The sequence below is a fragment of the Shewanella sp. M16 genome, from assembly GCF_018224605.1.
Lineage (GTDB): Bacteria > Pseudomonadota > Gammaproteobacteria > Enterobacterales > Shewanellaceae > Shewanella > Shewanella oncorhynchi.
Genome location: NZ_JAGTUL010000015.1, coordinates 1 through 115,343, shown reverse-complemented (window position 1 = coordinate 115,343; position 115,343 = coordinate 1). Strand labels below are relative to the sequence as shown.

Genomic DNA, 115,343 nt, shown 5'->3' with positions numbered 1-115,343 from the left:
CACTAAAGCGCCAAAATTCACTAAGGCTAAGGCCATTTCCAAATCAAATGAGACGGCAGACAGCGCAAGCGCCCCCACCAACAAGACATTAAATGCAGGGGTTCGCCATCTAGGATGGATATAAGCAAACCCTTTACGTGGCAACATATTATCCCGCCCCATCACATATAAAATCCGTGCAACCCCAGCATGGGCAGCCATACCGGATGCCAATACGGCAACAGTGGTCGCCACTAATACGATGGACTGGAATAGATTACCACCCACATAGAGTGCAATTTCAGGCAATACCGCATCAAGCTGTTGAAAGCGGGAAATATCGGGGAAATAGAGCTGCAAAAAATAAGACACGCCAACAAAAATCACGCCACCGAGCAAAGCCGTCAACACAATCGCGCGAGGAATAACACGTTGAGCATCTTTAGTTTCTTCAGTCAGTGAACTTAACCCGTCAAAGCCGAGGAAGGAGAAACACAGAATCGTCGCCCCTGTGAATAATGGCGCCATCGCCATATTATCGGCATAAAATGGTCGCACACTCGCGACGACACCTTCGCCTTCACCGAGGGAAATGCTATAGGCCATTAGACCAATGAACACCACAATAATGGCGATCTGTGCAAACACTATCACCCCATTAAAGTTAGCGACGAGATCAATCCCCTTGAGATTAAGCAAGGTCATTATGGTCACAAGAGCAAAAATAAAGATCCAAGGTTCGACGCTGGGAAACATGGCGGTTAAATAGATTTTTGCGAGCAACATATTGATCATTGGCATAAACATATAGTCCAGCAGCGATGACCAACCCACCATAAAACCAACATTCGGGCTAAAGGTTTTTTGAGCATAAGTGTAGGCTGAACCCGCATAGGGATATTTACGTACCAAATGACCGTAACTAAACGCGGTAAATAAAATCCCCGCCAATGCGAATAGATAAGACGTAGCCACATGGCCAGAGGTGATCTCGGAAACAATACCAAAGGTGTCAAAAACGGCCATAGGCGTGAGATAGGCAAGCCCCATCACCACCACTTGCCATAAGTTGAGGGTCTGCTTCAAACCCGGATTTTGTTGGCTCATCAGCACACCCCCATTGTACAGGGTTGAACACCTAAGCACGCATCTGCAATTAGTTTTTGCTTGCGGCTAACCGTCTGCACTCTAGGTTTAATGGCTAACGCAACAACTTGATTTACAACAACTACCGACAATCCGGTACACAACAGCCCCATTGGTCTTTCCTCAGTAAAATAGGTTCAACTGAACCTCATATCATTTCCGGATGTTTACCGGCCTCAATTGTTTTAAAACACATACGCCATAAATAAAAAATAACCGAGATACTGAGTATCTCGGTTATTTTTTCGGCGCGCATTCTCCCCCAAAACCAACAAGAAGACAACCCAATAAAAATATTAAGTGATCCGCAATATGTGATGGCTTAGTGAAAAACGACAGAATTCAAGTACAAGACTTGATATCAGCTCACGATCCTCAATCTGCTTTAATCAGAACCAATATCTCCCTTTGTCGATACATTAGAAGAATCACCAGCAGCACTGCGCAGCAAGGTTTGTAATTGTTGTAGCTCGAGTCTGATGGCTTTCAACTCCTCGTGCATTTGTCTTTGTTCCTGCTCCAAGACTTGTTTGTCCTGCTCACGCTCTAATGCATGCTCTTCGTCACTGAAGGTTTGCATGGTATTGACGATAATCGCAATAAACAAATTTAGCATAGTGAAAGTAGCCACCAGAATAAATGGCACGAAAAATACCCAAGCATAAGGGTAAACTTCCATCACTGGCCGCGAAATTCCCATAGACCAGCTTTCAAGCGTCATTATTTGAAATAAGGTATAAAACGAATCAGCAATGGTGCCAAACCATTCCGGAAACGTACCACCAAAGATTTTGGTGGCGATCACCGCAAACACATAATAAATCAACAGTAATACCGTGGCGATCGATGCCAATCCAGGAAGTGATCCCAACAGAGCTGACACGACCCGTTTCATTGATGGCACAATTGTTAACACTCTCAGCACCCGCAACACCCGTAGCGAACGCAGTACAGCCAGAGGCCCAGATGCAGGGATCAGTGCAATCACTATCACGGTAAAATCAAACACACTCCAAGGGTCTTTAAAAAATTTTCCCCTATAGGCATAAATCCGCAGCAATAACTCCACGACAAATACACTCAGCAGCACCTTATCAAGACTCATCAACAAAGTACCGTATTGCGCCATCAGGCTGGCTGAGGTCTCCATACCTAACTGCACCGCGTTGATTAAAATCAATGCCAAAATAAAATGACCAAACCAGTTTTGCTCAACCAAGCTAATCACTCGTGCCTGCAAACCCGTTGGTACGTTAAGTAAAGATGTACTCATGTCGACTCCTATAATCACAATTGCGGCGATTGTAGCGAGTGCGCTTTCAGATGCCCAGTTTTTACGGTGGGTTAAATAACAACAGGGTTAAATGCAGTGGATTGAGCAAGATTTGGATAATATGAACAGCAACTTTTATGAGGGGGTGGGTAAAACGTCATTACGTCCTCAGTAAACGATTAACACTCGCCAATAAATATAAATCTAAGGTATCACTAAAAACTAATGGGTACCAATCAGCAACAATCTCGCTCGACGCTTAATCCCCAACATCGCTAGGCCGAAAAATACCGCAAATAAGCCCCAGAGTTGCAGCCATTTTGGCATCACACTCGCCCAACTTGCGCCCATTTGATTGAGTTCTAACATGCCCATAATCGCGGGCACGGCGGGAATAAACTGTGAGCCGAGTACTAAAGGTTCTGGGATCAGTGCTATCGGCCACACAAAACCTGACACGAATAGAATAGGCATAGAGATCAGCAGTAGCACTTGGGTGGGTAAATCGCGGCGAGTGAATAAGGTGCTCATGGCAACACCTGCGGCGGCGGTAGCCAGTAAAAACGGCAATAACCACAGCGCAACTAAGCCAAGGCTCGCTTGAATACTCACGTTATACCAGTGATAACAATAGCCCACATAAAAGCTGGTAAAGAAGATATAAATCAACATGAAAGCAAGGATACGGCCACAGACTAATTGCACCGGAGACACCTGCTGCCAATACCCTTTATGCCGCCATTGCCCTGCCCCCAAAATGCCAGTACCTATGAGTAAGGTTTGGTGCAAAATCAGCAAGAACAGTCCAGGTACTACATAGGGCGTATAACCTAGGCTCTGGTTAAAGGCTGGCACACTGTTAAGATGAAGCGAGTTTAAACTCTCTTGGGCCTGCTTAGGATTTTGTCCTTGAGCAAGCATGCCAATCAATTGCACTTGTTTTCCCGCATCCATTCCAGCGCTAACTAAGCCTTCAACAACCGCGGAATAAATCAAAAAGTAACTAGCATCACCGCCATAGCTTAGCGTCACACCTTTACCGAGCAATAAATCGCGGCGGAATCCTTCTGGGATCACGAGTAAGCCGTGGGCCTTACGCGTCTCAATAAAACGCTTCGCCTCAGTAATCGAACCGACTTGGCCTATGACTTGAATTTTTGCGCTGGCATCGGCATGACGGATCAATTGACGGCTTAGGGAAGAATGATCTAAGTCCACCACGATCAGTTGTTGCTCGGTCGGCACTTGATTCAAATAGGGCAAAGGATACAAAACCGAATAAAACAGTACACCGCCAAATAAGGTAACAGCGATCGCTTTATCGCTAATAATGGCCTTAAACTCAGTGAGGATCAGTCGCCACAGACTGAGCTGACGTGGTGTGTTTGCATGTTCGCTATTGGATAAATTCATCCTATTGCCCCTTCGCAGATATAGCTGCATCCGAGTCATAAACCGTCACTGCAGCATTGGTGTTAACTGTGGTAGGCAGTAATTTACGCGACAGGAAATATATCAAAGGTATCAGACAGATAAAGCCCCAATAGCTGGTGATTTGGCTCACTACACTTGGCCAAGTGGCGCCATAACTCACGATACTAACATGGGACTCAATATAATGGCTCGATGGCATGATAAGTCGCCACCACTGGGCTAATTGCGGCATTTCGTGAGTCGGAAAAGTAATGCCCATAAAGGCAAACGCTGGCGCAAATAAAGCAGTACAAAAGCTGATGACCCGCGCACTGTCACGCATCACTACAAATATTAATAACACTAAGCTCCAGACTGCCAATAACATGACTAATTGCGCGAGCAATAATAGGGCTAAACTCCCCGCCATCGGCAGAGCAAGATACAAATACAGCCAAGCTAAAATAAAGCCGCCCTGCAGCATCAATATCGGCGTAAACAGCACCATTTTCGCCCACACTTTAGGCCAAAAATGTTCAGTTAAGATATTCGACATGCCATCGGCCTGAGTGGTAGGCGCTAAATGCAGCTCTCGATTTAAACTGTTTGCCATCACTAACATAGATAACAACTGCCACAGCGCAATCAGCACTGGCGGTACTAAGAAACCTATGTAGTTGTTATTTCGGTTAAACAGGGCTGTTGTTTGGCTTTTGACTGGGCTTAAATTCACTGCGACTTGGGATTTCGGAGTACCATTAGCGAGCTGCTTTAAACCCGCCACTTGCTGTAATCCGTCACCTAAACTCAGCTGAATTTGGCTTGAGAGTAACTTACCCACCAGCAAAAATTGACTGTTGTAGCGCACATCAATTGTAGGCTTATGGCCTGTAAGTAAATCCTTTTTCATATCATAGGGAAAAACCACAATAGCGTAGACTTTCGCCTGTTGCATCGCGCTTATCGCCGAGGATAAGTCGGTAAAACTTTGCGGATCGGTAACTGGGTTTGCCTTAAGCTGACGGGTCAACATGCGGCTCAATTGACTATGATCTTGGTCGACAATCGCCACGGGCAGTTGCCTTGGCAGACCAGCACTGAACAACCACCATAAGCATAAAATCCCCAGTAGTGGAATATAACTTATCAGCGCTAACTGCCAAGGGTCATGCCATAGGGCACGCAGCTCACGGCGAACTAACGCTGTGAGCAACGCCATAAAGCTTATGCTTGATGGCTGTGATTCGCCCTTAATCTTGTCCGCCGCGTTGGCGTGAGGCGTACGTTCAGTCACGACTTTTACTCACTGCGCAGCAGCACAGACATGCCGACACGCAGATCGGTAATCGGCTGGTTTGGACGCAATTCCACCTCAAAGGTACGCATATCAAAATCATGGCCACTTTCGGTCGAACGCCAAGTGGCAAACTCACCCATCACGCTGATATGGGACACAGTAAAATCCACATCCTGCCCGAGTGCCGGAATCGTTAATTGAATTGTTTGACCTTTTTTGAAACGTTTAAGTTGGTCTTCTCGCACTTGGAACACGGCCCAAGCATCCTGCATATCAATCAAACTAACAATCGGAAAACCACTGGGTGCCAATTCACCCGCCTGTAACAGCACGTCGCTGATCTCACCTGATTTAGGTGCGCGCATTTGGCTATCTTCCATAATGGCGCTAACTTCTTTCACTGCACCTTCAGCCTTACGGGCATTACCTGCCGCAGCCACTTTGGTTTCCGCCCGCGCACCTTCCTCGGCCATTTGGTACATGGCTAAGGCCGCTTGTTCTGTGTATTTTGCCGCTTGCCATTGGGTAAAGGCTTCATCGCGTTTTTGTCTTGCCGCCACACCTTCGTTAAATAAGTTTTCGACGCGAGTATAAGTGGTTTTAGCGAGCGTTGCCGCCGCCTGCGCCTTGAGCCATTGCTCCTTGGCTGCCATCACTTCTTGGCTGCGAGCACCGTTGTTGGCTTCAAGCTGCATCGCCTTAGCGGCATCACGGCCACCTTCGGCCTGCATTAACTTTGCATCTAGCTCAGGACTGCGGATCGCAAATAATAAATCCCCTTGGGCCACACTATCACCGCGGCGCACGAGCACTTGTTCGACTCTGCCTGGCACCTTGGACGAAACATTGTACTCACGGGCTTCAATCTGGCCCTGCAACAAACTCGGCTGCGGGCTATAAGCGAGCTTAAGTCCATAGGCTAAGATAAGGCCTAATGCGACCAACGCCACAAGGGCAAGTATTCTGTTAGCGCGCATTGTTTGTCTCCTGCACTTGGGTAGGGGCTGTGGTACGACCGATAAATTCATCTAGTTGACCACTAATGGCCATTAATCTGGCATAGGCTTGCACGTAACGATAACGGGCAGCCAATTGCTGAGTTTTCACTGCGCTCAGTTTCAGTTCCGCATCGACTCTGTCGATAGAGGTTGAAAGCCCTTGATTAAAGGCGATGTCACGTAGGCGCAGGTTTTCAATAGCAAGTTCGAGCGAAGTATCGAGCGCCGTCACTTCTTCCTCGGCCTGTAATAATTGGCGATAGCTTTGATCCACCAGCAGGCTCAAGTCTTGTTTAGTTTGTGCCTTGGTATAACGAGCTTGTAAGAGTGCACTTTTCGCCGCTTCGACCTTACCGCTACGACCATCGCGACTGATCAGTGGCACATTGACCCCAACCCCAACCATCCAGTCAGGTGTGATGCTCGTCAAGAGTGTGTCTTCTTCATACAAGGTGTAGTTACCGAAGAGGAAAACCGTTGGATGGTATTTACCTTTTTCCAACGCTATTAAACCGTTTGCTTGCGTTTCTTTCGCTTCGAGCAATTTGAGCGCCGGATGTTGGCTCAGGGTAATTTGGCTGAGTTGAGCGAATGAAGGAGCCTGAGGCAATACAAATAAGGGAGAATTTGTGCTCACCTGACTTTGCTGTAGCATACGAGCCAGCGCGATCACTGCCATTTCGTGTTGCCGACGAGCACTGCCTAAATTGACTTTAGCATTGTCTAGGGCGACCTGCGCATTGAGGCGCTCGACCTTAGCAATTTGCCCTTCGCGCTCTAGTGCTAAAGCATGATCAACATGCTTAGCTAACGAGCCCACCAGATCGGTCTGAGTATTCACCAATGCCAACGTCACATCGACAGCGTAATATCTATCCACCAGCAGGGTAAATAAATCACGAGTTGCCAATTGTAATTCTTGTTGCTTCTCGGCCACCATAGCCGCGTGTATACCTTGAGCCGCAGTGATCTGTCCGCCCGTATAAATCGGCCACATTGCCTGTAAGCTGGCGCTAAAAATATCTTGCTCACTTAAGGGCAGCGGCGGAATACCCGCAATAATGCCGCCAAGCGATGGCGGGATAGAAACCACAGAATTTAATTCTTTCAGATCAAACTCAATCGGTTTATCCAAATGAATATAGTTACCGCGAATGTCTAATGAGGGCAAATTTAAGCTATCGCCCGCCTCTTGTTCACCCTTAGCGCGGTTAACTTCCTGGGATTGCGCTTGCAATTTGTCGCTCACCTTCAGCACTTGCTGCCAAGCATCAGTAAAGCTAATCGGCTGAGCATAGCCAGCCGAAGGCAATGATAATAGGCAAAGCCAGACTACACGTGATAGTTTCATTAACACCTCTAGAGTAGTTACTCTAATTTCCTTTGCGAATGATAACATTCATGGTGGGCAGCGACTAGAACCCATAAGCGTAAGGTTCTAAGTTTTATGCTGTTCCGCCCACGGTAAGCTTATCGAGTTTTAGGGTCGGTTGACCCACACCCACAGGCACACTTTGACCATCTTTACCACAAACGCCCACACCTTGATCTAAAGCCATATCGTTACCGACCATAGAAATCTGGCTCATAGCCTCAGGGCCATTACCGATTAAAGTAGCCCCCTTAATGGCTTGAGTAACTTCACCATTTTCAATCAAATAGGCTTCGGATGCTGAGAACACAAACTTACCCGAAGTGATATCGACTTGGCCACCGCCAAAGTTAGGGGCGTAAATGCCCTTCTTCACTGACTTAATAATCTCACTGGGATCTGACTCACCGGCCGTCATATAAGTATTGGTCATACGTGGCATAGGTAAATGCGCGTAGGATTCACGGCGGCCGTTACCCGTTGGCGCAACACCCATTAAGCGAGCATTGAGTTTGTCTTGGATGTAACCCTTTAAAATACCGTCTTCAATCAATACGGTTCTTTGGGTTTGTACACCTTCATCGTCGATACTCAGTGAACCACGACGATTGGGCAAGGTGCCATCGTCGACCACAGTCACTAACTTAGACGCAACTTGCTGACCAACCTTGCCGCTAAAGGCACTGCTGCCCTTACGGTTAAAGTCGCCTTCTAAACCATGTCCAACCGCTTCGTGGAGCAATACACCGGGCCAGCCATTACCTAACACCACAGGCATTTCACCCGCTGGTGCATCGATGGCGTTAAGGTTAACTTGCGCTTGACGCACGGCTTCGCGGGCAAAGGCGAAACACATAGGTAAACCTGTGTCATCGCTTGCCATTAAAACACCGTAGTCATGACGACCACCACCACCGGCGCCACCACGTTCACGTTTACCGTTTTCTTCCAAAATCACGCTGCAATTAAAACGCACCAGAGGACGGATATCGGCCGCCAGAGTGCCATCACTCGCAGCAACGAGGATTTCTTCGTGCACACCAGCAAGGCTAACCACCACTTGAATAATCCGGCTATCTAGACTGCGAATAAACGCATCGGCTTCTTTCAGTAGGTTGATTTTTTTGACTTCTTCCATCGCCGCAATCGGATCTAAGCTGTCGTATAACGCCAATGCTTTTTGACGTTTAAAGGCTTGTACCTGAGTCTGCTCACCCGCACTAGCAATGCCACGGGCAGCCTGTACTGCAGCGCTTAAGGCGGCAGGAGTGATATCGTCGGCATAGGCAAAACCCGTTTTCTCACCGCTGATGGCCCGCACGCCCACACCGCGTTCAATATGGAAACTACCGTCTTTGATGATGCCGTCTTCCAGCACCCAAGATTCGTGGCGACTACCTTGAAAATAGAGATCGGAATAATCGATTTTGTGCTGATGTATGGTGTTTAGATAGGTTTGCAGGCCATCTAACGCTAACCCATTCTTCAATAAACTTTGCTCTACTTGTGCTAAAAATGGCATCTATGCTCTCTTTGACCCCAAGGGATCTTGATATTCTGAGTGTAAATTCGGTGTACTAATTCTATGTGTTAATGCTGCATATCGACTCAAGCGCAAATTCAGCATTTCAACTCGTCTGCTGGCTACTGGCACATTATTTCAAGCTTGGTTCAAGGAACCGATTATGCTGCATGACGGGCATTTTACTGCGAATACTCTGCAGTTCGGTTAAGTCGACCTCAGCCTGTACCCAACCCGTACCGGTTTTAAGTTCAGCCAAAATATTCCCCCAAGGACCGACTATCATGCTCTGCCCCCAAGTTTCACGGCTGCCTTCGTTATGCTGTCCCCACTGAGCTGCAGCAAGAATAACGCATTGGGTTTCAATCGCTCTTGCCTGTAGCAATACTTGCCAATGGGCTTCCCCCGTCACCTTGGTGAAGGCAGAAGGGACAGTAATAATCTCGGCACCCGCAAGGCGCATCGCCCTAAACAAGTCGGGAAAGCGTAAATCATAACAGATGGTTAAGCCAATTTTGCCAAAAGGTGTATCGATAACACTAATGTGATCACCGGGGCAGAAGGTTTCGCTCTCGCGATATTGTTTTGTACCATCGGCAACATCCACATCAAAAAGGTGCAGTTTATCGTAATACCCTAAAGTATCACCTTTATCATCAAACAGATAACTGCGACTATAGACACGACCATCCTCAGCCAACGCCGGAATAGTCCCCGCGACCATAAACACCCGATACTTGGCGGCCAGTGCACTTAACGCCGATTTGAGCGGACTCTGATGGACATCGCCCGCATAGGCAAGTTGCTGACTTTCGTGGCCACCAAACAATAAACTACATTCGGGTAACACAACTAACTGGGGCGCATCGGCATCCCGTTTGAGTTCGTTAAGCTGCGATTCGATAAACTGCAGATTGGCGCTGACGTCGCGACTGCTCTGACATTGCAACAGGCTGATGTGCATTCTGATCTCCCTGAATTTGCTTAATCGGTTCTACTGCTTCGCGATGCTCTGATATGGCTGGCACTTCTGGCGTAGGTACTGCTTGAGGTTGAACCCGCTTTAAATCGGGTGCTTTAATTTTATCAGCAGGCTTTGGTTCATCTCGCTTTGGTTCTTTTGATTTAGCCTCTTGAAGCTGTGATTCTTGAGACTCTGATCCTTGAGAGCTCGGTGCCTGCACTGCTTTAGCCTCGACTGATTGAGCTTCCGTTGATTTGGCTTCAATCGTTTTAACGTCTATCGGCTTAGTTAAATCAGTGTTGTGACTTTTAGGTTCAGTCGGCACCGCTGGGCGCTCAACGCCAACCACAGGTAAAATAGATTCTGGAATTTCAATCTCTTTACTCTTTCGCTCTAACTCTTCGACCACAGGCTCTGTCATAGTCCCAGTCACCCGAAAACGAATTTCTGAAATCACTTCAATCACAGGCTCAAGCACTTTTGTCAGGGCAAAGGCTCCCAGACCCAGTGTCCAAGCGCTGGTACTGAGCAATACGACAGTCGGCACACTTGAGGCCAATTGCGGCACAAAGCGGATATCGTAATTCAAACTTTCAGTGGTGAGATCCGTATAGCCACGCACCTTCATATTACCCGCGATGGCATCCATTTCAGTGTCAGTGGTTTTCACCACGCCATTATCAATCTGCAGATTGCCATTGAAAGAGTTGAAATACATGCCCTGACCGAAGACATCGGTGAAATCCAGCGACAGTTTACGCACCAAAGAATCTAAACTGAACAGGGAGAAAATCCGCGCGCCCTTGTCACTCACCTGAGATAAGTGGCCTTTGCCTAAGTTGAATTTCACCTTGCCATTTAAGGTTTCGAGGGAGAAGGCATAGGGAGCACCTTGCCAAGATAAGTCCGCATTAACCTTCAAGGGGGCTTCATTAACGCCAGGCTCTATACCCAATTGAGCAGATAGATAACTAAACTGAGTGGCATTTAACTCAACACTGAGGTCCGTTTTATTCTGTCCAGCCTGCTGCTGCCAAATGCCACTGCCCTGCAAATTGACATTGGGCGTAGTCAAAGACAATGTTTGAATCTTATATCCTGCCGCTTGTGGGCTCGCCTGCAAAACGAGCTTTCCAAAGGATTTATCGAAGAAACGAAAATCTTCCACATTCACTGCAACGGGCGGCAAGTTAGTGAGCACTTGATCACTAGCAAAATCGGCATCCGTGTTCGGCTTTACCTCAGGTGAAAAATAAAATTTATTCGCCACAACTTTGAGACCTTGAGTTTTCCAATTTGGATAGAAATCGATCCAACCGTCAAATTCGTTGGCAACGGTATTAAAACGCCATCCCGTCTCGTTAGGCTTAGCATTAAGCCTAAGCTCCGTCAGTTGTTGCCCTAAAAGATCGAGCCGACCGATATGAGAATCGATACTCGCCACCGCGGGAAATAAACTTTTATGGGGAATATCATCAACTAAAATACCCGTTTTCGGTATTTTCTCTTGACCAACAAAGGCATTAATCACAGGTAACCATTCGGCTAATTTGGCCTTACCGAGATCGACTTGAATATGACCTTGTTCCGTATTTCTGGCTTCATCCTCACCAAACAAACGCCCCAATAACAAGTCAAAATAACTAAAATTTGCGCCTTTATCGGCATCGAAACCACCGATAAACTCGGCATGACTGGCAAGTTTGACATCGAGCGTCGCATTATCTTGATCGCCAACAAACTCAGCGACTAAAGGTCGTGGTTCATTTTCGGGTTTAGCAAAGTATCCTGGAAGTAACAGTTGCGTCCCCAGCATATCCGAAGTCACTTTGGCTTGGATTTGATAACCTTGCTCAGTAAATAGCATAGTCATAGCACCGTCCCAACTGATTTTTCCCTGATAAAAATCACTCAAGGGATTGTGCAATTCATCGGGGAGACGGCTGAGATCCCAACGACTTTTCAGCGAAAGATTAAGGCCAAAATCTTTACCTTTAGGCTGAGTGTCGAAAGTTAAACTGAGCGGTTGTTCGAACAACCGCGCTTTGATGCCTTTTCCTGTCACAACTTCATTCGCAAAGTCGACTACACCAGTCACGCCATGAAGTTGAAGCCCTGGCTGAGCAATATATACAGGCGTATTATCAAAACGGATTTGACCACGAATATCTTCAGCTTCACCTTCATACAGTGGAATGCTGATGTCTAAAGTGCCTGTGACAGCACCTTGCACTTGCACGACATCTAAGGTTTTACCTACTGAGTTCGCCAAAGGTGAGGCTTGTAACACCTTAGTCGCCGCACTGCCTTGAGTAGCAAGTTCGGCTTCAATCCTTAGCAGCGTCTGTTCACCAATAGCGGGAATAAATACATGGGCACCTGTGGCATCCACATTCATCAGCTTGCCTTGGTTTAACCAAAGATCCATGCGGGTATTTTCAAACAAAGCGTTAAGGGATAGATCTGTTACCGCAGGCCAGTCGGGTTGAAACTGAAATTTGGCATCTGTTAAGGTAAATGCTGCCTGAAATACGCCGCTATTATCGTCGAAGGGAAAACCACTTAACGAACCACGCCAAACAACTTGCGCATCTTGGGTCTGACCCGCTTTAAGCCCAGTATCCAAATACTCGGCCAGTGATTCACCCATCGCCTTATTAGGGAAATACTTGTCGGCATTAGCCACATTGTTGATACGAACATTGGCCGCCAGCGCCATGTGCGCAGCACCGCTAAAGTCCAAATTCAATGCCGCATCAACGCCGATATCTTCGTTTTCAAGCTGCAACTGAGGCACATTTAAACTCAGATGTTCAGTATCGAATTGACCATCAATTGGCGCCCCATTGAACACTAATGGCGCCGAAAATTCATCACCAAAATCAAGAGTGTACACTTGTTCAGGTAGAGAGAAATACAGCGTCTTATCTTGCCAGCGCAGGTTCACATCTACAGGATGAGTATTGGGAATACCGTCAACCTTCTGCCAATGCAACTGCTTCACTTCGGTACTGGCGAGCAAAGGCTGGTCGGCTTTTTGATACAGGCGGATTGTTCCAATATTCGCCTCGGGAGCTAACGCATGCCATTGACGTAATACGGCTCTATCGACTCCAGGAAATAGCGGCAGCAGCGGCAATAGACTCTGAGTATTAACTTGATTCACATAGGCAAATAATTCATCGTTTTGACGCTTCGCGGCCAGCGTTAATGCCGGCCAATGCTCACCATTGGTGACAAAATCCAGTCCTGAACTTTGCACTTCCCAACCCGTCGCCTTTGGCTGCCAAACAATGTCGCCCGCTTGAATTTCAAATCTCTGCGGCTCTTGCTTTAATGTCCATTGCAGCCAGCTCGGCTCAAAATGCACCATGGCAGAACTGATGCTGCGGTCGGCAAACGTAAGCCAAGCCTTAAGATTGACAACCCCTTCTAAGGGTAACTTTTGAGTGGAATCATAGGGATTAGGCTGACGTGAAGCCCATTCACCTAAATCCAAAGAGTTAGCCGCCAAATAAATCTGCCCAGTCAAACTGTCGGGATTTGCACCATCGCCCTTGATATCTAACTGTAATCCGAGAGACTCATGCTCAGAGGCATCACTATCAAGATACAACTCTCCCGCACCGCGGTGACGCTCCCCCTGATTGCGCCAGTTCAAATGACGAATATGGATCGGGCGAAACTCTTGGCGCATGCTCAGCAATTGCACTGTGGCATTGGTTAAGGAGAATCTATCGAGTTGTTTGAGTAACAGGGCATAAAGCCAATCGAGTTGCGGGGCTTTATTAATTGTGGCGGGATCGTTTTCAGTAAGCTTATCCATGTCTAAAGCGACATGGACACCCTCAAAATTGACATCTTCGATTCGTGGGGTGAGCGTGAGCAGCGATTGCCAAAAATCTAACTTCACTTGTACGTTCTTGATCATCAAGGTCACAGGCAGTTGTTCCTGTGGCGGGATCACTAAGTCATCGATGTTAAGTGCAGGGCCAAATGCCTGCCAATGGGCGGATAACTCCCCCACTTGCACATCGACTTTATATTCGCTTTTTACGTAATTAACCAGTTGCTGGCGAACTTCATCAACCTGCGGTAATAGGCCACGGATCAAACTAACGGCAAGCGCAAACAAGACCAAAATAAGCGCCAGAAATTGCCAACAAAAACGGCTAAATTTTTTTGCAGTAAAAAGCGTAGCCACTACATCATCACCACATCGTATTTGTGCTGTGAGTACATAGGCTCATTTTGCAAACGGATGCGCTTACCTATGTAAACCTCAAGTTCAGCAATAAGATGATTATCATCGGTATGCAGACTTTGATACACGGCAGGCGAACAATACAACAGGAACTCATCAGCATCGTAGGCACGGTTTAAACGGATTATTTCGCGAAAGACCTCATAGGAAACCGTCTCGACTGTCTTCATGCTCCCCGTGCCATGGCAGGCCGGACATTCGCCGCAGACGACATGCTCTAAACTTTCGCGGGTACGCTTACGGGTCATTTCGACTAGACCTAACCCCGAAAAACCACTCACATTGGTTTTCACCCTATCCTTAGATAAAGCGCTGGTTAAGCTGCTAAGAACACGAGCCTTATGATCCGCCGTCATCATGTCGATAAAATCGATAATAATGATACCGCCGAGATTACGCAGACGTAACTGCCTCGCTATCGCTTGGGTCGCTTCGAGGTTGGTATTAAAAATGGTTTCTTCAAGATTCCTGTGCCCCACAAAGGCACCGGTATTGATATCCACAGTCGTCATGGCTTCGGTTTGATCTATGATCAAATAGCCACCAGACTTGAGCTCGACTTTACGGCCGAGTGCACGTTGAATTTCGTTCTCCACATCGTAGAGATCAAAAATAGGCGCAGGTCCTGAATAGTGCTCAATCTTATCGGCAATCTCTGGCATAAACTCCAGTGCAAAAGACTGCAACTCGGCAAAAGTGCGGCGAGAATCCACTTGAATACGGTCCAGCTCAGTACCGACAAAATCACGCACAATGCGCACAGGTAAGGCTAAATCTTGATACAGGAGCGACACACCACTGCGTTTACGTCGCTCACTCACCTTTGACCAAACTCGGCGTAAAAATGCCGCATCTTGGGATAACTCATCTTCCCCTACGCCTTCGGCGGCGGTGCGGATAATAAAACCACCGTCATCATCAACATAGGGCAAAGTAATTTGTTTGAGGCGACTGCGTTCTTCTTCTAGTTCAATACGCTGGGAAACACCAACATGGCTAGAACCTGGCATAAAGACTAAATAACGGGAAGGCAGCGTGATATCGGTCGTTAGGCGTGCGCCCTTGGTGCCCAGCGGATCTTTAACCACTTGCACCATAATGTCTTGCCCTTGACGGACTAACTCGGCGATATCACGAACAACGAAATGACCTTTCTCAACATCGGCAACACACTCAGTATGCGGCACTATGTCGGACGCATGTAAAAAAGCCGCTTTATCTAAGCCAATATCGACAAAGGCGGCTTGCATACCGGGTAACACACGGCTGATTTTACCTTTGTAAATATTACCCACTAAACCCCGTTTCATCCGGCGTTCAATATGGACTTCTTGCAGCACACCATGCTCAACTAAAGCAACGCGCGCCTCAGATGGAGTTACGTTGATCAGTAATTCTGAACCCATCTTGCGCTGTATTTTATTTGGATTTAAGCGACTGGTATTCACGACTCACCCCATTCGGGAAACTAGATTAATTAATCGAAGTTACAAACTCTCTAAGCATGAAAACCGAATAAAGGAACAAGGTCAACGTCATTGGAGTACTCGATTCAGAGCCCTAAACGCCAATAAGGTTCATTCTAACCTCAAGCCAAAATCGCAATATAAGCAACCAGCAGCAGTTAAATAAAGCCAACTTCGGCTAACAACTCACGCGTTTCAACCAGAGGTAAACCTACAACGCCAGAATAACTGCCTTCAATTGCAGCCACAAAGCAACCGCCAAGCCCTTGTATGCCATAACTGCCCGCCTTATCCATGGGCTCTTTTGAAGCCACATAAGCCTCAATGTCAGCTGTCGATAAAGCGCAAAAACGCACTTGTGTTTCAACTAAGCGCACTGAGGTTTTTAAGGTTGAGTGAGACTCGCCTGCTTTGTAGGTCAGTGCCACAGCCGTCATCACAGTATGCGTTCGGCCAGACAGTTCACTGAGCGTTTGCTTAGCATCGGCCACATCCAGCGGTTTGCCTAATATTTGATTTTCAAGCACCACGATAGTATCAGAACCTAATACAGCAGGCTGTGACATATCTGCGCATAATGCCAGTCCAGCTTGGGCTTTTTCAGCGGCTAAACGTCGTACATAATCCCTTGGCGCTTCGCCCTGTTGCACAGTTTCATCAATATCCGGTGCCACTTGCGTGAAACTAAACTCAGGACGACCGAATCCAATCTGTGCCAATAATTCTTTGCGACGTGGCGAAGTTGAAGCTAAAACTAAATCCACAGTTAACGAACCTTATAATGACGTCGAACCCGACGTAAAATCCAAAATATCCAAGGCCAGATCACTAATCCTGAAATTGCAGGTAAAAATAGATCCGTTTTGAAAACAGCCTCTTGCATCACAAATTCAACCCAGTAAATCACTAAGTGATAAATACAAATCAGTAGCATGATCACTAACGACTGCTGCCATTGAGGGAAGTTTCGCAAACGCTGGCAATGCAAGATAGCAATATAAATAACCAAAGACATAGCTAAAGAGCGCACACCTAAGGTGGCTCCCAATAAAATATCTAATACTAGGCCTAAAACCCATGCGGTTAAGATGTTGTATCTGTGGGGTAATGCGATAGACCAATAGAGAACAATCATTAATAGCCAGTCTGGACGCCAAGCATCAACAGCACTTGGTAAAGGCATGATCTGGCTGATCACGCCGATAAATAATGTCACCCAAACAATAAAGCGCCCATTGGCGGCCTGAAAACTCATTAATGCACCTCAGCCACAGGAGGAGTGGTTTCCGTTGACGGTTTGGTCGCAGGCGCGGGCACAGGTTTAGAAGCCTCTGCTGGCGTGACACTTCCGCCAGCAGGAACAGCGCTATCTGCTTTTGATACATTCTCGCTCGATGAATGATCCGCAGCAGGCACGGTAGGCTGACTCGGTAAAGTCACACCAGAATCGGGGGATGGCCAAATCAACAATAAATAACGAATACGATCTAACGCCGCTAAAGGCTGGGCGGTGACTCGAGCGTAACTTTGGCCATCTTCAGTCAACACTTCCATTACCCGCGCAACCGGATAACCTTCCGGGAAACGATTCCCTAAACCTGATGTGACCAGCAAATCGCCAACACGAATGTCAGTACTCTTGGCCACATGGCGCAGCTCTATTTCATCTAACTCACCCGTACCATTGGCAACAAGGCGCACATCATTACGGGTGATACGCACAGGTAATCCGTGTGATACATCGGAGAGCAATAACACCCTACTGGTCATTTCACTGACTTGTACCACTTGGCCAACAACCCCTTGGGCGTCGACCACAGGCTGCCCAACAAATACACCACTGCGTGAACCATGGTTTAACACCGCATAGTGATGGAAAGGATCGCTAGCAACTTCCAATACTTCAGCCACCATTTTGCGCGAATCAAGGTAGGCTGGTGAGCCCAACAGTGCGCGTAAACGTTCATTTTCTTGGCGTAAGTGTTCGAAACGCTGTAAGCGTTCACTCATCAGCAATTGCTGCCTGAGCAGCTCTTTATTCTGCAACGCTAACATATTGCGGGTGGCAAAACTTTCAGACGACCAGTCAAGCGCAACACCGGGCACGCTCGCTAAATACTGTAATGGACTAAAAAAAGAGGATAACGATTGCCGTACAGGATCGAGGCGATGATTAGCCACGAGCAAAGCCACCGACAAAATAATTGCCAGTGTCAGACGGAATTGGTTTGAAATACCACGAACAAAAATTGGCTTCATAGGAAAGCTAAGGCGGTGATTAACCGCCCCATACCGAAGTTAAATTAGGTTTCTTCGGAGAACAGATCGCCGCCGTGCATATCAATCATTTCGAGGGCTTTACCACCGCCACGTGCTACGCAGGTCAATGGATCGTCCGCCACCATTACAGGAATTCCGGTTTCTTGCATTAATAAACGGTCTAAATCACGCAATAAAGCGCCGCCGCCAGTTAACACCATACCGCGCTCAGAAATATCTGAAGCTAATTCTGGTGGAGATTGTTCTAACGCCACCATCACAGCACTTACGATGCCAGATAATGGCTCTTGTAAGGCTTCTAAAATTTCATTGCTGTTCAGTGTAAAGCTACGAGGTACACCTTCTGCCAAATTACGGCCGCGGACTTCGATCTCGAGCACTTCATCGCCAGGATAAGCAGTGCCGATAGTGTGCTTGATACGCTCAGCCGTAGCTTCACCAATCAAACTCCCGTAATTACGGCGGACATAGTTGATGATCGCATCATCAAACTTATCACCGCCGATACGTACTGAAGACGAATACACTACACCATTAAGTGAAATAATCGCGACTTCAGTGGTACCACCACCGATATCCACCACCATAGAGCCGGTCGCTTCAGATACGGGTAAACCCGCACCAATCGCAGCTGCCATTGGTTCTTCAATTAAATACACTTCGCGAGCACCAGCGCCCATGGCTGATTCACGAATAGCACGGCGTTCTACTTGAGTAGCACCAACGGGCACACACACAAGCACGCGTGGACTTGGACGAAAAAAACTATTGTTGTGCACTTGTTTAATAAAGTGCTGCAACATTTTCTCCGTCACATAAAAATCTGCAATGACACCGTCCTTCATTGGGCGGATAGCTTGGATATTGCCAGGCGTTCTGCCTAGCATTTGTTTAGCTTCTGTGCCGACCGCGGCAACAGATTTCTGACCGGAGCCACTACGCTCACCACGTATAGCAACAACAGAAGGCTCATTGAGGACTATGCCTTCGCCACGAACATAAATTAATGTGTTAGCTGTACCCAAATCGATCGATAGATCATTAGAAAAAATGCCGCGTAGCTTCTTAAACATGTAACTAGCCTGTATTCTGTGGAGTCAGAAGAAAAGAAAAATCAGCTAACTTTATCAATGCCACCCTGATTCCACAAGACCGAGGAGGTTAACAATCGCTAATGAAGTGATTTTTTTTCAAATCGCCACGTAAAAAACAGTATTTAAGCGGAAAATACTGTTTATTGACGATAATATCAGCAACAAAAAACGAGTGAACACACAATTCAGCAACAAATATCAAACTAAGGCATTGCATTTAGAATCTGTTATAAGCGTTTTCGTCGACTTCCAATAAGTGAAATGGCAGCCCATTTCAAGGGAAAGCCTGAGTTCAATTTAATGAGAGAAAGAACTCAGATTAGTTTACCTCACGCCAATAGATTATTTTGTCATGCCCTCGGTAGCGACCAAAATACGCGCTCGCCCGCGGTTCAGTAAGATCTGCTGGTGATACACCATTCCAATTCCAGTACCATTCTAGCCATGGCTGCACATCCAAGGGCGCAGTCACTTGACCTCGGTATGGCGCGCCACTTGAGGTGACCGCTTGCCAGAGCAACTCAAATTGGCCAGCTTGGAATGTAGCAGTCCCGCCAGAACGAACAACACTTTGTCCCGCCACTAAGTCGGGATCAAAATTGTAACCCAGAGCGGAATGATCAACCTGCGAACCCAAAGCATACACTGCCGTTGTGCAGTTATCGGCAGTATTTAAGGCCCAACTGCTGCCATTCCAATATTCGGCTCGAGTCGGCATACGCAGTATTTCTGTCTCAGGGCCATAGGTGTTATCTATCACCACACGACCATGACGAAGGGTTTGAGTGCTGATTTTCTTAGCATTACAGTTAGTGCAAGTGCCTGTAGATGCCGCATCCATATCTGGTGAGGCCACATAGCTGTAAAGCCCATTCGGCCGAGGATCGTTATCCATCAATTGCACGCCAATATCGAGCAGCTCGAAGGGACCATCCTGATACAGATTCGTCGCCACATTTGGGGTCACCCGACTAAAGTTAGCTTGGTAAGAAGCATCAACCGTCGCCACACCTTGATTCCAACTATCAGCCTTTATAGGTAAGGCACTTAAGCGACTCTGTAAATCAACACCATTATTGTTGTTTTCTCCCACCAGTTTTGCCGTGGCAAGGGAAAATGGCGGGAAATAGTTTTTCGTTATATCCCCCGCGATATTTAAAGCACTGAGCTCCATCGACATAGGGAACAGCTGATCCATATAGCTAAAGCCGCCACAGGCAGGTATGACCGATACGTTACTGACTAAAAATCTATCGGGCACAAAACGGCCAATATTAGCTGAATATCCAATTGGAATATTTAAGCTGCTTGCCGTCCCTAAATAATTTGGGCTAGCCTGCGCTGCAATTTGGAATACTCCAACTTCGCTGATGGTCTGATTGCTGATGGTATTGAGATTATTGGCCTGCGCCGAGTGGCTGTAGGATGCCACGCCTAACGCCCCATCAAGTCCGCCGTTGGCAATGCTTGGCGCAACGACTTTACTGGCAAGCTTCATCTGCGCATCACTAAAGTTAGGCGTGGGTAAGTTGCCCGAACAAAAGTCCGGATCGCCATCTTTTTCCCATGCCATCGCTTGTACTGTCATACCAAAGGTTTGACCCGCTTTACGATAAACATTACACGTCATATTCGCGCTTGAGCAGCTAGCATTGGCATCTACAGGCTTAACACACAATCCCGCTGGTACGCTGACAAATTGGTCTGAACCTGCCATGACTAAGCCCTGTTCATCACCAGTACCTGTATATTTTGCATCTAATTGTAATTTACCTGCATCAGGGTAATTGACTGAAATGCTTGCTTGTCCGTTGGTATCAAACAGCAGGTTCACCGCCGTAGGCAAGGCACTCGAGGTGCCAATTGCCGTATTGTTGATGGTGACGGCTTTAGGCGAGATAGGCGCGCTTGGCGTTTGGTAACTGCTCCAGAAATTCAGCGTTTTGGTCTGGCTTTGGAAGCTTGGGACACACTGCTTCGTCACATCGGATTTTTTCACCGCTTTGACTAACACTTGCTCGGGGCGATTCGCACGCTTATCGGGTACATCGAATACAAAACCACTGTCGGCAAAGGTGAGTGAACAATTGTTCTCACTCAAGCCACCATTACCAATACGGCAAAGGGTTTTGCTTAAGGGTTTGGTGGTGGGATTAGAGCCCTTCACCCCTAAAGTCACTACACCGGGAGTATTTCGCCTCAGTTGCAGTTGTGCTGTGCCACCGCTAAAACTCACTTGATTACCGCCAACCCATACGCCATCTGCCGCAGAATCAGGTAATAAGGTTGCGCTAAGAGGTGCAGTAAAGGGTTGACTACAACTCGCATTTGCACAGGCTCTAATCGTTACCGTCTCAGCATTACAGGTCAGACCTTGACCCGTATGATCAAACTCAAAATGATCGATCTGAGCACCAATAGGATTCGATTCTAACGCACAAATTTGCACGTTATCGATTTCGTGGTTGTTATTTGAGCCCCCCGTTGAGCCCGTTAAAGACAATAAAAAATCACTTGGAATGGCAGCCTGACCAATTTGTGCAGCGGCGTTAAATGCGGGAACTAAAGTCACAAAACCAGAACCTGTATTACGCTCAATTTTCACAATAGATTGATTCGCGGCTTGCGAATCAATTGTGATTTTATACCTGTGCGCAGGCGACACATTATTGCCGTCTACCGCAGGCGATAAGCAACTACCGTTCGTATTAGTAGTGCCATTACTACAAGCGCCGCGTAAATAATTATACCCTGACGTGCCGACACCCGAACCGCGAACCGCAACGGACTGGCGTCGCTGGCCGACATTAGAACTACCTCCTTCACCGGAGAAGTTACCGAACTCATCAATACCAAACCCAAGCCAACCACCCGCGAACCCATTAATACCAGGTTTATAACCGTAACCCAATGGACCGCCAAATGCGCCAGGCTGCGGCGTTATAGAAGCATCCGATAACACTACCGCAATGCCGTCGGCACCATTGCCACCATAGGCATAGTGATCAAACTGGATCTCCACTAAGTTAGCTTTTCCAGGAAAGAGTCTTTGATAGGTAGATGCCGTAGATTGGTCAGATTTAGCTTCGGTTAAGCGTAATCGACCACCTTGGATAGAAGGGGTAAATCCTCCACTACTTTTAGAAACAACCCAGTCATTACTCAAAGTGCTTTGGGAAAAATTATCATTGAAACATTGCAATACTGGAACAGGGCTACAATCTGGCACTACATTTATATTGGAAGCATTACTATCAAACCTAACACTACTGCCACCATTTAAACTGATGTTTTTAGCTGTGATAGCGCCATCTAAATAAGAACCCCCCTCAAGAACTACATCTTTTTCTGAAACCACATAAGACTTTAATGATGCTCCACCATTAAGAGTAAAATTAGAGTAACTATAAATAAGGAAATTTTCAGCTTGACCTACGGTATTTAAATCATAATGCCTGTAATCATTCTTAATAAAAAATGAAACTGTTCCAGTAGATGGGAAAACTAATGTTACTCCATTATTTATAGCTAAAGTTTCAATCCAATACTGTCCAGCCGAAAGCACGATCTGTCCTGAGGTTGCATTAAGTGACTTAATTTTATATACGCCACCAGAACTAGTAAATCGAATCGTTTTATCCGAGCCTCCTTCTAACAAAATGTTATTGTACTCTCCAGCTTCAATGTCTATTTGTTTATTGTTGTATGTTGGTGGCCCTACATTAACGGTGCTCGATGATTCACATTGAGCAAAATCTAAACGACCAGATGGTAAATCAGCAATATAATTCCCTGTACGGCACATCCGAGTCGAACCATTAGAGCGAACACATAACTTATCTGCACCATTACCAAGTTGGTTATAACTATATGTTGGTAAAGAGCCGCTATTCGGAGCGTTATACAGGTACGAAGTATTAAATGTAATAGTGCCATTAGCACTGTAATTATTAACACCTTGAGGAAAAGTATCACTCCAATCCGCTTTTACTGTATGAGTTAACATAGAAAAAACGATAAATAAAATGGGGGCTAGCCACTTAATTAAGATTTTATTATAACTCATCATCAAATGCTTAGTCTCCACGGGCTTCTACCTCAACTTGTCGGCTAACACGGGTCTCGCCACTTTCGCATACCGCTTTACTGTTGATTCGATATTGGGTGGTGGTACCTACCGCATAGGCTTTGCACGTCAAGGTCACAGTGCAGGCATGGAAACCGGTTACATTAGGAGGATTCCAAGCGCTCGTTGCAGGGCAAATGCCAACTGAACCATTTAATGGGAATAATGTTGCCAATGCGGCATCGGCGCCACTATTCGCAGCAGCAAAGGCACGAGTCCCCCACACCTCTTGGGTTAATCCAGTATCGCCATCCTGCACAATATTGATCAGGGCTGACGCCAGTAGAAACATCACTGTGATCACAAACACGCCAATAATCAATGCGCTGCCGCGTTGACGCGCAGGTAAAGCATGAGAGGACGATCTTGATAGTGATGATCTGGATGCTGAGTTACGCCCTACCGAGCGACAATGTGAATTAAGGAACATTGATCACCTGCACTTGATGTCGATATTGGAACGTCTCACCATTAACATTAAACCGCGGTTGTAAATGCACCATGGCATTATTCACTAGGCTAGATGGCGTCAAAATCAGCGGTAAATCAGCACCATTATTTAAAACATTTGCCACACTTTGCGCCATTAGCACGCCCGTGCCCATAGTGGCAGGCATAGCGGCAGGATTTGGCTGAACGGCATTAAAGTTATAACCAGCATAACGCACGATTTGCAAATCATTACCGCTTGGCTCTTTTTCAAAACAATAACTCACAGGATTTGAACCAAAATAGATTCGCTGCCGTGGTGATGCTTCAGCAAAACGTGTTGGCGCAGTAAACGTCAGCGTCACTTGATGCTCCAAAGGGGAAGGCGCAGTAGCAATCGTTTTAACCTGTGCCCGCTTTTGTCTCGCGCTGCTATACACATCGGCATCAACCAAGGGATAGATCCAAGCAAATTGATTCACGCGAATCGCACTCACCGTATTATCTAGAATAACTATCCCAGTGCTCGCGGCGGCAGCTGGCACTATTGGCATGGTTAGATAAGTCGTGCTGGCTTCGATAGGCACAAACTCAATACATTGATAGGTCAGCGAATCGGTATTAACTCGCACACTATTAGGCAAAGCACTACGCAACTCACGGGTCATTCGCTCAACGGCAAAACGGCTCTGACTGAGCACTTGATCGACTGAACTCGACTCAACAAAAATCCGCGTACCAAAAATAATAAAACTACTCACCCCGACCACGAGAATCCCCAGAATCAAGATAACAGTGACCATCTCGACCAAGGTAAAACCTAGTGTGGATTTTTTATTAACCGCAGATAAAGGTGAGGCCATCAGTAATTACTCCTCACCATATTGTAAGTAATCACTTCGTTGTCGGGCGTAGTCACATTAATCGTCACTAGCTTAGTATTGGACACTGCGCCATAGGCAACTGTGACGCTTAAGTGATAGTTAGGATAAGCATTTGCATAGGTTTGGGTCGAATTGAGCATAGTCGCGGTTTCATTTAAGCCGTTGTAATCATCCACATCGTTAAAGTTGTTACGACTCTCACTGAACTCAGGGCCTAATGACGTTGAACAATTACTACCGAGCAGACTACCACAGGCTGGCGTGCCACCATTGGCATTGGTGTTTTGATCGTAACGTTTACCCCAGATTTCATTCATCACCGAATGTGCAAGCTCAGCACTGCGTACTCTATGTAAGGTACTGGCCGCACGATCAGCTTGGGGGAATAACATGCTGGTTAGCATCACTATTGCAATGGCAATCACCAGCATGCCAATCACTAATTCGATAAGGGTAAAACCCTGCTGTGGTTTGGCTTTTTTGGATGCTTTTACTGATGCTTTGCCCAATAGCAACCGAGGATTAATTCGCATAAATATAGCCCTCAGAGGAGACGTTAATCATCACAGTGTCATTAGCAATCACATTAATGCATGGCCCATTACAAGCCAACGAAGTGCTACCATCGATATCGAAATCAAGGCTAAAGTCGCTGCTGTTAGGGCTTACTAGTACTAATTGAGCACCACCTTGAAAAGCTTGGGTATAAAGCGGGTTTGGCGATAATGCAGTACCAGAACAAACCGCCCCATTTCGGGTAGAGAATTGACTCACTTGATAGCCAGTGCCAGAGACGGTTACACGAAAACACCTGTCGGTATTATTGAGCGCTTTTTGCTGTACTTGACGCAGCTCGCTAATGAACTCGTTACGTAAACTATAGGCACTGTAGGAAGACTGGGTAAACAGGCGAGGCAGTACCACCACAGCAAGAATTGAAATCAAGATGATGGTCGTTACTAATTCTACTAAGGTAAATCCAGCTTGTTTTGACATAGAGAATTTAAGCATCACTCGCGTTAATTGCTGATTTCATGTACTAGGTTCAGTTTCTGCCAACGATATTATTAACGCAAATAAATGTCGGAAAACCCTTGGCTGGCTCATTTATTTAACATCATGCAAGAACCGTATTTTATCTAAAAAAAAGGCCTGCTAGGCAGGCCTTTTCATAAATGCATATTAACAATCAGAAGCATCAGGAATTGCAGAGTAAACAGGAGCAACTGTCGCACTTGTTGCTTGTGTATAAGTAAAACGACATTCTGCTGGAGCACCTTTTTGCCACATGGTCACAACACCCTGACCTTCAAATATAATCCAATCTGCACCGGTGTCAGTAGCAACTGTTGGATCTGTAGCACTGGTTCCTTCATCAAAGCTCACTTCTATAGCATTCTCCAACTCAATTTCTGTTGCTTGAAGATAGCCAAATTGCGTAACTGCGTTAGTACCTGTGCCAATATCAACAGAAGGAGGAGGAGTTGCTGTTGCAGCTTTTTTCTCTTCTCCAGCCAAGGCCGCTTTAGAATAAACCAAGCTATTTGCACCTTGGATTGAGGCTTTTAGGCCATTCAAAGCAGAAACACGCGCATCACCTTGCAGGTTAATAAACTTAGGTGCCGCTGTGACAGCAAGAATACCTAAGATAATGATCACTACGACTAATTCAATTAAGGTAAAACCTTGTTGTCTTTTCATATAAAACTACCTTTCTTTCTAAGTGAGTACTCGTGTGAGTACTAATTAAGTTAAGTCACTTTTAGACTCGATTACTTTTAAACTAAGCTACTTAAAACATGAACAAAATAAAACTATTAATTACGGCCTATGGTACAAATGGTGTTTGAGTGAAGCTTAACACTCTGCCTGTGCCTGGGTTATACACAATTCCCTTAGCACCTACCGTTGTTAAATCAGGGGCAGGAGTGGGTACACCATTCGTTTGATTTAGCACCAGTGAAGCCACTTGGTGATAAACACATAAATCTAAACCTGCGACGACTGCACCAGTAATTGAGTTAGCACTGCCGCCTGCGGCGTTAATAACACGAGCGGTATAACGTTGATTACGTGCATCTTGGTTAAATAATACGTTACGTGGAGCACTCTGCAACACAGTGTTAAACACTTCTTGGCAACTGGCATTTGTCATAGCTGTCGCACTGGTTACTGAAGTTCCCGTTGGATAGCCAAAACGTGTATCGACATTTACTGTGTTACCGTCGAGGATAACACTGCTATTTTGACGCCCATCGACTTCCCACTGAGAACGCACAAAGCTGACTGCAGTCGATAAACCACCCGCAACACCGTCAACACTGGCATCTTCAGCATCATCGGTGACATTTAAGAATCGTGGGATCGCAGTTGCGGCGAGTAAACCCAAAATCACAATCACAATCACAAGTTCGATTAATGAGAACCCTGTTTGCTTAGTTTTCATATATATGTCCCCAGACCTCAGAAATTTTATTCTAACAGTTAAATCAATTTTAAAAAGCCATTGAGTTAACAATATTTTACGGAGCAGTCAAAAAAATGACCCTGCCAGAGTTCAGTTGATAGCCTAAACTATCGCCATTTTTAGACCGATAGTGGCAGCTATTATCCTTAGCCAAATAATCCGCCTCTAGACCTAAATTATCAGTTTCAGCGCCCATTAACTGTTGCCACAAATCTTGGCAGCCTTGATCATTTAGGTGCTTAGGTTGTGGCCATCCTAAATCATTGATATCGACAACACTCGACTCAGTTTCTAGGGAGGGATTATCAAATACCTCCCAGTTCAACTGCAATTGCGCCGGCTTACCCAAAGACAACCACTGGGAACGCACCATCACCAGCACATTAAAAAAACGAGCGTGTTCCACTTCCAATCCACGAGCCGCTATTTGCGGTAGCGTAAAAAAGTACTTAGCTCCGATCACCGCCATGATAACCAATACAATTCCAATGGCGATCATACGTCCATAGATACGTAATAGATCGCTTTCAGCCTTTTGCTGAGTCTGCATTTAACCTCAGTCCCACGTATAAGATAGGAAATAAATATTATCCATATCGCTTACTTACCGCCTTTGACCACATTGAGCATATCCCACATTGGCAGGTATATTCCCAAGGCCAACACTAAGACAATCACGGCCACAAAACCGATCAAAATTGGCTCCAATTTCGCGGTGAGGTTCTTTAAATCATAGTCTACTTCGCCCTCATAGAAATCTGCCGCATCATTGAGTAATTGATCGATTTGCCCCGTTTCTTCGCCCACAGCCACCATTTGCAGCACTAGTGGCGTAAATAACTTGCTCTGATTCGATACCCTCAGCATAGAGTCGCCAGACTCTATGCCACGGCGCATACCGACTATCTTGTCGTGCATGTAGGCATTATCTACCGCGTCGGCCACTAAACTTAAGGCCTGCGTCATCGGTACGCCCGCACTGAGCATCATAGAGAAACTGCGACAATAACGGGCTAACGTCGAACGCTCAATAATCGACCCTACGGCGGGAATGTGTAACTTCCACTTATCCCACTGCTTCTCGCCTTTTTCCGTATGGTGCCAGTAACGAATGCCAATGATAGTACCAATCAGCGCCACCAACATCAGCGCCCAATAATTCACGAATAGATTTGATGTACCAATCAACACTTTTGTCGCCCACGGCAAGTCGGCGCCAAAACGAGAAAACATCTCAGCAAACTTAGGGATCACCATGATATTGAGGATCACCATAGCGAGCGCAATCGCAATCAATACAAACATGGGATAACGCATGGCCGATTTAATTCGTCGCCGCGTCTCTTGCTCACGCTCGATATAACCTGAAAGTTGAATGAAGGCATCTTCTAACTTACCCGTGTTCTCCCCCACGTGCACCATAGAAACAAACAAAGAATCAAACACATCAGGATGTTGATTCATAGATGATGACAAGGGTCGCCCTGCGGTGAGCTGCTCAGAAATATCATTAAGCGCATCTTTCATTCGCTGGGAATGCGCCGTTTCAGATAAGCCTGCAATCGCCCGCAAAATAGGAATGCCAGAACGGGTCAAGGAGTACATTTGTCGGGTAAAAATCTGTAATTCTTCTAACGCGACTTTCCCACCAAATAACTTAGTCAGTGAGAACGACTTAACCACTTTGGCGACTTTGACTTCAAGGGGGATAATGCCACGCGCCAATAGCATGTCAGCGGCGGCACTTTCCGACGCGGCATCCAATTGTCCCGTAACGGATTGACCTTGACCACTGCGTCCACGGTATTGATAAATTGGCATAATTACGCCTCAACGCCTTGTTGGCTGATAATATCCTTCGACAAAGGTATCTGAGATTCACTCACGTCTTCCACCAACTTAGCAACCTCTTCAATCGTCGTCATGCCTTCGCTCAGATATTGCAACGCTGACTCAGCGAGCGGGGTGAAGTTAGGGCTCTGCAACGCGGCTCTGGCAAAATCCTGCGGATTACCAGTACGCATAGCATCGATCATCTTTTCATCTAGCTCGAGAATTTCAAAAATACCGATCCGCCCACGATAACCACTGCCATTACAACTCTGGCAACCAGTACCGATTCTAAAGTTTGCATGGGTAAAATCTTTGCGGCTCACACTACTTAACCAGGCTTTTTCCTGCGGTGTTGGTTGATACTCTACCCCACAGTTATGGCAGACACGGCGCACTAAACGCTGGGCAATAATCACCCTTAAGGCACTAGCAACTAAATAACTCGCAGCGCCCATATCGAGTAAACGCAGCGCACTGGTGACCGCATCGTTGGTATGCAAGGTCGATAGCACAAAGTGACCCGTTAATGCGCCCCTAAGGCCAATCTCCACGGTTTCTTGGTCACGCATTTCCCCCACCATAATGATATCGGGGTCTTGACGTAAGGTGGTGCGTAATACATTTGAAAAGTTTAAGCCAATCTTATGGTTAACTTGTACTTGGTTGATCCGCGGCAATTGATATTCGACCGGATCTTCGACCGTGATGATCTTACGGTCGGCGGTATTGAGCTCACTCAAAATACCGTACAAGGTGGTCGTTTTGCCGCTACCCGTTGGACCTGTGACCAGTAGCATGCCGTGGGGACGTTTAATCTGTTTACGAATACGCGCCAAAATAGCAGGCGGCATACCGGTTTCGTTTAAGGTCAATAAACCCGCCGATTGATCGAGTAAACGCATCACCACAGATTCGCCGTGGTAAATCGGCATAGTCGACATACGCACATCGATATGATGACCTTTGATTTCCATATGGAAACGACCATCCTGCGGCAAACGTTTCTCGGAAATATCGAGACCCGCCATCAACTTAAGTCGTAATACTAAAGCCGCGGCAATATTAACTTCATTCAGAATCGTTTCATGTAGCTGACCATCGATACGCTGGCGAATACGTAAGGCTTTATCACCGGGTTCGATATGGATATCCGAGGCGCGCATTTGCACCGCATCTTCAAAAATCGACTGCAGCAACTTAACCACTGTGGTTTCATTGTCACTGTCGCCCGACGTGAGGCTGGCTAAATCGAACATCTCATCGGCGGCGTATTCTTCTTCGAGTTTACCGGCAATCTGAGCAATTTGGTCTGTACGGCGATATAAGTTATCAAACGCTTGCAGCAGTTGCTGCTCGGGCGCTACCGCTAACTTCAAACGCTTAGGTGCGATAAGCATTTCGAGGTGATCGAGCGCCTGCAAATCCGCGGGGTCGCTCATTGCAACCAATACGCTATCGCCCCGGTCTTCAACCGCTAAAGCGCGGAAACGTCGTGCTTGCACCTCAGGAATAAGATGCACCACTTCCGCAGGGATAGGCATTTTACTGATATCCAGCAAAGGCACATTCAATTGTTGCGACAAGAACTGCAGTAACTGATGTTCGGTAATCGATTGCAGATCAATGAGGGTTCGGCCCAGTTTTTTGCCCGTATTGCGCTGCTCTGCCAACGCCTGTTGCAACTGCGCTTCAGTAATAATGGTTTCCTGAACTAACAGATCGCCCAAACGCATTTTTAATCTGGGTTTCATTGGCTATCTCCTAGCTGAGTCAAACGTTGTTCGATAAAGGCACTCGCCTGCGCCGATAAGCCTCTATGGCCTAAAGCCGTCCGATAGGCTTGGCGTGCTTGGGGAAATTGCTGCTGCGAATCGAGCGCATAGGCCAGCCCCATCCACCATTTAGCCTGTTGAGGTTCTTGTTGTAATAATTGTCTATAGGCTTGTTCTGACAACGAAAACTGTCCTAACTTTTGCGCCAAATCCGATTGTGCCATCCACTTTTGTCTCGCCAGTGGATGCGTGTCAGGTATGTTGGCTAACGTCACTAATGCGAGATCAGCCTGACCAGAGGCTTGCTGAACCCGAGCAAGCAATAAGGCAAAGTCTAACTGCTGTGGGAATAACAGCATGCCTTGCAGTAACACTTCACTGGCTTTGGCTAATTGACCTTGCCCATAATGCAGCGCAGCTAACTGCTTGCGCGCTTCATGCATACTGGGATCAAAGCCTAATGTTTGCTCATAATAACTAATGGCATCTTTGAGTTTGCCATCCCTTTCAGCCTCACTCGCTAATGTGAACCGCTTCTGCGCCAGCTGCTTTGGGGTCAACTTCACCTCAGTAATCGCCATTTGCCCTTGCTGTTGGGGCGTGAGTCGATTAGTGCCAGCATCAGCTTTAACTTCTTGTACTTTAAGCTCATTGCTCGCGTTAAGTTCATTATCGGCGGCAACACTGGCACGTTCTGACATCATTAATGCAGAGGGTGCGGCAGCAGTGACCTCGGCGCTTCGCACACTCGATGTCACACGATTTGACTGTGAATGGCTTGGCTCGCTTACCGTATCGACTAGGTCATCTGCGAGTGCTGAGCTCTCATCTTGTTGCCGTTGTGACTCTTGCTCAACCTCGTTTTCTGATTCAAATTCTTGCGGCTGATTAAGTACAACGTCGTCGACACTGGGTTCAAGCTCTTCATTCTTAGTCGTAAACTCCTGCATAGTCGCAACGTTAAGCGGTTCTTCGACGACTTCGACGCTTGCTGAAGGCTGCCTCGAAGTAATCTTGTCTACCTGCACAAACTCGATTTGAGTCTGAGTAGATTCATTTTGCCCATTTGTTTGAGCCGAAATAGTCGCTTCAGCAGGCTTTGCAATGAAAAGTTGCCAGCCATAAACCAGAGCGCCACCGAATAGCAATGACACACCACAGAGCAGCAGCCCGTTAAACGGAGCCCGCCTGCGAGCTAAATATTGCACCTGTGGCTGAGCCACGTTGCTGAGCTCATGCCCCTGCTGACGCTTATCGAGATCCTGCAGCATCTTGTTGATCACGCTCATACAACACCCCTGAAAAAGTGTTGTAATCCCAAACCGAAAGCCACTGTCATCAAAGTGAAAAAAGGCAACCATTTCCACGATAATAATCGGCGAACACTTGCATCTTCGGTGTCTTGAATTGCGGCTTTAACGTGGGAGGTTTGCACACGAGTAGCGCCTTCGCCGAAACTCAATAACAAGGCTTTATGGGCAAGAATATTGATCAATCTGGGGATCCCTCGGGACGCATAGGCTATCTGACGTGTTTCCCGTGATGTAAAGAGTGGTTCGCCCGCACGCCCAGCGATAGCTAATCGGTGGCGAATATAAGCGTCGGTTTCATCCCATGTCAGTGGGCGAAGATTGTAGCTAAAAGTAATACGCTGTCTTAATTGCCTAAATTCTTGGCGTTTAAGCCTGTCATCGAGCTCGGGTTGCCCAAATAACACTACCTGTAATAATTTGCGTGTCTCGGTTTCCAGATTAGTGAATAACCGCAGCGCCTCAAGACTGTCGTCCGGCAATGCCTGCGCTTCATCGAGTACCAATACGATGGCGTGCCCGTGGGCGCTCAAGGCTAAAAGCTGCTGTTGAATAAGTCCAGTGAGTTGCTGCTGGTCGATATTGCTGGTGTATTTAAGGCCAAGCTCACTCGCTACCGCCCAGCGTAATTCTGTAGGAGTGAGATAAGGATTAGGCAAATATGCGCAATGAAACTGACTCGGTAACTCGTTGATAAGCTTGCGGCAAATCAACGTTTTGCCAGTCCCCACTTCCCCTGTCACCTTGATAAAGCCTTCGCCCGTTTGTAGCGCAGTTTGCAACACTTGCAAGGCTTCCACGTGTGGCGACAGGCCGAAAAAAAATCCGGTATTGGGTGTCAGTGAAAATGGAGGTTGGCTTAGGCCAAAATGCTTCTGATACATAGAAGCTTACTTTGTCTCCGGATACCAACGATCTAATAAGGTCTTAGAACGTTGCAGCTCCGTTTTCCAAGTATCGACACCGACTATCGTAGGTTTTAACAGAATAATAAGCTCGGTTTTCTTCTTCTGCTTACTACGGTTTTTAAATAATTCACCTAGGAAAGGAATATCACCCAACAAAGGTACTTGTGATACCACTTCAATGTTTTCACTCTTCATCAAACCACCAATCACCACCACATCACCGGAAGCAGCGCGGATGACAGTATCAGACTCACGAATTTCACTCTGAGCTAAGGGTAATTCAAGCAATTCATTACTCACTTTGATGTTTTTTCTCTGCTCTTTTACATCAATAACAGATGGATGCACATGCAGTAACACATTGCCGTCACTATCAATTTGCGGCGTAACGTCTAAGGCTATGCCCGAGAAAAACGGCGTAAGCTCGACTTGCGGAGTCGTCACAGGTGTTGTACCCGCAACTGTGGTCGAAGAAACGTCGGTGACAAAGTACTCATCGGAACCCACCTTAATTACGGCTTTTTGGTTATTCGATGCAGTGACCCTTGGGCTAGACAGTACATCCACATCACCTTGGGTATCTAATAGGTTGATCATGGTCGTAAAGTCAGAACCTTTAATGCTCAACGAAGTAACGCCACCCATAGCCGAGGTGATTTTATCACTTAAACCTGGGCCCGCTGATGTACCAAAATTCACATTCGTATTGCCAACATGTCCCAGCACATTATCCCATTGGATACCTTGCTGATAACCATCGGATAAGGTGACTTCGAGGATCTTCGCTTCTAAAATCACTTGGCGCTGCAAATGACTTTCTGCGGAATTTAAGAAAGTACGCACTTGGCGTAATTCACTAGGAAAAGCACGAATAGTGACTAAACCCGCCTGCGGCGTAACAACAACCTGACGGCCGCCACCCGTTTCGCCGATTATCGAGGATAATGTCTCTTTCAACTCTCCCCAAAAATCTGTCTTAGTACGCGAACGAATAAAAGTACCGTTGCTACTATCGCTACCGCCATTACTGCTCGAGTTATTGCCATTACTGCTGTTCGAGTTATTGTTATTATTCGAGCCGCTATTGTTTGAATTGTTATTGTTCGAATTACTATTGGAATTATTGCTATCCGAAATCCGTCCTGAACTCACTGACGTCACAGATAAGCCATCGCGTTCCATGTAGAGATAATTCAGCGGAAACGTCTCGGTACGCATCCCAGCAGGAAACACTCTTAGGATGCGCCCTTCGCGACTCACTTCGTAGCCGTAGATATCCTCAACCACTTGAATTGCTTCAGTTAATGTCACACCTTTAAGGGATAATGAAATTGTACCTTGCACGTCAGGATGTACGGCGACACTCAGTGGTGTACCTTGGACTAAGCTTGGAAAAAATACTTTAGCATCAACATCGTGGGCTGATACATCGAAACGACGCTCAGTTTCCAATGTGGGGGTCAAACCTGATAGCAATGCGCCTGAATTCAATTCCCGCTGAACCGCGTCCGGCATAGTCGCAGGCGGTGGCGTAGTTGATGCCGTTGCCGTCGCCATTGAGGCCGCTAATTCCGCCTTACTCGCCTCCGGCTGTGGCCTATTTGTGGTCTGACACGCCACAAGGCAAAGTGAGAGCAGAGGTGTAAAGTATTTAATCGCTTTCATCTGAGGTGTATTCCCTATCTCTCTGTTATTGCTTGAAACAATGTCAATTTCCGTCCATCGGACAGCGATACATAAGTGGGGGTAATTTTAACGATACTCAGCCCCTGAACGCTGTCGCCAACAGACAATATCTTGTTATTTATCACAGCATAAGCCGTGTTTCCTGAGCTTACTATGCTGTTAAGTACAAGCGCCTGATCCTGCGTTTGACTCGCATGACCCTGCACAGCAAAGCCTTTACCGGGCAAAGTCGGGTCGCGCAGCGATTCAGCAGACACCATAGGGCTACTAACCAATAACAACACACTGATAATATAAGACTTATTTAGAAACACTGATAAAGTCCTTATTAATACTCAAGGTATAAAGTTCAATCTCAACGGTCGCTTTTGGATATTCTGCGACTTTATAGTCGAGACGCTTCCAATAAAGTTTATCTGGCATGGCCTCAACGGCTTCAACAAAGCGCAACACAGAAAAATAATCGCCCTCTAAACTCAAGCGAATACCATGGCTATATAGATTGAGTTTTTTCTCTTCACCCACGGGTAACAATGGGATGGGCGCTATCGACATAAACTTAATTAATTTAATCCCTTGCACTTGTCCTAGTAAATTACCCAGCAACTGCGGCATATAGTCTGCCGGCACCATATCCACCATCTGCTCATCGAGCTGGGCATCTAGGGCTTGATTTTGTTGCTGCAACAACACTAAACGCTGTTGGTAATCTTGATTGGGATCTAACGCTAAACGTTGCTGATACAAGTCAACCTGCTGAGCCGAAATCGCGTTTTCCTGCTCTAAGGCTTTTAGCTGTTGTGAAACAGCCACATGGGTTTTCCACAGGGACTCTAAAGGTAAATAACTCAGCATTCCGACCACGGCCAGAATGGCGACTGAGATCAACACTCGCTCACGGCGACTTAGCGCATCAAACTGTTGTCCTAATTGGGCTAACTTTTGCTTCATTGCGCGGCTTCCTCCTTGTTATCGCTTTTCAAGGTAAAGGCCAAAGGTTTATCTTCACCGCGATCCATGCTCATCGACGAGAAAGCTTGCCCCTTTAAAGTCTGCGTAGTTTTGAGTTTGCCAATCCACTGCGGAATGCTTTGAGGATGGTCGGCAAAACCTTCGAACATAAAATCTTGCTCATTAATGACGATATGACTAAGCCAAACACTCGCATCCGACACGACGGCTAAATCTTTAAGAACTGGCGCAAAACCACTGCTGGTTAAGGAAGTCCTAAGACTCAATTCTCCCATGAGTAATTGCTTAAGCTCTAACTGTTGTTCCGCTAAATCGACTCGCGCAACAAGATCGGCATCGGGTTTACGCGCAGCAATTTGTGCTTCTAATGCCTGTTTTTGGGTATCGAATTGCTGCTTTTGTTGGGCAGCCAACTGCTGGGCCTGTTGTAACTCACTGACTTGCCAGTAGCTATAACCACCTAAAACCGCAAATAAGATCGCAAAAACCAAGGCGTAAGCACTTAAACGCGCAAAGGTTAATCTTTGCTTCGGGGGCAATAATGAAGGAGTGTAAAGATTGACTCGGTATTTAATCACTCAGTACCTCGATAAAATTCAGCAAAGGCTAATCCCGCCATTCGCGCGCCAACACAGCTTTTATCAATGACATTCACAGCTTGATTGAAGTTTGCCGAGACTAACTTAGCTAAAGTATCCACGGCACCATCGGCGAGGAGTTCGATAGAAGATACCGGAGCCTGTCTCAATTGACTTTCAAAATAATCCATAGAGCGCTGAATTTCTAAGCTTAAATTGTCTGCCATGCCATAACTTAACTCATCCGCTTGAGTCTTATCCAATTGAGTAAATCCGCGCACGCGACGCTGCATATACAGCTGACCTTGCTTAACCACAGTCAGTAGCAATTCTTGACCGGGATTATGGCTTACTACCAGACGCGCTTGGTTGTCATCATTAAATAGGTTAGTTACGGCTAACTCTTCGATACTAATACCGAAAAGTTGTAAATCTTGTTCATGAATGGCCTGCACCATGCTCACTAACTTAGCTTTATCCACCACCACAACATTGATTTTATTACTCGGAATGGGTGACTCAAAGTAATCCAAATGGATTTGCGGTACAGGTAGCGTGACCATGTCTTTAATTGACCACAGCAAAGCTTGGGATAACTCGACAGTATCGACATTCGGTTTATCAGTCAGCAGTAATTGATAAAGGCCGGAAGCCAAAATCAGCTGTAACTGTGCATTGGGAAAGGATTTAGCCACAGCAGAAAACGCCAATGACCAGTGATCATCTTTCAGCTCAAAGGGTAGCCACTGCTCAGCATTTTCTTTTTGGGCAGGTGCGTAAACCCATAATTTATCGGCGCAGACATAGACACCAAGGCTAGTCGGTTCTGTTCTCTTCTGCCAAAAGGCTAATCGACCTATAAGACTTTTTTCCATAAAGATGCCTATAACCAACTGAATTTAAAAGCTTGAGTAGTCTCTTTCGCACAAACTTCCTGTCACTCCACTCTCCAGTGCTCCTTGACCTATGACCTGCTCGATACAGAATAAAAACCGCAAACGTCATATTTTTGGCACTGGCTAGTTTAGCCGCAAATGCTCGTATTTTATAGATAAATACGTGAATAATAGGATCTATTTGTCTATAGGACGACATTAATCACCCAAACACTGAACTTCCCTTACTTAGCCTCTATGGGTTCACTGAAATACATTCCCTGCGCTGCGCCAACACCGAGGATTTGCAGTGTCTGCCACTCTTCAAAGACTTCTACCCCTTCGGCGCAGACTTGTACTTCCGTTCGATATAAACCGCCAATCAAACTGCGAATAAATAATTGGTTTTCTGGTCGTAAATGAATATGACGCACGATGGATCTATGTAACTTAATTAAATCAAAATGGCATTCGCGAATATAATAAGTACCGACAACCTGCTGACCCACATGGTCGACACATAATCTCGCGCCCATTTTACGGATCATATCTAATTTAGGCTGCAACTTTTCTTGATGTTGAATAACGATATCTTCAGACACTTCGAAAATCAGTCGCGTGGTTAGATGGCGATATTCTAATAGCGTCGTTTTTAGCCATTGAGTGAAGGCTCGGCTCATTAGCGAATCCAAACTCAGATTAATACTGTATATCTGCGGCGCTGATTTCTTAACTGTTTGAGCATTCGATACGCCGTCTGCTAATTCATTCGACAATAATAACAATACCCGCTCAATAATTTGCCGTTCAACCTGTGGCATTAAGCCACATTTATTAGCCATTGGAATAAACAGTGTGGCACGGATTAACGCTCCCTGATTGTCCCGAGCCCGCGTAAATATCTCTTTATGGTGCTCATTACCATCTGAATCAATTATCGGCTGGCTAAAGGGGAAAAATCGCCTTTGCACTAATGCGTTTTCTAAAAAGCTTCGCCAACGCACTGAGCCTTTGGCAAATTCTTCATCAATCGCGCCTTTGTCATACATAAACCAATTACTATTCCCCTGTAATTGTGCCGCCCTCAAAGCCATATCGGCTTCTTCAATTAACTGAGCCGCATTATCGCCTGCGGTAAAATAAGCGCATCCGAGGTGGAAAAAGTTATCGCTATTCTCAACATCAGGCAAAGGCTGGCTTAGACATATCTTGAGTAATTTGCTGGCAAATTGATCCGCTTCAATTAAGGAGATTTGCGGCACGACTATGGCAAATTGATTATGGGAGCGACGGGCAAAAATACTATTAGCTTGAGTTTGCAGTAATTGACTTATCGCATTAACAGTCGAGTTTAATAGCTCTTTCGTCACTGCTTCACCTTGGGATTGCTGCAATAAATCCAGATCATCCATTTCTAATAAATAGATCACCCCGTGGGCAAGCATAGCCTGATTATGACTAAGGGCGTCGAGACGATTATTCAAAAAGAGTCGGTTACCAATGCGCGTTTCCGCATCAAGAAAGGTATTAGAACGGATGAATTTGTCGAAACGCCCCCGCTCCTTTTGTGCGTCCTGTAACTCTTCTAACAACTTAGTCAAAGCACGGTTAATCAGCCTTGGTTTACCATTTCCAGGGGTAGCGAGTGCTTGCTCATACTTACCTTGCAGAATCAATCGACTGCGTAAGGCTAATTCTTCAATGCCATCGAGCTGCTGTGAAAACCATAAATAACCAAAACGCACTAAGGCAGCCACGGCTAAGATACCGACCAACAAAATCAGAATTTCATACCAACTGAAAGTGTAATGTTCAAAGGGCTGAGTCAAGGTTAACTGCATACGCAAGCCAGATGTCGGCTCTAGCACATGGTCATACACCATCGCATTTTGCGTAGAAAGGTTGCCTTCATAGGCAAATAACACTTCATCTTTCAAGGTCAACCGAAAATTAACGGCATTGTAAGCAAGCAGCATAGGCGGTAGCCAAGCCTCTAACTCCCAATCAGGTTGGTGTTGGAACTGATCGACTAACATAGTTTCGAGTTCAGCTACTTTTTGCTGCTGAAATTTATAGGTCAGCTGCACGAAACTCATCATAGCGCTCAGCAAAAATACGAAGGCGATAGCGGCTAATGACATTAACCAAAAGCTGGTTAATTTTGTAGTTAACATTCGGGTGAATTTCATCTATCCGCTATCCTGCAGGATTATTATAATTATTTGTGCGATTTTAACAGAAGTTCAACAAAAGTTGTCCGTTGATTATTCAGTAGCATAACCTAAAAGGCAACTAAGACGCTGTGACTTTAATGTCCACTTAAAAACAAAAAAGAGGCTAATTAGCCTCTTTTTAATGTTTTTACCACTTTTAGCCTAGTCGGCGTATTTAGGTAAAGTGGTGATCGCAGCCACACCAGAGTCGATAGCCGCTTGTGCAACCGCACGGGCAACATTTGGCAATAAACGTGGGTCCATAGGTTTTGGCAGCACATATTCAGGGCCAAAACTCAGTGAAGTCACATTAGGATAAGCCTTCAACACACTCGCAGGCACAGGCTCTTTCGCCAGTGCAGCAATTGCATGAACTGCCGCAATTTTCATCTCATCATTAATGCAAGACGCACGCACATCCAATGCACCACGGAAAATAAATGGGAAACACAAGACGTTATTCACTTGGTTTGGATAGTCGCTACGACCCGTACCCATGATCAAATCACTACGTGTTGCATGAGCAAGTGCTGGTTTGATTTCAGGATCTGGGTTAGAACACGCAAAAATCACTGGCTTATCGGCCATCAGCGCGACTTCTTCTGCACCAATGACGTCAGGACCTGATAGACCTAAAAATACGTCTGCGCCCTTAATTACATCAAGAAGCGTGCGTTTCTCGGTATCATTCGCAAAGAGTGCTTTATATTCATTAAGATCTGTACGGCCAGAATGAATAACACCTTTAGTGTCTAGCATGTAAATATTGGCGCGATTCGCACCGCATTTTACCAGCATAGTCATACAAGCGATGGCAGCAGCACCCGCACCCATACACACAAAAGTCGCGTCGCTTATCAACTTGCCTTGAATTTCCAGCGCATTGATCATACCCGCCGCAGTCACGATTGCGGTGCCGTGTTGATCGTCATGGAATACCGGCACTTTACAACGAGCAATCAATTCACGTTCGATAACAAAGCATTCGGGCGCTTTAATATCTTCAAGATTGATACCACCAAAAGTGTCAGCAATCGCAGCAACAGTATTGATAAATTCCTCAGGCGTATTATGCGTAATCTCAATATCTGTCGAATCGATATTCGCAAAATGCTTGAACAATAATGCTTTACCTTCCATTACAGGTTTAGAAGCCAAAGGGCCCAAATTCCCTAAACCTAAGATAGCCGTACCATTGGTAATCACGGCAACCGTATTACCTTTATTGGTATAACGATACGCATTGTCAGGATCTGCAGCGATTTCGCGTACTGGCTCAGCCACACCTGGGCTATAAGCTAGGGCGAGATCGTGACTCGTTTCGGCGGGTTTGGTAAGGCAAACTGCGGTTTTGCCTGGTATGGGAAATTCATGATAATCGAGTGCTTGTTGACGAATATCTGACATTTTAAAATCCTGAAATGCGACATTTATAATTTATGAGAGTAAGACCTACCAACACACATCTAGTCTCACCAAAGGGTGATGTTAATAGTCTGGCTGGTCGGGGTAAGATACGCCAATAAGGGGAATTTATAAATAAGAGATTCATAAATTTCACTTTAGCCGCCAAATAGACACTCTAAGCTTAGTTTTATAAACTTATCTCCTATAATAAAGCTGCATTTCTTAATATGTTTTGTAGGAAACAAACATATATTTTGTAGTTACTGCGGTAGTTGTAGCGACTTAATCTCAAAAATGTTGGTTAAATTACAATATATGGCGACTAGCATATTTATCTTATAGTTAATTACTATAAATAAGTCGAATTATACACTTGAACTCTCAATACTGAATAAGTTGACGATTTATTGAGTGAAGTCGTACCAGCTAGATATGTAGAATAAGCGGAATAAAGAAAATTGACGAATAACAAAAAGCAAAAAGGCGCCATAGGCGCCTTTTCTAGAAACATTGCAATCGCAATTATTTCTTTGCAAGCACTGCGAAGCGCTTGTTGAATTTGTCGATACGACCGCCGGTATCAACAACTTTTTGTGTACCAGTGTAGAATGGGTGACAAGCACCACATACGTCTAAATGCAGATCTTTACCAGCAGTAGAGTTTACTTTGATAACGTTACCACAAGTACAGTTTGCAGTGATGATAGCGTATGTTGGGTGGATACCTGGTTTCATTGGGGTTACCTCAAAAGTGTAAGGCCATGTCGCTCTTCCAACCCGTAGTCGGACACCACATGCATGTTAATAACAATATGTTTAGGGCGCAGAATGGTACAGCATACCTACAAGGGATACAAGTAGATTATCTGAGCGTTTGCCGGTTAATCTGTGTCTATTTTGACTTTAGTTAAGCGGCTTATTTTCCCGCTTCTTTAGCCTCAAATACCGCCCGCGCCTCTTTAGCATCAGAATGCTGATCCAAAATCATTTTCGAAGGACAAGATAGCACCGCATTGCTCTTGAGTGCATTGATTCTATTCTTCGAGAAAGCCACAGGATTTGCCTCGTAAATCGCCAACATAGCGCCATATACACTCACATCCCAATCCTTGGCATATCGATTGGCGATACGCCACAACGTCTCGCCAGCAAGATACGTTAACTGGCAATGTTCGGGCGTCTGTGAGGCCGTTTCAGCAATATTCTGTTTTTGCTCATTATTTGCCGTTTTCACTATTTCTGGAACCACAGTTTCAGTTGCAGCGTTTTCAACAGCCCCTTTTTCAACAGCAATCGTCTCAGAGGTTTTAGCGAAGGCGTTTATCTCAGTAGCCGACGTATTTTGTTTAGTCGCGGCTTCAGGAAATTTAAAGCCAGTCACCACTTCTACCGTTGGTACTTTGGATTGAGTATTTGCAGCAGTAACAACAGTCGCTGCGGGCGTTATCTCTACATGTGGCTTTGATTCTGTCACCACTGTTACAGGCTTAATGCCCACTTTATCCGCACTTTTGGGGGCGCCCGCTGTGGTGGTATTTTTAGTGTCCGAAACCGCTTTTGTCGTTAACGCGGCAGAGGCCGGTTTAGCCGCACCGAATAAATTGATACTTTTGACGTCATACCATCGGTCAAGGCGATACTCTCTCACTAAGAGTTTAGCGCTGCTATCCTTCACATCTTCAACGCCAGTGAGTAAAACTAAAAAGCGATTAATCTCCTCAACCATTAACCTTTCTTCGCCGCTAGCTTGCTGCACGACAAACTCTAAGCGCGACATATCTTGATTGTCTGCGATCACATTCACCCTGAGTTTAGGGTAAGCGCCTAATTCAAACATCCGGCTATTAATGCTCACATGGGAGACTTGTGCCATGCTAGGTGCGCTGCACACCAAAGCAAGTAGACCTAATGATTTCACTATATTAGCCATTTATTTACTCTCAACTATCCTTGGTAAACCATCATTAGGGCTAGCCCTAGCCAGCCGCGCTGAGTACACTAAACCACATTCTTGTCTAAGACTTGCCTGCATATGTCATTGTTTGTCGAAGTTGCGTTACCTGTGCCTATGCGGCAAACCTTTAGCTACCGCGTACCCGAATCCTATCCTAGTACACCGCAAATAGGTGTGCGCGTTAAAGTTCCCTTCGGTCGTCAACAATTGTTCGGGTTAGTCACAGGTATCACTGAGTCTTGCAGCTTAGCCCCAAAGCAAATTAAGTCTGTGCTCGAGTTTATCGACGATAAACCTTTACTGCCTGAATCACTTTATAAATTAACTCTTTGGGCTGCGAGATACTATTTTTGCAGCCAAGGGCAGATGCTAACCCAAGCCTTACCTGTGGCCCTGCGTAAAGGGCTAGATGCCGCGCCACAAAAGATCCAATTCTGGCAATTAACTGAAATAGGCCAAAATATTGCGCCCGAAGCGGTTAAACGCGCACCCGCACAGAAAAAACTACTCGAGTTACTCAAAACCGCCAGCTTAACCCAAGAAGAGGTTATCAGCTTAGACATCAGTAAAGCGGCGCTTAAAGCCCTAGAAGATAAAGGCTGGGTGGCACGCCATGAAAAAATTGCCGAGCTTAACCTCGACTGGCGCACCACACTCGAAATGGACGAAACGCCACATAAACTCAATAAAGAACAAGCCGTCGCCGTTGCCACTTTAAATCTGCAACAAGGATATCACTGTACTTTATTAGAAGGCATTACCGGTTCGGGTAAAACGGAAGTCTATCTTGCTGTACTCGAAGAAATCCTCAAGCAAGGCAAACAAGCGTTAATTTTAGTGCCTGAAATCGGCTTAACACCCCAGACAATCAATCGCTTTAAGCGCCGTTTCAAAGTCAATGTTGCCATTTTGCATTCAGGGTTAACCGACAATCAGAGACTCGAAGCATGGCGCCAAGCCCGCTGTGGTCAGGCCGCCATCATTATTGGCACGCGTTCAGCCTTGTTCACACCTATGGCGTATCCCGGCATCATCATACTCGATGAAGAACACGACAGTAGCTTCAAGCAACAGGAAGGTGTTGGTTATCATGCCCGCGACTTGGCAGTCATGCGTGGCCATTTAGAAGCGATTCCGGTGATTTTGGGCACAGCGACGCCCTCACTCGAAAGTCTACAAAATGCCTTAAGCGGCCGTTACCATCATTTACAACTGGGTGAACGCGCAGGTGCGGCTAAAAAAGTGCGCCAAGGCATTATCGATATTAAAAATATGCCGCTGAAAGCCGGTATGTCAGTGCCGTTACTGAACGAAATCCGCCTGCATTTAGACGCAGGCAACCAAGTCTTGTTGTTTCTCAATCGCCGCGGCTTCGCACCAGCCCTGCTTTGCCACGAGTGTGGGCACTTACACGAATGCGACCGCTGCGACGCGTTTTTCACTGTACATCAATCCCTTGGCGAAATTTGCTGTCACCATTGTGGCAATCAATACGCTATCCCCAAGCAGTGTCACAAATGTGGCAGCACTATGTTGATGGGCCAAGGCATAGGCACAGAACAGCTCGCAGAAGCGCTGCAACAGGAGTTTCCGAAACATCCAGTAGTGCGCATCGACCGTGATACGACCCGCCTAAAAGGCTCATTAGAAACCCACTTAAATGCGATTCATAAGGGGGAATATAAAATCCTCGTCGGCACGCAAATGCTGGCTAAAGGCCATCACTTCCCTGATGTGACGCTTGTTGGGTTACTCGATGTCGATGGCGCCTTATTTAGTGCCGACTTCCGCGCACCTGAGCGTTTTGGGCAACTCTATACCCAAGTTGCAGGTCGTGCAGGGCGCGCCAGTAAACCCGGCACAGTATTATTGCAAACTCACCAGAGCGACAATCCCATTTTGCGGGATTTGCTGCACCGCGGTTATGGCGAGTTTGCTCGCAGCCAGCTCAAAGAACGTCAACAGGCACTGCTGCCGCCAGCATGGCACATGGTGTTGGTGCGCGCCGAAGCGCATTTAGCCAGTGATGCCGATAACTTTCTCAACGCCTTCGCCGCGCTCTTGCCCCAAGATAAAGAATTTGAGGTGATTGGCCCTATGCCCGCGCCCTTAGATAAAAAAGCTGGCAAGTTCCGTCGCCAACTCTTATTCCAAGCTAAAAACCGCAACCGTCTGCAGCAAGAGTTTGAACGTATTCATCCGCTTGTAGAACAACTTATCGAAGCTAAACGCTGCCGATGGAGCTTAGACAGAGATCCGCAGGATCTCCTCTGAGTCGAGTATTTGATAAGTATTTAAGCGCCATTTGATAAAAAATCATCGGGAAGATAGCAATTGTTAACCACAAACGGCTAAAATATGCGGTTACTCCCTATATTCACTCTTAAAGTTAGTGCCGATTAGAACCCATGAAATCACATATCCAATCATTACTTGAACAAACTCTAGAATCCTTTAAACAACAAGGTATTGTGCCTGCTGACTTTGAAGCACGCATTCAGGTAGATCGAACCAAGGATAAGAGTCATGGCGACTTGGCAACCAACTTAGCCATGATGCTGACCAAGGTCGCAGGCAAGAATCCACGCGAATTAGCCCAACTGATCATAGATACCTTACCGGCTTCGGCTTTTGTGGCTAAGGTTGAAATCGCAGGACCAGGCTTTATCAACTTTTTCATCAACGACAGCGCCTTAGCAGATCAACTGCAAAATGCCGTCAACGATGAGCATTTAGGCATTAAATTACCGACCCCACAAACCGTTGTTGTCGATTACTCTTCACCCAACCTCGCCAAAGAAATGCATGTAGGCCATCTGCGTTCAACCATCATTGGTGACAGTGTTGTGCGTGCATTGGAGTTTTTAGGCCACAAGGTTATCCGTCAAAACCATGTGGGCGACTGGGGCACACAATTTGGTATGTTGCTGGCCTATATGGAAGAGCTGCGCGCCAAAAATGGTGAAGAAGCTCAACTTGAACTGTCTGATTTAGAAAACTTTTATCGTGCCGCGAAACTGCGTTTCGACGAATCAGCAGAATTCGCAACCCGCGCTCGTCAGTTAGTGGTCGAACTGCAATCTGGTGACGAGTATTGCAACAAACTGTGGCGCGAATTTAACGATATTTCGTTAAGCCACTGCCATGAAGTCTACGCCCGTTTAGGTGTGAGCCTGACCCGCGCCGATGTACACGGTGAAAGTGCTTATAACGCCGATCTCGAGCAAGTGGTTAAAGATTTAGATGCCCAAGGTTTATTAACCGAAAGTAACGGCGCTAAAGTCGTATTCCAAGAAGCCTTCCGCAACAAAGAAGGTGAGCCATTGCCTGTTATCATCCAAAAGGCCGATGGCGGCTATTTGTATGCCACCTCAGATCTTGCGGCAATGCGCTACCGCTCGAACGTGTTAAAGGCCGATCGCGTCCTGTATTTTGTTGACCTACGTCAGGCACTACATTTCCAACAAGTCTTTAGCCTAGCGAAACTGGCTAAGTTTGTCCGTGAAGATATGTCATTAGAACACTTAGGTTTTGGCACTATGAACGGCGAAGATGGCCGTCCATTCAAAACCCGTAGCGGCGGTGTCGTTAAGTTAGTTGACCTGTTAGAAGAAGCCAATGTGCGCGCGCTAGAACTCGTTCGTAGCAAAAATCCTGATATGGATGAGGCCACGCTGACTGAAATCGCCCGTGTCGTTGGGATCAGCGCCGTTAAATATGCTGACTTGTCGAAAAACCGTACCAGTGATTACATTTTCAGCTTTGAACAAATGCTCAGCTTCGAAGGCAATACCGCACCTTACCTGCTGTACGCTTACACCCGTGTTGCGGGCATATTCAAGCGAGTAACCGATCTGGATCTCAGCCAAGCGAAAATCGTGCTTGAGCATGAAAAAGAGAAAGATCTCGGTAATAAGTTGGCGCAGTTCGGTGAGATCCTCAATCGTGTTGTCGATAAAGGTCAGCCGCACGTACTGTGTGCTTATTTATATGAATTAGCGGGTGCTTTCTCTAGCTTCTACGAAGCTTGTCCAGTGCTTGCCGCCGATAATGACGCGCAAAAGAACAGCCGTTTATTACTCGCGCAACTGACGGCTCGTACGTTACAAAAAGGCCTAAATCTACTCGGTATTGAAACCTTAGAGCGGATGTAAGCCATGAGTAATCGCGATTATGCCAATAGAAGGCCGCAGTCGGGCGCTAAACCGCGCCCAATCCGCGCGACTCGCCCAACTCGAGCAAAGCCTTCACAATCTAAATCGGCGCCGCGTAAGAAGCTGCCGCTGACCTTGATAGGCTTTGTCATACTCGCTGTGGGTTGTTTCGTCTATTTCCTGTCAAGCATTAAAGATAATGCTAAGCAAGAAGTGAAGCCGATACCCGCTCCGGCCAAGAAAACGGAAGTGCAAGTTAAGCCTCAAGAGACAGCGGTGCTTACTCCTAAGGTCAAAGAACCTGAACGCCAAGCGGTCGTTATCCCAGTAGAGACAACTGAAACTGCTGAGCTTATTGTTCCGCCAAAGAAGGATCCTAATGCTCTGCCACCACAACCAAAGGAAGAATGGACCTATCTCAACGAGCTTGAAAATAAGCATGTTGAGGTCGATATTCCCGATATTGTTGCGAGCAGAACACCGATGCAATATCAGTTGCAATGTGCTTCTTTCCGCCAAGAATCACAGGCGAACGAGATGAAAGCCGTCATCGCTTTCCAAGGTTTAGAGGCGCAAGTGAGACAAGTCGAAGGTACGACTGGCGTATGGTACAAGGTTGCTTTAGGCCCCTTCGAGCGTAAACGTGATGCAGAGCGTAAACGTCATACACTGCAAAAAGCGGGGATTAATGGTTGCCAGATTCTGGCGATTCCTAAATAAGGCTTTAGCCTACTCCTGATAGACTATTAAGAATAAATAGCGGCCAGCGTTTTATCGCTCGTCGCTATTTTTTTATCCGTATAACATGACTCACTCATTGATTCTGCCTGCCCATAAAAACTCAGTTTTAAACAACAACTCATTTCAAATTTGCTGATCTACTAAATTTATAACCCATTATTTACAAACAACAAAATCCTTTATTAAGAAAGATTAATATGCAGTTTAATTGACCTAGATCAAACTTAGGCGTATCTCTTAATTAACAGCAAGACCGCTGTATCTGTGTCAAATCCAACCTCAGGGTGAAGTATTATGAATGCATTAATCGAGATAGAAGCCACCGAATTCAGCCAACTGTTCAAGAGTGGCGACATGCTGGGAATTAGGATGTTTATGGAACATGTGCGCATGCCGCTGGATGTTCAAGACAAGATTTATGACGAAATTTCTGCGCTTCAGCAATTAGAACAAAACCCAATTGCCAAGCTCATTGAAACCCACGCCCATTCCCAAATTCATGAACGCCTAGCTTATTAGCCTTCCATTCAATGAAAAATTTATCTATGCCCAACTGCAGCTTCTGGCGGTTCATTCAACAGAAGCTGTCTAACCCACCCACTCTCCATCACACAGAATCAAATTTCAGCCAAAAAATAAGGCCAAATACTTGGGTATTTGACCTTAATGATCTAGCTAGTTTCAGATTTTAACCACAGCCTTAGCTCGGTTTTTCTTCCGTTAAGCCTATGCTATTCATCCAATAATCGAAATCCACCATATTACCCGGTAACACCACTCGACTATTCTTCTGGCTTAAGCCATCGAGCTGTTTAAAGTATTGCTCACCGAGTTGCATCCGCAGGGCATTGTGACCACCCGGCGCGGCAATCACAGAGGCTAAACGCTCAATCGATTCCGCCGTCGCACGGGAAATCGTTAATATCTCTTCGGCCTTACCTTCGGCTTCATTGATACGGCGCTGCATTTCCCCTTCAGAACGGTTAACCGTCTCGGCTTTAACCCCTTCAGAACGATTGATTTTACTCTGTTTGTCGCCTTCACTCTTAGCCAATAATGCACGGCGCTCACGCTCGGCATTTACTTGCATTTCCATGGCATTTTTAACGGTTTCAGGTGGTGTGATATTTTTTATTTCATAACGATGCACACGTATTCCCCACAGGGCACCCGCTTGATCTAAGACTTGCACTACCTTGGCTGAAATCACATCACGCTCTTCAAACGTACGATCAAGATCAAGTGTCCCTATGACAGAGCGCGTCGTCGTTTGCGCCAACTGAATTGCTGCATAACGATAATCAGTAATACCATAGCTGGCCTTCACTGGGTCAGTCACAGAGATATAAATCACCCCATCCACTTCAACGTTTACTTCGTCGCTCGAGAAACATTCCTGCGGTGGTACGTCAATGGTTTCTTCTTTCAAATCATGAATAAAAGCCACTTTATCCACAAAGGGGATCAAAGTATGGAACCCCGCATCTAACGTACTGTGATACTTACCTAAACGCTCAACAATAAAAGCCGATTTAGTGGGCACTAGGCGGATCGATTGAAATAGTTTAATCACAAAAATGGCAAATATCAGGCCCCAAATCGCCATCACAATCAAATCTGTATCTACTGGAATATTCATTATCGCGCTCCTTTGCCAAGATTATTCTGGCCACTCATAGTCTGAGTGACTTGCTCCATACCTTCGAAGAAACCTTCAAGTTTTGCCATTTCAGCGGGAACAACAGAGACTTGTGCATCATTGAGGATCTTACCAACTTGAGCAATAAACTGTTCTTTTAATAGCATATTCATCGCATCTGTACCGCCATTGACGGCTAATGCTTGCGAGATCATTGCCATACCTTCGGATTTTGCTTTGGCTATGATAGCGATCTCCTGACCTGTACCTTTAGCTTCATTAATCCGTTTCTGTTTTTGACCTTCTGACAGGTTAATGGCCTCTTGGCGCTCACCTTCAGACATATTGATCATCGCGGCTTTTTCGGCATTCGCTAAGGTGATTTCGGCACGTTTACGGCGTTCAGCTTCCATCTGCTTCTCAAGGGTGTGGATAACATGGCGTGAAGGCGTGATATTACGAATTTCATAGCGCAATACCTTGATTCCCCATGGCTCGGAAGCCTTATCTATTTCCCGCACGATTGATTCATTTAAGCTATCACGCTCAGAGAAAGTCTCACTCAAACTCAGCTTGCCGATTTCAGATCGCATAGTGGTCTGGGCTAAATTCACCGCTGCTTTACGATAGTTTTCAATACCATAACTCGCCAGTTTGCCATCCATCACTTTTAGGTAGACCAAGCCGTCCACTTCAAGTTGAGTGTTATCTTTGGAGATACAACTCTGTGGCGGCACATCTAATACTTGCTCACGGGTATCGTGACGGTAGGAGACGCGATCGAAAAAAGGGATCAAAATATGAAATCCAGGGCTTAATACTGCGCGGAATTTGCCAAGACGCTCAATGACATGCACTTCACGCATCGGCACAATTAACATCAACTTATAAAGAATAAAAAAGATAAATAAAATGACTAAGGTAAATACAAACATAGATTCCATCCTTTAGTTTTTGGAAGCTTCTATTGAAATAGGCTCAACGACTAGAGCGATATTTTCACGACAAATAATTCTGACTTCGGTACCCGCCTCAATAATGCTGCCATCGCCAAGCGCTGGCCATTCACTACCTTGAAACTCCACCCGCCCAGGTGTTTGCCCAGGACCTATGGTCTGCTTTACGCGAACAATTTGATTGTATAGTTCGATTGCTTCATCCGTGTTATCCACATGGGAATCACCACCAACGAGCCTCTGAGTGACTTGCCTGAAAGCCAATAACAATACAATGGCAGAGATAAACCACAGGGTCATGCTCTGCACGACACCTTCGACCAGTCCTATGCCTAACGCACTTGCCACGACTAAACAAGCCGCACCCAGCAACACTATGATGCCACCTGGAACCACTATTTCGGCGAGCATTAACACTAAACCAATCACTGCCCACACTAAAATCGGATTTGAAAACTCCATATTTCCCCCTGAAATGAGAGTGTCCTTTACTGCACTATAACAGCAGAGTTTCGGATAATCGACATAATATGTCAAAATTTACCCTGTCAAAACGCACACTCAATCACCTATGACTTAATCCTCATTCTCCCATATCCGCCCACGAAAGCCGTCAGGTTGTTTTAAAATTAAGCATAATCAATTCAAAAAGATAGCAAGCCCCCAATCCACAAGCGGCGCAATGACAATAAAAAACATTAAAAATCAATTATCTAAAAATAAAACCCCTCACTAATGATTATGTGATTTTGACAACAACATTCGATAAAAACTTTGAATAAATGTAAATTTTTGCATATATTGCCCCCACTTTTGTGCCAGTCCTTTGACGTACACTCGCGCTAGGTTTGAACTTACCCATCAAACCATGCCATAGGTCAGAGAGCGGATTGAGTAAGACACGAATTAACTTCGACCTATACAACAGGAAATAACAATGAAAAAAACATGCCTATGCCTAGCACTAATGCTTTCTCCTCAAGCATTTGCGGGTGACTTAGTACAGTGGTGGGATTTCAGTGCAACAGCCCTCTATGGCGAAGACTACGATTTAGCGCCATCAGATAAACAAGCCACTATTACCTTAGAAACGGCTGGCGGCTGGAAATACGGTGATTGGTTTGCCTTCCAAGATTTTATCTATTTCAAAGGTAACGATACAGGCATGGAAAGCACTACCTATGGTGAAATTTCGCCACGTTTTAGTGCCAGTAAAATTCTTGGCGAAAAAATAGCCTTTGGCCCAATAACAGACTTGTCTCTAGCGTTAACCTATGAAGAAGGTGAAGGCCCAGTCCATAGCCTACTTTACGGCCTAGGGGTCGACGTAGCAGTACCATACTTTACTTATCTTAACTTTAATACCTATCGCCGCGATGGTATGAGCACTGGTAACAATAGTGACGGCTGGCAGTTCACTCCTGTATTTCGTATCGATATCCCTGTTGGATCTGCCAACATAGTACTCGATGGCTTTATCGACTGGGTATTTGCCACCGACGATAACGGCTACGAGGAAAACTTCCATTTCAACCCACAGCTAAAATACGATCTCGGTAAGAGCCTGTTCGGTGATCATCAAGCCAATAAATTATTGGTGGGTATCGAATACGATCTGTGGACCAATAAATACGGTGTGAAAGGCGTCGATCAAGACACTTACTCTGTGATTGCTCAATACCATTTCTAATCGGTATCGGCATAGTTTTAAAGCAACAAAAAAGGTGCCATTGGCACCTTTCTATTCTGAGCACTCACTTTGCAGGGGAGTGTTGCTTAGCTTACTAAAAATTAAGCTAACAATTTTTTCGCTGCTGCAACCACGATAGAAACCGCACTCACTTCAGTTTTCTTCATTGTGGCTTCATTAGGAATTTCTTGTTGGGTGCGGTTTACAATCACACCAGCAACGCAGGCTGCACGCCAACCTTGAGTAGCACACATAGTGAACAAAGTGGAAGACTCCATCTCATAGTTCAGTACGCCCATATCTTGCCATTCTTTCATTGAACCCGCGAAACGACGCGTTACACGGCCTGTGACAGTGTCATAACGCTCTTGGCCTGGGTAGAAAGTATCAGAAGAAGCTGTTACGCCAATGTGTGGCTCAACGCCAGCATCGCGACACGCCGCAACCATAGCAGTGGTACATTCAAAGTTTGCAACCGCTGGATATTCCATAGGTGCAAAATGTAAGCTTGCGCCATCTAAACGCACTGAAGCTTGAGTCACAATCACATCGCCCACATTTACATGAGGTTGGATTGCGCCTGTAGTCCCTACACGCAGGAAGGTATTCACACCTAATTGTGCAAGTTCTTCTACTGCAATAGAAGTAGATGGACCACCGATACCGGTTGAACATACTACTACTGGCTTGCCATCGGCATACGCTAAATAGCTTGTATACTCGCGGTGGCTAGCAAGAAACGTCGCATTATCCATTAGTTCGGCAATACGTTTTACACGCTCTGGATCACCAGGAACGATTGCTAAGGTTGCACCATCGAGCATCGCTTTGGTCAAACCTAAATGAAATACATCAGCCATTGTGAAAACCCCTTTCATTTTTGATAATTAAATTCTTATAAAATCGACTTTAACCTAGTATCGAAGCGGTGAAGGTTAACTTGATCACAGAATTATCGGCAAGAAGTAATTGTTTAGTCGTAATGAAATTACCAACTACACCAGCATCTGCTCACAAGATAGCAAATTTGCCCATATTTCGAATGTCAGTCTGATTTATACCAAACAAAGTGTGAACTAGATCCTGAACTCATGCCAGAGTCTGTGGCAACAAATACCTAAGGTACTGATTTAAAATAGATTAAAATAAATCATCCATTAGTATTAATCTAAGTGACCGCTAAAGGTGATCTAAGTCACGTTTAACGACTTAGTATAAGGTTAGGGTTAAGGCGTAACCTGAAGTGTAGTAAATGACGACAAGGAGAATGCCGATGTTTCCAGAGTACAGAGAATTAATTTCCACCCTGAAAACCCAAGATGCTCATTTTCAACGTAAGTTTAATGAGCATAATCAGTTAGACGAGGAAATCAAACAACTGGAAAAACGTGTCGCCAGTGATTTCAATCCCACTGTGAAAGAACTCAAAAGCAGAAAGTTACACTTAAAAGAGGAAATTTATCAGATCCTCAAATCCCACGAGTAATCCCACTATTACTCTAAAGACAAATAAGGGCGCCTAAGCGCCCTTATTAATGTCATCACAATCGCTTACAGATAGTAATCCTTCAGCGGTGGGAAACCGTTAAAGCATACTGCTGAATACGTCGTCGTATAAGCCCCTGCGGTTAACCAATACATACGATCGCCAATGGCTAAGTCATTTGGTAAGCCATAGCTATAGTGCTCATACATGATATCTGCACTGTCACAGGTTGGGCCGGCAATCACGCATTTATCCAGCTCGCCTTGACGCTCAGTATAAATCGGGAACTTAATCGCCTCGTCCATCGTTTCAATCAAGCCAGAGAATTTACCCACATCGGTAAACACCCAACGCTCTAACGCTGTGTAAGATTTTTTGCTGATCAGTACCACTTCAGACACTAAAATCCCCGCGTTAGAGATCAACGAACGACCTGGTTCCAAAATAATTTGTGGTAAATCATCACCAAAATCTTCCTTCAAGAAGTGGGTGATTTGCTCGGCATACACACCCAATTGATTGGTTTTATCAATATAGTTAGCAGGGAAACCGCCACCCATGTTGATCATCTTCAAGGTGATATTGTGCTCATCACGCAAACGGTCAAAAATACTTTTCACTTTACCAATAGCGGAATCCCAAGCACCTATGTCACGTTGCTGAGAACCCACATGGAAAGAAATACCAAAAGGCTCTAAGCCTAATTCCTGTGCCAATACTAATAGCTCATAGGCCATTTCGTTTTGGCAGCCGAATTTACGGGATAACGGCCAATCAGCGGTATCTGTACCTTCGGTCAGAATGCGCACATAAATACGTGAACCCGGTGCTTCTTCAGCGATCATTCGCAAATCAGCTTCTGAGTCAGATGCATACATACGCACGCCACGCTCATAAAATGCACGCACATCTTGGCGCTTTTTAATGGTATTACCATAGCTGACTCGATCGGTTGTCACACCGACATTCATGACCATATCTAGCTCATAAATCGAGGCAATATCAAAGTTTGACCCTTTATCTTTTAGTAAAGATAAGATCTCGGCCGCGGGGTTTGCCTTAACTGCATAATAAACGTTGGCGTAAGGAAAACTATTAACCATGTCATCGTATTGTTTCGCTATGATACTGGTATCGATCACGACGAACGGGGTTGCTTTGTCTTTGGCAAACGCTTCAATACGCTTGAATGTGTCCATATCATAATAGTCAGCAACATCAATAGATTGAAATTGGCTCATTGGGCCAGAGTCTCCTTTGGGTCAGATAGATAACAGTAAGTGTGATGTATTAAAAACGTGCGCAGTAAACGATATTTTTTCGCTTTACGCAACGAATTTTTATGCTGAATTAATAACTTTTTATTCCACAACTCTTTAAGGAACTGAACCATCAAAAAAAGGCGCTATAAAACAAATAATTATGCACACAAACCCTAAGGTAAATTTGTGTTCATTATCAGAATAAAAAGTGAATTTTTTACGACGTTATCGGAAGGGAGATGGATAGACTGGCTGGGGCCAAAATATCCATCTAAAAACAGTTATCTTGAAGTAACAATCACACAGCGAAAAGAAGACTAATGGATGCCTTAAAATACGTCCGTTAAATCGAGTCGTTACTGCGGCTGATTGAGTTTTGCGAGAGCTTGGTTCAAGGCTTCACTGGAATCAAAATAGGCAATGTCCAAAATGTTACGCTGCTTGAGCAATATCATAGTGGCCATATCTTTGTTATCAGGTAATAAACGACTGATCTCACCATCCCTATCTAACCCAATCGCAAAAGGTAAATCTTGCATCTGTGGCACAGCCACAAATTTAGCGATCAAAGAAGGCATACCACTGATATCGGCAACATAAACTAAACCCGTTGGCATTTGAGTCGCGCTCAAGGGCGTAAGTGCATCCTTTATCACATCACCGCCTTTCATGCTGCGACTAAAGAGCAGCACTTGAGTCTCATCAGTCACATTAATGGTTTTATCATTTTGGTCGAGAAGTGAAATGGGATTAATCGCATCTCCGGCAACATAACTCGCAGCATACGCCCAGATTGGGGTTAACAGACAAGACAAACATAACAACAGCGTTTTCATAAACACTCGACTCCATTATTGGATAGGCGAACAGCATACCTGACTCCCCCTATCGACTCATTAAACCAACCACGATTACATGATACGCTTCACACATGAAGGGCGAAAAGTATTTGGTGAAATTTCTACGCTAGAATCGCACAGTTAACTTTATTACAAGGATATCATAATGATAACACCTGGACTCGATCAAGAATTGCAGCAACTACAAGGCGTTTATCAACTCATCACAGAATTTTTAGTCACCTACAGCTTTCAACTCGTAGGTGCTTTACTGATCTTTTTGTTAGGTTTATGGGTAGCCAGTAAAGTGTCACGCTTAGTCGCTAAGCAATTCGACAAACACAATATCGATATCACCCTAAGCAATTTTGTCAGCAATCTTATCCGCATTCTGATCATCGTCATGGTCGGGATTATCGCCCTCGGCAAAATCGGCATCAGTATTACCCCTATGGTTGCGGCAATTGGTGCCGCCTCCCTCGGCGCAGGTTTAGCCTTACAAGGTATGCTAGCGAACTATGCCGCAGGCGTGACTATTATAGTCACCCGCCCTTTTGTAGTAGGCAATACTATTGAAATTAAAGGGGAAAGCGGCGTTGTTAAACGTATCCACTTAGGCATGACCATACTGACCAATGAGGAAGGTGAGCAAATCAGCATTCCTAATAAGCATATCGTCGGCGAAATCCTGCACAACTCCTTCAGCAATAAGCTAGTCGAAACCCAGTTCAATCTCAGTTACAACACAGATCCCGAACGAGCCATTAGTGTGATTACTGAGTTATTGAGCAATAATCCCTATGTTTATCAAGAGACCACTCCTAATATTGGCATCAATGGTTTTAATGCTAATGGAATTGAAATGGGGGTTCGTTACTGGGTGCCCACACAAAGCTATTTTCAACATAAATATAAGGTGAACCTCGCTCTTTATAACGCCCTTAAGCAGGCAGGAATCGAGATTGCCTGCCCCATTAGAGAGATCCATCTGCAAGATAAATAACGCTAATGCCCATGGGATTGATCGACTTAGTCGATCAGCCTAGCGCACATGGGAAACTTGCATTCTTGTACAAATTTACGTTTACTATACTCCCAAATATCGATAGTGATGGACTACTATGTTGTTGATACTCATAATTATTGCTTTTATTGTACTGTTTATTTTTTTCGCTAAATATCAAAAAAAACAAGTGCAAGCTAAAGCACTTGCCGCAGGAGATCCTACTGCGCTACTCAATCATGGCTTAACACTGATTAACCAAGGCGAAGTCAACTCTGGCCTAGATTATATTCAGCAAGCAGTCGATAAAGGCTTAGCCATTGCCGCCATTGCTATGGCCGAACTTTATTCGGGTCGATTCACACAAGTCCCCGCCGATCCCAAAGCATCTAACGATTGGTATAAAAAAGCCGCGGAAATAGAGCCTCAATATTTACCCATGCTCACCCTACCTAATTTGCTCTCTTCTGAGTCGCAAACACCCGATGAGTTAATCGCACAGGTAGAGCAACTCAAACCTAATGCCGAAGCGGGACAAGCCGCGTTTCAATATGAGCTTGCTTACTTGTATCTAAGCCAGCCCTTTCTCGATCCCGATGCTAGCCAAGCAATTTACTGGTTCGAAAAAGCCGCCTCACAAGAAGACCAAAGAGCCTATTACCATTTAGCCACACTCTACTGGCATGATGAACGCGTTACTTCGGACTATTCCAAAGCACGGGAATACTTTGAGAAATCCGCCGCCGCTGGTGATGAATTAGCAAAAGATGATCTAGGGCATATGCTTGCTGCAGGCCAAGGTGGACCTAAAGATTTAGCGCGTGCAGAGGCATTACTTAGCGAGCGCGCCGCAGACGATGATTTCCGCCAGTATTATCTTGGTAAACGTTTCCTCTACGGTGAAGATTTTGCTGTCGACTATGACAAGGCGCGCCATTGGTTAAGCCAATCTGTCGCTAGAGGTAATGACTTCGCTAAGATTGAGTTTGCTCATCTTTTACTGAAAGCGCCACAAAATGAAAGTGATTACCAACAGGCTAAAATTGACTTTGAAGAATTCGCACTTAAGTGGAATGAAGACGCACTGCTAGGCTTAGGCAAGATTTATGAGCAAGGTTTAGGCGTGAGTCGCCAACCAATTAAAGCGTTAATGTATTACCTGCTCGCGGCCATGAGCAATAGAGCCGATCATCTAAAAGAATTAGCCAGATTCAGTCAGCAACTAGGTACCTTAGAGATAAGAGAGGCTGAGCGTCTACGTGACAGTTTCTTGCATCAGCATCCAATCCCCGCTGAGCAACAACAATATTTTTATATCTATAAGGCTGAATCATTTTTAAGTGATGAAAAACCCACTCAAGAGGCTCTACAAGCGGCAGAAGCTTGGTACGTCAAATCGGCAGAGCTAGGTCATGAAATTGCTATGCGGGAACTGGTCAATATTTACGGCGCAGAACAATTAAATAAACCTATACAAATGTTTATTTGGTCTAGTTTATTGCTACGTCATTTTGGTAAATACGGGATGAATAGCGCTCAACGACTCCATCAAAACACCGCAAAATCATGTTTAACCGAATCCGAACTTGCCTACGCCGAAACTCAAATTGAGGCTATTGAAACCCAATTAACGCCCTATCTTGAGTCGGATAGGTAAGTTTCCTAGCAGCGAATGAGCCCCAGAAAAGGTTTGGTCAGATTTAACAGACCAAACCGTTTGGTTACAAAATTGAGTGAATTTATAATTACTTAAAAAGCACAGTGGATGTATAAGCACTACAATCAATTATTGACCAAACCTGCGCAGCTAAACGACTCAAAAATAAAAAATAGTCAGGTTAACTGCCCAGCCCTAAATTAAAACTGACCATTTTAATAGGCAAGATGTATGAGGCTGATACTGATCATTGTCATTTCATGCTTATTTCTGCCCCAAGCAAGGGCAGAAACCTCTGCCGTTGTCTGGCAAGCACACTGCCGCGATAGGCATCCTGTTATTTATGTCGAAAATGGTGATTGCAAAGGCCCAGGTGCAGCTGTCATCAATGAAGTCATCGCCCGCCTAGGTCACAAGATAAATTGGAGTAATGTGCCTTGGGCACGCACAATTAAAGTGGCAGAAATGGGACAAGTCGACCTAATCCCTGTCCATTCGATGACACCAGAGCGCAACGATTTTCTAGACCCTATGCTACTGGGATACGACAAGCGCTACGTCTATTACTTTGCCCTTGCGAATAGACAAATTGAAGTCAAACATTTCGATGAACTAAAACCTCATATCATTGGCGCACTTAGAGGCGCTTTTTACTGTCCGCAGTTTAATGACAATCAAAACCAACTAAAAGTGTCTTTTGTTAATGATAACGGTCAGTTAATCAATATGTTGAAGGCTGAGCGTATCGATTTAGCCATCACCTCCGAACAGCATGAAATGCAATTTTTTGCTAAAGATCCCCAGCTTAAGCAGATGGAATACGTCGACATCAGCAAAAATGGCCGCTATTTCAGTATTCCGCTCATGTCGCCGCAGCATCAATATGCCAAGCAAGTTCACCAGATAGTCGACGACATGCGTACCTCAGGTGAAATTACTCAACTATTTAAATCCTACGGCGTCGAGCCTCCACTTAATCTCACTGAATCGCCCTTAGCAACTCACTAATCTGAATGCTGATAACCCAAAACTAACTTGGAATTAATTCGATCGAGCGGCTAAATGCCGTAACAAGGTCGCCAGTGTTGGCGCAACTGCCTGATGGGAGGGATAACACAAACCAATACGACGGAACATTCTCGGACCATCAAATTTCACTTGCTTGAGCCTAGGCTCATCTTCAATCAAACCATCGGGTAAAAAACTCACGCCAAATCCGGCTAACACTAGCGACATCACAAGAGACTTAGATTCGGCCTTAGCGACCAAATTAAGCGACATATTGCTGCACGCCAATAAACCTATCGTTTGCTGATGGGCTTCACAGGGTGGGCACTCAATAAAGTCAAAGCCATTGAGCTGCTCGGGGCGTAGGCTATCTACTTGGGCGAGGGTATGATCCTTGGGGACGCAGAGCACATAATCCTCCTCCCACAGCGGAAAAAATACTTCATCTTCATGGCGTAAGCTGTCGATGCTTAAACGGCAATCTGCAGGGCTTTGATAGTCCACCAGTTCAAGATCTAACTTATCAATGGCTTGATTCACCTGTTGTAAAAATCCTGCCAAACGCCGCTGGCTTAAGTCTGGCATCACAGCCAAACGTAGCTTTTGCCGGCTTGCCTTCGCCATAAACAAGCCTGGTAACTTACTCGCCTCCTCGACTAATTTAACCGCCAAAGGGTATAGATAGTGCGCGCTGTCCAAAGGTTTAACGCCTTTTTTGCTGCGCTCAAATAACTGACCACCAAGCTCTTCTTCGAGTTGCTTTAACCCAGCAGACAGTGAAGGCTGGCTCACAAAGCAACGGTTAGCCGCCGAGGTAATATTGTTCTCTTCAAAAATTGCGATAAAGAAACGCAGCAAACGCAAATCGACCATTTAATCTTCTCCGACAACCGACGAGTTCAGCACAAATTTCAACAATAGTGCCATAGGCTGAGCCTATCATATCCAGCTGGAATAAGTATTTTTCGACTGAAAATCCCCAGCCTATACTGGTTAACAGGTTCAAGACGCCGAACAACAGTTTGTTTACGGCTTACATTGGCTCCAATTAATAGGAAATACTAATGAATCAAGTTACTAAATCACTGGTTGTCATCACGGGCGCTTCATCGGGTATTGGCGCCGCTATGGCCAAAAGCTTTAGCGCTGCAGGCCACCCGCTGCTATTACTGGCACGCCGAGTTGAAGCAATGCAAGCGCTTGAATTACCAAACAGCCTTTCTATCAGCGTCGATGTCACCGACGGCGCAGCTATTAAAACAGCCATAACCCAAGCAGAAGCACAATTTGGCCCGGTCGGCTGTCTTATCAATAACGCGGGAGTCATGCTACTGGGCCAAATCGATGTGCAAGATCCCAACGAATGGAGCCGCATGCTCAATATCAATGTGATGGGCGTGCTTAATGGTATTCATGCGGTATTAGCCGACATGAAAGCTCGCAAAACTGGCACTATCATTAATGTCAGCTCAGTGGCGGGGCGTAAAACCTTTCCAAACCACGCCGCTTACTGCGCTACTAAATTTGCCGTGCACGCCTTAACAGAAAACATTCGTGAAGAAGTCGCCATGGATGACGTACGCCTTATCACTATCGCCCCTGGCGCAGTAGAAACCGAGTTGTTGAGCCATACCACCAGCGATGACATTAAAGCGGGTTACCATGACTGGAAAGAAGAAATGGGCGGCGTTATCGCCCCTGAAAATGTCGCCGCTGCTGCGTTGTTTGCATGGCAACAACCGCAAAATGTGTGCGTACGCGAAATCGTTCTAGCACCAACGCGCCAGCAACCTTAATCCGTTCTGAGTCTACTTTTATCTAAGTTATCTTGCTTCGAAAGACAACCAAACCTATCCCCAAAATCAATAATGCCAGAGTCAACTCTGGCATTATTTACTTCCCAATAAAGCCTGCCAAACAGCTGCTAAGTTTCAACATCACTACTTTAGTGAGTGCATATTTTACAAAGTGTTAGCTTAATCACAGTCCATTTTTTGTGCTTTAGGCGCAAAACTCGAAACTCAAAGTTATCAGCGCTAATTTAGCACGTTGACTAGTTCATTGTTTTTAAAAAATAAAAAAAATAATCACACCCTTCTACAACATTATCAATTAGATTTTTATCAATGAACTTTTTATCAATTAGATTTTTTTAATGAAAGTGATATACCTCAAATTTACACACCGTAGGATTTGATAAATTAATTTACAAAGTGGAATCAATAAAAACACTTAACCAACAAATAAATGTAAATGATCACGAAAAGTAAGGAATGAGATGATGAAAACGTCAACTAAGATAGCAATTGCCATGGCAGTGATCGGCAGCTTGAGTATTAATGCGTATGCCGCAGAGGGAGGTAATCCAAAGAAAGGTAAACATTTGTACAAAAAAGAATGCAAAGCCTGCCATAGCCAAGGCGGTGAAGGTGGTGAACTCACGCCAATGGCCAAAACGATGAGCCAGTGGGATCGCTTCTTTGATAAAGATAAGCACAAATTCAAACCAGAGGTATTCAATGGCCTCTCGGAGCAAGACCTCAAGGATATACAGCAATTTTTGTATGACCACGCCGCCGACTCGGACCAACCCCAAACCTGCGGTTGATCTCTGCCAACGTTATGGCCTAAGACAATGGTAGAGAGCTCCCCTGCAACTGCTCACTAACACATTGAATTAAAAATTAAAAACCCAATTCGAGAAAAATGGGGAACACACCTCAGGGACTCCTATTGGGTAAATTTGGCGAAATGCACTTAGCGCAATCATGCCAACAGAACAACTCTGGGAGAAACCTTATGCGTACTCTTATCTCAATCCTCGTTGCCAATGCCTTGTTTATGTCAGGCCAATCTTTTGCTACACCTAATGATGTACAACAGGAAAATAAAAAAATTACCGAGTTAAAACAGAAGCTTGCCGATATTACCGAGCAATTGGATGATCTCAATAATCGCGTCGACAAAACCGAGCGGCACACATCGTTAGACCGCCTTGAAATTACAGGTGATTTCCGCACTAAAGCTCATTCACTACATTACCGCGATGTTGTCTGGAATCCTGCCATCAAAGTCAATTTCAACGACTTTGGTGCCAAAGCCATGTCCGGCGCTTTCGGTATGCCCAACGATCTCAACTCCCCACTAGGGAAAATGATGCAAGCTAATCCAGACCTTGCTGCAGCCTTCCAAAATGGCATGTTACAGGGCGTGATGCCCTATGTGCTCGCGCCCAAAAGTGTACAGGACATAGATAACGATATTTTTTACACCACTCGCCTGCGGTTAAATCTGAAAGCTAAGGTATGGGATAACGTCAGCTTTGCTGGCCGCCTCAGTATGTATAAAAACTGGGGTGATTCTACCGGAGTTCAAGTATTTGATTCTTGGCGGTCTTTCACTATGGATGGTACCAGTAGCGGCAATACCAGTGGTGACTGGCTGCGGGTTGAACGCGCCTATTTCGATTGGAAAAACATTAATGGATCAGAGTTTTATCTCTCCATAGGTCGTCGCCCTTCCACCTATGGTCCACCCAGTCACTACCGCGAGAATGAAATGCGTGGCGGCACACCTTCAGGACATTTAGTTAACTTCAACTTCGATGGCGCCACCTTAGGCTACAACCTAGGCGAAATCACAGGTATCGAAGGCCAAGTCGTCCGTTTCTGTTACGGCCAAGGATTTGAATCACAATGGGGAAATGGCGAAATGTTTGGTGATATTGTCACCAAGGATACTCACCTTGGTGGCTTTAATATCGATGCGATCAACGATGGCACTAACTTCCTCCAGTTCACCCTGTTTGGCGCCAAAGACGTGAACGACGGCTTTAAAGGCACCATGGCCTTCCCTACCCAACTGGCAGGGATTTTTGCCCCCACCATGTATCAAGATATGCAAAAGTTCGACAACTTTAACTTTGTTACCCGAGTACAACCCAGCGGGGTTATCGGCGACATGTATCTAGGAGGAATTGGTTTTGCGCGCGAAGAAGCAAACGATATCAAATGGTTTACATCATTCGGCTGGACTCGCGCCGAGCCTAACGGTAACGCGGGCATGTTTGGCGGCATGTTATCCGATGCCATATTTGAAGCCGAGCTAAACAGCACTGGTACTGAGATTATTATGGTGCCAAAAACCAGTGACGATACCGAAGCCAAAGACGGTTATGGTATTTATGTCGGCGTACAAATTCCTGCTCCCTACGGCAAATTGGGTCTGGAATATAACTACGGCTCCGAATATTGGACGCCTTTTACCCAGGCACAGGATGACCCTATTGGTAGTAAATTAGCTACCCGAGGACATGTAGCAGAAGCCTATTACATCTTTGATATTAACCCCAAAATGTTTATCAAACTTGCTGGCCTCTATTACGACTACGAGTACACAGGCAGCGGTACACCTGTGGGTGCTCCACAAAAAATCGACGATGTGCTAGCTGGCTCTGCTTATTCCATGTTGCCAGTGGTTGATACCGCGTTTGATGTCAACGCCTCACTCACCATCAACTTCTAATCCGTCATTGATAACAGCTATCAGCCCTCGGTTACATCGAGGGCGGGAGTACAAAATGAATAAGCTCATCCTCATTGCCTTAGCGGGCATGACATTAAATGCCTACGCCGCTAATCCCCATAAAGAGGCACTTAAAGGCCCGTTTACCACAGGCTCACAGGTGACCACACAATGTTTAGTCTGCCATGAAAATCAAGCGACTGACGTGATGAAAACCTCCCATTGGACTTGGGAGTTAGAACAAAAACTTCCCGATAGGACAGTCGTAAGAGGTAAGAAAAACAGCATTAATAACTTCTGCGTTGCCATTTCCAGCAATGAACCCCGCTGTACCAGTTGTCACGCGGGTTATGGTTGGAAAGACAGTAACTTTGACTTTAAAGATAAAACCAAAGTCGACTGCCTAGTTTGTCACGACACTACAGGAACTTATGTTAAAGATCCCGCTGGCGCAGGTGAACCTATGGCAAAACTCGATCTGACTAAAATAGCTCAAAACGTTGGCGAACCTGTACGGGATAACTGCGGTAGTTGCCACTTCTATGGTGGCGGTGGTGACGCGGTAAAACATGGGGACTTAGACTCATCCATGTCTTATCCAGACAAAGCGACGGATGTGCATATGGATAGCGACGGTAATGACTTTCAATGTCAGAACTGCCACACCACTGAGAAACACATGATCTCAGGTAATGCTATGGGGGTTTCACCCGGTGGTGTAGACCATATTGGCTGTGAAAACTGCCATGAATCAGCACCGCACGCGAACAAAAAACTCAATACTCATACAGCGGCAGTTGCCTGTCAAACCTGTCATATTCCGTATTTTGCTAAAAACGAACCGACAAAAATGCGCTGGGACTGGTCAACGGCTGGAGATGATAAAAAAGAAGCACTCGACCAATACGGTAAGCATACCTACCAAAAGAAAAAAGGAGATTTTGTTTGGGAAAAAATGGTCAAACCCCAATACGCTTGGTACAACGGCACAGCCAATGCTTATATGGCAGGAGATAAAATGGATCCGAGTACAGTCACTAAATTGACCTATCCCATTGGGGATATAAATGATGCCAAAGCAAAAATCTATCCTTTCAAGGTGCACACGGGTAAACAGATTTACGATAAAAAACTCAATATTTTTATCACACCGAAAACCTATGGCAATGGGGGATTCTGGAGCGAGTTTGATTGGAACTTAGCGGCAAAACTAGGAATGGAAGCGAACACGACTATGCTTGAGAAAGGCATCAAATACAGTGGTGAATATGACTTTGCAGCCACTGAAATGTGGTGGCGGATAAACCATATGGTGTCACCAAAGGAGCAAGCATTAAATTGTAACGACTGCCATAACAAAGGCACAAGACTCGATTGGCAAGCCCTAGGTTATCAAGGTGACCCGATGAAAAATAAACAAGGGCCAAAACACAAACAGCCTTGATTGAATCGTTCACTGATTTGAGCATCACAGATATCTTACTTTTAGTAAGACATCGAAGTGAACACAGCTGATGAACCAAATCGAGTTCCCAGTAATACTCTTTGAGATCTTAGTGTTCACTAAGATCTCTCTTTTTATTATCTTGTTACTCTCACTCAAAAAGACAATTAGACTCAGCCATTCTTCGACCTTGCCCCAGTTTGTCTCATTGAGTGACTCAATACGGTAGTTTGACTCTGTTTACCCCCCAAATCATCTGATTTTTATGGCATTTATTTTGCGTAGTCATAGCGTGTTCAATTACGGCAATCAGTATGACCTCGGGCAAAATTTCCCAAACAGTATCCAATCCTTCATTCAACCGTTTACTCGGTGAAACCAGTGGCGCTTTTGCCGACTTAGGCACTTTTTTACCTTTAGTGCTAGGGCTAATTGCCCTCAATCAATTTTCGCCCCAAGGGATATTTTTGGGGTTTGGTCTATTCGCTATTCTCAGCGCGCTGTTTTACCGTCGCCCGATTCCGGTACAACCGATGAAAGTCATCGCTGCACTGGTGATTGCTCAGGGCTTAACCCCAGGCATGTTGCAGGCAAGCGCCATGTTAATGGGCATTATCCTGTTAATTCTCGCCTTTAGCGGCGCTATCACTTGGTTAGCCAAACAGTTATCCCAAGCTGTGAGTGTTGGCATTCAACTCGCCATAGGTCTGCAACTGATGTGGATGGGCACTAAGATGATGAGTGAATTTTGGCTGGTTGGCGTGGGGGCATTTGTACTGTTATTTATCAGTAAATTTTTGCCGCTGCGCTACCTTGCCATGCCCTTAGTCATAGCAGCGGGGATGATTTGGCAAGCAAGTACACAAACTAATTTAGCCACTAACTTTGATATTCAAGCAATGACAGCGCCATTTCAATTAGCGTGGCCGACATCAGTTGAATGGACCTCTGCCGCCCTTTTGTTGGTTTTGCCACAACTGGCATTAACTTTAACCAATGCGGTCATTGCCACGTCTGTAATGGCACAGGAGAAATTCCCTGAAGATGCCGCCAAACTCACGCCCAAAAACTTCGCCATTAGCTCTGGTCTTGCCAACTTATTGCTCGCGCCCTTTGGTGCCTCGGCAATGTGCCACGGTGCGGGCGGACTTGCGGTGCAATACCATTTTGGTGCTCGCACTTATCTGGCGCCGTTAATTTTTGGCAGTACGTGCTTAATGATAGCCCTGTGCTGGGGTACTAATATCGCTTGGCTATTAAGCCTTATTCCTATGGCAATCCTCGGCAGTTTACTGACCACTGCGGGGCTGCAACTGGCGTGGTCGAAACGCTTAATCGATGGTAAGCCCTTCTGTATCTTTGTGATTTTATCAACCGCGGTGACTTGCCTCGCCATCAACGCCGCTGCGGGACTTGCCGTGGGGATAATTCTGGAGCAAGGTCGTCGCACTTGGGCCATGTTGGCCATGCGTTAATCGCTTCCGACTCGCAGTAATAAGGGTTCCCAAAAACAAAAAGCGCGTTAAACAACGCGCTTTTTGTTAACCATTAAAACCTCTTCCAACAAAGCTACAGCAGGCTAAAATGTTCTTGCAGGATTGGTCGGTGTGTCCTTTTGCGCCAGCGCCCATTTAGCAATGGCATCTTTACGCATAAAGCCTACATTGGTGTGATCTTTAGCGTACTGAATAAACTTATCTAAAGCGGTCACAAGTCCAGGAGCGCCACCAATACGGTCGTGCACACTGATCGACATCATCCGTCGCTGCGTCGAACCTTCTTGATAGAGCATATCGAACTCATCCTTTAGTTCCTGCAAAAAGGCCGCGGCCGTCATGGCAGTGTTGCCACCAAAACGTCCGATATCATTGTTCCGTAAAGTGTAAGGCACAACCGCAAAGGGCTTATTTCCTACAGGGATAATTGAAGGCTCGTCCCGCGATAGGTCATCGATATGATAAATAAAACCTAAGTCCTGCAAAATATTGAGGGTTTGAGTGCTGTGGCGCATCCAAAAGGCATTAAAACCTAAGGGGCGCTGACCTGTGATCCTTTGCAGCGTCTCAATACTCGCCACATAGGAGGCGCGTTCCTCTGCTGGCGACATGCTGTATTGTGGCGTCCACGTTTGTCCGTGGCCCGAAATCTCATGCCCCTCATCTGCAACTTGTTTGGCAAGTTGAGGATGTAGTTCAGCGGCGCGCCCAACCATGTGAGAAGTCACCTTGATATTGTGCTTACGCCACAAGCGCAGCAGCCTTGGAATGCCTTCGTTCATACCGTAATCGTACCAAGTCGGGGTGATGGTATCTGGATAGCCCTTTTCCATCGGCGGAAACGGCCCTTCGGCATTTTTATCTTGAGCACCTGCTTCAAACTGCATTGAGATTGAAATCACTAACTGCTCACCACTTGGCCAAAATATTTTGTTCATACCATTGCCACCTGAACTTTTGGAGTCATTTTCTAAGGTATCTAATGATGGTAAACCAATAGCAAGCGCCGTTTGGCTTAGGCCGAACCCAGCAGCGATGGCGCCACCTGCCATTAAAAATCGTCGACGTTGATTCATGATTGAGTCCCTGCAGCTAATTGAGAAAATAGCGTTTGATAATCTTCGAGGTGCCAGTTATCTGTGATGAAACCATCCCGTACTCGATACATGTCAACAGCACGAAAATCGATTTTCTGCCCTTGGCCTTTTTGCTCACCAAAGACACCAGTGAAGCGGCCATTAAAACGCAGACGTACCACTGCACGATCGCCAACGACTAGCAAATGCTCAACTGAAACAGAGAGATCGGAGACCGCTGCCCTAAATGCCTTTGAGGCTTCGAGTGGACCCGTGATTCCCTGTGCGCGGCCAGCGGGCAGAGTACGGTCGATAAAACCAGTCGCCAATGCGCCGTGGGCAAAACTTGCATCGCCCGTGTGCCAAAAACTGGCATATAACAAAGCGGCGCGGGCGATAGCTTGTGCCTGCGGTGATTCATCAGAAATCGTTTCCATTGCCGCCACTTTTGGCACTAACGCCGCTCGCACTTTACACTATCCTGTGTTGTTGCCCCTTGAGCGGCTAACGCATCCATGCTCAGACTTGCTAAGCTAAAACCCACAATAGCGATACCTATAAAGCCTGAAAACCATAGACTTAAACTGAGCCAAGCGGGTAAGCGTTGAACATACAAAGTGTTAACCCGATCCATTATGCCACCTCATCGTCAGCGGATCGGATGACGGCTCTCAATGCTTCGTTGTGTGTAGGATAATCGGTATAACCCGCCGCACTACCGCCAAACAAGGGCCCTTTGTCGAATGCAGATAAAGGCAATTGATGCATTAAACGGTAAGGCAAATCAGGATTCGCAATAAAAGGTCGACCGAAGGCAACTAAGTCCGCATAACCGTTATCAATCACTTCATTGGCACGCGCCACATCATAGCGACCCGCAACAATAATGCTGCCCTTAAAGACTTTACGCAGCTCGACTCTAAAGGACTCTGGCACCTGCGGCGCATCATCCCAATCAGCCTCTGAAAGATGTAAATATGCCACGCCCAATGCCGATAAATGCTTAGCCGCTAACAGAATAGTGTCTACAATTTCAGGACACGCCATATCTTTAAACGTCACGTAAGGGGCGAGGCGAACCCCGACTTTATCGGCACCAATTTTCGCACTCACGGCTTGGACAATTTCGAGTAAAAAACGAATGCGATTTTCCTGAGTACCGCCGTAGGCATCAGTTCTGTGGTTTGAATTGGTGCGTAAAAACTGGTCAATCAGATAACCATTGCCGCCGTGAATTTCGATGCCATCAAAACCCGCCGCAACCGCATTCACACCCGCCTGTGCAAAATCGGCCACAACACGGTCGATATCCGCTTGCACCATAGCCCTAGGTTCTGGGCAATCCACCATTTGCCCTTCAGGATGCGCTTCATCCACAATCCATACTTTAGTGCCAACGGGCGCAATAGCTGATGGCGCAATCGGGGCATTACCCTGCTGAAAAATCGGGTGCGATACACGGCCAACATGCCAAATTTGATTAAAGATTTTACCACCAGCCTGATGCACTGCCGCTGTGACTTTTTTCCAGCCCTCAATTTGCTCAGCGGTATACACGCCCGGCGTAAATGAATAACCTTGGCTGTCATCGGAGATTTGTGTCGCTTCTGTGATGATTAACCCCGCCGAGGCGCGCTGGGCATAATATTGCGCCATCAGATCATTAGGAATATTACCTGGCTGCGTAGTACGCGCCCGAGTCATAGGGGCCATCACGATGCGATTGTTTAATGCCAGTGACGCTAATTTGTAAGACATGAATAGACTCATACACACTCCGAACCAGAAATTAAGATGAAACATCAGTGGTGCAATTGTGCATTAGTTAATCTATATTGATAATCAGGCTATTATTAAAATCATTTTCAAAAATAATTTGATATGTATCATTTAAACGATCTGCAATTAGCGCTGCGTATCGCAGCCTTAGAAAGTCTCTCGGCAGCCAGTAAAGAAATAGGCATGACGCCGGCAGCGGCAAGTGCCGCGCTGCAAAGATTAGAGAAAAAGCTAGGATGTCAGCTATTTGCTCGCTCGACGCGGCGCTTACAGCTCACAGAAGAAGGGCGGATCTTTCTCGATTCGGCGAAACCCGCACTGGCGATTCTCGAAACCGCCAGCGCCAATTTAGCCGAACACAGGGGTGAACTTAAGGGCGAAGTACGCCTCGCGTTACCTTCGGATATTGGTCGCAGCCAGATCCGTGCTTGGCTCGATGAATTGATGGACAGCGCCCCAGAACTGACAGTGCAGCTGTATTTTGGCGATCATATGACAGACTTAATCGACCAAAATATCCATTTGGCTTTGCGCTATGGTCAACTTGACGACTCAAACCTTAAAAGGCGTCAGCTCGCCATGACCCCAAGGGTACTGGTCGCCTCACCCGCTTATCTGGCACAACACGGCACACCAAGCACGCTAAATGAACTTAGCCAACACGCAGTACTGATCTTAAATCGCGGCGGTGAGCCATGGCAGAAATGGAAGTTAAGTCATAACGGCGCGCCTGTTGAAATCGAAGTCAGGGGCCAACGTTTCTGTAACGATGGCGCAGTGATCCGCGACTGGGCACTCTCAGGTCGTGGAATTGCCTATAAGAGTTGGCTCGATGTGGCGCAAGATGTGACCGAAGGCAGACTCCACTTAGTGCTAGCCGATAAAATAGCCCCGCCGATCCCACTGCAATTGGTATACCTACAAACCGATTATCCCAGCCATAAGGTCCGTCGCACTATAGAGTTTTTAGTAGAAAAGCTCAGCCAGTTCTCCCAAAGCTATCCACTGCCCTAATGGTAATTTATTCCTTGGGAAGTACGACTGTCACCACACAGCCCTGTTGCCAAGGCAGTAAAGCTTGCGTGGATTGCTGACAGTTTTCGATTTGAATGCTGCCGTGATGGCGGGTGACCACATCCTTACAGATGGCTAAGCCAAGCCCTAATCCCGCATCTTTGGTTGAGGCAAAAGATGCCATCAACTCACTCGCCTGCCCCTGTAGCCCTTCGCCATTATCAATAACTAACACTTTGATTTCATTTGGATGATAATAGATATCGATCCATAATTGACGCACACGATTATCGCCGCAGGTTTCTAACGCATCTAAGCTATTTTTTACTAAATTGACCCACATTTGACTTAAACCAACGCTATCGCCCATCAGTTCAAAGGGCTCACCCTGCACTCGCACATTCACTTGCACATTCGCTCGGTCTAGCTCGCGCCGCAACAGAGCTAAAGCTTCTTTCACCACTGGCACTATATCTAAAGGTTCGGTCTTGGCCTGACGCCGCTTGAGTAAACCGCGAATACGATGCACAACCGTTCCGGCGCGAATCGACTGCGCATTAATTTTACCTAGTACATCATAGAGTTCCGGATTATCTTGCCCAAGCCTTTCCAGTTGCAGCATGGCACCTTCGCTGTATTGAGTAATGGCGGCTATGGGTTGATTGAGTTCATGGGCAAGTCCGGCACCTATTTCCCCAAGAATCGCCGCACTTTGCAGTCGCTCAAGCTGCAGTGCCTTGTCCTTTAATTGGCGCTCAGTGCTAACTAAAAACTCACTTTTCTGGCGAAACTTATATTCAAGCCACAGGTGATAAATGGTGGAAATAATAAAAATAAACAACAGTGCGCCACCCCATTCTTTATTTTTTGCCATCCATTTGTATACGGTTTGATAAAGTGGTGGAGATGCTCCCTGTAGTTGTAATTCTTTAAATAACTCAATCACTTTTAACTGGCTCACGGGCGCAGTCCAGCCCAAAGTATCGGCGGTAATAGCTGCAATATGATCGGCGGGTAAATCGAATAAGGCGCGGGTAATCGCCATCGTCAGCTTAGGAGAAACCGTATCCGCCGCAGCGAATGACCAGTTTGGGTATAACTGAGTGCTCACCTCGCAATCATATCCTGCAGGCGTTGCAGGATGGATAACCCGATAATCGCCCTGATTAACAAGACCCGTTGCGATCATTTCCTCTAAGGTACAAAAAGGCGCTATTGCGGCGTCGGCACTGCCATCTCTGACTTGATAGATAAGCGGTTCTAACGGGAAACCGAGGAAGCGCACTTGCCCAAAAAACTGTTCGGGTAAAAAACCCATTTTATGCAGTAACCCCATGGCCGCTTGATACCCCCCCAAAGCCTGCGGATCACTGGCAACCACATTGCGCCCGCGCAAATCCTGCAAGGTGCGGATAGGGCTGTCGGCGCGGACAATAATGGTCGCGCCTATGGTAAAAGTGCTGCCTTGATGCTTACGGCTCTTCATTGTCGCAAGCCAAGACAACGGGAAATTGTTACTTAGATGCAGATATTGCCCAGGGTTCGTGACGATAAACTGCAAATCATGCTCAAGTAACTGACTACGCATGCCATTAAAATCCACAGGCACGACTTCAAAATGACTATTAGGCACTTGCTCACTGAGGTAATCCATCATAGGTTGCCAACGCTGCTTGGCCTGTAACACGCCATGATTTGCCAGCACTCCGACTCTAAAATGATTCACTTCTGTCGCTTCGTTGGCATAGGACGGATTAAGCCCAATGATACTCAGCAAGAATCCCATCAATATCGCTTTACACCAAGAGTCAATCGTCATCGCCTCTATTACCCACTCTTATATGCCATTGTCATGGAACGACTTTAGCTCGCAGATAAAAATCAAGCTGTGAAATGCCGCCAAACTCTGGTTTATGCCCAGAGGGAATCGGCTAATTTAGTGATGTATCTCCCAAGACCTAGGCTTAAAATTGAGCCCACTCTGCACCCAGCTTAAGCTGATAGCATGCTTACCGCCCCACAAGGAACACAATGTCGATAAAATTGCCACTCTATCTAGTCGATGACGATGAAGCGATTCTGGATTCACTGGGCTTTATGCTCGGACAATTTGGCTATCAAGTGCAAACCTTCAACAGCGGCCGCGACTTCCTTGAGCACTGTGCATTATCACAGGCGGGCTGCGTGATTTTAGATAGCCGAATGCCGGAAATCACCGGCCAAGAAGTGCAGCAAAAATTACTGGAAACCCACAGCCCGCTAGGCGTGATATTTCTCACTGGCCACGGCGATTTACCTATGGCGTTAAGCGCCTTTCGTAAGGGAGCCTGCGATTTTTTTCAAAAACCCGTATCGGGTAAGGCATTAGTACAAGCGATTGAAAAGGCACAGCGTGAAAGCCAAGCTGCCTTCGAGCAGCAAAGTCTGCAGCATAAGTTTGACCAACTGACCGAGCGCGAACAGCAAGTGTTAGCCCATGTGATCCAAGGCATGACTAACAAGCAAATATCGGAGGCGATGTTTTTATCCCTGCGCACGATTGAAGTACACCGCGCAAAAATCATGAAAAAGCTCGAAGTGAACAATATGGCAGAGCTAGTGCAGCACTTAGGCAATCTGAATTCTGTCTTATAAGTCAATCACCCGTGGTCACTAAACAATCGTTAAGCCTTCTCGCCACGCATAAGGATTTAACCGTTAAACCCTTTTTACCCCGCCCATTCAAGATACCGTAACTACACAGTTTTCATCCAGCCTGCGACAAGCTGTCGCAGTTTGCGCATTTGGCTTTGTTAAATATCGTATCAGCCCGCACAATCACACCATAGGTTCCTTCCTTTGTGCCCCGCAGGCGCTCAAGAAATCCACTGCTTTTTGAACCTCCACCCGAGGGTAACTATACCCTCGGGGATTTTTTTGCTTCCATCTGCGAATGCCTTCCTCCAAGATAACAACTAAAGTGGAAATGTAACGATCCAATTCTAGTTCCGTCTGCAAAGCAGTTATATACTTTCCAACCGTCTCAAATAATAAGAATCATGGAAGAGCGAATGTTCAAACCTTTACAGCTTTAGCACCTTAGTCTTGACCTGTATGAGTGGCTGCGTTGGGCCGCTTAATTCAAAATGTGATACAAATTCCCCCTACAGCAAACAAGAATGCAATGCAGCCGATGCCGCAGTTTATGTTGCAGCCGCCATATTGGAAGGCCCAGATAAAGGTCAAATGTGTAACGATATGTCAGGCAAAGCAAAACAAGACTGCCTCGCTCAACAGCAGGCACTGAAAGAATCATTAGAGAAACACGCTCGAAAATAGCATTTAGGAAGATGAATGAAAGCCTCCGTTTTTATTGCCGCGACCCTCGACGGTTATATCGCAACGCCCGATGGGGATATCGACTTTTTAAATCAGCACCCCAGTACTAATCCCGATGAAGACTTTGGTTATCATGCCTTTATCGACACTATCGATGCGATTGTAATGGGACGAAAAAGCTTTGAAAAAGTCCTCTCCTTCGATTGCGATTGGCCCTATGTAAATATCCCAGTGTTTGTATTAAGTCGCAGCGGTGTAACAGTACCGGCGGCGTTAAGTGAGCACGTGCAAGTGCTTAATGGCGATGCGGTAAATATCAGCAAACAACTCAGAGAGCGTGGCTTCAAACATCTCTATATCGATGGCGGCCAAACAATCCAAGGCTTTTTAGCGGCGGGGCTAATTCAGGAACTCACGCTCACTCGTATCCCCACTTTACTGGGTAAAGGTATTCCCCTCTTTGGCGACTTAGCTCAAGCGATTCAATTAATGCCAATTCACACGCAGCAGTACGACAATGGCTACGTACAAACCCGCTATCGTGTTATAGACAAAATGGCTTTATAAGCCGTTTACATTCGGCTGATTGCATTGAAGGGTGAAGTGATGGCTTGCCATCTTGCTGCATAACCATGTAACAGCAATGTTAAACAACTAAATATTATCAATGGCTTACTGATTGCAAATCAAAGTTCCGTTAGAATATTGTCCTCTAACAAATAGGTGAGCAATATGAGTCGTTTGCAGTCATCGAAAGGTTTTACATTAATTGAGTTGGTTGTGGTCATTATCATCCTTGGGATCTTGGCCGTCGTCGCAGCACCACGGTTTTTAAACCTAGGCCAAGATGCTCACGATGCCAGAGCCAAAACCGCATTTGCGGCCTTTGCCTCTGGTGTTAAGCTTTATCACAGTTGCTGGCTTGCGGGCGGTAACTCTGGTTATACCCAAGATCTCGCCTGTTATGGTGACGGAAAACTCGACTCGACCACCACAGGATTTCCACTAGGAATAGAGACTGCAACCGCTGATGCCGGTGCTAAATTGCAGGGCGATTATTGTGGTCAGTTATGGCAAGGTCTTTTGGCTAATAATGAATTTGTCATTGCCGATCAATACTCTTGGCGCACAGTTCCCAATGTCGACATTGTTTACTGGTATGGTGCCGTCGACATAAAAGATCCCAATGCTTACTGCATTTTCAATTATGTCTCGGACGATCGCAGCTTCGGCAGTGAAAACTGGGATCTTAAATACTATCCCTTCGATGGCCGCACTATTGTAGGTCGATCCACCCTTTCCCAGTAAGCGCTTATTTTTATTGCTAAAGGAGCGCGAAAGATCGCAAACTCCTTTGGCATTTGCCGCGATTACTTGAATTATTGTCATCCATCCCCATATATATCCCATCATCCACCGCAACTTTTGCTGCGGGCCAGAAGAGGATTCATTGTGACCACTATCGTATCAGTACGCCGTAATAATCAAGTTGTCATCGCCGGCGATGGCCAAGTCTCCCTAGGCAATACCGTCATGAAAGGTAACGCCAAAAAAGTGCGTCGCTTATATCACAACAAGGTACTGGCAGGTTTTGCAGGCGGCACCGCCGATGCTTTCACCCTATTCGAGCGTTTCGAAGCAAAACTCGAAATGCACCAAGGCCATTTATTGCGCTCGGCCGTTGAGCTCGCCAAAGATTGGCGTACCGACCGTATGCTGCGTAAACTCGAAGCCCTGTTAGTCGTGGCCGATGCGGAAACCTCGCTGATCATCACAGGTAATGGTGATGTCGTTCAGCCAGAACACGACTTAGTCGCCATTGGTTCAGGCGGCAACTATGCCCAAGCGGCGGCCCTTGCACTATTGCAAAATACTGAGCTGTCAGCCTTAGAAATCGCCGAAAAATCCCTGACTATTGCTGCGGATATCTGCGTATTCACCAATCAATTCAAAACGATTGAAGAACTCAATTACTAAACAGCCCGTGAGGAATATTATGTCTGAAATGACCCCCCGTGAGATTGTCCACGAGCTGGATGCACACATTATTGGCCAACAAAAGGCCAAACGCTCTGTTGCTGTCGCCCTGCGCAACCGCTGGCGCCGGATGCAACTTGACGCGGATTTCCGTCAAGAAGTCACCCCAAAAAATATTCTGATGATTGGCCCAACGGGCGTTGGTAAAACTGAAATTGCCCGCCGTTTAGCCAAGCTGGCGAACGCGCCTTTTATCAAGGTCGAAGCGACTAAATACACTGAAGTGGGTTATGTCGGTAAGGAAGTCGAGCAAATCATCCGCGACTTGACCGATATCGCCATCAAGCTGACCCGCGAGCAGCAAATGGGCAAATGTCGCCAACGCGCCGAAGAAAATGCCGAAGAGCGTATTCTCGATGCCCTGTTGCCTAAGCCGAAAAACGACTGGGAAAGCACTGAAACCGATTCCAACTCAAATACCCGTCAAGTCTTCCGCAAAAAACTACGCGAAGGCCAATTAGACGATAAAGAAATCGATATCGATGTGGCCCAACCGCAAATTGGTGTTGAAATCATGTCGCCTCCAGGCATGGAAGAAATGACCAACCAGCTGCAAAGTCTGTTTAAAAACATGGGCCAAGCACCAGCAAAACGTCGCAAGATGAAGATCAAAGAAGCCTTTAAGCTATTGATCGAAGAAGAAGCGGCAAAACTGGTCAATCAAGAAGATTTAAAAGAACAAGCCATTGAAATGGTTGAGCAACACGGCATAGTGTTCCTCGACGAAATCGACAAAATCTGTAAGCGCGGCGAAACCTCAGGCCCAGACGTTTCCCGTGAAGGCGTACAACGTGACTTACTGCCGCTGATCGAAGGCTGCACAGTCACCACAAAACACGGCATGGTAAAAACCGACCACATACTGTTTATCGCCTCTGGCGCATTCCAGATGTCTAAACCGTCGGATTTAATTCCTGAATTACAGGGTCGTTTACCGATCCGTGTCGAGCTAGATGCGCTATCAGCCAATGATTTTAAACGCATTCTAACCGAGCCACACGCCTCGCTCACCGAGCAATATATCGCGCTGATGGGCACAGAAGGCGTGAAAGTTGAATTCAGCGAATCGGGTATCGACAGCATTGCGAAAGCCGCATGGCAAGTGAACGAGCGCACCGAAAACATCGGCGCCCGTCGTTTACACACAGTGATGGAAAGGCTGATGGAAGATATCTCCTACGAGGCATCGGAAAAATCGGGCTCCGCCTTTGTTATCGACGCCGACTATGTCAGCGCCCACTTAGACAACTTAGTCCAAGACGAAGATCTCAGCCGCTTTATCCTCTAGTACTAAACCGTTCACCGCCAAGCTCAAACGACTTGGCGGTAAACGACTCAAATGCAAAAGTGTGACTTAAACGAAAAAGCCTGACCAAGGCTCTCGCTTACCCTTTGTATCCTTGGCCGCGAGTGGTTACATTAGTCAGGTGTTATTTTAATGAGTCGTTATCCTATCCTTAGCATTTTCTTGGTAGCCAACCTATGACCACAGCAACGCCCAATGTCACCGATCTTAAACTGAAACGTAAATCGCGCATTCTAGAAATCAGTTTCGATAATGGTGAGCAATATCAGCTCAGCTGCGAGATGCTCAGAGTCTACTCGCCCTCGGCCGAAGTGCATGGTCACGGTAATCCAAAGCTGGTCACCCACAAGAAAAACGTCAACATCAGTGCCATAGAACCCGTCGGCAACTACGCAGTAAAAATTGTCTTCGATGACGGCCACGACACAGGCCTATTCTCGTGGAAAGTACTCTACGATCTCGCCACCCACCAAGTGGATCTATGGGAAAAATACCTCGCCCGCCTACGCGCCGAAAAAGCCTCACGCGAACCGCTGATCGCGATGAATATAAAGTACAACTAGTACGTTAGGTGCATAGACGCTTAATTGTGCGATGTAAACTCTAGAAACAGAGAATTTAACAATGGGTAGCTTGTGAAGCTGTGAGTTCTCTTACTGACTTGAGTATCAAAGGAAAGACCATGTCGGAAAAAATCCCCTGCCAAGAATGTAACACCTTAATCCTTCCGAGTACCGCCGAAAAAAATGAGGGTTTATGCATGCCCTGCAAAAATGGCATACGTGCAAACCTCGAGCGTGCGAAGGAATACTACCAACAAGAGCGTGAACTCGATAAAACCTGTCCCTTTCGAGCCTTTTGGCGAGATCTTGTTGTAAAGGTACATAACAAAGATCAAGGTTTTTATACGCTTAGACCAGAGGAACAAAACTACTATGCGGTGAACTGCTTATCTGGCGAGGTCTATAATGGTGGATTTATTCAGTATTTCGACAACTCTTCAGGTGAGCATTACGCCTTCGCTGAACGTGGACTTATCCAAATGGGAGCAAGCCACTCGTTAAACTTACTGCACCAAGCAAAACAGGCCGTGTTTGGCGAAAAGCCAGTACCAATCGACAGAGATCGTCGTTTAGCCGCCACCGATAACCAAGACCTGTACAGCGTACTCGATAAGCTCGATGACGAGTTTTATAAAGATCTAGATGCTCTCGATGCCAAGCTTAAAAGCTACGCCCTTGATTACGGACTAGTGAATAAGACTTAACTGGCGATTGCCGGTAATCACTTAAAGATAAAGGCTATCCTTGACAGAAATAAGCATAATTGAGCCTATCTTGCTGACCCCATACCGCAGTCCAGCCATTCACATCGCTCATATAAGCGAAATAAATAGACTGCGTTTTAAGACAAACATCTTGAAATGGCGCTTTATTTTCATTAATAAAATGCGCCGACCTAACCAGCACATCGGTACAAACGTCTTCATCCTCCACTAACCAAATAAAATCATCACGCCATTCATCCAATGCTATCGCCGCCTCTGGGGAATAGAGTTTCAACTTATCTTGCGCGAGTACCATTTGCTCGGGAGTCACAGAACATGAAACCGCCAACTTATCAAATACACCTGAGCCGCCAGCCCAAAAAGACAAATCAAATTCCAACCTATCCTCTAGCGGCGTAAAACCCAATAAATTTTCGATAATCATCAAACTTTTAGCTAAATCGGCATCAGGTCTTTGATAACGCTTTTCAATCCCATCATATTCCCGCATACAAACTAAGCTCCTGCTGCGTTAAGTAACGCATTAAAATTGAGTAACATACTATAAAATAATAACTTTTTGATCAATGCACCCAACGATTAAGACTATTACGCCAGTGACTCGCCAACTTTGATTTAAAAATGAGTTATCCCTAAGCGCTTGATGGCGCCATTTGCAGCATAAGGAAGCGCGAACACTGCGATCACATGGTCAAGGATAATGGAATGAAAATTATCAGGCCTACCATTTTAAATCAGCAACTTCATCAAGTAAGGCCAGTGATTTAAACCGTCCCTCCTAAAAGCGGCCTGTACAGTTATCTTCTTGATTTGCTTGTCTTGCTATTAGCTCATTCAAACATCGCACTCTTTTGAAAACTTAGGCATGATATATCGCATAATCGCCTGCGGTAAATTGCGATTGAATGCTTTAATCGGTTGACCTCATGCGCCTCAACTAGCTCTCCTTAAACGGATTTTTGCGTTAACTTATCGCCTTTAAACAACTTATGTCACTGCTCAAGTACTTCGCGGTCAGTCCAACGATTGGCACTGTCGATATCGGCTGGCAACACCACATGCAGATAATTCGACATCACCGCAAAGGCTGCAACATCGATAGCAAAAACGGCTTCAAGTTCAAACAGTAGTGACTCAACCCAACTACGGCGATGGTCATAATTTTTCCCAGAATAGGCATTATCGCCACATAAAAAAGCACGCCGCACAACGCGGCTATAGCAATGGTAATAGGGAATGTCTTCAAGGCTTATCTGAATTCTGAGAGGACGCGGCATATAAACCTCCTTGTTTAATGCTTAATCAAAGCATAGTCGGAGGTTAACTACCACGCCATTTAAGCTGGGAGTCTTGAAAACAGCTTCTTTGTAGGCAACCTGAAAGTGCATTATATTGTTGCTCTAAAATGGATGGCCAGATTTATTATTAGCCCTGCATATGTGATAAAACAGTTAAACCTTCGCTGGAAACAAATCTTAGAAATGGAGTATTGTCAGTGACAACGAGAACGGAATTACTCAATAAATTAAGCGCCTTATCGACCGCCGATCCAGAGCACTGTCCGGTAGTGACATTAAATGAGTACTTTTTAGAAAACGAAGATGAAGAGTCTATCGCACCCAATAATTGGGGTTATGGTCGACCATCCATCAAAGAAATCTATCGTTGCTTGAAAGAAATCGAACATAGGTCAGATGTGCAAGGTGTTTATGTTGGGATGCACGATGAATGGTCCGAAGCACTTGAGGATGATGAGCTATGGCCTGCAGCTGAGAACATTCATATTCTTACCTGTGCGCCTCTGGCGGAAGTGGAAGAATGGATTGAAGGAATCGCGGCAGATGGAATGGGGACAGGCTGGCCCTATGGCGAACATCAACTATCCCCTAAGCCGTATGCTGGCTATCATGTCTATACAGTATATTGGGATTAGTGGTTAGCTATCTCACTGTTTATGTGAATTTTATTGCATCAGACAACCCAAAAGCATCGGTCTAGGCCGATGTTTTATATCTAAGGATGCCAATCTCATTTTTGTAATATAAAACGTGCTTCACCAGCCTTATTATATGAATTAGCTCGTGTTATTTAGACTCCCATTGTTAAATTTTAAAAATGGAGTGTTAGTACTCTTTTTAAATACTAACAAACAACACTAAAACTTCAGAAGTTCACCTTCACCTGCAAAGTTGCTGAAGGGCGTTGAAGAAAATCGCATGAGCGAGGCATGGATGCCGAGTTAGCTTTCGGATTCTTTATTTAATTAATAGGGATGTACCACCGTAAGCGTTAGCGATTTTGAATAAGCACGAAGCCCTGCTTATAAATAAAGAGTTAATGCATGTAACTTCGCTAGGGTGAGTGCTGCGAAACAGCGGTACGAACGAGAGCCAAGGATGGCGAACTGGCAGTTAGACATGGACGTTGTTCGGCAAGGGCTCTTGATTGAAAATCAAGGGGTGCCCCCCGACTTTGCTTTAAAAGCTATCAAACCAAGTTCAGATAAACCTCCTTGTCGAAATCACGACAAATACCCTGCTTTGTGATCCTCACTGCAACCCAATTCGTAATGTCCGGCAATATCCCATCGCGAAATGCTTAACCGCGAAAGTCATTCAACGAGTCCACTTAATGCAATTACAGCAATTCCATACAGTCAGGTTAATTTTAGGCGATCAACTCAATGCCCAGCATTCTTGGTTTAACCGCGTTGATGATCAAGTACTGTATGTGATTGCAGAACTGCACCAAGAAAACACTTATGTGACGCACCATGTGCAAAAGATATGTGCCTTCTTTGCGGCAATGGCGCAATTTGCCCAAGAGCTGCGGGCGCAAGGGCACCAAGTGCTCTATCTCACCCTTGATGACACCTTCAATAACACTCAGGGCTATAGCGATCTACTGGGGCTCATTCAACATCAAGTGACGCAGGTTGGCGCGATCAAGTTTGAATACCAAAGGCCAGATGAATACCGCCTGCTTGAGCAATTGAGCCAACTTAAGCTCAATACTGCCGTGGTGAACTGTGTCGATACAGAGCACTTTATCTTACCCTTTGACGAAATCGATGCGCAGTTCCCCGTCGGCAAACACATTATGATGGAGCACTTTTATCGCCGCATGCGTAAACGTTACAACATCTTGATGCAAGACGCAAAACCACTCGGCGGGCAGTGGAACTTTGATGCCAGCAACCGTCAAAAGCTTAAAACTCAGGATATAAAAGTCTTGCCTGAGCCATTAATGTTTAGCCTCGATGTAACTGAAATTCTCGCTAGGCTTGAGCGTCACCAAATCCCGACCATGGGTCGTATTGATGCGCCATTGCTGTGGCCGATAAACCGTGCGCAAAGCCTCGAATTATTAACGTATTTTTGTCAGGTTTGCTTGCCTTCCTTTGGCCGTTTTCAAGATGCCATGACAGCGCAACATCCCGCCAAGTGGAGCTTGTACCATAGTCGACTATCATTCAGCCTTAACAGTAAATTAATCAGCCCGTTAGAAGTCATCAATGCGGCCATCGACAGTTATCAAACGAATGCTGAGATTGATATCGCCCAAGTTGAAGGGTTTGTACGACAGATATTAGGTTGGCGAGAATATGTTCGCGGCATTTACTGGGCCAATATGCCGCAGTACGCCAGCACTAATGCTCTCGATGCCCATGGGACGCTGCCCGATTATTTTTGGCATGGCGACACTAAGATGAGCTGCATGCGACAAGCCTTATCCCAATCATTAGATTTTGCCTACGCCCATCATATTCAGCGCTTAATGGTGATCGGCAATTTCTGCTTATTAACCGAAATCGAGCCAAATCAAGTCGATGAGTGGTATTTAGGCGTGTATGTTGACGCCATCGAATGGGTTGAAATGCCCAACACCCGCGGCATGGCATTGTTTGCCGACGGCGGCATTGTCGGCACTAAACCCTACGCCGCCAGCGGCTCTTACATTAATAAAATGAGTGATTATTGCAGCGGGTGTCATTACAAAATAAAAGAGCGCAGCGGTGCACTTGCCTGTCCGTTCAATAGCTTTTATTGGCATTTTATGGAAAAACACCGCGCGCGATTGTCGCAAAATCCTAGGATCGGCATGCTATACCAGACTTGGGACAAAATGGACGAGTCCGTAAGAAGCGCCATATTAGCCACAGCGGAACACAACCTCGTTCATCTAAACCGTTTGTAGCGAAGTAATGCTAAGCGTAACTCATTGATATAGTAACTCATTGATATAAATAGCTTGATATAGATATTTGGATAGGAGAGTTTGTGATGAAAGTACTTATCGTCGGCGGGAGTGGGGGTATTGGCAAAGCCATAGTTAAGCGAATTCAAGAAAACTATCCCAACGCAACCGTGCACGCCACCTACTGGCATCATCTTCCCCAAGACAGGCAGGAGAAAATCCAATGGCATGCATTAGATGTGACCAATGAAGCTGAGATTAAACAGCTAAGTGAACAACTCACTGAATTAGACTGGATTATTAACTGTGTCGGCATCTTACACACCCAAGATAAAGGGCCAGAAAAAAGCCTACAGTCACTTGATATCGACTTTTTCCAGCACAATTTAACGCTCAATACCCTACCAAGCATCATGTTGGCAAAGCACTTTGCTAAGGCATTAACACAAAGTCACTCGGCAAGGTTTGCGGTGATATCGGCGAGAGTCGGCAGTATTACCGATAATAAATTAGGAGGCTGGTACAGCTATCGCACCTCAAAAGCCGCGCTGAATATGTTTCTCAAAACACTGTCGATTGAGTGGCAACGCACCATGAAACACGGCGTGGTGTTGTCTCTGCATCCGGGCACGACAGACACGCCATTATCTCAGCCATTTCAACAGAGTGTCCCCAAAGGCAAACTGTTTACACCTGAGTATGTCGCAAACTGCTTACTGCCCATCATAGCCAATGCTACACCCGCACAAACAGGGCGTTTTTTTGCCTACGATGGCACAGAGTTACCTTGGTGAAATAAGCTGAAGAGCAAGTCAAGCAGCGGCAACTCCGATGGAGTCTTTCTAAGTTAATAAATCAAAGCCGAGGATCTCAACCCCTTGATAGGATGATGCCTACCAACGCACAGACCCATCCTTAACCAAGCCTTTTCAAGGACACTGAAAAATAAACAATTGAAATAAATCATTAAATTATTTTAAAACACTCAAGTGCATCACCCTTCCGCTTGGCTAAATCCCTATTACCCAAAAGTCCTAATTCAGATTTAAAAGCGTCTAAATGAACGTTGAAGATAGTTCCTTTGTACGATTGTTAACGCTTTTACATTTAAATAACATCTAGAGTCATGCGGTTATTCACGCTTTGCACAGAATAAAAATCTGAGAATTCCCGCCTGAGCAACAGCTCATTCTATGCGGCCATGGCAGAGGGATGCCGACGACCCTGTAGAAATCACAATAAAAAAACGCTCGCCCGAGCCAGTTAAGCTGTATGGCATTCCAACGTTATTTACAAAACGGAAAAAGGATTTCAAGCATGATGCTAAACAAAAAACTGTCGCTACTCTTCATTGCTGTGTCGGCCACTTTAGGCACATCCGCATTTGCTGCCGATGTTGTCGATGTCGGTGCTCTTAGAAGCGCGTCTTCAAGCAATAACTTAGTGTCTCAGTTCAGCTTAGACGCAGGTAGCCAACTCAAAGTAGAGAAAAAACTCAACCTAGGTCAAGGCAAGCAAAAACAACGTTTACAACAATATTTCCATGGCGTACCTGTTTATGGTTTCTCTGTTGCGACGTCACAATCGAGCATGGGCTTTTACAGCGACATGTCTGGCCGCGTATTAAAAAATATTGAAAAGTCGGCTGATTTTGTCAAACCCACTTTAACGGCTAACAAAGCGTTAGATATTGCGATCCGTGGCAAGTCTGACAAAGCCGTTGCAAGCCTAAAAGCTGAAAACAAACAAGCAAAATTATGGCTTTACCTCGATGATGCCGCTAAAACTCGCCTCGTTTATGTGACGTCTTTTGTGGTATATGGCGATGAGCCAAGCCGTCCATTCACTATGATTGACGCACACTCAGGTGAAGTGCTCAAGCGTTGGGAAGGGATTAACCACGCTGCAACCGGCACAGGTCCAGGCGGTAACATCAAGACTGGCCAATACGAATACGGTACGGATTTCTCTTACTTAGACGTTGAAGTGAGCGGTGACACTTGCACCATGAACTCACCTAACGTGAAAACCGTTAACCTAAACGGTGCCACATCAGGCGCCACACCCTTCTCTTATACTTGTCCGCGCAATACAGTCAAAGAGATCAACGGTGCTTACTCGCCATTAAACGATGCGCACTACTTCGGCAACGTGATCTACAAGATGTATAGCGAGTGGTACAACACTGCACCGTTAACCTTTCAGTTAACGATGCGAGTTCACTACAGCAACAACTACGAAAACGCTTTCTGGGACGGCAGTGCTATGACCTTCGGTGATGGCGCAACAACCTTCCACCCATTAGTGAGCTTAGATGTCTCGGCACACGAAGTGAGTCACGGTTTCACTGAACAAAACTCAGGGCTGGTTTACGCAGATCAATCTGGCGGCATGAACGAAGCCTTCTCAGATATGGCGGGTGAAGCCGCTGAATTTTACATGCACGGCACAAACGACTGGTTAGTCGGCGCCGATATCTTTAAAGGCAGTGGTGCACTGCGCTACATGGCAGATCCAACCTTAGACGGTATCTCAATCGGTCATATCGACGATTACTATGATGGCATCGACGTGCACCACAGTTCAGGTGTATTCAATAAAGCTTTCTACACTTTAGCTAACTTACCAGGTTGGGATACGCGCAAAGCATTCCAAACATTCGTAGTCGCTAACCAATTATATTGGACGGCGGACAGCTTATTCTGGCAAGGCGCTTGTGGTGTAAAATCGGCCGCAACTGACTTAGGCTTAAGTGCTGACGATGTGGTTACTGCGTTTGCCGCTGTGGGTATCACACCTTGTGAAACGCCACCACCACCGCCACCACCAGAAGCTACTGAACTCGCCAACGGTGTTGCTGTGACAGGTTTAGCGGGTGCGTCAGGTAGCAAAAAATACTACAAACTAGATGTCGCTAGCGGTGCAACTAACCTGAGCTTCAATATGTCAGGCGGCACAGGTGATGCGGACATGTATGTTAAATTTGGTCAAGCGCCGACGTCTAGCAGCTATGACTGTCGTCCATACAAGTCAGGTAATGCCGAAAGCTGTGCTATTGATCCTGCTCAAACGGGAACTTATTGGGTGATGGTCAGCGGCTATAGCAGCTACACAGGTGTGAGCCTAGTGGGTGCTTATGACGGCGATGACACACCAAACCAAGCTCCAACTGCAGGCTTTACTGCAAGCTTTGCTAACGGTAACGGCAGCTTCACAAGCACCAGTACTGACAGCGATGGCGACCTGACGTCATGGAACTGGGATTTTGGTGATGGTACAAATGCCGCAGGTGCGAGTGTCAATCATCAGTATGCCCAGTCAGGCAGCTACACAGTCACACTGACTGTAACTGACAACGATGGCGCAACAGCAAGCACTTCGGCAGAATTTGCGGTTGAAGTGCCAGAAGTGGCGTTAGAAATGACAGTGAAAAACGCTAACAAATCTCGTCGCGGTAGCATACGTGTTGCACTCGAATGGGATGGTCACAACGCTGATGAGTACACTATCTTCCGTAACGGTGTTGCGGTGGGTACTTCAAGCAGCTCATCGTTTATTGACCGTTTCACCGACCTAGCTGGCGCAAGCTTCACCTATAAAGTATGTGAAACTAACGGCCCTTGCTCAAACGAAGAAACCGTTACTTTTTAATCGCATAACCTAATCGTGCAATGGCGCTAGCATAAAATCCTAGCGCTAATTCATCGATTCACTTCTCGTTTTCTTGTTAATGCCACTCAGCCCTTTTGAGTGGCATTTTTTATGGTCAAACGGCTCAGCCTCAGTACCTCATAAGGTTTGCCTTAAGCTGTTGCCTGTTGCTCCTTGCCCACACGTGGATGAATCGTTACTTCAAATGTCCACTTTCACCCACTGGTTTCTTCAGCAATTTACGTTGTAACGTCCGACGATGCATTCCCAATTGGCGAGCCGTGGCGGACACATTGCCTTGGTTAGCATTGAGCACTTGCTGAATATGCTCCCACTCCAAACGCTTAGGATTAAGTGGCGAATCGTCGACTTCATCTTCTTGAAGAGTATGGGAATGCCCATCCATTTCCAGTGCGGCGAGCAAGGTTTGGGTATCCACAGGTTTAGCTAAATAATTATCGGCGCCGAGACGAATCGCTTCCACCGCAGTGGCGATACTGGCGTAGCCGGTGAGTAACACCATAGTCACCTTGGGCAGCAGATGACGCAGCGGCACAATTAACCCTAGGCCATTGGCTTCGGCAAGCTTCATATCTAAAAGAATATGGCTAGGACGAAACTCCCGCGCCACCAGCAGCGCATCACTGGCATCATGGGTTAATCGGCATTCAAAGCCATGGCGTGTTAATCGGCGGCCTAAAATACTCGCAAGGGAAAGGTCATCCTCTACAATCAACAAACGTTTCATGAACTTACCTCGTCACTAGCCTTAGTCTTGTGTGATACAGACGGCGCCGGCGCCCTTAATATAGTGAAACGAATTTGTGCCACAGTGCCACCTTGGGGATGATTAGCCAAAATCAACTCTGCACCCAAACGCTCTAAACTGGCATGACTGAGTAGCAAAGCAACCCCTAAACCCTTGGGACTTTCTATGAGTAAGGTGCCCAACTGTGGCAATAAATCGGGCGCGATACCAGTGCCATAATCGCGGATCTGCAAGTAGATCTGCTCTTCGTTTGGCGCTATATCTAAACTGATACCCACCTGCGGCGCACCTATGGTTTCGGCGCTGGCGCGGGCAGCATTTTCAATCAAGGCCATGATGGCTGGCGTTAAGCTCATATCAGTCAGAATACTTTGCTCTGCCAGTTGTTCTGGCATACAAGTAATCAACCAATTCAGTTCAGTTTGCGGCATTAACAACAAGGTTTTTTGCTTCAAACTGTCCACCAACTCAATGATCTTTAGTGGGCGCTGGCGGCGATCGCGGATCGACTCCGTCGCTAATCTCAACTCGGCAAGCGTATGTTCACAGCGACCTAACGCAGTTTCCATCTCGACAATCGTTATCGAGGTATCGCTCATGTCTTCTTTTACTTCGTCGAGTAATAACCTCAGACTCGAGAGCGGCGTAGCAAGTTGATGTGCCATCTGCGCCGATACTGTGCCTAGGGCTAAGAGTTGCTCCTGACGCAATTGCCCTTCGCGCATATAGGCTAACTGCGCATCTTGGCGGCGCATACGCTTAGTGATTAACGCCACGCTGGTTGTCATCACCAATGCTGAAATCACAAAGTTGAACCACATGCCTAAATAGTGGGAACTCATGTCCATACCGTGGTGCTGCATAGGGGATTCGGGCACAGTAAAGATCATCAGGCTGTAGGCAAAGGTTGAAATTGCCGTCAGTGCCCAAGGCGCCCAGATTGGCAAAGTCACAGCCGCAAGTGCAATCGGCAACAGTAATAACGAAATAAACGCATTGGTCGCGCCGCCGGAAAAGTGCAACCAAGATATCCAAAATAATGTGTCTAAGCTGAGCGCAATAAAAAGGCCGCGCTCCTTAGCAAATAAGGGTTTACGTAGCGCCAATGTGAGCGAAAGGTATAACACCTCTAGCACTAACACATGCACTAACGGCTCCATTTGCAGGCTAAGACCAAAAGTATCGGCGGCAAACGTGGTTAAGCCTATTTGCAGCAACAAACCTAAGGTTCGCAGTAATGCGACTTGGTCGGCAGCCTGTAGACTGGTCCCTAAGATCTTAGCCATGGCGATTCCTACAGAGTGAGTCCGAGCGTGGCAAGTGCACAACTCGATTGTTCTAATGCTTGGCGCACGCCAGTGGCAAAATTGATTTCAGAACTAATCCCCAGCGCAGCTAAACGCGCACAGCTTAAGGTGCAATCCCTTGGCCGCTTGGCGTTATCTGTCGGCGTCGACTCAGGCGTTAAGTGCGCTGTACTGAGTTGTAAAATCTCTCCTAAGGTCAACAACATCTGATACTTAGTCATAGTCTCTGCGGCGCTAAAATGATAAATCCCCTGCACGGTAGAATGTTCAATATGCTGTGCAATCATCTTGTCTATGGCTTGGGCAATATCGGTGGTCGAGGTTGGACTGCGTATCGCCCAATGATCAACACCCTGGGCGCGACGCTCAATCAATTGGTTAACCAGCACTAGCACAGCAGATTCACTCAGTTTTTCTACTTGGCCATAAAGGATTGGCAAGCGTAGCACAGCAAAATCAGCGCTAGTGTCTAGCACGATTTCTTCGCCCTTTAGCTTAGATTCACCATAAAAATTAACCGGATGAGTGACTGCATCTTCAGCGTACTTAGGTTGAGTGCCATCGAACACATAGTCAGTGGAAATATAGATAAGCCAAGCGTTATTGGCCTTAGCTGCCATAGCTAAGGCTTGGCTCGCGGTTAAGTTAAGCGCCAATGCCGCCTGCGGATTTTGCTCGGAGACATCGGGGCGACGCTCGGCGGCGCAGTGCACTATCACTTGCGGTTGCTCGCGGGCGATAAATGCCTCGACACCCAAAGGGGCGGTAAGATCGAGTTTATGCACTCGTTCACTTGCGCGGCTAAAACCCGTGGCGATAACCTCATGTCCTGTTAATTCAAGCTGTTTTACGACAGCTCTACCGAGTAGCCCAGTCGCCCCCGTGACCATAATCTTAGCCATATCGCCCCATTCAGTTTCAACGCATATTTATGGCTAACAATTCTAAAAGCTTTTCATATTCAACGCACTTGTTTACTCTTCTAAACCAAACTTACTTAGGGTTAACTCATGCAAGATTAACCCAAATACCCATAGGCAGAATTTGAGTACGACACTTCCTCTGATATTAGCTGGCCCCATGCTGCGCCACTGCGATGCCTCACACTTTACCCTGTGGTTTGTAAGTCGTGAGCCATTAACTGAACTTAAGCTGCGTCTTGGTGAGCAAGAGTACCTGTTGCAGGATGCCGATTTACACTATGTGCCACTCGGGCAACATGCCCATCAATATCTAATAATACTGTCGCGCCCAGAGTTGCTCGCGCCCAATATCGTCACACCTTACCAAGTGTCTGCCGCTCAGCATGGTGATATTTTTGCCACGATAAGCCAGCTGAACTATGGCGATGCGTCGACGCCAAGTGTACGTTTCACGCCTGAATTAACCCAAGTCTTCCACGGTTCCTGCCGCAATCCGCATCACCACAGTGACGATGCACTGGTCGCCGCAGATACCCATTTAGCCAAGATAATCAACAGGGGTGCGGAGGATGATCGCCCTGCACTTATCATAATGAGTGGTGATCAGGTCTATATTGATGATGTTGCGGGACCTATGTTAAGCGCCATAGGGCAAGTCATCGATTTGCTTGGTCTTAAACATGAGCAATTTGAAGGCGCGAGCATCACCACTAGCGAAGACATTCATTATCAGCCCGCATATTTGTATCAACGGCATAAAAACCTGTTGCCTCATACCCAATATCCGGCCAAAACCGCGCTGTGGCGTTGGTATCGCAATCACCCCATTTTTACCTCCTCCATCGCCGTAAATCATTTGGTCAGCCTAAATGAAATCATCGCCCTGTATTTACTCACTTGGTCACCTGAGCTGTGGGAATTAGTGAATATCTCGAAGGATGTCGACGGCTTATCACCCGCCAATACCGCCCGCTGGCAAAATGAGTGGCAACACTTGCTCGGCTTTAAAGCTGGGCTGGGGCAAGTCAGGCGCTTTATGGCGCACATTCCCGTTTATATGATGTTTGATGACCACGACGTCACCGATGATTGGAACCTGACGGCTAAATGGGAACAAGCGGCCTACGAACACGCATTTTCAAAACGCATTATTGGTAATGCCTTAATCGGCTACACCTTATTCCAAGGACTTGGCAACGCGCCTGATAAATTTGCCGCCGATATCCGCCCGCTGCTCGATGCGTTTTTTGCGCGACAAGAAAGCGAAAGTCAGGATCTGCTCATCGATGAATTACTTAAATTTGAGCAGTGGCATTACACCTTAGAGTCCTCGCCCAAACTGGTCGTGCTCGACACGCGTACCCGCCGCTGGCGCAGTGAATCTAATCTCGCAAAACCTTCCGGCTTGATGGATTGGGAGGCGTTAATGGATTTGCAGCAAGAGTTACTCGGCCAGTCGAAGGTCATTATCGTCTCACCTGCGCCCATGTTTGGGGTCAAGTTGATTGAAGCTGTGCAGCGTACAGCCACTCTGATCGGCGGTTCCCTGTTAGTAGACGCCGAAAACTGGATGGCCCACCCGGGCGCCGCCAATGCACTGCTGAGTATTTTTATGCACCGTAAAACCCCAGAGGAGTTTGTGATCCTCTCCGGCGATGTGCATTACTCCTTTAGTTACGACATCAGTATTCGTTTTAGACGCAGTAGCCCTAACATCTACCAAATCACCTGCAGCGGTATTAAAAATCACTTCCCCGAGAAGCTGTTACCGATTTTCGATAAACTCAATGGCTGGTTTTATGGCCACTTTTCACCACTTAACTTGCTGACAAAACGTAAACGTATGTTGCTCCGTGGCAGGCGACCAAATGGTGAGCCGAGTAAACGTCTAGTGAATAAAAGCGGAATAGGTATGTTGGAATTAGCTGATGATGGTGCACCAACAAAAATTGCGGTTTTACATGGCGATATGAGCGAAACCCTGTTCGAACCACCCAAACAGGAATAACAGATTAAACGGGTTTATTATGTTTAACCGTTTCAGGCTGAGTGGCACCAGAGCCAGAATCCATCAAGGGCGTATTTTTGGATAACGCTTCATCGGTTTTAGCAGGTTTTGGCTGAGCCTGATTGAAAATCAGTGCTTCTGGCTGCGACTTATTCGACGGTTTTTCATGCGCCATTTGATCCCAAATGATCTTAGGGCTTTGATCCCGCTCGGCATCGGCTTCTGCTGTCGATGTGCCAGACGAACTTGGTTTCTTCGGTTCAATCACCGCACTCGCCTTACGGATCTCGGCGGCAATGTCATTCAGATAAGGCTGCTTAGTCCAGTCACCAAAATACATGGCCCCCACTAATACTGCAGCGCAAAGCAAGATAGAGAAGATCGCAGATTTGGTCATAATGGACTTCCTTTAAACAATCGTAATATGGCTCCCTATGGCAGAGACTCAGATACTGCAGATTGTATTCATACCATCACAGGGCCAAGCACACAATTGCACCCGATTATTTCCTTTAAACAGACTGGAAATAATGCTTTCCGCTGACTAAAACTCAAAACCTTGACATTGCATGTCGTGGTGCATCCCGCTCACAGGGTCAATAAAACGTAAACGCTGTGCCATCAACTTAAGAGGCGTCGCAAAGTTATCCGGTCCTTTGGGTAATAAGTTTGGATAAAATCTGTCGTTTAACAATGGCATACCTAAGCTTTGCATATGCACACGAAGTTGGTGAGTTTTACCGGTAATCGGGCTCAAATGAAATAAACCGACATCGCCTTTTACCGCCACTAAACTGATTTCGGAATGGGTATTCGCCTCACCTTCCACGATTTTCATGGTAAAGCTCGGGTCGCTCGGCTGCATGCGGTTTGTTACCGTCCAATGCAGGGGCAAAGTTAAGCTTCCCTGTTGATATTGTTCAATAATATTAGGTGTCAGCTTGGCAATCGCTTGATAGTCTTTACGAATCGCATCGTCGATAAAGAGTTGATGATAGAGCGCGCGGGTTTCAGGCGCGACCGTCATCAGGATCACTCCAGCGGTTTCACGATCAAGCCTATGAGCGGGCGCGATAGTATCAATGCCAGTACGCAATCTTAGTCTATGCACCAGACATTCGTTCACATAATTGCCACTTGGGGTCACAGGTAAAAAGTGCGGCTTGTAGGCCAAAATAACGTTGTCATCTTGGAATAGGATCTGTTCTTCGAAGGGGATTTTCGCTTCCACCGGCACTTCACGGTAGTAATACACCCGTGCCGCAGGGCGATATTCAGTGTCCAAGGCGATCAAACTGCCATCCCGCCAATGCACTTTTCCATCGAGGATCCGCTGACGCCATACATCTTCACCTATACGGGCAAAATGTTGTGCAAGAAAGGCAAACACTGTGGGTTTATCTGTGACATTCACAGGAAGCACTATGTAAGAAGGTTGGGCGGCGCGGGCAGATGCAGTCATATCACAAAAAAAGCGGCTATAGAAAGCCGCTATTCTAGCCTTTTTGTGGTTTTTCAGTCCACATGGGACTTGATGAGTTGCAGCACGAAGTCCAAGGTTTTGTGGCAATCAGGCTGATTCACTAACACTAATTTATCTTTGTTATACATAGGCAAAACCTCGAGCCAGCGTTGGCTCACCCAAGCGGCGTCTTCCAAATGCACTTGAGAATAGAGCTCAAACAGATCGGGATTCACTTCATAAAATTGCTCTAATGCGGCGCTTATCAACTCAAATTCACCTTTAATCGGCTCTTCTTGCCAGTTACGGCAAGGTAAAGTACGCGCCATCCACAGCTTATCTTTGGCCTGCGCCGCTGAGAGGATGCTGACGCGTTGACGCCCTTCGAGCACTATGCTGAGTGAATCATCTTCTAGCTGATTAAAATCGATAATGTCACATTGGGTGGCTGTGGGATAACAGGGCGGACTACCACTGGGTCTAATGGTGGCAAAGGCGAGCACATACTTGCCCTTGAATACATCGGCCACCATGCGCAGATGACCTGGGTCAACCACGCGAACCTCCACCCGTCCCTGTGGCAGTAACAAGGCATCGCGCATGAGTAACGCCATTTCTCGTGTTTGCATAGCAACCTCCTGCCCCAAATAGAAGGAAACGAACTCAATGCATTCGTATTTCCTATTATTGTAGAGTGTAGCAGGTGAAAGAATTTCCTTCCTGAAGCAGCTGAGCGCACAAAGAAATTTGCGACCCCACTATTTTGAATCAGGGCATTTCAACCACGTCATGTCAAATCCAGTTTTCGAGACCAAATCACTTCAACCTAAAAGTGTTCTAGCCGATCCAGCACATTTCCCCTCGCAACAACCGAGGCAAACTCCTCTGCAAGACGTTCACTCAAAGCCACAGACGTGCGCCAATATTGCATCCGCTGCGCAGTGTCCAGTTGTTTAAAATCTTCACGGTCGGGGATTTTGCCAAAGGGCAATGAAGCGACAAATTCGGCCGATGGCGCCAACACTAGCGCATTGTGATAATTAGCGCGACCTTGGCGCCACTTCAAGGATTTATCGAACCATCCAGGGCTGATAGTCGGATAAAAATGCGGATACAGCGTCAGCCCCTTGGCACAGGATAAAGGCAAATCAAAGTGATAGTCGGTAATGCCGCCATCGTAATACTGCCCATCGGCAACGCCTTCAATTTGGGACACAGGGGCCAGCAACAAAGGAATCGACCCCGTTGCTAACATCACAGCATCGACATTAGCCTCAGTTAATTCAACCTGCTGACTGGGTAAATCGTTGAGTTGCAAAAAGGGAGATGCTGCAGCTTGTTGGCTAAAGACCACACGCTCAAAATGCCAACCTAAACTCCGACGGCTCACTAAGTTGGTCGCCGCCGTCATCGCCAGCCCCGCCGCAAGCGGAAGCTTTGCCGTTAAACGATTTAAATGTTTAGCACGGCACACGATGAAATGACTGTGAATATGAGCGTTATTAACGATTTCCCTGCCACCATTTTCCCCTAAAATGCCCTGCACTACGCCTTTAACTTGCGCACTGACTTCCTGCGGTGTTGGCATGCTGTCGTAACGCTGACCAATATAAAAATCCTCTAAGCGACCATAGGCTATGAGGGGATCTTGCTGCGCCAAACACGCTAAACGCCAAGCCCCAGAGGAAGCGCCTAATGTATATAAAGGCGTTTGCCTGTCTTTGAAAAATTCAGCAAACAGATACTTATCTAACCCAGCGATACCAAGCCATTTAGGTCCACCAGAGGCGGCAAGTAGCTGGGTAAAATGCTCAGATTTAAGACCTTGTTCTGCCAAGGTGTTAAATGCCGTTGCTCCCGCGAGAAATCGTAACGCTGACAAATCTGTGTTCCTTCAAATCAATGCCATTAAAGCAAAATAACGCATTAAACCACGATGGCGCACGTCAATAAACAATTCATATCATCGACTTAACTCAGTCGCAATGTGCATGCGACAACGTGTATTGTGCCGTACAAAGCCTCAAAAGCACGCAGGTCGATAATGAGGTTTTCATCAATATATTCAACTGCATTTTAAATATTATTTAGAACACTAGGCTCTGAGTTAGCATATTTACGTCTTAATGTAACAATTGTTACAGTGATAACCTTCTCGGCATCAGATTGTTATTTTATCTGCACACCTAAGTTCGAGTATTGGGTCACAAACATCATTGAGAGGTTTTTATGCGTCTAGCCGTTATCGCATTGGCAGTGTCATCCACATTGGTTATTCCAGCAGTCCAAGCCGCAGAGCAACAAACCGGCTTCGAAAAAATCGAGATCATAGGCTCACGCATAGCACTACGCACGGCAACTGACAGTGTTGCGCCGGTCGATATCATTACTGCCGAACAACTCGAATCAACAGGTATGACCGAAACCGCTAAAGCGCTGCAATTTGCGGCGCCAAGCTATAGCTTTCCATTCTCCTCGGTGACTGACGGTTCAGATGCGGTGCGCCCCGCGAGCTTACGCGGCCTGTCGCCAGACCACACCTTAGTACTCGTAAATGGCAAGCGTCGCCATGGTTCTGCTCTAGTACATTTAAGCGGCACTATGGGAAAAGGCTCCTCTAACGTCGATTTAAATGCGATTCCAATGACAGCGATAAAACGCATTGAAATTCTCCGAGATGGAGCCTCGGCACAATACGGTTCAGATGCGATTGCTGGCGTAATTAACGTGGTACTCAAGGACAGCGATCAAGGGGGAAGCGTCTCGGCGCAAGCCGGACAAACCTACATAGGTGATGGCGAGCAATGGCGTGTGGGTGTAAACCACGGCATAAGTTTAAGTAACGATGGCTTTGTGAATGTCGCCCTAGAAGCGCATCACAAAGACAGCACAAACCGCGCAGGATTAGATCCACGGCAGCAATACCCTAAGTTCGCAGATGGCTCAGCAGATCCACGCGAAGCGACATTTAACCGTAAGAGCCACCACGTTGGTGATGCCGAATATGATAATGTCGGTTTGTTTATCAATGCGGTTCAGCCTATATCTACCGACGGAAAACTGTATGCCTTTGGTGGTATTAGCCAACGTGAAACTAAATCGGGTGCTTTTTACCGTTTAGCTCTCGATGCCCGTAACTTACCCGAAGTGTATCCCGACGGTTTTTTACCGCAAATTAACCCCAAAATTATCGATTCATCTCTTACCCTAGGCTATGAATTCAACCTGAGTGACTGGGACATTGATGCCTCAGTAGGATATGGTAAAAATTCATTTAACTATAATATCGTCAATACCTTAAATGCTTCCTTAGGTCCTGAAACTCCTACCGAGTTCGACGCAGGAACGCTATCGACCCGTGAAGCCAATATCAATTTGGATATTTCCCGTTATTTTGCCTTTATAAACGATTCTGAAATTCTGTTTGCAACCGGTGTTTCATGGCGCCAAAACGGCTATGAAATTGAAGCCGGAGAAGAAGATTCGTATATTAATGGTGGCTATAATGGCAAAGCGGCGGGTAGCCAAGGTTTCACCGGTTTTACCCCTGAGTCTGAGGTTGATGAAACGCGCGATAACACAGGCATTTATGCCGAACTTGAAAACCAATTAACCAACGAGTTTTACTGGGCGGCAGCGCTACGCTACGAAAACTACTCTGACTTTGGCGGCAACACGAGCTGGAAACTCGCGGGTCGTTACGATTTTACCGACAACTTAGCCCTGCGTGGCACTATCAATACAGGCTTTAGAGCGCCGAGCGTACAACAACTGTACTTCAGCAATATCTCGACGTTGTTTAATCCCGATCCAGTGACGGGGCAACTGGTTCCTATTGAATCAGGCACCTTCAACACCTTATCACCAGTGACAAAGGCGCTTGGAATTAACGAACTAGAACCTGAAATATCTCAATCATTTAGTCTCGGTCTTGTTTATACCAATAACGCTGGTCTAGCGGTAACGCTCGACACTTACCAAATAGAGATTGATGACCGCATCATTTTATCTGGCGCTCTAAGACCCGCTGATAGCCCCGCGGTTGCGACCGCACTAGCAGGTACCAATGCTGATTCAGCACGCTTCTTCGTCAATGCCGTCGATAGCCGAACTCGCGGGATCGATCTTGTTGTTAGCCAAGACTTTGATATTGGCACTTGGGGCGATTTACGGGCGAACTTAGCCTATGCCTATAATAAAACCGAGATCCAAGACATCAATCTACCGTCTATTTTAGGCGGATTAGACAAGAAACTCTTTGATAGTATAGAAAGAACCCGCATGACGTCTGCTACGCCGCATAACACGGGCAGTATTGGGCTGACCCATGAACTCGGGGATTTTAAAACCAATATCCGCTTAAACTACTTTGGTGACTATAGTGAAGGTTATTCAACGGGCGATGTAAACTATAGCGATCAATGGGTGATGGATCTGTCGGTAAGATACGCCGCCACCAATGCGCTAAGCTTTACCGCTGGGGTGCAAAACTTGTTTGATGTGTATCCAGAAAAACGACCAGATAACAATAACTTCAATGGTATCTTCGTATACCCATTAACCAATACCCCCTTTGGCTTTAATGGTGGCTACTACTTTTTAGAAGCCAAATACACTTACTAAACTCGTTTTAGCTAAGTTTAATAATACTTGATGTAGAAACAGGTCATTCAGTGGCCTGTTTTTTATGCCGACATGTTTAGACCTACTTCCAATCGACAAAGCTTATGTCCTAACTGTGGTGATCGGATTATAATCTTTACCATTCGCCCATTTCACTTCCACCATGTCGAGTAGCCGATGATCGTCGATACCTTAAAAAACCGCCATATTTATCAATCCTTAAGCCCTCGGCTTGCGACTGCATTAGAACATCTAGCGACGACCGACTTTAGTCAGCTACCCGTAGGCAATTATCCCCTCAATGGCGACAATATTTTTGTGATAGTGAATGACTATCAAACCAAGCATAAGTCGACAGAACCCTTTGAAGTTCATCAAAAATATATCGATGTGCAATATGTTTTCAGCGGTGAAGAAGAGTTTGGTTACTTGCCACTAGCGGAGCAAACACCCTCTAAACCCTATTTTGAAAAACACGATTACGCCGAGTTTGATTACGAGGCAAACCAAGCCAATGCCTCTTTTATCAAACTCAAAGCAGGCATGTTTGCGTTATTTTTCCCCGGTGACATGCATATGCCCGGCACAAGCGATATCGCCACGGCGGTGCGTAAAGTCGTGATAAAAGTGAAGATCTAAACCTTAAGCCATCTTTGCCGAACCTGAGCGTTCGATTTTTAGAGAAATAGCAACTGAAGAGCGCAGTGATATGCGCTTTGGCTATTTCCGATTAAAGCCAAATATTGCTAAAATTGTCACAAATTTAAAGGAGAGTCCCTGAAATGCCCATTTACGTTGTCGGTCACAAGATCCCCGATTCAGATTCAATCTGCGGTGCTATCGCGTTAGCCTATTTAAAAAACCAAATCGGTGAAGAAGCCATTGCCGCACGTTTAGGTGAATTGTCACCCGAAACCGCTTTTATTCTGGAACGTTTCGGCTTCGAAGCACCGGAATACAAAACCAGCTACGCTGGCGAGCAAGTGTATATCGTTGACCATTCAGAACTGACTCAAGCACCGGATGATATCGCCCAAGCGACTATCGTAGGGATTGTCGATCACCACAAGCTAGGCGATCTCACCACAGATACACCGCTAGAATGCTGGATCCGCCCAGTGGGTTGCAGCAACACAGTGATCAAGATGATGTTCGACTTTTACCAAGTCGCTATCCCTAAAAATATCGCTGGCATCATGATGTGCGCCATTCTGAGCGATACCGTGATTTTCAAATCACCGACTTGCACCACTGCAGACATTCGCTGCGTTGAAGCATTAGCTGAGATCGCCGGCGTTGAAGATTTCAAAGAACTGGGCATGGAAATGTTCAAAGTGAAATCCGCCGTCCAAGGCACGCCAGCACGTGACTTAGTAATGCGCGACTTTAAAGACTTCAACATGAACGGTAACTTGGTCGGTATCGGCCAGTTAGAAGTGATCGACCTGTCAGTATTTGACGATATCAAGGCCGAGCTAGAAGCCGATATCAAAGCGCTCAAAGTGGAAGGTAACCGCCACAGCGTTTTATTGCTGCTGACTGACATCATGAAAGAAGGTTCAGAGTTGTTGATTGTGTCTGACGATGCGGAGCTGACCCAACGTGCCTACGGTAAAGATACCGTTGATGGCAAAGTGTGGTTAGACGGCGTATTAAGCCGTAAGAAACAAGTAGTACCACAGCTACAAGCAGCATTCGCCTAGACATCATATCGTCGCCGAATCGCAACAGTAATAGCGTATTAAGGCCGAACTCAGTTCGGTCTTTTATATTTTTAAGGCAAAATTGATATCACCTGTGCCTTAGCCTTGCTAATCACTGCAAACGAAAACGGGCATGAAACTTTGCTCATAAATCTATCCAGCCAGAGAAGTTGGCGAGTATGATGGGCCAATCGTCACACTGATTTGATCACTTTCATCTATGCCAGAAGCGCTACAACATATCATCACCGAACTCACGCCTTGGCTGCAGCAATATGGTTATGTTCTGCTATTTGTCGCGATTGCTGTCGAGGGTTTTGGCATTCCGGCGCCAGGACAATCCTTATTAATTGTCGCCAGTTTATTAGCCGCTACAGGGCAAATGTCACTGCCATTGGTATTAATCGTCGCTGCTTGCGGAGCACTCTGCGGTAACTGTTTAGGATATTTTATCGGCTGGCGCTTTGGCGACGTATTACTCAAAAAAGGGTGGATAAAACCGCAATTGGAAGACAAAATCCATGGCGTTATTGGTCAATATGGCATTGCCGCTTTAGTGTTGAGTCGTTTTGTTGAGGGATTAAAACAGTTTATGTTTATCGGCTGCGGTCTCGCTAAAATGCCATTAAAACAATTTGTGATTGGTAATGCTCTCGCCACCAGCATTTGGGTGGCACTCTTTGGATTAGGCCCAGTGTTAATCCGCGATGAAATCGCTCCCATGCTGGCGTTTTACCACCAGCATAAATACCCCACATGGGCTATGGTCAGCCTAATACTCGCTGCGCTAATCACTTTTACTTGGCGCAGGTGGCAAACCAAAAATCCGCAGTAACAGCTTTGGAGTCTATTCTTCCGATTCCTTTTGGATCATCTCTATCACCTTATGAGCCTTAACAAAATGATCTAATTGATGAGTGTGAATCCACCAAGTCGCCGCTTCCATAAGCAACTCTGGATCATCATTTTTGTTCGCAAAGAAAGCGTAAAATGAGAGGCCGACATTATCACCTTGAGTCTCAATTTTTTTATGACAAACAGTGATGATTTTTGCTCTTAACTCAGCTCTCATATTGACTCATAAAGTTTATTCACCAGCTTATTATCTATTTTCAATGAGATACAACACTAGATGTATCGCCTATCACTTACTCCGTACAGCTACAGATCACTTTATGCCTTCAGTTTCAACCTTAGGTTGAGGTTCTGCGCCGTCATTTGGCTTAGCCTCAGGCTTTGATTCCGGCGCTTTAATTGGCGCGGGTGACGCCTCAGTCGCAGCAGGCTTATCTTGTTCCTGTGATACGTTTGGCTCCTGCAATGGTGCATTAACCTTAGGTGTCGGTGAGCTTTGCTCTTCAGGTAAAGGCTCAACAATAATCACTGGCTCTTGTGGCACAGGCGTTTCACCTTCGGTAGATGTTGCAGCTTCTGACTCTGGCGCTAAGGTGCCGAGATCTTGGTTCGCAGGGCTTTCCACCGCATGTTTAGGTAATTGATTTCGATATAAATCAATCATACGCATCACCTCAGACAAGGCTTTACCATGCTCTGGAGTGAGAATGCCATTGTGACCAGAGACGATTTCGTCAGACACGGCCAGTACCCATACGGCTTGCATATTGGCATCAGGGCAGGTTTGCACGGTACGACGAGCCTGCAGGCGAGCACGAATTTTCCAGCCTGATTGAGGCAGCGTCATCATACAGCCAGGGATTTGATCGTGCGCCATCAAGGCCGAAGGCATCTTCATTGGTGTAGTGCAATTGCCACCAGAGCATTTGTCAATATCGTGAGTAATAGCCCAAGAGTTCCCTACAGCGCGCTCGCCGTCCTTGATGTAATTGAAGGCTTCTTTCACTGCAAAATCCCCCTTCGATTGCAACACCACCATACTCGGTTTTTGTCTATCTAAGCTCACCAACGTATCTAATGGCTGATACTCTTTAGCAGGTACGGCAGGATTTAACAGTAAGAATAAATTAGGATTATCCTGCTGATTATCAATGGCGGCTTTGATGCGATCTTTACTCGCATGCAAAACAACAGCACCGCCAAGACTATGGCCAATCACAGTGTACCGCAGCAGTTTATGCTGTGTTACTAAGCTATCAAGCTTATCCAGCAGCTGTGATAGACCTAACTGCCCGATACGTTTAGCAACCCGTTTACGCTGTAAAATAGTGGGAAAATCTAAGGGTTCAATCCAACTTTTTGCATCATCTGAGCCATCGATCCAAAAAGGATCGTATTTATCGCCCCGCCAGCCAATATACAAACCCAACAAGTTGCGCTGGGTATCGGACGCGGCCATTTGCTGATAAAACTGCTCAAAGGCAATAAAGTTTTCATCCTTAGGCTCAGCGCTATGATGCCAGCCATGGACAAAAATCAATAATTCAGGGATCTGTGCAGGCTCTGGGTGTAAAATTCGCGTCTCTAAACCTTGCCATTGCCTTTCGTCGTGGGGCTGACCTTTATCATTAAACTCAATCACATGAAAATTTTGCTTAGCGATATCAGGGCCGGGGATGTGGTAAGCCTGATCTGGAATAAAAGGAAGTAGGACACAAAGTAATAACAACATTAAAAACAGTAACTTGTACTGAGTAAACTTTTTCAGGCTCATTTATAACAACATAATTAACGGCCAGGCTAGGCCAAAATAGACGTGCTGAAAGGGACTAACAGCAAAATTGACGAAATTATACGCTAACGCCATTAACCCAGCTAGTGCCTAAGTTGCTTTTCATCTGAACAGCAATGCTGTTTAACGCCAAGTATCGGGAAGCGTGACTTGGCTCCATAACTCTTGGCACAGCGGCTGACTATTGTGCCAGTCGCCGCCGTTAATCCATTTAACCAGCGTATCCCCCACCTTTGGATATGCGATTGGATTAGGCGATGCCGTTTTAAGCCAGCGCTTAACTATGTTCACATCGAGACTCATCATGCTATCTGCAGCCGCTAAAAGTTGTAACGCCGCCACATTCGATAACTGCTCAAACTGGCCAATCAGTGGTTTGACTAAGAGTTTTTTACCTAAGGTTAATGCTTCGCTGGCAAGCTCAAAGCCCGCATTGCCTATCACACCGCCGCAGCTGGCAAGATGTTGCTTAAACCCCTCACGATTAAAACCGTGCCATTTAATATGTTCAGCAACTTGGCCTTTAGGTTGTTGGCTGTGATATACCAAAAACTGATAATCACTAAAATGAGATAGAAAATGAGCAATCATATCCGCATCTTCAAAAGGCAAATAAACTAAAATCTGATGCGTGTGTTCGAATGGGCTGGCATCCACTTCGACAAAAGGCGGCAAAATAGGGAAGCCAAAATGATGCCAATGACACCCCAGCGCCACATCCACTGGTGCAAAATAATTGAGCAGCATCTCATTAAACCAAGTGCTACCGAGTTTTGGCACCGGATGAGTTAACGCCGCCTGATGACTAATACCAATGGATGGCACGCCTTGGCGCCGCGCAGCCCAAGCCGACACAGGTTCAAAGTCGTTGAGTACTAAATCGTAGCAACTGAGATCTAAGGCTTTAATATCTTTAAATAACGACAAGGACAAATTTTGCCGGACAGTTTGTGGCACATTCACGCGCCCGGAGTGCGTCGCAAACGTCATTCCCGCTTGAACGCGATAATCACCAAAGCACTCCATATCGAAAAACTGATCAGGCTTGCGCCCCGAAAATAGAAAGTCCACTTCAATATCTTGTTTCATCAATGCTTTAGCCATGACGCGTGCACGACTTAAGTGGCCATTCCCTGTGCCTTGAACTCCGTAGAGTATTCGCATTACGTATCCTTAAACTGATGAGTGAAGGAGAATTCCCACTAATGAAATGGTTAACAGGCGCATATTTGAATTAAATCACTGGATGAACCAGCAATACCGACCCAATCCCCAATGAGGCTCCCGCCAGAATATCTAAGGGATAATGCACGCCAAGTGCAATACGTGAGCCCCCTATGCTAAAAGCCCATAAATACGCCACAGGAGCCGCCGCTGGATAGATTTGCGCCACGCTCGTTGCCATCACAAAGGCCGCAGCTGTATGACCAGACGGTAAGCTGAAGCAATCCGATGGTTCAAAACCACTCTCAAATCCCACTAATGCATGGCATGGCCGTGTGCGACGAATACTATTTTTCAATAGTAAATACAGAGGTAACTCAACCAAAAAACTCGCTAACATCAAATTAAATAGAGCCTGTCCTTGAGCGTGCGTCAGCATCAAACCCACGGACAAATATAAATACACATGCCCATCGCCACTCGCTGACACCCGCTTTGCATGGGCATATAAACCATGGTGCTGGGTGAAGCTCACGATATGGCAAAACATTCGCTTATCTAAGTCTGCAACGTAACTCAACATAAAACAGGCTCCTTGCTGGCATACCAGCGAGTTTTACTGCGATGTTAATCTGTGCATTCTCTCGACGACGCTTAGAGTGCTTAGTCTGAAACCAACCGACTCACCAAGGCTCTATTCACGATTGAATTCGTTATTGACTGCTCACGGCTAATTTACTGTTTGCTAATAATTAAACCTAAACCACATTAGCTAAAGCACTATTAGATAGCTTGAGACTAAGAAAGACCTGTGACGGCTAAGTGACATCTGCTCGAAGGTTTTATGACAAGAAGCATGGCTGAGGTTTTGATCTAGAAGGATTCTAGGGACGTTATGCAGGGGCTAAGGGATTTATTTAAGAATAGCGATAGGACAGAGGCAGAATATTGTGTTGCTCTAAACGTTAATCTCAAGAGCAACACAATCCAATAAAACTTAGGCTGCGGCGGGAGTATTTGCCTTAGCACGGTAAATTTTTGTCAAATGGTAAATATTAATACAAGCAACAAACGCATTCATCCCAGCCACAGGCCAAGCAGAAATAAAGACCCCATAAACCACAAACAGGGTGCATCCTACAAAATTCAACCATCGCAACCAAATGATATTCTTCATCATTAGAGAGATCGCCACCATTATAGAGGCAAAATAACCAATAATTTCAATCGTATTTACAGCTTCCATAGGCACCTCTCGAAGGCCCTCTACCGTCCATAAGCGTAACGGGGGGTCCATGCCCCTAAAGCAAATTAAGTTAAGTAAGTTAATTTAAACTTGGGATATAATACCAAAGTGCGCAACAGAGTTGTAATAAAAAACCGTTATTTAATGACCAATATCAAGTTTTACCGAATAAATTCTATAGTGTGACGAAAAATTACTACAGATGTGTTAACAGCCAAGTGGCAACAATACCGTGATTGATAACACTTTTCTTTTCAATAATCCCTTTTATACTGGCGTAAACTCGCTAAACTGTACGCAACGCGGATCAATAGGAGTGTAAATATGGAATACAACACCTCAGAACTATGTGACATGTACTTAGATGTCGTAGATGTAGTCGAGCCCATGTTCAGTAACTACGGTGGTTGTAGCTCTTTTGGCGGTTCTATTAGCACCATCAAGTGCTTTGAAGACAACGGCCTAATTACCGAAGTCCTACAAGAGGATGGCCAAGGTAAAGTCTTACTCATTGATGGCGGTGGCTCATTACGCCGTGCGCTGATCGATGGTGCTATCGCTGAACTTGCGGTTAGCAACAACTGGGAAGGCATTATCGTTTACGGTTCTGTACGCGATGTGGATGCATTGGAAGAATTAGACATTGGTATTCAAGCCCTTGCCTCTATTCCAGTGGGTGCTGATGGCAATTCAGTGGGCGAAGTGGAAATTCCAGTCAATTTTGGCGGTGTGACTTTCTTACCCGGCGATCACATTTATGCTGATAACACAGGCGTGATTTTATCACCTGAACCACTCGACATTGAGTAATCTCACTGTTCAGTCAAGAAAGCCAGCTAAGCTGGCTTTTTTATTCACTATTTTCAGCGTTTCCCCATTGAATCATCGCCCCACTCTGGCCACAATAGCTCGACTCTGGCCGAATAAGAATATCAATCTATGCCTGAATTTATTCCTTTTACCCATACCGATATCGCCTCACTCGTCAGCACAAGAACGGGCGAAACTAAGCTAGGCCAATGCGTCCATCTGGCCAATCACGAACACACGTTAGAGGCAATACTCGCCACTGCAAAAGCTCACGGTGCATGCTTTGCCATTATCGGCGTTGGCGAAGATATAGGCCCACGTGCCAATTTAGGCCGCGGCGGTGCAACCGATGCGTTCACAACCAGTATGCGCCAATGGCTCAATTTACAATCGAATCGTTTTCTTTCTGGCGCCGAATGCCTAGTGTTAGGCCAAGTGAACACCGCCGATCTGCAGCAACAAACTACGAGCAATACAACAGCTAACAGTGACGTCACCTTAGATGAATTACGCGATGCAGTGGAACAACTCGATGAGCGTGTGATCCGTATCGTCAGTGCTATTTTAAAAGTGGGTTTAGAACCCATACTCATAGGCGGCGGTCACAACAATGCCTATGGTTTGTTGATGGCAACCTACGGCCACTACCAACGCCAAGTCGCCGCGGTGAATCTCGATCCTCATTCGGATTTTCGTCTGCTCGAAGGTCGTCACAGCGGCAATGGTTTTAGTTATGCAGCCGACCGCGGCGCCTTAGGTTGCTACCATGTACTGGGTTTACACGAGTTAAAAAACAGCGAAGCAAACCTAAGCCAACTCAGCGAATTTGGGGGAACTTGGCATAGCTTGCAACAAATTTGGATTCGCCGTGAAATCAGCCTTAGCCAAGCTTTACTTGAAATCGCCGCCAAACTAAATGACACAGGTTTACCCGTAGGATTAGAACTTGACGTAGATGCTATCGCTAAAATGCCCAGTAGCGCTTCAACCGCTGCAGGTGTGCCATTGCTCGATGCGGCGCATTATGTCAGCTATATCGCCCGCCACTGCCCATGCGCTTATTTGCATTTAGCCGAGGCTGCACCAAGTTGCCACGAAGCGGGAATTGAAGCCGGATTCAGGGATGTAGGCCAAAGCCTAAGCGAGCTTATCTACGCTTATGTGCAGGCTCGCATGCAATTTTTGGCACAATGAATATAACCAGTTGCACCCAACTGGGCGCTAAGCTATTCACCAAATCCTGATATTGTGGTCTAATGCCTGTCCATTTTACGTGGTCGCTAAGCACTTAATCCTACGACTGTTCAGGAGTGCCTCAAGCTAAGGCATTGCAGTTAGTTTACTAGCTCGATCACAGAGTGATAGATCAAAGATTCAGCAAATGCAGGCGATGGCTTACACTCGCAACTAATACATTGCAAAACAATAGGAACACATTGATGTCTGAGGGCGAATCTAAAAGTACCCACTTTGGTTACAAAACCGTAGAGGCCGATAAAAAGGCTGAACTCGTTGCCGGCGTGTTTCATTCTGTTGCCGCTAAGTACGACATAATGAACGATGTGATGTCCTTCGGCATTCACCGTTTTTGGAAACGTTACACCATTGAAGTCTCTGGCGCCCGCCCTGGCATGAAAGTGCTCGATTTGGCCGGCGGTACAGGTGACTTAACCGCAAAATTCTCTCACTTAGTGGGTGATAAAGGTGAAGTGGTTTTAGCTGACATTAACGATTCCATGTTAAAAGTCGGGCGCACTAAGTTGCGCGACAAGGGCATAGTCAACAATGTCAGTTATGTGCAAGCCAACGCCGAAGCACTGCCGTTTCCCGATAACCACTTCGACATCATTACCATCGCCTTTGGTCTGCGTAACGTGACCGATAAAGATGCGGCGCTGCGTTCAATGAATCGCGTGCTTAAGCCCGGTGGCAAGTTATTAGTGCTAGAGTTCTCTAAGCCTCAGCATGAAATTATGCGTAAAGTGTATGATTTATATAGCTTCAAAGTCTTACCTAAGATGGGCGAGCTCATCACTAAAGATGCCGACAGCTACGAGTATCTGGCAGAATCGATCCGCATGCACCCAGATCAAGACACATTAAAACAAATGATGGTTGATGCAGGCTTTGAACAAGTCGACTACACCAACATGACCGACGGCATTGTCGCATTGCACCGTGGTTATAAATTCTAATGATGCCGCAAGAAGTTGTGCTGCTTGCCTGCGCCGCAATTGAAACGGGTCTGAAAAAACTTCAGGCCCAAGCGGGCGACGATTATTCGCGCCAGCGCCAGTTGCATGGCAAAGTGTTTCGTATCCAATTATCACAGCTCAGCTGGCCATTCTATTTAGTGTTTGCCAAAGAGATCCAAGTACTGAGCCGCTATGAAGGCGATATCGATGTCAGTCTACATGCCGATGCGACGACGCTTTACCGCGTGTCCGAAGGCGCCAACCTAACTGAACTAATCAAGCAAGATAAACTCAAGCTTGAGGGCGATCTCAATTTATTACAAAGCTTTAGCCAATATCTACGCGGTATCGAATTTGACTTTGCCGAGCCAATATCCCGTTATTTAGGTGATGGTCTCACTCACAAACTCATCTGTTCTAGCCATCAGGCAAAAGACTTTGCACTCGAAGTGTTGCGTAAAACCCGCTCCCACTTAGGGGAACTCGCAGTTGAAGAGTATCGCCTCGCACCGCACCCAATTGAGTTAATGCACTTTCGCGATCAAATGGATGATTTAGTTGCCGACACTCGCGCGATTGAACAACGGATTGCCCAATTAAGAGACCAAATTAAGCCATGACCTTTGCCAGTATCCGCCGCGGTTACCACGTCATCAAGACCTTACTTCAGTACGGGTTAGATGACGTATTGCCGCCAAAGATGACACCTTGGTACTTTAAACTCGCCCGTAACAGCCTATTCTGGATCCGCAATAAGCATAAAAATAAGCCCGGTGGTGAACGCTTAAAATTGGCGATGCAGGAACTCGGCCCCGTTTATATCAAGCTTGGGCAAATGCTCTCAACCCGCCGCGATTTACTCAGCGATGAATGGGCCAGCGAATTGGCCATGCTACAGGACAAGGTGCCGCCCTTTGACGGTGCACTTGCCCGCCAAGCGATTGAAGCTGAGCTAAAAGCGCCGATTGAATCGCTATTCGATGACTTTAATGAAACGCCACTGGCCTCAGCCTCTATTTCTCAGGTGCATACCGCGACCTTAAAATCTAACGGCAAAGACGTCGTACTTAAGGTGCTACGCCCGAATGTAGAAGCCAAGATTCAAGCCGATCTGCAGTTGATGTCGCAAACGGCCAAACTGATTGAATACCTCCTCGGTGAAGGTAACCGCCTGCGCCCTGCTGAAGTGATCGAAGATTACCGCGTGACCATTTTAGGCGAGTTAAACCTTAAGCTCGAAGCCTTAAACGCAGTCAAGCTACGCAACAACTTCCTCAACTCAGATGCGCTCTATGTGCCTTATGTGTATGAAGAGTTTTGCTATCCACGCCTGATGGTGATGGAACGTATTTACGGTATTTCTGTCTCGGATATTGCCGCCCTTAAAGCGCAAGGTACCAACTTTAAGTTATTGGCCGAGCGAGGTGTTGAACTATTTTTTACCCAAGTATTCCGCGATAACTTTTTCCACGCCGACATGCATCCGGGCAATATCTTTATTTCCCGCGATCATCCTGAGAACCCATACTACATTGGGCTCGACTGCGGCATCATGGGCACACTCAGCGAAGTCGATAAGCGCTATCTCGCCGAAAATTTCCTCGCCTTCTTTAATCGCGATTATCACAGAATCGCCCAGCTCTATATTGAGTCTGGCTGGGTATCGGAAAAAACCGATCTACAAGCTTTCGAACAGGCCATCAAAGTGGTGTGTGAACCTATGTTCAACAAGCCGCTCGACGAGATCTCCTTTGGTCATGTGTTACTGGAATTATTCCGCACTGCGCGCCACTTCGATATCGTGGTGCAACCGCAATTGGTATTGTTGGAAAAAACCTTACTCTACATCGAAGGCTTAGGCCGTCAGCTGTATCCGCAGTTGGATTTATGGCAAACCGCCAAACCTTTTTTAGAGCAGTGGATGGCCGACCAAGTCGGTCCTAAAGCTATGTTTAAAAAGGTATCCACAAAACTGCCATATTGGGCTGATAAACTACCTGAATTCCCTGAACTAATTTACGATAATCTTAAGTTAGGCAGGAAATTGCTGAGTTCTCAGCAACAAATGCTAGATAAGTATTTGAAATATCAGCAGCAGGCACACAAGAGTAACTACTTGCTTATCACTTCTGCCGTTTTATTGATCTGTGGCACGTTATTGATTAATAGAGACGCTACACTATGGACCCCTTATGTTTGTCTAATTTCAGGCATGATATTGTGGTTTGTAGGATGGCGATCTAGGCCAAAGAATCGCAAATTTTAGCTAGCACTAATTAATCAGAGGTTCATAATAGAACCGATATCAATTAAGAGGATACCTTCATGGGTGGTATTAGTATTTGGCAACTGCTTATCGTTGCGTTAATCGTTGTCTTGTTGTTTGGAACTAAGAAATTACGCTCTTTGGGTGGTGATTTAGGTGGTGCGGTTAAAGGCTTCAAAAACGCCATGTCTTCAGAAGAAGACAAGAAGGCATTAGAAGACACCGAAGCGGCTAAAACAGCGCAAACAACTCAACAGGCGACTGAAAAGAAACCTGAGTCTAACAAAGAACAGGCGTAACTCTTTATGTTTGACGGTATCGGCTTTATGGAGCTGCTGCTGATCGGTGTTTTGGGGCTAGTGGTTCTTGGCCCCGAACGTCTACCGGTTGCGGTGCGTTCGGTAACGAGTTGGATCCGTGCGATGAAACGCATGGCGAACTCGGTAAAAGAAGAGCTTGAGCAGGAGCTGAAGATCGAGCAGTTGCATGCCGATCTTAAAAAAGCCGAGAGCAAAGGTTTATCTAACCTCTCACCTGAACTCAAAGAGTCTATTGAGCAACTAAAGCAAGCGGCACAGTCAGTGAACCGCCCTTATCAGGTTCAGGATCCATCAAAAGACACCCCTGCGCCTGAGAATCAAATTCACACTCCTGCTCAAGTGAATCCAGTTCAAGCTAGCCAAACTAATCCAACAGCCACTGTAGAGGCGAGTCCAACATCGGCCTCTCCCGCTGCTTCAAGTGAGCCATCTCAGGGCGTGGATACCAGTTCTAACCCGAAAGCCAACGGATAATTCATGTCGCAACAGCAGCCACTTATCAGCCATTTGCTTGAACTTAGGTCCAAGCTGCTAAAATCCATTGCCAGTGTGTTATTAGTGTTCATTTGTAGTGTGTACTGGGCAAATGATATCTACCACTACATGGCAATACCTTTAATGCAGTCTTTACCTCTTGGTGGCAGCATGATTGCGACGGATGTCGCTGCACCATTTTTTGCACCTTTCAAACTAACCCTCGTTTTATCATTTTTTGTGGCAGTGCCCTACGTGTTATTTCAAATTTGGTCCTTTGTGGCACCGGGTTTATATAAACATGAAAAACGCTTAGTGATGCCACTGCTATTCAGCAGTACCTTATTGTTTTATCTCGGCATTGCATTTGCTTATTATCTTGTATTCCCTGTTGTTTTTGGTTTTTTTGCTAACAATGCGCCAGAGGGAGTTCAAGTTGCGACAGACATTACTAGTTACCTTAACTTTATTCTGAAGCTATTCTTTGCCTTTGGTCTATCCTTTGAAATCCCCATTGCCGTTGTTTTACTCTGCTGGTCAGGTGTCACTACACCTGAAGATCTCAAGCAAAAACGTCCTTATATCATAGTGGGCGCCTTTGTCGTCGGCATGCTATTAACCCCACCGGATGTGATTTCCCAGACTATGCTTGCTGTACCAATGCTGTTATTGTTCGAAGGCGGTTTATTAGCGGCTCGTTTCTACAGCAAACCAGATGACGAGTCAGACGAAGATACTGAACAAACAAACGACTAACGCCCTCGAAGGCGTTAGGGGAATAATATAATAAGGAACATTCTCATGCGCTTAACTCTTATCACGGCAGCGATAATGCTTGTATCTGTCCAAGCAAATGCCAGCATTGAACAACAGTTAACCCAATGTGCAACAACCGCCGATAAACTCGACCGCTTGATTTGCTATGACAAGCTAGCAGAAAGCGTAAAAGCTGACACCATTAGCACTCAAGTGATACCGGCTACAGTAGCAACAGTTGCAGCCCCTACGACTGCAGCAGCGATAGTGGCAACCGCACCCCAAGCGCCAACGGCAAAAATTGCCGATGACTTTGGGATGGAAGCCAAGCGTGTTCAAGAAAATACTGTCGATAAGATTTATTTAGAGATTCAATCTATAGCTGAAGATGCCTACGGAGACATTAAAGTGACTTTCACTAACGGTCAGGTATGGAAACAAACTGATGGCCGTAAGTACAATGTTAAGCAAGGTGAAACTGTCTATATTGAAAAAGCCGCTTTAGGTTCTTTTTTAATGGGTACCGATGATCGCAATGCCAAGGTTCGGGTAAAACGCCTAAAATAATGCCCTCATACATAGATATCGCTGTCAATTTACTTGGCAGCGCACTCGAACAAGATACTGTATCGATAATACAAGCGGCGGCGGACCAAGGGGTTTCGCCGTTAATTGTTATTGGCAGCGATTTAACTGAAAGTGCGGCAGCCATTGCTGTATGCGAGCAATATCCTAATCAACTTTACTGCACTGCTGGTGTGCATCCCCACCATGCCAGTGGTTGGCATGATGGCTCAAACGCTCGACAAGCTGAACTCTGTCACGCACCGCAAGTGGTTGCCGTTGGCGAATGTGGTTTAGACTACAATCGTGATTTCTCCCCGAGACCTATCCAGCGCCAAGCTTTTATTGCCCAACTCGCCTTAGCCGTTGAACTGCAAATGCCAGTGCTAATGCACGAACGCGATGCCCACGAAGACTTTATCGCAATCCTGCGTGAATATCGCCCCCAGCTTAATGGTGCGCTTTTACATTGTTTCACAGGCACTCACGCACAGATGGAAGCCTATATTGACCTAGATTTACACTTAGGCATAACAGGTTGGGTCTGCGATGAAAGACGCGGCCAAGAACTAGCGCAACTCGTTCCCTTTATTCCGCAGAATCGCATTTTAATCGAGACAGATAGCCCTTACCTACTCCCCCGCAGTATGCGGCCCAAGCCTAAATCGAGCAAAAACAAGCCCGAATACCTTCCTTATATCGCAAATTATATTGCAAACCTACGCGGAGAAGATGTGGATGAGTTTGCAAAACGTTGCTACCAAAATAGCTTAGCGTTTTTTAATTTGGATCGAGTCCATGCTTAACAAAAACATGCCACTCATATTCTTGCTGTGGCTATTTATATGCCCCACACAGGCCTTGGCAACCCTATTGAGCATTGACGAGTCAACCACGACGCCTTTAAACCTTACGCCTTGGTTAATGGTCAGCCACCCTACACCTGCAAAAGAACTGGCCGAAATACAAGCTTTGCCAAAAACTGATTGGCATAACTTTACCAATAAAGACATTCAAAAACTCAGCGGCCATGATTTTTGGCTCAGTTTCAGCTTAACCAGCCCTGACGAAACACTTTCTCGCATTTTAGCGCTAGATAACCCTTTGTTAGACAAGGTAACTATCTACCATTTAGTCAATAATAAACTCATGAATACTGTGCTGATGGGTGATATATTCCCCTATGAGGATCGACCATTCTTGAGCAATATTTTCCTATATCCTTTCAAGATCAACACAGATGACTCCCATACTTTCTATCTGCATATTCAAACTGAAGGTAGCGCTGCAGTACCATTAAACCTATGGTCTTCTAATGACTTAGCTCAAATTGCCGAATCTACCGCCGTTGAGCATGGATTCCAACTCGGTGTACTTGCCGCAATTGGCATTTTTAGTCTTTTTATCGCCATAGCATCGGGCTCATTCAGCTACAGCTATTACTCTGGCTATGTACTTAGCATGACCTTACTCGTTGCCACGATTAACGGTTTTGCCTTCCGATTCCTCTGGCCAGACTGGCCGCTATTACAGCAAGTTATGGTGCCGTTTTTACTGCCAATCGTTATGGCATTTGCGTTAATGTTTACTGAAAAAATATTACAGCTCAAATATTTAAACCGCCGTATGTTACTCACTTGTCGCTATAGTGCCGTGTATATTCTCTGTGTGGGACTTGCCACACCTTTCATCCAATATGGTACAGCGTTATATATTGAGATCATTTCAGTTGCAGTGCTCAGCCTAGTCCTGATGGTCTTTGCCATTACTCAAGCTATCAATGGCCATAAACTGGCACGTATGTACACTATTGGCTGGGTGAGTATGCTGACAGGCGCTTGCATCAGTAGCTTGTTATATCTCAGCGTGATTGACCTCAATTTAAAACCGCAAACCCCTGTCATGCTCGGCCTGACATTTGAAATCATCTTTATGTCTTTGGTACTTGCCATTCGTTATAACGATGAGCGTAAAGCTAAACTGCGTATCCAGCAAGAAGCCTTGAAACAAGCACAGAAAATTCGTAGTGCGCGGGAAGAAGCCCTAAAAGCGGAAGCCGAGAGCAATGAGAAACTCGAACAAATGGTGCAAGAGCGTACTTTAGAACTGGAAATCACCCTCAGAGAATTGCATGAGGTGAATCAAAAGCTCACAGAACAAAGCACTATCGACAGTTTAACTGGGGTCAAAAACCGCAGTGCCTTTGATAAACGTTTAATCGCTGAAAGCCGGATCAGTCGCAGGCAAGAAACACCCATAGCACTGTTAATGCTTGATATTGATCGTTTCAAGCTGATCAATGACAGATTCGGTCATCTTGCAGGCGATCAAGCATTACGTACAATAGCTCAAACATTACAGCACCATTTAAAACGGCCAACGGATCTAGTGTCACGTTTTGGGGGGGAGGAATTTGCTATCATCCTTCCTAATACAACTGCAGAAGGTGCTCTCCAAGTTGCTGAAACAATAAGAGACGCTGTTTCCTCTATTCATTTTGAATGGGAAGGTGAAGCGATACCTTTGACTATCAGTATCGGAGTCAGTGCCGATATAGTGACCCACGATCAACACAGTACTAAATTACTAGAACAAGCAGATAAAGCCCTCTACCAAGCAAAAAACGGTGGGCGTAATCAAGTCAGCTTGTATTTGTCGGATCAAGCAAGACCAGTACCTAATTAGGAGTCAAATGTGAATATCATTACCAGTGCCTTCCCTCAGCGTAGAATGCGCCGCATGCGTAAACATGATTTTAGCCGTCGCCTCATGGCCGAAAATCATCTAACTGTCAATGACTTGATTTACCCAATGTTTATTCTAGAAGGCACTAATCGCAGTGAAAAAATAGCCTCTATGCCCGGTGTTGAACGCTACTCGATAGACTTGCTACTGAAAGAAGCTGAAGAACTGGTTGAGTTAGGTATCCCATTGATCGCACTTTTCCCTGTGACACCTGCAGAGAAAAAAACATTAATGGCAGAAGAAGCCTATAACGCAGATGCCCTAGTGCAACGTGCAGTGCGCGAGCTCAAAAAAGCCTTTCCACAGCTAGGCATCATGACTGACGTGGCACTAGATCCTTTCACCACTCACGGTCAAGACGGCATCATAGACGAAACGGGTTATATCCTTAACGATATCACCACCGAGATTTTAGTGAAGCAAGCACTGTCACACGCCGATGCTGGAGCTGACATCATTGCACCATCGGACATGATGGATGGCCGTATTGGCGCGATTCGCCAAGCATTAGAAGCGGCAGGGCACGTCAACACTCAAATAATGGCTTACTCGGCAAAATACTCTTCAAACTACTACGGTCCATTCCGTGATGCCGTAGGCTCAGCGGGTAACCTCAAAGGTGGCAATAAGCATAGCTATCAAATGGATCCAGCGAACAGTGACGAAGCTTTGCATGAAGTCGCACTCGATATCCAAGAAGGAGCAGATATGGTGATGGTTAAACCAGGTATGCCGTATTTAGATATAGTGCATCGCGTTAAAACTGAACTTGCAGTGCCAACATTCGCCTATCAAGTCAGTGGTGAATACGCCATGCATATGGCTGCAATCCAGAATGGATGGTTAGCCGAAAAGGCCATCGTCATGGAGTCCCTACTCTGCTTTAAACGTGCAGGCGCAGACGGTATTTTAACTTACTTCGCTAAACGTGCTGCCCAGTGGCTTAAAGAAGCTTAAGCAACCTAATGCGAAAGTACCACTTCAAAGCAGCCTTCTGGCTGCTTTTTTTATCGATGAATAGTGCAAAAATCTGGAAGTAAAGCTTGTGTATTGATGGGAAGAAAAGACTCGCCAACAAAGCTAATAGCAATACTTACAGTCGGCAGCATTACTATTAGTGCAAATAATGTTACAGATTACAAAAGCAAAAAAGCCAGCTTATTCAGCTGGCTTGGTTACATCTCAACGAGATAATTAGGCGCTTGGCGATGACCTACTCTCACATGGGGAGACCCCACACTACCATCGGCGCGTTTGCGTTTCACTTCTGAGTTCGGGATGGGATCAGGTGGTTCCACAAGGCTATTGTCACCA

General features: G+C 46.0%; 103 protein-coding genes, 1 rRNA gene and 1 pseudogene (1 of these 105 running past the window's edge). 43 read left to right on the top strand and 62 right to left on the bottom strand.

Annotation, left to right across the window (positions count from 1 at the left end):
- The 35 genes from KFE26_RS12040 to KFE26_RS11870 all read right to left on the bottom strand — a co-directional run.
- On the bottom strand, positions 1–1,086 hold the 5' portion of the coding sequence (locus KFE26_RS12040) for an APC family permease (protein WP_198573072.1). The gene continues 240 nt to the left of window position 1, outside the view; the window shows 1,086 of its 1,326 coding nt (coding positions 1–1,086); the start codon lies at positions 1,084–1,086; the stop codon falls past the left edge of the window.
- A gap of 424 nt (positions 1,087–1,510) precedes the next feature.
- The gene (locus tag KFE26_RS12035; protein WP_212600528.1) at positions 1,511–2,398 is read right to left on the bottom strand and encodes an ion transporter; all 888 of its coding nucleotides are present in this window, start codon (positions 2,396–2,398) and stop codon (positions 1,511–1,513) included.
- 222 nt (positions 2,399–2,620) lie between these two features.
- Complete coding sequence (locus tag KFE26_RS12030) at positions 2,621–3,811, bottom strand: ABC transporter permease (protein ID WP_198573070.1); 1,191 nt, start codon at positions 3,809–3,811, stop codon at positions 2,621–2,623.
- A gap of 1 nt (position 3,812) precedes the next feature.
- Positions 3,813–5,030, bottom strand: coding sequence for an ABC transporter permease (locus KFE26_RS12025; protein WP_212600535.1), 1,218 nt, complete (start codon positions 5,028–5,030; stop codon positions 3,813–3,815).
- A gap of 80 nt (positions 5,031–5,110) precedes the next feature.
- A complete protein-coding gene (locus tag KFE26_RS12020; RefSeq protein WP_173247150.1) occupies positions 5,111–6,085 on the bottom strand; it encodes an HlyD family secretion protein in 975 nt (324 codons plus the stop codon).
- A complete protein-coding gene (locus tag KFE26_RS12015) occupies positions 6,075–7,457 on the bottom strand; it encodes a TolC family protein (protein WP_212600527.1) in 1,383 nt (460 codons plus the stop codon). Before KFE26_RS12015 ends, KFE26_RS12020 begins: the two co-directional genes overlap by 11 nt.
- A 94-nt stretch (positions 7,458–7,551) precedes the next feature.
- Positions 7,552–9,000: a metalloprotease TldD gene (tldD, locus tag KFE26_RS12010; protein ID WP_113940074.1), complete on the bottom strand. Its 1,449-nt coding sequence runs from the start codon at positions 8,998–9,000 to the stop codon at positions 7,552–7,554.
- A 133-nt stretch (positions 9,001–9,133) separates the two neighbouring features.
- Positions 9,134–9,964: a carbon-nitrogen hydrolase family protein gene (locus KFE26_RS12005; RefSeq protein ID WP_212600526.1), complete on the bottom strand. Its 831-nt coding sequence runs from the start codon at positions 9,962–9,964 to the stop codon at positions 9,134–9,136.
- The gene (locus KFE26_RS12000; RefSeq protein WP_212600525.1) at positions 9,888–14,168 is read right to left on the bottom strand and encodes a YhdP family protein; all 4,281 of its coding nucleotides are present in this window, start codon (positions 14,166–14,168) and stop codon (positions 9,888–9,890) included. Before KFE26_RS12000 ends, KFE26_RS12005 begins: the two co-directional genes overlap by 77 nt.
- Positions 14,168–15,634 (bottom strand): ribonuclease G, encoded by a 1,467-nt coding sequence (gene rng / locus KFE26_RS11995; protein WP_212600534.1) that lies wholly within the window; start codon positions 15,632–15,634, stop codon positions 14,168–14,170. Before rng ends, KFE26_RS12000 begins: the two co-directional genes overlap by 1 nt.
- A gap of 218 nt (positions 15,635–15,852) precedes the next feature.
- The gene (locus KFE26_RS11990) at positions 15,853–16,458 is read right to left on the bottom strand and encodes a nucleoside triphosphate pyrophosphatase (RefSeq protein WP_212600524.1); all 606 of its coding nucleotides are present in this window, start codon (positions 16,456–16,458) and stop codon (positions 15,853–15,855) included.
- Between the two features lie 2 nt (positions 16,459–16,460).
- Positions 16,461–16,949, bottom strand: a complete 489-nt coding sequence (gene mreD, locus KFE26_RS11985; RefSeq protein ID WP_105251286.1) for a rod shape-determining protein MreD — start codon at positions 16,947–16,949, stop codon at positions 16,461–16,463.
- Entirely contained in the window at positions 16,949–17,953 is a 1,005-nt protein-coding gene (gene mreC / locus KFE26_RS11980; protein ID WP_212600523.1) for a rod shape-determining protein MreC, read from the bottom strand. Before mreC ends, mreD begins: the two co-directional genes overlap by 1 nt.
- Positions 17,954–17,997: 44 nt before the next feature.
- Entirely contained in the window at positions 17,998–19,047 is a 1,050-nt protein-coding gene (locus tag KFE26_RS11975; protein WP_105251284.1) for a rod shape-determining protein, read from the bottom strand.
- A 340-nt stretch (positions 19,048–19,387) separates the two neighbouring features.
- Entirely contained in the window at positions 19,388–23,134 is a 3,747-nt protein-coding gene (locus tag KFE26_RS11970) for a DUF6701 domain-containing protein (RefSeq protein WP_249195696.1), read from the bottom strand.
- 10 nt (positions 23,135–23,144) lie between these two features.
- Entirely contained in the window at positions 23,145–23,624 is a 480-nt protein-coding gene (locus tag KFE26_RS11965) for an MSHA biogenesis protein MshP (protein WP_212600522.1), read from the bottom strand.
- On the bottom strand, positions 23,614–24,486 hold the full coding sequence (locus KFE26_RS11960; protein WP_212600521.1) for a PilW family protein: 873 nt from the start codon (positions 24,484–24,486) through the stop codon (positions 23,614–23,616). The genes KFE26_RS11965 and KFE26_RS11960 overlap by 11 nt, the downstream gene beginning before the upstream one ends.
- Positions 24,486–25,040: a prepilin-type N-terminal cleavage/methylation domain-containing protein gene (locus KFE26_RS11955; RefSeq protein ID WP_212600520.1), complete on the bottom strand. Its 555-nt coding sequence runs from the start codon at positions 25,038–25,040 to the stop codon at positions 24,486–24,488. The genes KFE26_RS11960 and KFE26_RS11955 overlap by 1 nt, the downstream gene beginning before the upstream one ends.
- Entirely contained in the window at positions 25,030–25,518 is a 489-nt protein-coding gene (locus tag KFE26_RS11950) for a type II secretion system protein (RefSeq protein WP_168825685.1), read from the bottom strand. Before KFE26_RS11950 ends, KFE26_RS11955 begins: the two co-directional genes overlap by 11 nt.
- A gap of 171 nt (positions 25,519–25,689) precedes the next feature.
- Positions 25,690–26,208, bottom strand: a complete 519-nt coding sequence (locus tag KFE26_RS11945; RefSeq protein ID WP_105251279.1) for a type II secretion system protein — start codon at positions 26,206–26,208, stop codon at positions 25,690–25,692.
- 127 nt (positions 26,209–26,335) lie between these two features.
- Entirely contained in the window at positions 26,336–26,953 is a 618-nt protein-coding gene (locus KFE26_RS11940) for a prepilin-type N-terminal cleavage/methylation domain-containing protein (RefSeq protein WP_105251278.1), read from the bottom strand.
- 76 nt (positions 26,954–27,029) lie between these two features.
- Positions 27,030–27,524, bottom strand: coding sequence for an MSHA biogenesis protein MshF (locus tag KFE26_RS11935; protein ID WP_212600519.1), 495 nt, complete (start codon positions 27,522–27,524; stop codon positions 27,030–27,032).
- A 50-nt stretch (positions 27,525–27,574) separates the two neighbouring features.
- Complete coding sequence (locus KFE26_RS11930) at positions 27,575–28,795, bottom strand: type II secretion system F family protein (protein ID WP_011847942.1); 1,221 nt, start codon at positions 28,793–28,795, stop codon at positions 27,575–27,577.
- Positions 28,796–28,797: 2 nt separating this feature from the next.
- Entirely contained in the window at positions 28,798–30,558 is a 1,761-nt protein-coding gene (locus KFE26_RS11925; RefSeq protein ID WP_173247182.1) for a GspE/PulE family protein, read from the bottom strand.
- On the bottom strand, positions 30,555–31,868 hold the full coding sequence (locus KFE26_RS11920) for a lipopolysaccharide assembly protein LapB (RefSeq protein ID WP_212600518.1): 1,314 nt from the start codon (positions 31,866–31,868) through the stop codon (positions 30,555–30,557). Before KFE26_RS11920 ends, KFE26_RS11925 begins: the two co-directional genes overlap by 4 nt.
- On the bottom strand, positions 31,865–32,773 hold the full coding sequence (locus tag KFE26_RS11915) for an ExeA family protein (RefSeq protein WP_212600517.1): 909 nt from the start codon (positions 32,771–32,773) through the stop codon (positions 31,865–31,867). The genes KFE26_RS11920 and KFE26_RS11915 overlap by 4 nt, the downstream gene beginning before the upstream one ends.
- A gap of 6 nt (positions 32,774–32,779) precedes the next feature.
- Positions 32,780–34,462, bottom strand: a complete 1,683-nt coding sequence (mshL, locus tag KFE26_RS11910) for a pilus (MSHA type) biogenesis protein MshL (RefSeq protein ID WP_105251272.1) — start codon at positions 34,460–34,462, stop codon at positions 32,780–32,782.
- A 14-nt stretch (positions 34,463–34,476) separates the two neighbouring features.
- Positions 34,477–34,797 (bottom strand): MSHA biogenesis protein MshK, encoded by a 321-nt coding sequence (locus KFE26_RS11905; protein ID WP_105251271.1) that lies wholly within the window; start codon positions 34,795–34,797, stop codon positions 34,477–34,479.
- On the bottom strand, positions 34,784–35,434 hold the full coding sequence (locus KFE26_RS11900) for an MSHA biogenesis protein MshJ (protein WP_198573053.1): 651 nt from the start codon (positions 35,432–35,434) through the stop codon (positions 34,784–34,786). Before KFE26_RS11900 ends, KFE26_RS11905 begins: the two co-directional genes overlap by 14 nt.
- Positions 35,431–36,033: a fimbrial assembly protein gene (locus KFE26_RS11895; RefSeq protein ID WP_212600516.1), complete on the bottom strand. Its 603-nt coding sequence runs from the start codon at positions 36,031–36,033 to the stop codon at positions 35,431–35,433. Before KFE26_RS11895 ends, KFE26_RS11900 begins: the two co-directional genes overlap by 4 nt.
- Positions 36,030–36,908, bottom strand: coding sequence for an MSHA biogenesis protein MshI (locus tag KFE26_RS11890; protein WP_212600515.1), 879 nt, complete (start codon positions 36,906–36,908; stop codon positions 36,030–36,032). The genes KFE26_RS11895 and KFE26_RS11890 overlap by 4 nt, the downstream gene beginning before the upstream one ends.
- A 245-nt stretch (positions 36,909–37,153) precedes the next feature.
- Entirely contained in the window at positions 37,154–39,097 is a 1,944-nt protein-coding gene (gene csrD / locus KFE26_RS11885; protein ID WP_168825693.1) for an RNase E specificity factor CsrD, read from the bottom strand.
- Between the two features lie 186 nt (positions 39,098–39,283).
- Positions 39,284–40,528 (bottom strand): malic enzyme-like NAD(P)-binding protein, encoded by a 1,245-nt coding sequence (locus KFE26_RS11880; RefSeq protein WP_168825695.1) that lies wholly within the window; start codon positions 40,526–40,528, stop codon positions 39,284–39,286.
- 522 nt (positions 40,529–41,050) lie between these two features.
- A complete protein-coding gene (gene rpmE / locus KFE26_RS11875) occupies positions 41,051–41,263 on the bottom strand; it encodes a 50S ribosomal protein L31 (protein ID WP_063883331.1) in 213 nt (70 codons plus the stop codon).
- 181 nt (positions 41,264–41,444) lie between these two features.
- The gene (locus KFE26_RS11870) at positions 41,445–42,458 is read right to left on the bottom strand and encodes a FimV/HubP family polar landmark protein (RefSeq protein ID WP_212600514.1); all 1,014 of its coding nucleotides are present in this window, start codon (positions 42,456–42,458) and stop codon (positions 41,445–41,447) included.
- Between the two features lie 102 nt (positions 42,459–42,560).
- On the opposite strand from KFE26_RS11870, the gene priA reads away from it, so the two are divergent.
- From priA to KFE26_RS11850, 4 genes are all read left to right on the top strand, one after another.
- The gene (gene priA, locus KFE26_RS11865; protein ID WP_212600513.1) at positions 42,561–44,756 is read left to right on the top strand and encodes a primosomal protein N'; all 2,196 of its coding nucleotides are present in this window, start codon (positions 42,561–42,563) and stop codon (positions 44,754–44,756) included.
- 134 nt (positions 44,757–44,890) lie between these two features.
- A complete protein-coding gene (argS, locus tag KFE26_RS11860; protein ID WP_105251263.1) occupies positions 44,891–46,636 on the top strand; it encodes an arginine--tRNA ligase in 1,746 nt (581 codons plus the stop codon).
- A gap of 3 nt (positions 46,637–46,639) precedes the next feature.
- Positions 46,640–47,356: an SPOR domain-containing protein gene (locus KFE26_RS11855; protein ID WP_168825699.1), complete on the top strand. Its 717-nt coding sequence runs from the start codon at positions 46,640–46,642 to the stop codon at positions 47,354–47,356.
- 315 nt (positions 47,357–47,671) lie between these two features.
- Positions 47,672–47,896, top strand: coding sequence for a hypothetical protein (locus KFE26_RS11850; protein ID WP_212600512.1), 225 nt, complete (start codon positions 47,672–47,674; stop codon positions 47,894–47,896).
- A gap of 181 nt (positions 47,897–48,077) precedes the next feature.
- Here the strand turns inward: KFE26_RS11850 and KFE26_RS11845 are convergent, their stop codons facing one another.
- Genes KFE26_RS11845 through KFE26_RS11835 form a run of 3 tightly spaced genes read right to left on the bottom strand, consistent with a single transcriptional unit; the run spans position 48,078 to position 50,434 of the window.
- Complete coding sequence (locus KFE26_RS11845) at positions 48,078–49,016, bottom strand: SPFH domain-containing protein (protein ID WP_168825701.1); 939 nt, start codon at positions 49,014–49,016, stop codon at positions 48,078–48,080.
- Positions 49,016–49,951, bottom strand: coding sequence for a slipin family protein (locus KFE26_RS11840; RefSeq protein WP_212600511.1), 936 nt, complete (start codon positions 49,949–49,951; stop codon positions 49,016–49,018). The genes KFE26_RS11845 and KFE26_RS11840 overlap by 1 nt, the downstream gene beginning before the upstream one ends.
- A gap of 12 nt (positions 49,952–49,963) precedes the next feature.
- Positions 49,964–50,434, bottom strand: coding sequence for an NfeD family protein (locus tag KFE26_RS11835; RefSeq protein WP_212600510.1), 471 nt, complete (start codon positions 50,432–50,434; stop codon positions 49,964–49,966).
- A 475-nt stretch (positions 50,435–50,909) separates the two neighbouring features.
- On the opposite strand from KFE26_RS11835, the gene KFE26_RS11830 reads away from it, so the two are divergent.
- Positions 50,910–51,662 carry an outer membrane protein OmpK gene (locus tag KFE26_RS11830; RefSeq protein WP_028759442.1) on the top strand — a complete coding sequence of 251 codons (753 nt, stop codon included), beginning with the start codon at positions 50,910–50,912 and terminating at the stop codon, positions 51,660–51,662.
- Positions 51,663–51,763: 101 nt separating this feature from the next.
- Here KFE26_RS11830 and udp read toward each other — a convergent pair whose 3' ends face one another.
- Complete coding sequence (gene udp, locus KFE26_RS11825) at positions 51,764–52,522, bottom strand: uridine phosphorylase (RefSeq protein WP_105251257.1); 759 nt, start codon at positions 52,520–52,522, stop codon at positions 51,764–51,766.
- Positions 52,523–52,935: 413 nt separating this feature from the next.
- Here udp and KFE26_RS11820 point away from each other — a divergent pair, with 413 nt between their 5' ends.
- A complete protein-coding gene (locus KFE26_RS11820) occupies positions 52,936–53,148 on the top strand; it encodes a YdcH family protein (protein ID WP_006083288.1) in 213 nt (70 codons plus the stop codon).
- A 65-nt stretch (positions 53,149–53,213) separates the two neighbouring features.
- On the opposite strand, the gene KFE26_RS11815 is transcribed toward KFE26_RS11820, so the two are convergent.
- Together KFE26_RS11815 and KFE26_RS11810 are read right to left on the bottom strand one after the other, a co-directional pair.
- Positions 53,214–54,389: a type III PLP-dependent enzyme gene (locus tag KFE26_RS11815; protein WP_105251256.1), complete on the bottom strand. Its 1,176-nt coding sequence runs from the start codon at positions 54,387–54,389 to the stop codon at positions 53,214–53,216.
- Between the two features lie 377 nt (positions 54,390–54,766).
- The gene (locus tag KFE26_RS11810) at positions 54,767–55,246 is read right to left on the bottom strand and encodes a hypothetical protein (protein ID WP_105251255.1); all 480 of its coding nucleotides are present in this window, start codon (positions 55,244–55,246) and stop codon (positions 54,767–54,769) included.
- Positions 55,247–55,415: 169 nt separating this feature from the next.
- Here KFE26_RS11810 and KFE26_RS11805 point away from each other — a divergent pair, with 169 nt between their 5' ends.
- From KFE26_RS11805 to KFE26_RS11795, 3 genes are all read left to right on the top strand, one after another.
- The gene (locus tag KFE26_RS11805; protein ID WP_131523458.1) at positions 55,416–56,252 is read left to right on the top strand and encodes a mechanosensitive ion channel family protein; all 837 of its coding nucleotides are present in this window, start codon (positions 55,416–55,418) and stop codon (positions 56,250–56,252) included.
- 118 nt (positions 56,253–56,370) lie between these two features.
- Positions 56,371–57,909 carry a tetratricopeptide repeat protein gene (locus tag KFE26_RS11800; RefSeq protein WP_212600509.1) on the top strand — a complete coding sequence of 513 codons (1,539 nt, stop codon included), beginning with the start codon at positions 56,371–56,373 and terminating at the stop codon, positions 57,907–57,909.
- Between the two features lie 231 nt (positions 57,910–58,140).
- A complete protein-coding gene (locus KFE26_RS11795; protein WP_212600508.1) occupies positions 58,141–58,917 on the top strand; it encodes an ABC transporter substrate-binding protein in 777 nt (258 codons plus the stop codon).
- A gap of 33 nt (positions 58,918–58,950) precedes the next feature.
- On the opposite strand, the gene KFE26_RS11790 is transcribed toward KFE26_RS11795, so the two are convergent.
- Positions 58,951–59,790, bottom strand: coding sequence for a LysR family transcriptional regulator (locus KFE26_RS11790; protein WP_212600507.1), 840 nt, complete (start codon positions 59,788–59,790; stop codon positions 58,951–58,953).
- Positions 59,791–59,981: 191 nt separating this feature from the next.
- Here KFE26_RS11790 and KFE26_RS11785 point away from each other — a divergent pair, with 191 nt between their 5' ends.
- The 5 genes from KFE26_RS11785 (at position 59,982) to KFE26_RS11765 (ending at position 66,360) form a co-directional block, all read left to right on the top strand.
- The gene (locus KFE26_RS11785; protein WP_212600506.1) at positions 59,982–60,713 is read left to right on the top strand and encodes an SDR family oxidoreductase; all 732 of its coding nucleotides are present in this window, start codon (positions 59,982–59,984) and stop codon (positions 60,711–60,713) included.
- 482 nt (positions 60,714–61,195) lie between these two features.
- On the top strand, positions 61,196–61,525 hold the full coding sequence (locus KFE26_RS11780) for a cytochrome c (protein ID WP_105251249.1): 330 nt from the start codon (positions 61,196–61,198) through the stop codon (positions 61,523–61,525).
- 191 nt (positions 61,526–61,716) lie between these two features.
- Positions 61,717–63,441: a DUF3373 domain-containing protein gene (locus KFE26_RS11775; RefSeq protein WP_212600505.1), complete on the top strand. Its 1,725-nt coding sequence runs from the start codon at positions 61,717–61,719 to the stop codon at positions 63,439–63,441.
- Between the two features lie 55 nt (positions 63,442–63,496).
- Positions 63,497–64,885: a tetrathionate reductase family octaheme c-type cytochrome gene (locus KFE26_RS11770; protein ID WP_212600504.1), complete on the top strand. Its 1,389-nt coding sequence runs from the start codon at positions 63,497–63,499 to the stop codon at positions 64,883–64,885.
- A gap of 314 nt (positions 64,886–65,199) precedes the next feature.
- Entirely contained in the window at positions 65,200–66,360 is a 1,161-nt protein-coding gene (locus KFE26_RS11765; protein ID WP_212600503.1) for a putative sulfate/molybdate transporter, read from the top strand.
- A 104-nt stretch (positions 66,361–66,464) separates the two neighbouring features.
- On the opposite strand, the gene KFE26_RS11760 is transcribed toward KFE26_RS11765, so the two are convergent.
- Genes KFE26_RS11760 through KFE26_RS11750 form a run of 4 tightly spaced genes read right to left on the bottom strand, consistent with a single transcriptional unit; the run spans position 66,465 to position 69,227 of the window.
- Entirely contained in the window at positions 66,465–67,457 is a 993-nt protein-coding gene (locus KFE26_RS11760) for a polysaccharide deacetylase family protein (protein WP_198573045.1), read from the bottom strand.
- A complete protein-coding gene (locus KFE26_RS11755; protein WP_249195695.1) occupies positions 67,454–67,894 on the bottom strand; it encodes an ester cyclase in 441 nt (146 codons plus the stop codon). The genes KFE26_RS11760 and KFE26_RS11755 overlap by 4 nt, the downstream gene beginning before the upstream one ends.
- Before the next feature lie 17 nt (positions 67,895–67,911).
- Positions 67,912–68,091 carry a hypothetical protein gene (locus KFE26_RS24405; RefSeq protein WP_249195694.1) on the bottom strand — a complete coding sequence of 60 codons (180 nt, stop codon included), beginning with the start codon at positions 68,089–68,091 and terminating at the stop codon, positions 67,912–67,914.
- Entirely contained in the window at positions 68,091–69,227 is a 1,137-nt protein-coding gene (locus KFE26_RS11750) for an alkene reductase (protein ID WP_212600502.1), read from the bottom strand. Before KFE26_RS11750 ends, KFE26_RS24405 begins: the two co-directional genes overlap by 1 nt.
- A 111-nt stretch (positions 69,228–69,338) precedes the next feature.
- On the opposite strand from KFE26_RS11750, the gene KFE26_RS11745 reads away from it, so the two are divergent.
- Positions 69,339–70,250, top strand: coding sequence for a LysR family transcriptional regulator (locus tag KFE26_RS11745; protein ID WP_212600501.1), 912 nt, complete (start codon positions 69,339–69,341; stop codon positions 70,248–70,250).
- 7 nt (positions 70,251–70,257) lie between these two features.
- Here the strand turns inward: KFE26_RS11745 and KFE26_RS11740 are convergent, their stop codons facing one another.
- Complete coding sequence (locus KFE26_RS11740) at positions 70,258–72,069, bottom strand: PhnD/SsuA/transferrin family substrate-binding protein (protein ID WP_212600500.1); 1,812 nt, start codon at positions 72,067–72,069, stop codon at positions 70,258–70,260.
- 212 nt (positions 72,070–72,281) lie between these two features.
- On the opposite strand from KFE26_RS11740, the gene KFE26_RS11735 reads away from it, so the two are divergent.
- The 7 genes from KFE26_RS11735 (at position 72,282) to KFE26_RS11705 (ending at position 78,178) form a co-directional block, all read left to right on the top strand.
- Entirely contained in the window at positions 72,282–72,884 is a 603-nt protein-coding gene (locus tag KFE26_RS11735; protein ID WP_105251242.1) for a response regulator transcription factor, read from the top strand.
- A 699-nt stretch (positions 72,885–73,583) separates the two neighbouring features.
- A complete protein-coding gene (locus KFE26_RS11730) occupies positions 73,584–74,135 on the top strand; it encodes a dihydrofolate reductase family protein (RefSeq protein WP_212600499.1) in 552 nt (183 codons plus the stop codon).
- A gap of 165 nt (positions 74,136–74,300) precedes the next feature.
- Positions 74,301–74,876: a type II secretion system protein gene (locus KFE26_RS11725; protein WP_113940110.1), complete on the top strand. Its 576-nt coding sequence runs from the start codon at positions 74,301–74,303 to the stop codon at positions 74,874–74,876.
- A 144-nt stretch (positions 74,877–75,020) separates the two neighbouring features.
- Positions 75,021–75,545, top strand: a complete 525-nt coding sequence (gene hslV, locus KFE26_RS11720) for an ATP-dependent protease subunit HslV (RefSeq protein ID WP_006083300.1) — start codon at positions 75,021–75,023, stop codon at positions 75,543–75,545.
- A gap of 19 nt (positions 75,546–75,564) precedes the next feature.
- Positions 75,565–76,893 carry an HslU--HslV peptidase ATPase subunit gene (gene hslU, locus KFE26_RS11715; protein WP_105251238.1) on the top strand — a complete coding sequence of 443 codons (1,329 nt, stop codon included), beginning with the start codon at positions 75,565–75,567 and terminating at the stop codon, positions 76,891–76,893.
- A 194-nt stretch (positions 76,894–77,087) separates the two neighbouring features.
- Positions 77,088–77,474, top strand: a complete 387-nt coding sequence (locus KFE26_RS11710; RefSeq protein WP_063883307.1) for a gamma-butyrobetaine hydroxylase-like domain-containing protein — start codon at positions 77,088–77,090, stop codon at positions 77,472–77,474.
- 119 nt (positions 77,475–77,593) lie between these two features.
- Positions 77,594–78,178, top strand: coding sequence for a DUF4375 domain-containing protein (locus tag KFE26_RS11705; RefSeq protein WP_212600498.1), 585 nt, complete (start codon positions 77,594–77,596; stop codon positions 78,176–78,178).
- Positions 78,179–78,212: 34 nt separating this feature from the next.
- On the opposite strand, the gene KFE26_RS11700 is transcribed toward KFE26_RS11705, so the two are convergent.
- A complete protein-coding gene (locus KFE26_RS11700; RefSeq protein ID WP_113940112.1) occupies positions 78,213–78,689 on the bottom strand; it encodes a hypothetical protein in 477 nt (158 codons plus the stop codon).
- 291 nt (positions 78,690–78,980) lie between these two features.
- Positions 78,981–79,476, bottom strand: a pseudogene (locus tag KFE26_RS11695) (transposase); the annotation flags it as partial.
- Positions 79,477–79,694: 218 nt separating this feature from the next.
- Between KFE26_RS11695 and KFE26_RS11690 the strand changes: the two are divergent.
- From KFE26_RS11690 to KFE26_RS11675, 4 genes are all read left to right on the top strand, one after another.
- Complete coding sequence (locus tag KFE26_RS11690) at positions 79,695–80,132, top strand: hypothetical protein (protein WP_113940113.1); 438 nt, start codon at positions 79,695–79,697, stop codon at positions 80,130–80,132.
- 698 nt (positions 80,133–80,830) lie between these two features.
- The gene (locus KFE26_RS11685; protein ID WP_212600497.1) at positions 80,831–82,396 is read left to right on the top strand and encodes a cryptochrome/photolyase family protein; all 1,566 of its coding nucleotides are present in this window, start codon (positions 80,831–80,833) and stop codon (positions 82,394–82,396) included.
- 86 nt (positions 82,397–82,482) lie between these two features.
- On the top strand, positions 82,483–83,190 hold the full coding sequence (locus KFE26_RS11680) for an SDR family oxidoreductase (protein WP_212600532.1): 708 nt from the start codon (positions 82,483–82,485) through the stop codon (positions 83,188–83,190).
- Between the two features lie 523 nt (positions 83,191–83,713).
- Positions 83,714–86,047 carry a M4 family metallopeptidase gene (locus tag KFE26_RS11675; protein WP_212600496.1) on the top strand — a complete coding sequence of 778 codons (2,334 nt, stop codon included), beginning with the start codon at positions 83,714–83,716 and terminating at the stop codon, positions 86,045–86,047.
- A gap of 196 nt (positions 86,048–86,243) precedes the next feature.
- Here the strand turns inward: KFE26_RS11675 and KFE26_RS11670 are convergent, their stop codons facing one another.
- Genes KFE26_RS11670 through KFE26_RS11660 form a run of 3 tightly spaced genes read right to left on the bottom strand, consistent with a single transcriptional unit; the run spans position 86,244 to position 89,025 of the window.
- On the bottom strand, positions 86,244–86,795 hold the full coding sequence (locus KFE26_RS11670) for a response regulator transcription factor (RefSeq protein ID WP_105251231.1): 552 nt from the start codon (positions 86,793–86,795) through the stop codon (positions 86,244–86,246).
- Positions 86,792–88,102 carry a sensor histidine kinase KdpD gene (locus KFE26_RS11665; RefSeq protein WP_212600495.1) on the bottom strand — a complete coding sequence of 437 codons (1,311 nt, stop codon included), beginning with the start codon at positions 88,100–88,102 and terminating at the stop codon, positions 86,792–86,794. The genes KFE26_RS11670 and KFE26_RS11665 overlap by 4 nt, the downstream gene beginning before the upstream one ends.
- Positions 88,103–88,110: 8 nt before the next feature.
- A complete protein-coding gene (locus KFE26_RS11660; protein WP_212600494.1) occupies positions 88,111–89,025 on the bottom strand; it encodes an SDR family oxidoreductase in 915 nt (304 codons plus the stop codon).
- 178 nt (positions 89,026–89,203) lie between these two features.
- Here KFE26_RS11660 and KFE26_RS11655 point away from each other — a divergent pair, with 178 nt between their 5' ends.
- Positions 89,204–91,054, top strand: a complete 1,851-nt coding sequence (locus KFE26_RS11655; RefSeq protein WP_212600531.1) for an alkaline phosphatase D family protein — start codon at positions 89,204–89,206, stop codon at positions 91,052–91,054.
- A 4-nt stretch (positions 91,055–91,058) separates the two neighbouring features.
- Here KFE26_RS11655 and KFE26_RS11650 read toward each other — a convergent pair whose 3' ends face one another.
- The 4 genes from KFE26_RS11650 to KFE26_RS11635 all read right to left on the bottom strand — a co-directional run bounded on the left by KFE26_RS11650 (position 91,059) and on the right by KFE26_RS11635 (position 94,398).
- On the bottom strand, positions 91,059–91,451 hold the full coding sequence (locus KFE26_RS11650) for a hypothetical protein (protein WP_212600493.1): 393 nt from the start codon (positions 91,449–91,451) through the stop codon (positions 91,059–91,061).
- Positions 91,452–91,598: 147 nt separating this feature from the next.
- On the bottom strand, positions 91,599–92,516 hold the full coding sequence (locus KFE26_RS11645; protein ID WP_212600492.1) for a pseudouridine synthase: 918 nt from the start codon (positions 92,514–92,516) through the stop codon (positions 91,599–91,601).
- A gap of 53 nt (positions 92,517–92,569) precedes the next feature.
- Positions 92,570–93,145, bottom strand: a complete 576-nt coding sequence (locus KFE26_RS11640; protein ID WP_105251225.1) for an LON peptidase substrate-binding domain-containing protein — start codon at positions 93,143–93,145, stop codon at positions 92,570–92,572.
- A 197-nt stretch (positions 93,146–93,342) separates the two neighbouring features.
- Complete coding sequence (locus KFE26_RS11635; protein ID WP_212600491.1) at positions 93,343–94,398, bottom strand: alpha/beta hydrolase; 1,056 nt, start codon at positions 94,396–94,398, stop codon at positions 93,343–93,345.
- 347 nt (positions 94,399–94,745) lie between these two features.
- Here KFE26_RS11635 and KFE26_RS11630 point away from each other — a divergent pair, with 347 nt between their 5' ends.
- The 4 genes from KFE26_RS11630 to KFE26_RS11615 all read left to right on the top strand — a co-directional run bounded on the left by KFE26_RS11630 (position 94,746) and on the right by KFE26_RS11615 (position 99,677).
- Entirely contained in the window at positions 94,746–97,139 is a 2,394-nt protein-coding gene (locus tag KFE26_RS11630; RefSeq protein ID WP_212600490.1) for a TonB-dependent siderophore receptor, read from the top strand.
- Between the two features lie 177 nt (positions 97,140–97,316).
- Positions 97,317–97,778 carry a YhcH/YjgK/YiaL family protein gene (locus tag KFE26_RS11625; RefSeq protein ID WP_212600489.1) on the top strand — a complete coding sequence of 154 codons (462 nt, stop codon included), beginning with the start codon at positions 97,317–97,319 and terminating at the stop codon, positions 97,776–97,778.
- A gap of 143 nt (positions 97,779–97,921) precedes the next feature.
- Positions 97,922–98,842: a manganese-dependent inorganic pyrophosphatase gene (locus KFE26_RS11620; RefSeq protein WP_212600488.1), complete on the top strand. Its 921-nt coding sequence runs from the start codon at positions 97,922–97,924 to the stop codon at positions 98,840–98,842.
- A gap of 220 nt (positions 98,843–99,062) precedes the next feature.
- Positions 99,063–99,677 (top strand): DedA family protein, encoded by a 615-nt coding sequence (locus tag KFE26_RS11615; protein ID WP_212600487.1) that lies wholly within the window; start codon positions 99,063–99,065, stop codon positions 99,675–99,677.
- Between the two features lie 12 nt (positions 99,678–99,689).
- Here the strand turns inward: KFE26_RS11615 and KFE26_RS11610 are convergent, their stop codons facing one another.
- From KFE26_RS11610 to KFE26_RS11590, 5 genes are all read right to left on the bottom strand, one after another.
- Positions 99,690–99,914, bottom strand: coding sequence for a DUF6500 family protein (locus KFE26_RS11610; RefSeq protein ID WP_212600486.1), 225 nt, complete (start codon positions 99,912–99,914; stop codon positions 99,690–99,692).
- A 96-nt stretch (positions 99,915–100,010) separates the two neighbouring features.
- Complete coding sequence (locus tag KFE26_RS11605) at positions 100,011–101,471, bottom strand: thioesterase (protein ID WP_212600485.1); 1,461 nt, start codon at positions 101,469–101,471, stop codon at positions 100,011–100,013.
- A gap of 141 nt (positions 101,472–101,612) precedes the next feature.
- Positions 101,613–102,653, bottom strand: a complete 1,041-nt coding sequence (locus KFE26_RS11600) for an MJ1255/VC2487 family glycosyltransferase (RefSeq protein ID WP_105251217.1) — start codon at positions 102,651–102,653, stop codon at positions 101,613–101,615.
- Between the two features lie 70 nt (positions 102,654–102,723).
- Positions 102,724–103,236, bottom strand: coding sequence for a phosphatase PAP2 family protein (locus tag KFE26_RS11595; RefSeq protein WP_212600484.1), 513 nt, complete (start codon positions 103,234–103,236; stop codon positions 102,724–102,726).
- Positions 103,237–103,650: 414 nt separating this feature from the next.
- Entirely contained in the window at positions 103,651–103,899 is a 249-nt protein-coding gene (locus KFE26_RS11590; RefSeq protein ID WP_113940145.1) for a YgjV family protein, read from the bottom strand.
- Between the two features lie 324 nt (positions 103,900–104,223).
- Here KFE26_RS11590 and rraA point away from each other — a divergent pair, with 324 nt between their 5' ends.
- The 12 genes from rraA (at position 104,224) to hemB (ending at position 114,986) form a co-directional block, all read left to right on the top strand.
- Positions 104,224–104,709, top strand: coding sequence for a ribonuclease E activity regulator RraA (rraA, locus tag KFE26_RS11585; protein WP_105251214.1), 486 nt, complete (start codon positions 104,224–104,226; stop codon positions 104,707–104,709).
- 129 nt (positions 104,710–104,838) lie between these two features.
- Positions 104,839–105,903: a formimidoylglutamase gene (locus KFE26_RS11580; RefSeq protein WP_212600483.1), complete on the top strand. Its 1,065-nt coding sequence runs from the start codon at positions 104,839–104,841 to the stop codon at positions 105,901–105,903.
- A 245-nt stretch (positions 105,904–106,148) separates the two neighbouring features.
- A complete protein-coding gene (ubiE, locus tag KFE26_RS11575) occupies positions 106,149–106,904 on the top strand; it encodes a bifunctional demethylmenaquinone methyltransferase/2-methoxy-6-polyprenyl-1,4-benzoquinol methylase UbiE (RefSeq protein ID WP_006083326.1) in 756 nt (251 codons plus the stop codon).
- A complete protein-coding gene (locus tag KFE26_RS11570) occupies positions 106,904–107,524 on the top strand; it encodes an SCP2 domain-containing protein (protein ID WP_212600482.1) in 621 nt (206 codons plus the stop codon). The genes ubiE and KFE26_RS11570 overlap by 1 nt, the downstream gene beginning before the upstream one ends.
- Positions 107,521–109,170, top strand: a complete 1,650-nt coding sequence (gene ubiB, locus KFE26_RS11565; RefSeq protein WP_131523492.1) for a ubiquinone biosynthesis regulatory protein kinase UbiB — start codon at positions 107,521–107,523, stop codon at positions 109,168–109,170. The genes KFE26_RS11570 and ubiB overlap by 4 nt, the downstream gene beginning before the upstream one ends.
- A gap of 59 nt (positions 109,171–109,229) precedes the next feature.
- The gene (tatA, locus tag KFE26_RS11560) at positions 109,230–109,469 is read left to right on the top strand and encodes a Sec-independent protein translocase subunit TatA (protein WP_006083329.1); all 240 of its coding nucleotides are present in this window, start codon (positions 109,230–109,232) and stop codon (positions 109,467–109,469) included.
- 6 nt (positions 109,470–109,475) lie between these two features.
- Complete coding sequence (gene tatB, locus KFE26_RS11555) at positions 109,476–109,964, top strand: Sec-independent protein translocase protein TatB (RefSeq protein ID WP_212600481.1); 489 nt, start codon at positions 109,476–109,478, stop codon at positions 109,962–109,964.
- 3 nt (positions 109,965–109,967) lie between these two features.
- A complete protein-coding gene (tatC, locus tag KFE26_RS11550; RefSeq protein WP_113940134.1) occupies positions 109,968–110,720 on the top strand; it encodes a twin-arginine translocase subunit TatC in 753 nt (250 codons plus the stop codon).
- A gap of 45 nt (positions 110,721–110,765) precedes the next feature.
- Complete coding sequence (locus KFE26_RS11545) at positions 110,766–111,287, top strand: hypothetical protein (RefSeq protein ID WP_212600480.1); 522 nt, start codon at positions 110,766–110,768, stop codon at positions 111,285–111,287.
- Positions 111,287–112,090 carry a TatD family hydrolase gene (locus tag KFE26_RS11540; RefSeq protein WP_212600479.1) on the top strand — a complete coding sequence of 268 codons (804 nt, stop codon included), beginning with the start codon at positions 111,287–111,289 and terminating at the stop codon, positions 112,088–112,090. Before KFE26_RS11545 ends, KFE26_RS11540 begins: the two co-directional genes overlap by 1 nt.
- A complete protein-coding gene (locus tag KFE26_RS11535; protein WP_212600478.1) occupies positions 112,083–113,969 on the top strand; it encodes a diguanylate cyclase in 1,887 nt (628 codons plus the stop codon). The genes KFE26_RS11540 and KFE26_RS11535 overlap by 8 nt, the downstream gene beginning before the upstream one ends.
- A gap of 9 nt (positions 113,970–113,978) precedes the next feature.
- Positions 113,979–114,986 carry a porphobilinogen synthase gene (hemB, locus tag KFE26_RS11530; protein ID WP_105251204.1) on the top strand — a complete coding sequence of 336 codons (1,008 nt, stop codon included), beginning with the start codon at positions 113,979–113,981 and terminating at the stop codon, positions 114,984–114,986.
- A gap of 243 nt (positions 114,987–115,229) precedes the next feature.
- On the opposite strand, the gene rrf is transcribed toward hemB, so the two are convergent.
- A 5S ribosomal RNA gene (gene rrf, locus KFE26_RS11525) occupies positions 115,230–115,343 on the bottom strand; the annotation flags it as partial.

Bases quoted from the DNA above. Each gene is read 5' to 3' on its own strand.
- KFE26_RS11945 (WP_105251279.1), bottom strand. From the start codon at position 26,208: ATGAAAAGACAACAAGGTTTTACCTTAATTGAATTAGTCGTAGTGATC.
- KFE26_RS11840 (WP_212600511.1), bottom strand. From the start codon at position 49,951: ATGTTTGTATTTACCTTAGTCATTTTATTTATCTTTTTTATTCTTTAT.
- KFE26_RS11960 (WP_212600521.1), bottom strand. From the start codon at position 24,486: ATGGCCTCACCTTTATCTGCGGTTAATAAAAAATCCACACTAGGTTTT.
- KFE26_RS11740 (WP_212600500.1), bottom strand. From the start codon at position 72,069: ATGACGATTGACTCTTGGTGTAAAGCGATATTGATGGGATTCTTGCTG.
- KFE26_RS11775 (WP_212600505.1), top strand. From the start codon at position 61,717: ATGCGTACTCTTATCTCAATCCTCGTTGCCAATGCCTTGTTTATGTCA.
- KFE26_RS11640 (WP_105251225.1), bottom strand. From the start codon at position 93,145: ATGCAAACACGAGAAATGGCGTTACTCATGCGCGATGCCTTGTTACTG.
- KFE26_RS12035 (WP_212600528.1), bottom strand. From the start codon at position 2,398: ATGAGTACATCTTTACTTAACGTACCAACGGGTTTGCAGGCACGAGTG.
- KFE26_RS11930 (WP_011847942.1), bottom strand. From the start codon at position 28,795: ATGCCAATTTATCAATACCGTGGACGCAGTGGTCAAGGTCAATCCGTT.
- KFE26_RS11845 (WP_168825701.1), bottom strand. From the start codon at position 49,016: ATGAATATTCCAGTAGATACAGATTTGATTGTGATGGCGATTTGGGGC.
- KFE26_RS11670 (WP_105251231.1), bottom strand. From the start codon at position 86,795: ATGAAACGTTTGTTGATTGTAGAGGATGACCTTTCCCTTGCGAGTATT.
- KFE26_RS11755 (WP_249195695.1), bottom strand. From the start codon at position 67,894: ATGGAAACGATTTCTGATGAATCACCGCAGGCACAAGCTATCGCCCGC.
- KFE26_RS11535 (WP_212600478.1), top strand. From the start codon at position 112,083: ATGCTTAACAAAAACATGCCACTCATATTCTTGCTGTGGCTATTTATA.
- KFE26_RS11815 (WP_105251256.1), bottom strand. From the start codon at position 54,389: ATGAGCCAATTTCAATCTATTGATGTTGCTGACTATTATGATATGGAC.
- KFE26_RS11855 (WP_168825699.1), top strand. From the start codon at position 46,640: ATGAGTAATCGCGATTATGCCAATAGAAGGCCGCAGTCGGGCGCTAAA.
- KFE26_RS11570 (WP_212600482.1), top strand. From the start codon at position 106,904: ATGATGCCGCAAGAAGTTGTGCTGCTTGCCTGCGCCGCAATTGAAACG.
- KFE26_RS12020 (WP_173247150.1), bottom strand. From the start codon at position 6,085: ATGCGCGCTAACAGAATACTTGCCCTTGTGGCGTTGGTCGCATTAGGC.
- KFE26_RS11890 (WP_212600515.1), bottom strand. From the start codon at position 36,908: ATGGAAAAAAGTCTTATAGGTCGATTAGCCTTTTGGCAGAAGAGAACA.
- KFE26_RS11540 (WP_212600479.1), top strand. From the start codon at position 111,287: ATGCCCTCATACATAGATATCGCTGTCAATTTACTTGGCAGCGCACTC.
- KFE26_RS11700 (WP_113940112.1), bottom strand. From the start codon at position 78,689: ATGCGGGAATATGATGGGATTGAAAAGCGTTATCAAAGACCTGATGCC.
- KFE26_RS11970 (WP_249195696.1), bottom strand. From the start codon at position 23,134: ATGAGTTATAATAAAATCTTAATTAAGTGGCTAGCCCCCATTTTATTT.
- KFE26_RS11705 (WP_212600498.1), top strand. From the start codon at position 77,594: ATGTCGGAAAAAATCCCCTGCCAAGAATGTAACACCTTAATCCTTCCG.
- KFE26_RS11935 (WP_212600519.1), bottom strand. From the start codon at position 27,524: ATGCAGACTCAGCAAAAGGCTGAAAGCGATCTATTACGTATCTATGGA.
- KFE26_RS11805 (WP_131523458.1), top strand. From the start codon at position 55,416: ATGATAACACCTGGACTCGATCAAGAATTGCAGCAACTACAAGGCGTT.
- KFE26_RS11900 (WP_198573053.1), bottom strand. From the start codon at position 35,434: ATGAAGCAAAAGTTAGCCCAATTAGGACAACAGTTTGATGCGCTAAGT.
- KFE26_RS11770 (WP_212600504.1), top strand. From the start codon at position 63,497: ATGAATAAGCTCATCCTCATTGCCTTAGCGGGCATGACATTAAATGCC.
- mreD (WP_105251286.1), bottom strand. From the start codon at position 16,949: ATGAGTTTTCAGGCCGCCAATGGGCGCTTTATTGTTTGGGTGACATTA.
- KFE26_RS11655 (WP_212600531.1), top strand. From the start codon at position 89,204: ATGCTGCGCCACTGCGATGCCTCACACTTTACCCTGTGGTTTGTAAGT.
- KFE26_RS12025 (WP_212600535.1), bottom strand. From the start codon at position 5,030: ATGGCGTTGCTCACAGCGTTAGTTCGCCGTGAGCTGCGTGCCCTATGG.
- KFE26_RS11545 (WP_212600480.1), top strand. From the start codon at position 110,766: ATGCGCTTAACTCTTATCACGGCAGCGATAATGCTTGTATCTGTCCAA.
- KFE26_RS11780 (WP_105251249.1), top strand. From the start codon at position 61,196: ATGATGAAAACGTCAACTAAGATAGCAATTGCCATGGCAGTGATCGGC.
- argS (WP_105251263.1), top strand. From the start codon at position 44,891: ATGAAATCACATATCCAATCATTACTTGAACAAACTCTAGAATCCTTT.
- KFE26_RS11925 (WP_173247182.1), bottom strand. From the start codon at position 30,558: ATGAAACCCAGATTAAAAATGCGTTTGGGCGATCTGTTAGTTCAGGAA.
- KFE26_RS11605 (WP_212600485.1), bottom strand. From the start codon at position 101,471: ATGAGCCTGAAAAAGTTTACTCAGTACAAGTTACTGTTTTTAATGTTG.
- KFE26_RS11920 (WP_212600518.1), bottom strand. From the start codon at position 31,868: ATGAGCGTGATCAACAAGATGCTGCAGGATCTCGATAAGCGTCAGCAG.
- KFE26_RS11810 (WP_105251255.1), bottom strand. From the start codon at position 55,246: ATGAAAACGCTGTTGTTATGTTTGTCTTGTCTGTTAACCCCAATCTGG.
- ubiB (WP_131523492.1), top strand. From the start codon at position 107,521: ATGACCTTTGCCAGTATCCGCCGCGGTTACCACGTCATCAAGACCTTA.
- tatB (WP_212600481.1), top strand. From the start codon at position 109,476: ATGTTTGACGGTATCGGCTTTATGGAGCTGCTGCTGATCGGTGTTTTG.
- tatA (WP_006083329.1), top strand. From the start codon at position 109,230: ATGGGTGGTATTAGTATTTGGCAACTGCTTATCGTTGCGTTAATCGTT.
- KFE26_RS11665 (WP_212600495.1), bottom strand. From the start codon at position 88,102: ATGGCTAAGATCTTAGGGACCAGTCTACAGGCTGCCGACCAAGTCGCA.
- KFE26_RS11745 (WP_212600501.1), top strand. From the start codon at position 69,339: ATGTATCATTTAAACGATCTGCAATTAGCGCTGCGTATCGCAGCCTTA.
- mshL (WP_105251272.1), bottom strand. From the start codon at position 34,462: ATGAAAGCGATTAAATACTTTACACCTCTGCTCTCACTTTGCCTTGTG.
- KFE26_RS11760 (WP_198573045.1), bottom strand. From the start codon at position 67,457: ATGAATCAACGTCGACGATTTTTAATGGCAGGTGGCGCCATCGCTGCT.
- KFE26_RS11685 (WP_212600497.1), top strand. From the start codon at position 80,831: ATGCAATTACAGCAATTCCATACAGTCAGGTTAATTTTAGGCGATCAA.
- KFE26_RS11710 (WP_063883307.1), top strand. From the start codon at position 77,088: ATGACCACAGCAACGCCCAATGTCACCGATCTTAAACTGAAACGTAAA.
- csrD (WP_168825693.1), bottom strand. From the start codon at position 39,097: ATGAAATTCACCCGAATGTTAACTACAAAATTAACCAGCTTTTGGTTA.
- KFE26_RS11880 (WP_168825695.1), bottom strand. From the start codon at position 40,528: ATGTCAGATATTCGTCAACAAGCACTCGATTATCATGAATTTCCCATA.
- udp (WP_105251257.1), bottom strand. From the start codon at position 52,522: ATGGCTGATGTATTTCATTTAGGTTTGACCAAAGCGATGCTCGATGGT.
- KFE26_RS11650 (WP_212600493.1), bottom strand. From the start codon at position 91,451: ATGACCAAATCTGCGATCTTCTCTATCTTGCTTTGCGCTGCAGTATTA.
- KFE26_RS11590 (WP_113940145.1), bottom strand. From the start codon at position 103,899: ATGGAAGCTGTAAATACGATTGAAATTATTGGTTATTTTGCCTCTATA.
- KFE26_RS11950 (WP_168825685.1), bottom strand. From the start codon at position 25,518: ATGCTTAAATTCTCTATGTCAAAACAAGCTGGATTTACCTTAGTAGAA.
- KFE26_RS11630 (WP_212600490.1), top strand. From the start codon at position 94,746: ATGCGTCTAGCCGTTATCGCATTGGCAGTGTCATCCACATTGGTTATT.
- KFE26_RS11790 (WP_212600507.1), bottom strand. From the start codon at position 59,790: ATGGTCGATTTGCGTTTGCTGCGTTTCTTTATCGCAATTTTTGAAGAG.
- KFE26_RS11645 (WP_212600492.1), bottom strand. From the start codon at position 92,516: ATGACTGCATCTGCCCGCGCCGCCCAACCTTCTTACATAGTGCTTCCT.
- KFE26_RS11915 (WP_212600517.1), bottom strand. From the start codon at position 32,773: ATGTATCAGAAGCATTTTGGCCTAAGCCAACCTCCATTTTCACTGACA.
- mreC (WP_212600523.1), bottom strand. From the start codon at position 17,953: ATGAAGCCAATTTTTGTTCGTGGTATTTCAAACCAATTCCGTCTGACA.
- KFE26_RS11615 (WP_212600487.1), top strand. From the start codon at position 99,063: ATGCCAGAAGCGCTACAACATATCATCACCGAACTCACGCCTTGGCTG.
- KFE26_RS11610 (WP_212600486.1), bottom strand. From the start codon at position 99,914: ATGAGAGCTGAGTTAAGAGCAAAAATCATCACTGTTTGTCATAAAAAA.
- KFE26_RS11870 (WP_212600514.1), bottom strand. From the start codon at position 42,458: ATGGCTAATATAGTGAAATCATTAGGTCTACTTGCTTTGGTGTGCAGC.
- KFE26_RS11850 (WP_212600512.1), top strand. From the start codon at position 47,672: ATGAATGCATTAATCGAGATAGAAGCCACCGAATTCAGCCAACTGTTC.
- tldD (WP_113940074.1), bottom strand. From the start codon at position 9,000: ATGCCATTTTTAGCACAAGTAGAGCAAAGTTTATTGAAGAATGGGTTA.
- ubiE (WP_006083326.1), top strand. From the start codon at position 106,149: ATGTCTGAGGGCGAATCTAAAAGTACCCACTTTGGTTACAAAACCGTA.
- rng (WP_212600534.1), bottom strand. From the start codon at position 15,634: ATGGGTTCAGAATTACTGATCAACGTAACTCCATCTGAGGCGCGCGTT.
- KFE26_RS11785 (WP_212600506.1), top strand. From the start codon at position 59,982: ATGAATCAAGTTACTAAATCACTGGTTGTCATCACGGGCGCTTCATCG.
- KFE26_RS11600 (WP_105251217.1), bottom strand. From the start codon at position 102,653: ATGCGAATACTCTACGGAGTTCAAGGCACAGGGAATGGCCACTTAAGT.
- KFE26_RS11595 (WP_212600484.1), bottom strand. From the start codon at position 103,236: ATGTTGAGTTACGTTGCAGACTTAGATAAGCGAATGTTTTGCCATATC.
- KFE26_RS11800 (WP_212600509.1), top strand. From the start codon at position 56,371: ATGTTGTTGATACTCATAATTATTGCTTTTATTGTACTGTTTATTTTT.
- KFE26_RS11975 (WP_105251284.1), bottom strand. From the start codon at position 19,047: ATGTTTAAGAAGCTACGCGGCATTTTTTCTAATGATCTATCGATCGAT.
- KFE26_RS24405 (WP_249195694.1), bottom strand. From the start codon at position 68,091: ATGGATCGGGTTAACACTTTGTATGTTCAACGCTTACCCGCTTGGCTC.
- KFE26_RS11580 (WP_212600483.1), top strand. From the start codon at position 104,839: ATGCCTGAATTTATTCCTTTTACCCATACCGATATCGCCTCACTCGTC.
- KFE26_RS11675 (WP_212600496.1), top strand. From the start codon at position 83,714: ATGATGCTAAACAAAAAACTGTCGCTACTCTTCATTGCTGTGTCGGCC.
- KFE26_RS11955 (WP_212600520.1), bottom strand. From the start codon at position 25,040: ATGCGAATTAATCCTCGGTTGCTATTGGGCAAAGCATCAGTAAAAGCA.
- KFE26_RS11725 (WP_113940110.1), top strand. From the start codon at position 74,301: ATGAGTCGTTTGCAGTCATCGAAAGGTTTTACATTAATTGAGTTGGTT.
- rpmE (WP_063883331.1), bottom strand. From the start codon at position 41,263: ATGAAACCAGGTATCCACCCAACATACGCTATCATCACTGCAAACTGT.
- KFE26_RS12015 (WP_212600527.1), bottom strand. From the start codon at position 7,457: ATGAAACTATCACGTGTAGTCTGGCTTTGCCTATTATCATTGCCTTCG.
- KFE26_RS11730 (WP_212600499.1), top strand. From the start codon at position 73,584: ATGAAAGCCTCCGTTTTTATTGCCGCGACCCTCGACGGTTATATCGCA.
- hslU (WP_105251238.1), top strand. From the start codon at position 75,565: ATGTCTGAAATGACCCCCCGTGAGATTGTCCACGAGCTGGATGCACAC.
- KFE26_RS11750 (WP_212600502.1), bottom strand. From the start codon at position 69,227: ATGAGTCTATTCATGTCTTACAAATTAGCGTCACTGGCATTAAACAAT.
- KFE26_RS11680 (WP_212600532.1), top strand. From the start codon at position 82,483: ATGAAAGTACTTATCGTCGGCGGGAGTGGGGGTATTGGCAAAGCCATA.
- KFE26_RS11965 (WP_212600522.1), bottom strand. From the start codon at position 23,624: ATGTTCCTTAATTCACATTGTCGCTCGGTAGGGCGTAACTCAGCATCC.
- KFE26_RS11765 (WP_212600503.1), top strand. From the start codon at position 65,200: ATGACCTCGGGCAAAATTTCCCAAACAGTATCCAATCCTTCATTCAAC.
- KFE26_RS11625 (WP_212600489.1), top strand. From the start codon at position 97,317: ATGATCGTCGATACCTTAAAAAACCGCCATATTTATCAATCCTTAAGC.
- KFE26_RS11735 (WP_105251242.1), top strand. From the start codon at position 72,282: ATGTCGATAAAATTGCCACTCTATCTAGTCGATGACGATGAAGCGATT.
- KFE26_RS11620 (WP_212600488.1), top strand. From the start codon at position 97,922: ATGCCCATTTACGTTGTCGGTCACAAGATCCCCGATTCAGATTCAATC.
- KFE26_RS11830 (WP_028759442.1), top strand. From the start codon at position 50,910: ATGAAAAAAACATGCCTATGCCTAGCACTAATGCTTTCTCCTCAAGCA.
- KFE26_RS11660 (WP_212600494.1), bottom strand. From the start codon at position 89,025: ATGGCTAAGATTATGGTCACGGGGGCGACTGGGCTACTCGGTAGAGCT.
- priA (WP_212600513.1), top strand. From the start codon at position 42,561: ATGTCATTGTTTGTCGAAGTTGCGTTACCTGTGCCTATGCGGCAAACC.
- KFE26_RS11940 (WP_105251278.1), bottom strand. From the start codon at position 26,953: ATGAAAACTAAGCAAACAGGGTTCTCATTAATCGAACTTGTGATTGTG.
- KFE26_RS12030 (WP_198573070.1), bottom strand. From the start codon at position 3,811: ATGAATTTATCCAATAGCGAACATGCAAACACACCACGTCAGCTCAGT.
- KFE26_RS11795 (WP_212600508.1), top strand. From the start codon at position 58,141: ATGAGGCTGATACTGATCATTGTCATTTCATGCTTATTTCTGCCCCAA.
- tatC (WP_113940134.1), top strand. From the start codon at position 109,968: ATGTCGCAACAGCAGCCACTTATCAGCCATTTGCTTGAACTTAGGTCC.
- KFE26_RS12005 (WP_212600526.1), bottom strand. From the start codon at position 9,964: ATGCACATCAGCCTGTTGCAATGTCAGAGCAGTCGCGACGTCAGCGCC.
- KFE26_RS11835 (WP_212600510.1), bottom strand. From the start codon at position 50,434: ATGGAGTTTTCAAATCCGATTTTAGTGTGGGCAGTGATTGGTTTAGTG.
- rraA (WP_105251214.1), top strand. From the start codon at position 104,224: ATGGAATACAACACCTCAGAACTATGTGACATGTACTTAGATGTCGTA.
- KFE26_RS11820 (WP_006083288.1), top strand. From the start codon at position 52,936: ATGTTTCCAGAGTACAGAGAATTAATTTCCACCCTGAAAACCCAAGAT.